Annotated in this window: 109 protein-coding genes and 2 tRNA genes (2 of these 111 cut by a window edge); 27 read left to right on the top strand and 84 right to left on the bottom strand. The window is 39.7% G+C overall.

Going from position 1 to position 115343, the window contains the following annotated elements; translation table 11 throughout:
* Window positions 1-916, bottom strand: partial view of a LutB/LldF family L-lactate oxidation iron-sulfur protein gene (locus HMPREF1151_RS00820; RefSeq protein WP_005384145.1) — the 5' portion only. 530 nt of this gene lie to the left of the window's left edge; the window shows 916 of its 1446 coding nt (coding positions 1-916); it begins with the start codon at window positions 914-916; the stop codon falls past the left edge of the window.
* Between the two features lie 12 nt (window positions 917-928).
* Window positions 929-1666 (bottom strand): (Fe-S)-binding protein, encoded by a 738-nt coding sequence (locus HMPREF1151_RS00815; protein WP_005375746.1) that lies wholly within the window; start codon window positions 1664-1666, stop codon window positions 929-931.
* Window positions 1667-2166: 500 nt separating this feature from the next.
* On the opposite strand from HMPREF1151_RS00815, the gene HMPREF1151_RS00810 reads away from it, so the two are divergent.
* Window positions 2167-3792: an S-layer homology domain-containing protein gene (locus HMPREF1151_RS00810; protein WP_009660705.1), complete on the top strand. Its 1626-nt coding sequence runs from the start codon at window positions 2167-2169 to the stop codon at window positions 3790-3792.
* A 104-nt stretch (window positions 3793-3896) separates the two neighbouring features.
* The gene (locus HMPREF1151_RS00805; RefSeq protein WP_009660647.1) at window positions 3897-5216 is read left to right on the top strand and encodes an S-layer homology domain-containing protein; all 1320 of its coding nucleotides are present in this window, start codon (window positions 3897-3899) and stop codon (window positions 5214-5216) included.
* A 207-nt stretch (window positions 5217-5423) separates the two neighbouring features.
* On the opposite strand, the gene HMPREF1151_RS00800 is transcribed toward HMPREF1151_RS00805, so the two are convergent.
* Both HMPREF1151_RS00800 and HMPREF1151_RS00795 read right to left on the bottom strand, forming a co-directional pair.
* On the bottom strand, window positions 5424-6251 hold the full coding sequence (locus tag HMPREF1151_RS00800) for a hypothetical protein (protein ID WP_005375770.1): 828 nt from the start codon (window positions 6249-6251) through the stop codon (window positions 5424-5426).
* A gap of 10 nt (window positions 6252-6261) precedes the next feature.
* Complete coding sequence (locus HMPREF1151_RS00795; RefSeq protein WP_005375753.1) at window positions 6262-8346, bottom strand: OPT family oligopeptide transporter; 2085 nt, start codon at window positions 8344-8346, stop codon at window positions 6262-6264.
* A 278-nt stretch (window positions 8347-8624) separates the two neighbouring features.
* Between HMPREF1151_RS00795 and HMPREF1151_RS00790 the strand changes: the two genes are divergently transcribed.
* Complete coding sequence (locus tag HMPREF1151_RS00790; RefSeq protein WP_005375750.1) at window positions 8625-9980, top strand: lyase family protein; 1356 nt, start codon at window positions 8625-8627, stop codon at window positions 9978-9980.
* A gap of 130 nt (window positions 9981-10110) precedes the next feature.
* Here HMPREF1151_RS00790 and HMPREF1151_RS00785 read toward each other — a convergent pair whose 3' ends face one another.
* From HMPREF1151_RS00785 to HMPREF1151_RS00775, 3 genes are all read right to left on the bottom strand, one after another.
* Window positions 10111-11292: a metallophosphoesterase gene (locus HMPREF1151_RS00785; protein WP_009660656.1), complete on the bottom strand. Its 1182-nt coding sequence runs from the start codon at window positions 11290-11292 to the stop codon at window positions 10111-10113.
* Between the two features lie 69 nt (window positions 11293-11361).
* A complete protein-coding gene (mutY, locus tag HMPREF1151_RS00780) occupies window positions 11362-12462 on the bottom strand; it encodes an A/G-specific adenine glycosylase (RefSeq protein ID WP_009660720.1) in 1101 nt (366 codons plus the stop codon).
* A 52-nt stretch (window positions 12463-12514) separates the two neighbouring features.
* A complete protein-coding gene (locus tag HMPREF1151_RS00775; protein WP_009660666.1) occupies window positions 12515-13036 on the bottom strand; it encodes an 8-oxo-dGTP diphosphatase in 522 nt (173 codons plus the stop codon).
* Window positions 13037-13145: 109 nt separating this feature from the next.
* Here HMPREF1151_RS00775 and HMPREF1151_RS00770 point away from each other — a divergent pair, with 109 nt between their 5' ends.
* The 3 genes from HMPREF1151_RS00770 to HMPREF1151_RS00760 all read left to right on the top strand — a co-directional run bounded on the left by HMPREF1151_RS00770 (window position 13146) and on the right by HMPREF1151_RS00760 (window position 15077).
* Window positions 13146-13916 (top strand): DUF4931 domain-containing protein, encoded by a 771-nt coding sequence (locus HMPREF1151_RS00770; RefSeq protein ID WP_009660709.1) that lies wholly within the window; start codon window positions 13146-13148, stop codon window positions 13914-13916.
* A 51-nt stretch (window positions 13917-13967) separates the two neighbouring features.
* Window positions 13968-14777 (top strand): metallophosphoesterase, encoded by an 810-nt coding sequence (locus HMPREF1151_RS00765; protein ID WP_009660661.1) that lies wholly within the window; start codon window positions 13968-13970, stop codon window positions 14775-14777.
* Window positions 14778-14846: 69 nt separating this feature from the next.
* Window positions 14847-15077: a hypothetical protein gene (locus tag HMPREF1151_RS00760; RefSeq protein ID WP_009660702.1), complete on the top strand. Its 231-nt coding sequence runs from the start codon at window positions 14847-14849 to the stop codon at window positions 15075-15077.
* Window positions 15078-15221: 144 nt separating this feature from the next.
* Here HMPREF1151_RS00760 and tnpA read toward each other — a convergent pair whose 3' ends face one another.
* From tnpA to crcB, 5 genes are all read right to left on the bottom strand, one after another.
* Window positions 15222-15686 (bottom strand): IS200/IS605 family transposase, encoded by a 465-nt coding sequence (gene tnpA, locus HMPREF1151_RS00755; RefSeq protein WP_009660630.1) that lies wholly within the window; start codon window positions 15684-15686, stop codon window positions 15222-15224.
* A gap of 377 nt (window positions 15687-16063) precedes the next feature.
* Window positions 16064-16483, bottom strand: a complete 420-nt coding sequence (locus HMPREF1151_RS00750; protein WP_009660617.1) for a hypothetical protein — start codon at window positions 16481-16483, stop codon at window positions 16064-16066.
* 2 nt (window positions 16484-16485) lie between these two features.
* Window positions 16486-17667, bottom strand: coding sequence for a hypothetical protein (locus HMPREF1151_RS00745; RefSeq protein ID WP_009660652.1), 1182 nt, complete (start codon window positions 17665-17667; stop codon window positions 16486-16488).
* 160 nt (window positions 17668-17827) lie between these two features.
* A complete protein-coding gene (locus HMPREF1151_RS00740) occupies window positions 17828-18802 on the bottom strand; it encodes a molybdopterin-binding protein (RefSeq protein WP_009660590.1) in 975 nt (324 codons plus the stop codon).
* Between the two features lie 99 nt (window positions 18803-18901).
* A complete protein-coding gene (gene crcB, locus HMPREF1151_RS00735; RefSeq protein WP_009660648.1) occupies window positions 18902-19279 on the bottom strand; it encodes a fluoride efflux transporter CrcB in 378 nt (125 codons plus the stop codon).
* 134 nt (window positions 19280-19413) lie between these two features.
* On the opposite strand from crcB, the gene HMPREF1151_RS00730 reads away from it, so the two are divergent.
* Window positions 19414-19797 carry a helix-turn-helix domain-containing protein gene (locus tag HMPREF1151_RS00730; RefSeq protein ID WP_009660602.1) on the top strand — a complete coding sequence of 128 codons (384 nt, stop codon included), beginning with the start codon at window positions 19414-19416 and terminating at the stop codon, window positions 19795-19797.
* A gap of 229 nt (window positions 19798-20026) precedes the next feature.
* On the opposite strand, the gene HMPREF1151_RS00725 is transcribed toward HMPREF1151_RS00730, so the two are convergent.
* On the bottom strand, window positions 20027-20749 hold the full coding sequence (locus HMPREF1151_RS00725) for a GntR family transcriptional regulator (protein ID WP_009660730.1): 723 nt from the start codon (window positions 20747-20749) through the stop codon (window positions 20027-20029).
* 201 nt (window positions 20750-20950) lie between these two features.
* Between HMPREF1151_RS00725 and HMPREF1151_RS00720 the strand changes: the two genes are divergently transcribed.
* Window positions 20951-21871: a diacylglycerol kinase family protein gene (locus HMPREF1151_RS00720; RefSeq protein WP_009660668.1), complete on the top strand. Its 921-nt coding sequence runs from the start codon at window positions 20951-20953 to the stop codon at window positions 21869-21871.
* Window positions 21872-21946: 75 nt separating this feature from the next.
* Here HMPREF1151_RS00720 and addA read toward each other — a convergent pair whose 3' ends face one another.
* Entirely contained in the window at window positions 21947-25768 is a 3822-nt protein-coding gene (addA, locus tag HMPREF1151_RS00715; protein WP_009660696.1) for a helicase-exonuclease AddAB subunit AddA, read from the bottom strand.
* Window positions 25758-29288: a PD-(D/E)XK nuclease family protein gene (locus HMPREF1151_RS00710; RefSeq protein ID WP_009660646.1), complete on the bottom strand. Its 3531-nt coding sequence runs from the start codon at window positions 29286-29288 to the stop codon at window positions 25758-25760. The genes addA and HMPREF1151_RS00710 overlap by 11 nt, the downstream gene beginning before the upstream one ends.
* 289 nt (window positions 29289-29577) lie before the next feature.
* Between HMPREF1151_RS00710 and HMPREF1151_RS00705 the strand changes: the two genes are divergently transcribed.
* Window positions 29578-30573 (top strand): hypothetical protein, encoded by a 996-nt coding sequence (locus HMPREF1151_RS00705; RefSeq protein ID WP_009660728.1) that lies wholly within the window; start codon window positions 29578-29580, stop codon window positions 30571-30573.
* 79 nt (window positions 30574-30652) lie between these two features.
* Here the strand turns inward: HMPREF1151_RS00705 and HMPREF1151_RS00700 are convergent, their stop codons facing one another.
* On the bottom strand, window positions 30653-31201 hold the full coding sequence (locus HMPREF1151_RS00700; RefSeq protein ID WP_005381236.1) for a GDSL-type esterase/lipase family protein: 549 nt from the start codon (window positions 31199-31201) through the stop codon (window positions 30653-30655).
* A 130-nt stretch (window positions 31202-31331) separates the two neighbouring features.
* Between HMPREF1151_RS00700 and HMPREF1151_RS00695 the strand changes: the two genes are divergently transcribed.
* On the top strand, window positions 31332-32315 hold the full coding sequence (locus tag HMPREF1151_RS00695; protein ID WP_038141065.1) for a hypothetical protein: 984 nt from the start codon (window positions 31332-31334) through the stop codon (window positions 32313-32315).
* A gap of 84 nt (window positions 32316-32399) precedes the next feature.
* Here HMPREF1151_RS00695 and HMPREF1151_RS00690 read toward each other — a convergent pair whose 3' ends face one another.
* The 22 genes from HMPREF1151_RS00690 to HMPREF1151_RS00585 all read right to left on the bottom strand — a co-directional run bounded on the left by HMPREF1151_RS00690 (window position 32400) and on the right by HMPREF1151_RS00585 (window position 59501).
* Complete coding sequence (locus tag HMPREF1151_RS00690; RefSeq protein ID WP_009660698.1) at window positions 32400-33626, bottom strand: MFS transporter; 1227 nt, start codon at window positions 33624-33626, stop codon at window positions 32400-32402.
* Between the two features lie 561 nt (window positions 33627-34187).
* Window positions 34188-34276, bottom strand: a tRNA-Ser gene (locus tag HMPREF1151_RS00685).
* Between the two features lie 148 nt (window positions 34277-34424).
* The gene (locus tag HMPREF1151_RS00680; RefSeq protein WP_005378032.1) at window positions 34425-35378 is read right to left on the bottom strand and encodes a magnesium transporter CorA family protein; all 954 of its coding nucleotides are present in this window, start codon (window positions 35376-35378) and stop codon (window positions 34425-34427) included.
* A 153-nt stretch (window positions 35379-35531) separates the two neighbouring features.
* Window positions 35532-37661, bottom strand: a complete 2130-nt coding sequence (locus HMPREF1151_RS00675; protein ID WP_009660669.1) for a cation-translocating P-type ATPase — start codon at window positions 37659-37661, stop codon at window positions 35532-35534.
* A gap of 213 nt (window positions 37662-37874) precedes the next feature.
* Window positions 37875-38198, bottom strand: a complete 324-nt coding sequence (locus HMPREF1151_RS00670) for a YolD-like family protein (RefSeq protein ID WP_038141061.1) — start codon at window positions 38196-38198, stop codon at window positions 37875-37877.
* A 47-nt stretch (window positions 38199-38245) separates the two neighbouring features.
* Entirely contained in the window at window positions 38246-39529 is a 1284-nt protein-coding gene (locus HMPREF1151_RS00665) for a DNA repair protein (RefSeq protein WP_009660596.1), read from the bottom strand.
* Between the two features lie 233 nt (window positions 39530-39762).
* Entirely contained in the window at window positions 39763-41124 is a 1362-nt protein-coding gene (dnaB, locus tag HMPREF1151_RS00660; RefSeq protein WP_009660731.1) for a replicative DNA helicase, read from the bottom strand.
* A gap of 111 nt (window positions 41125-41235) precedes the next feature.
* Window positions 41236-41682 carry a 50S ribosomal protein L9 gene (gene rplI / locus HMPREF1151_RS00655; RefSeq protein WP_005384538.1) on the bottom strand — a complete coding sequence of 149 codons (447 nt, stop codon included), beginning with the start codon at window positions 41680-41682 and terminating at the stop codon, window positions 41236-41238.
* A 2-nt stretch (window positions 41683-41684) separates the two neighbouring features.
* On the bottom strand, window positions 41685-43706 hold the full coding sequence (locus tag HMPREF1151_RS00650; protein ID WP_009660715.1) for a DHH family phosphoesterase: 2022 nt from the start codon (window positions 43704-43706) through the stop codon (window positions 41685-41687).
* A 16-nt stretch (window positions 43707-43722) separates the two neighbouring features.
* The gene (locus HMPREF1151_RS00645) at window positions 43723-44682 is read right to left on the bottom strand and encodes a DUF2232 domain-containing protein (RefSeq protein WP_009660670.1); all 960 of its coding nucleotides are present in this window, start codon (window positions 44680-44682) and stop codon (window positions 43723-43725) included.
* Window positions 44683-44876: 194 nt separating this feature from the next.
* A complete protein-coding gene (locus tag HMPREF1151_RS00640; RefSeq protein WP_083842106.1) occupies window positions 44877-47090 on the bottom strand; it encodes a ribonuclease J in 2214 nt (737 codons plus the stop codon).
* A gap of 384 nt (window positions 47091-47474) precedes the next feature.
* Window positions 47475-48551, bottom strand: coding sequence for a DUF805 domain-containing protein (locus HMPREF1151_RS00635; RefSeq protein WP_009660641.1), 1077 nt, complete (start codon window positions 48549-48551; stop codon window positions 47475-47477).
* Between the two features lie 31 nt (window positions 48552-48582).
* Window positions 48583-49374, bottom strand: coding sequence for a uracil-DNA glycosylase (locus tag HMPREF1151_RS00630; RefSeq protein WP_009660703.1), 792 nt, complete (start codon window positions 49372-49374; stop codon window positions 48583-48585).
* Between the two features lie 422 nt (window positions 49375-49796).
* Window positions 49797-50570, bottom strand: coding sequence for an ABC transporter ATP-binding protein (locus tag HMPREF1151_RS00625; protein ID WP_009660599.1), 774 nt, complete (start codon window positions 50568-50570; stop codon window positions 49797-49799).
* A gap of 11 nt (window positions 50571-50581) precedes the next feature.
* Window positions 50582-51334 (bottom strand): ABC transporter permease, encoded by a 753-nt coding sequence (locus tag HMPREF1151_RS00620; RefSeq protein ID WP_009352211.1) that lies wholly within the window; start codon window positions 51332-51334, stop codon window positions 50582-50584.
* Between the two features lie 10 nt (window positions 51335-51344).
* Window positions 51345-52298 carry an ABC transporter substrate-binding protein gene (locus HMPREF1151_RS00615; protein ID WP_009660689.1) on the bottom strand — a complete coding sequence of 318 codons (954 nt, stop codon included), beginning with the start codon at window positions 52296-52298 and terminating at the stop codon, window positions 51345-51347.
* Window positions 52299-52601: 303 nt separating this feature from the next.
* Window positions 52602-54239 carry a glycosyltransferase family 39 protein gene (locus tag HMPREF1151_RS00610; RefSeq protein ID WP_009660632.1) on the bottom strand — a complete coding sequence of 546 codons (1638 nt, stop codon included), beginning with the start codon at window positions 54237-54239 and terminating at the stop codon, window positions 52602-52604.
* A 10-nt stretch (window positions 54240-54249) separates the two neighbouring features.
* Complete coding sequence (locus HMPREF1151_RS00605) at window positions 54250-54843, bottom strand: DedA family protein (protein ID WP_005378047.1); 594 nt, start codon at window positions 54841-54843, stop codon at window positions 54250-54252.
* A gap of 185 nt (window positions 54844-55028) precedes the next feature.
* On the bottom strand, window positions 55029-55775 hold the full coding sequence (locus HMPREF1151_RS00600; protein ID WP_009660618.1) for a hypothetical protein: 747 nt from the start codon (window positions 55773-55775) through the stop codon (window positions 55029-55031).
* 168 nt (window positions 55776-55943) lie between these two features.
* Entirely contained in the window at window positions 55944-56819 is an 876-nt protein-coding gene (locus tag HMPREF1151_RS00595; protein ID WP_005378080.1) for a CoB--CoM heterodisulfide reductase iron-sulfur subunit B family protein, read from the bottom strand.
* Window positions 56819-57781, bottom strand: coding sequence for a succinate dehydrogenase/fumarate reductase iron-sulfur subunit (locus tag HMPREF1151_RS00590; protein WP_005381216.1), 963 nt, complete (start codon window positions 57779-57781; stop codon window positions 56819-56821). The genes HMPREF1151_RS00595 and HMPREF1151_RS00590 overlap by 1 nt, the downstream gene beginning before the upstream one ends.
* A gap of 1 nt (window position 57782) precedes the next feature.
* Window positions 57783-59501 carry an FAD-binding protein gene (locus tag HMPREF1151_RS00585; RefSeq protein ID WP_009660677.1) on the bottom strand — a complete coding sequence of 573 codons (1719 nt, stop codon included), beginning with the start codon at window positions 59499-59501 and terminating at the stop codon, window positions 57783-57785.
* 888 nt (window positions 59502-60389) lie between these two features.
* Between HMPREF1151_RS00585 and HMPREF1151_RS00580 the strand changes: the two genes are divergently transcribed.
* Window positions 60390-61064, top strand: coding sequence for a response regulator transcription factor (locus HMPREF1151_RS00580; RefSeq protein ID WP_005378137.1), 675 nt, complete (start codon window positions 60390-60392; stop codon window positions 61062-61064).
* Window positions 61042-62445 carry a cell wall metabolism sensor histidine kinase WalK gene (locus tag HMPREF1151_RS00575; protein WP_009660672.1) on the top strand — a complete coding sequence of 468 codons (1404 nt, stop codon included), beginning with the start codon at window positions 61042-61044 and terminating at the stop codon, window positions 62443-62445. Before HMPREF1151_RS00580 ends, HMPREF1151_RS00575 begins: the two co-directional genes overlap by 23 nt.
* A 132-nt stretch (window positions 62446-62577) precedes the next feature.
* Here the strand turns inward: HMPREF1151_RS00575 and HMPREF1151_RS00570 are convergent, their stop codons facing one another.
* From HMPREF1151_RS00570 to HMPREF1151_RS00555, 4 genes are all read right to left on the bottom strand, one after another.
* Window positions 62578-63888 carry a DUF445 domain-containing protein gene (locus tag HMPREF1151_RS00570; protein WP_009660592.1) on the bottom strand — a complete coding sequence of 437 codons (1311 nt, stop codon included), beginning with the start codon at window positions 63886-63888 and terminating at the stop codon, window positions 62578-62580.
* Window positions 63885-65120 carry a DUF445 domain-containing protein gene (locus HMPREF1151_RS00565; protein WP_005381200.1) on the bottom strand — a complete coding sequence of 412 codons (1236 nt, stop codon included), beginning with the start codon at window positions 65118-65120 and terminating at the stop codon, window positions 63885-63887. Before HMPREF1151_RS00565 ends, HMPREF1151_RS00570 begins: the two co-directional genes overlap by 4 nt.
* A 70-nt stretch (window positions 65121-65190) precedes the next feature.
* Window positions 65191-65892 (bottom strand): MBL fold metallo-hydrolase, encoded by a 702-nt coding sequence (locus HMPREF1151_RS00560; protein ID WP_009660707.1) that lies wholly within the window; start codon window positions 65890-65892, stop codon window positions 65191-65193.
* 257 nt (window positions 65893-66149) lie between these two features.
* Window positions 66150-66506: a helix-turn-helix domain-containing protein gene (locus tag HMPREF1151_RS00555; RefSeq protein ID WP_009660606.1), complete on the bottom strand. Its 357-nt coding sequence runs from the start codon at window positions 66504-66506 to the stop codon at window positions 66150-66152.
* A gap of 353 nt (window positions 66507-66859) precedes the next feature.
* Between HMPREF1151_RS00555 and HMPREF1151_RS00550 the strand changes: the two genes are divergently transcribed.
* The gene (locus HMPREF1151_RS00550) at window positions 66860-67489 is read left to right on the top strand and encodes an NAD(P)-dependent oxidoreductase (protein WP_009660607.1); all 630 of its coding nucleotides are present in this window, start codon (window positions 66860-66862) and stop codon (window positions 67487-67489) included.
* A gap of 106 nt (window positions 67490-67595) precedes the next feature.
* Here the strand turns inward: HMPREF1151_RS00550 and HMPREF1151_RS00545 are convergent, their stop codons facing one another.
* The 4 genes from HMPREF1151_RS00545 to HMPREF1151_RS00530 form a co-directional block, all read right to left on the bottom strand.
* A complete protein-coding gene (locus HMPREF1151_RS00545; protein WP_009660655.1) occupies window positions 67596-68387 on the bottom strand; it encodes a hypothetical protein in 792 nt (263 codons plus the stop codon).
* Window positions 68388-68504: 117 nt separating this feature from the next.
* Window positions 68505-69164: a DUF542 domain-containing protein gene (locus HMPREF1151_RS00540; protein WP_009660736.1), complete on the bottom strand. Its 660-nt coding sequence runs from the start codon at window positions 69162-69164 to the stop codon at window positions 68505-68507.
* 240 nt (window positions 69165-69404) lie between these two features.
* The gene (gene pta, locus HMPREF1151_RS00535) at window positions 69405-70403 is read right to left on the bottom strand and encodes a phosphate acetyltransferase (protein WP_005378201.1); all 999 of its coding nucleotides are present in this window, start codon (window positions 70401-70403) and stop codon (window positions 69405-69407) included.
* A 56-nt stretch (window positions 70404-70459) separates the two neighbouring features.
* On the bottom strand, window positions 70460-71674 hold the full coding sequence (locus HMPREF1151_RS00530) for an ATP-binding protein (RefSeq protein ID WP_009660716.1): 1215 nt from the start codon (window positions 71672-71674) through the stop codon (window positions 70460-70462).
* A gap of 381 nt (window positions 71675-72055) precedes the next feature.
* On the opposite strand from HMPREF1151_RS00530, the gene HMPREF1151_RS00525 reads away from it, so the two are divergent.
* On the top strand, window positions 72056-72733 hold the full coding sequence (locus tag HMPREF1151_RS00525) for a lactate utilization protein (protein WP_009660657.1): 678 nt from the start codon (window positions 72056-72058) through the stop codon (window positions 72731-72733).
* On the opposite strand, the gene HMPREF1151_RS00520 is transcribed toward HMPREF1151_RS00525, so the two are convergent.
* On the bottom strand, window positions 72730-73032 hold the full coding sequence (locus HMPREF1151_RS00520; protein WP_005381161.1) for a helix-turn-helix domain-containing protein: 303 nt from the start codon (window positions 73030-73032) through the stop codon (window positions 72730-72732). The two genes, HMPREF1151_RS00525 and HMPREF1151_RS00520, sit on opposite strands and share 4 nt — an antisense overlap.
* Before the next feature lie 212 nt (window positions 73033-73244).
* Window positions 73245-74603, bottom strand: a complete 1359-nt coding sequence (locus tag HMPREF1151_RS00515; RefSeq protein WP_009660718.1) for an NAD(P)-dependent oxidoreductase — start codon at window positions 74601-74603, stop codon at window positions 73245-73247.
* A gap of 394 nt (window positions 74604-74997) precedes the next feature.
* Between HMPREF1151_RS00515 and HMPREF1151_RS00510 the strand changes: the two genes are divergently transcribed.
* Entirely contained in the window at window positions 74998-76191 is a 1194-nt protein-coding gene (locus HMPREF1151_RS00510) for a MalY/PatB family protein (RefSeq protein WP_009660636.1), read from the top strand.
* A gap of 100 nt (window positions 76192-76291) precedes the next feature.
* On the opposite strand, the gene HMPREF1151_RS00505 is transcribed toward HMPREF1151_RS00510, so the two are convergent.
* The 8 genes from HMPREF1151_RS00505 to HMPREF1151_RS00470 form a co-directional block, all read right to left on the bottom strand.
* Entirely contained in the window at window positions 76292-77848 is a 1557-nt protein-coding gene (locus HMPREF1151_RS00505; RefSeq protein WP_009660734.1) for a DUF438 domain-containing protein, read from the bottom strand.
* 311 nt (window positions 77849-78159) lie between these two features.
* A complete protein-coding gene (locus HMPREF1151_RS00500) occupies window positions 78160-78720 on the bottom strand; it encodes a superoxide dismutase (RefSeq protein ID WP_009660642.1) in 561 nt (186 codons plus the stop codon).
* 175 nt (window positions 78721-78895) lie between these two features.
* Window positions 78896-79432, bottom strand: a complete 537-nt coding sequence (locus HMPREF1151_RS00495; protein ID WP_009660729.1) for a cysteine hydrolase family protein — start codon at window positions 79430-79432, stop codon at window positions 78896-78898.
* Window positions 79433-79435: 3 nt separating this feature from the next.
* Window positions 79436-79948 carry a phosphatidylglycerophosphatase A gene (locus HMPREF1151_RS00490; RefSeq protein WP_005378081.1) on the bottom strand — a complete coding sequence of 171 codons (513 nt, stop codon included), beginning with the start codon at window positions 79946-79948 and terminating at the stop codon, window positions 79436-79438.
* A 99-nt stretch (window positions 79949-80047) separates the two neighbouring features.
* Entirely contained in the window at window positions 80048-80392 is a 345-nt protein-coding gene (locus HMPREF1151_RS00485) for a zinc ribbon domain-containing protein YjdM (protein WP_005378010.1), read from the bottom strand.
* A 112-nt stretch (window positions 80393-80504) separates the two neighbouring features.
* Window positions 80505-80903: a type II toxin-antitoxin system HicB family antitoxin gene (locus HMPREF1151_RS00480; protein ID WP_005378116.1), complete on the bottom strand. Its 399-nt coding sequence runs from the start codon at window positions 80901-80903 to the stop codon at window positions 80505-80507.
* A 67-nt stretch (window positions 80904-80970) separates the two neighbouring features.
* Entirely contained in the window at window positions 80971-81156 is a 186-nt protein-coding gene (locus tag HMPREF1151_RS00475; protein ID WP_005381178.1) for a type II toxin-antitoxin system HicA family toxin, read from the bottom strand.
* Window positions 81157-81224: 68 nt separating this feature from the next.
* The gene (locus HMPREF1151_RS00470; protein WP_005381248.1) at window positions 81225-81584 is read right to left on the bottom strand and encodes a MerR family transcriptional regulator; all 360 of its coding nucleotides are present in this window, start codon (window positions 81582-81584) and stop codon (window positions 81225-81227) included.
* A gap of 66 nt (window positions 81585-81650) precedes the next feature.
* On the opposite strand from HMPREF1151_RS00470, the gene HMPREF1151_RS00465 reads away from it, so the two are divergent.
* Window positions 81651-82028, top strand: a complete 378-nt coding sequence (locus HMPREF1151_RS00465; RefSeq protein ID WP_038141050.1) for a carboxymuconolactone decarboxylase family protein — start codon at window positions 81651-81653, stop codon at window positions 82026-82028.
* 847 nt (window positions 82029-82875) lie between these two features.
* Here HMPREF1151_RS00465 and HMPREF1151_RS00460 read toward each other — a convergent pair.
* From HMPREF1151_RS00460 to HMPREF1151_RS09555, 15 genes are all read right to left on the bottom strand, one after another.
* Window positions 82876-83373, bottom strand: coding sequence for an ECF transporter S component (locus tag HMPREF1151_RS00460; RefSeq protein WP_005378017.1), 498 nt, complete (start codon window positions 83371-83373; stop codon window positions 82876-82878).
* Between the two features lie 113 nt (window positions 83374-83486).
* Window positions 83487-83780, bottom strand: coding sequence for a DUF2695 domain-containing protein (locus HMPREF1151_RS00455; RefSeq protein ID WP_009660653.1), 294 nt, complete (start codon window positions 83778-83780; stop codon window positions 83487-83489).
* A 26-nt stretch (window positions 83781-83806) separates the two neighbouring features.
* The gene (locus HMPREF1151_RS00450; protein ID WP_009660724.1) at window positions 83807-84568 is read right to left on the bottom strand and encodes a hypothetical protein; all 762 of its coding nucleotides are present in this window, start codon (window positions 84566-84568) and stop codon (window positions 83807-83809) included.
* Between the two features lie 78 nt (window positions 84569-84646).
* A complete protein-coding gene (locus tag HMPREF1151_RS00445; protein WP_009660650.1) occupies window positions 84647-85153 on the bottom strand; it encodes a YfbM family protein in 507 nt (168 codons plus the stop codon).
* Window positions 85154-85184: 31 nt separating this feature from the next.
* A complete protein-coding gene (locus HMPREF1151_RS00440) occupies window positions 85185-85727 on the bottom strand; it encodes a hypothetical protein (protein WP_009660621.1) in 543 nt (180 codons plus the stop codon).
* A 1-nt stretch (window position 85728) separates the two neighbouring features.
* A complete protein-coding gene (locus HMPREF1151_RS00435; protein ID WP_009660694.1) occupies window positions 85729-86325 on the bottom strand; it encodes a hypothetical protein in 597 nt (198 codons plus the stop codon).
* A 35-nt stretch (window positions 86326-86360) separates the two neighbouring features.
* Window positions 86361-87167 (bottom strand): hypothetical protein, encoded by an 807-nt coding sequence (locus HMPREF1151_RS00430; protein WP_009660708.1) that lies wholly within the window; start codon window positions 87165-87167, stop codon window positions 86361-86363.
* Window positions 87168-87193: 26 nt separating this feature from the next.
* On the bottom strand, window positions 87194-87874 hold the full coding sequence (locus HMPREF1151_RS00425; protein ID WP_009660637.1) for a hypothetical protein: 681 nt from the start codon (window positions 87872-87874) through the stop codon (window positions 87194-87196).
* A gap of 112 nt (window positions 87875-87986) precedes the next feature.
* Window positions 87987-88454, bottom strand: a complete 468-nt coding sequence (locus HMPREF1151_RS09865) for a hypothetical protein (protein WP_009660701.1) — start codon at window positions 88452-88454, stop codon at window positions 87987-87989.
* Between the two features lie 20 nt (window positions 88455-88474).
* The gene (locus tag HMPREF1151_RS00415; RefSeq protein WP_009660615.1) at window positions 88475-89290 is read right to left on the bottom strand and encodes a DUF2262 domain-containing protein; all 816 of its coding nucleotides are present in this window, start codon (window positions 89288-89290) and stop codon (window positions 88475-88477) included.
* Between the two features lie 51 nt (window positions 89291-89341).
* A complete protein-coding gene (locus HMPREF1151_RS00410; protein WP_009660605.1) occupies window positions 89342-90172 on the bottom strand; it encodes a DUF6630 family protein in 831 nt (276 codons plus the stop codon).
* Between the two features lie 137 nt (window positions 90173-90309).
* Window positions 90310-91521, bottom strand: coding sequence for an ATP-binding protein (locus HMPREF1151_RS00405; RefSeq protein WP_009660685.1), 1212 nt, complete (start codon window positions 91519-91521; stop codon window positions 90310-90312).
* Window positions 91522-91937: 416 nt separating this feature from the next.
* Complete coding sequence (locus HMPREF1151_RS00400) at window positions 91938-93800, bottom strand: ATP-binding protein (RefSeq protein ID WP_009660643.1); 1863 nt, start codon at window positions 93798-93800, stop codon at window positions 91938-91940.
* 1 nt (window position 93801) lies between these two features.
* Window positions 93802-94770, bottom strand: a complete 969-nt coding sequence (locus HMPREF1151_RS00395) for an SIR2 family protein (RefSeq protein ID WP_009660712.1) — start codon at window positions 94768-94770, stop codon at window positions 93802-93804.
* Window positions 94771-94801: 31 nt separating this feature from the next.
* Complete coding sequence (locus HMPREF1151_RS09555; RefSeq protein WP_009660625.1) at window positions 94802-95806, bottom strand: helix-turn-helix domain-containing protein; 1005 nt, start codon at window positions 95804-95806, stop codon at window positions 94802-94804.
* Window positions 95807-95957: 151 nt separating this feature from the next.
* On the opposite strand from HMPREF1151_RS09555, the gene HMPREF1151_RS09750 reads away from it, so the two are divergent.
* The 9 genes from HMPREF1151_RS09750 to HMPREF1151_RS00350 all read left to right on the top strand — a co-directional run bounded on the left by HMPREF1151_RS09750 (window position 95958) and on the right by HMPREF1151_RS00350 (window position 101069).
* Entirely contained in the window at window positions 95958-96125 is a 168-nt protein-coding gene (locus tag HMPREF1151_RS09750) for a helix-turn-helix domain-containing protein (protein WP_156795042.1), read from the top strand.
* Window positions 96126-96395: 270 nt separating this feature from the next.
* A complete protein-coding gene (locus HMPREF1151_RS00385) occupies window positions 96396-97382 on the top strand; it encodes a toprim domain-containing protein (RefSeq protein WP_009660673.1) in 987 nt (328 codons plus the stop codon).
* Window positions 97366-97566: a hypothetical protein gene (locus tag HMPREF1151_RS00380; protein WP_038141045.1), complete on the top strand. Its 201-nt coding sequence runs from the start codon at window positions 97366-97368 to the stop codon at window positions 97564-97566. The genes HMPREF1151_RS00385 and HMPREF1151_RS00380 overlap by 17 nt, the downstream gene beginning before the upstream one ends.
* A gap of 121 nt (window positions 97567-97687) precedes the next feature.
* Window positions 97688-98023: a hypothetical protein gene (locus HMPREF1151_RS00375; protein ID WP_038141042.1), complete on the top strand. Its 336-nt coding sequence runs from the start codon at window positions 97688-97690 to the stop codon at window positions 98021-98023.
* The gene (locus HMPREF1151_RS00370; protein ID WP_009660654.1) at window positions 97972-98892 is read left to right on the top strand and encodes a relaxase/mobilization nuclease domain-containing protein; all 921 of its coding nucleotides are present in this window, start codon (window positions 97972-97974) and stop codon (window positions 98890-98892) included. The genes HMPREF1151_RS00375 and HMPREF1151_RS00370 overlap by 52 nt, the downstream gene beginning before the upstream one ends.
* Before the next feature lie 2 nt (window positions 98893-98894).
* Window positions 98895-99626, top strand: a complete 732-nt coding sequence (locus HMPREF1151_RS00365; RefSeq protein WP_009660737.1) for a hypothetical protein — start codon at window positions 98895-98897, stop codon at window positions 99624-99626.
* Between the two features lie 64 nt (window positions 99627-99690).
* Complete coding sequence (locus HMPREF1151_RS00360; RefSeq protein WP_009660619.1) at window positions 99691-99879, top strand: helix-turn-helix domain-containing protein; 189 nt, start codon at window positions 99691-99693, stop codon at window positions 99877-99879.
* A complete protein-coding gene (locus HMPREF1151_RS00355) occupies window positions 99876-100106 on the top strand; it encodes a hypothetical protein (RefSeq protein ID WP_009660697.1) in 231 nt (76 codons plus the stop codon). Before HMPREF1151_RS00360 ends, HMPREF1151_RS00355 begins: the two co-directional genes overlap by 4 nt.
* Window positions 100107-100370: 264 nt before the next feature.
* A complete protein-coding gene (locus HMPREF1151_RS00350) occupies window positions 100371-101069 on the top strand; it encodes a site-specific integrase (protein WP_156795041.1) in 699 nt (232 codons plus the stop codon).
* 101 nt (window positions 101070-101170) lie between these two features.
* On the opposite strand, the gene HMPREF1151_RS00345 is transcribed toward HMPREF1151_RS00350, so the two are convergent.
* Both HMPREF1151_RS00345 and HMPREF1151_RS00340 read right to left on the bottom strand, forming a co-directional pair.
* A complete protein-coding gene (locus tag HMPREF1151_RS00345) occupies window positions 101171-102091 on the bottom strand; it encodes a hypothetical protein (RefSeq protein WP_009660680.1) in 921 nt (306 codons plus the stop codon).
* A gap of 119 nt (window positions 102092-102210) precedes the next feature.
* Window positions 102211-102287: transfer RNA gene (locus HMPREF1151_RS00340), tRNA-Arg, on the bottom strand.
* Between the two features lie 104 nt (window positions 102288-102391).
* Between HMPREF1151_RS00340 and HMPREF1151_RS00335 the strand changes: the two genes are divergently transcribed.
* Window positions 102392-103276: a hypothetical protein gene (locus HMPREF1151_RS00335; protein WP_009660593.1), complete on the top strand. Its 885-nt coding sequence runs from the start codon at window positions 102392-102394 to the stop codon at window positions 103274-103276.
* Window positions 103277-103359: 83 nt separating this feature from the next.
* Here HMPREF1151_RS00335 and HMPREF1151_RS00330 read toward each other — a convergent pair whose 3' ends face one another.
* The 6 genes from HMPREF1151_RS00330 to purB all read right to left on the bottom strand — a co-directional run bounded on the left by HMPREF1151_RS00330 (window position 103360) and on the right by purB (window position 110184).
* On the bottom strand, window positions 103360-103644 hold the full coding sequence (locus tag HMPREF1151_RS00330) for a hypothetical protein (RefSeq protein ID WP_009660675.1): 285 nt from the start codon (window positions 103642-103644) through the stop codon (window positions 103360-103362).
* 90 nt (window positions 103645-103734) lie between these two features.
* Entirely contained in the window at window positions 103735-105135 is a 1401-nt protein-coding gene (gene dinB / locus HMPREF1151_RS00325; protein WP_232197993.1) for a DNA polymerase IV, read from the bottom strand.
* A 2-nt stretch (window positions 105136-105137) separates the two neighbouring features.
* Window positions 105138-105482: a helix-turn-helix transcriptional regulator gene (locus HMPREF1151_RS00320; protein ID WP_005377990.1), complete on the bottom strand. Its 345-nt coding sequence runs from the start codon at window positions 105480-105482 to the stop codon at window positions 105138-105140.
* Between the two features lie 217 nt (window positions 105483-105699).
* A complete protein-coding gene (locus HMPREF1151_RS00315; protein WP_009660681.1) occupies window positions 105700-106983 on the bottom strand; it encodes an adenylosuccinate synthase in 1284 nt (427 codons plus the stop codon).
* A gap of 315 nt (window positions 106984-107298) precedes the next feature.
* On the bottom strand, window positions 107299-108450 hold the full coding sequence (locus HMPREF1151_RS00310) for an MFS transporter (RefSeq protein WP_009660598.1): 1152 nt from the start codon (window positions 108448-108450) through the stop codon (window positions 107299-107301).
* Between the two features lie 438 nt (window positions 108451-108888).
* Window positions 108889-110184, bottom strand: a complete 1296-nt coding sequence (gene purB, locus HMPREF1151_RS00305; protein ID WP_005377976.1) for an adenylosuccinate lyase — start codon at window positions 110182-110184, stop codon at window positions 108889-108891.
* 344 nt (window positions 110185-110528) lie between these two features.
* On the opposite strand from purB, the gene HMPREF1151_RS00300 reads away from it, so the two are divergent.
* Window positions 110529-110933, top strand: a complete 405-nt coding sequence (locus HMPREF1151_RS00300) for a hypothetical protein (RefSeq protein WP_009660594.1) — start codon at window positions 110529-110531, stop codon at window positions 110931-110933.
* Window positions 110934-111056: 123 nt separating this feature from the next.
* On the opposite strand, the gene HMPREF1151_RS00295 is transcribed toward HMPREF1151_RS00300, so the two are convergent.
* The 5 genes from HMPREF1151_RS00295 to meaB form a co-directional block, all read right to left on the bottom strand.
* Entirely contained in the window at window positions 111057-111812 is a 756-nt protein-coding gene (locus HMPREF1151_RS00295) for a hypothetical protein (protein WP_009660722.1), read from the bottom strand.
* A gap of 61 nt (window positions 111813-111873) precedes the next feature.
* The gene (locus HMPREF1151_RS00290; RefSeq protein WP_005378118.1) at window positions 111874-112278 is read right to left on the bottom strand and encodes a biopolymer transporter ExbD; all 405 of its coding nucleotides are present in this window, start codon (window positions 112276-112278) and stop codon (window positions 111874-111876) included.
* The gene (locus HMPREF1151_RS00285; protein ID WP_009660713.1) at window positions 112275-112880 is read right to left on the bottom strand and encodes a MotA/TolQ/ExbB proton channel family protein; all 606 of its coding nucleotides are present in this window, start codon (window positions 112878-112880) and stop codon (window positions 112275-112277) included. Before HMPREF1151_RS00285 ends, HMPREF1151_RS00290 begins: the two co-directional genes overlap by 4 nt.
* 318 nt (window positions 112881-113198) lie before the next feature.
* The gene (locus HMPREF1151_RS00280; RefSeq protein ID WP_009660622.1) at window positions 113199-114089 is read right to left on the bottom strand and encodes a DUF3829 domain-containing protein; all 891 of its coding nucleotides are present in this window, start codon (window positions 114087-114089) and stop codon (window positions 113199-113201) included.
* A 180-nt stretch (window positions 114090-114269) separates the two neighbouring features.
* Window positions 114270-115343 carry the 3' portion of a methylmalonyl Co-A mutase-associated GTPase MeaB gene (gene meaB / locus HMPREF1151_RS00275; RefSeq protein WP_009660710.1) on the bottom strand. 180 nt of this gene lie beyond the right edge of the window, so 1074 of the gene's 1254 nt are visible here — the last part of the coding sequence; its start codon lies beyond the right edge, outside the window; its stop codon occupies window positions 114270-114272.

Here is a 115343-nt window from a genome sequence, read left to right as displayed (position 1 = left end):
ATGTACCACCCAAGATACCGGAACGACCGTTATCGATAATGATGATGTGAGTTTCTTCAGGACCGTCAGCTTCGCCAGCACGACCAGGACCAGTCATCATGGAGAAGTAGTTGGAAATTTTAGCACCTACTGCAGAGCGGTTCAACATTTCCATCATTACGTCAAGAGCTTTGAAGTCAGGAACGATACGTTCTGTACCCAAGAAGATTACTTGAGTCTTAGGAATGGAACTAGACATACGACCGTTACCTTCGTTGGAAACGATAGTACAAGTACCAGATGCAGCAACTGCAAAGTTACAACCATTAACACCTACGTCAGCTTTCAAGAAGCGTTCACGTACATAACCACGTACGAAGTGAGTCATTTCAGTAGGGTTTTCAGTACCTGTATAACCTAATTTTTCAGCGAAAATTTCGCGGATTTTATTACGTTCAAAGTGAAGGCCTGGTACTACGATGTGAGATGGTGGGCTCACTGCTGTTTGCAAAATGAATTCCGCCAAGTCAGTTTCGTTTACTTCAATACCAGCTTCTTCAAGAACTTCGTTCAAACCAATTTCTTCAGTTAAGATAGTTTTGGATTTAACGATCATTTTGGCTTCGCGTTCACGAAGGATATCCAAAGCGATTTGAGTCGCTTCTTTATCGTCGAATGCAAAGTGAACTTTAGAACCAGCTTTTTCAGCGTTTTCAGCGAATTGGTTTACATAGTAATCCAAATTGTTAAGAACGTGATCACGAAGTTTAGCTGCTTCTGCGCGGAAATCTAACCATTCAGGAACGTCCGCAACTACTGTATTACGTTTGTCATAAAACACGTCTTGTGCTTTTTTGATAGCTGCAACTTTGAAATCGTCAGCCAAACATTCTTTTATACGTGTTTTATAGGGGCGATTGTCATATATAAGTGCCATGTCGTCTCCTCCTTAGCGGCAGTTTAAGATTTCAGCAATATGCATTACTTTGATACGGCGATCGATTTCACCATCTTTATGAAGACGGTCAAGCATACCTGCAATATTCATCAAGCAAGCTTGGTCGGAACCGGAAATTACATTAGCACCAGTGCTAGCGATTTCCAAAGCTTTTTCGCGTGTCATTACTTCGCTGATTTCTGGGTTTTTAACGGAGAATGTACCGCCGAAACCGCAGCAACGGTCTGCACGAGGTAATTCAATCAACTTAAGGTCTTTTACATTGCGAAGGAGTTTGAAAGGTGGTTCTTTTACACCCATCAAGCGAGTTACGTGGCAAGATGTATGGTATGTAACAGTTTCGTCAAAGCGTGCGCCAACGTCTTCTACACCCAATACATCGGTAATGAATTCAGTGAATTCATAAATTTTTCCGCTCAATTTTTCTGCGCGTTGTTGCCATTCAGGTTGACCTTCCAAGAAGTGTTGGTATTCATCGCGAATAGCAAAGGCACAGGAGCCAGACATGCTGACTACATAGTCAGCGTTTTCGAAGCATTCGATTGTATTCTTAATAGCATCCATAGCCGCATCATTGTAACCGGAGTTAGTGAACATTTGTCCACAGCATACTTGTTTCTTAGGCACTACAAGGTCGCAACCTAGTCTCTCAAGTACTTCTACACCAGCCATGCCAACATGAGGGTAGAACATATCAATCAAACACTGTTGGAAAAGATGAATTTTCATATTTTCGTCCTCAACTTTTCTAGTACTTAACTCAAAAAAAATTTTGATATGTATCCATTTAGGTCGATAAAATTTCACAAATTATCAGCCTATACAATAAATTGACGATCTTTAAAGTGTTATATTTAAAGAACATTTCGATATAATTATAAATAAGGGCACCATAAATGTCCAAGCAATTGCTATATTCGTATTTAGGGTTGCATAAATCATATCCTTATGACTAAAAGTAATAATCAAAATTGATTTTTATCACACTCACGTACTGCTTTATAAATTTTTTCTATAACTCCCGTGTTTTCTTTATTTGCAAATGTTTATCAAGTAGATATTTTTTAGTCCCAAAATTGCACCATTCTCATTTGCTATAATGAAAGTGTAACTTTCACCATTATTCATCTAATTTTTATCCTTATATATTACATTTTCTTATAGTAGTGGTTATTTCATAAAAGTGCTATAATTTATGTATATAAACGTAATTTGAAAGGAGCTTTCTCATGAAACTCAATAAATTGTCCTTATCTCTAGCGATTACATTGGCGCTAGGATCTACATTCGGCATGGCTCATGCAGAAACTACAACAACTACGAAAGCACCAGTTGTAACGAATGCAAAAGCATCTACACATACTACAACTGCTGCAAAAACAACTGCTAAGACAACACATGCAAAAACAACTGCTGCGAAAACTACACCAGCAGCGACAGCTAAATCTACTACAACTACAGATAAAACTACAACAACTGCAAAAACAACACAAAAATCTGAGGCTCCTGCAAAGGCTAAAGAAACATTGCCAGCTGGCGTATACCCAGATACAAAGGATAACTGGGCTCGCGATGCCATCCAAGCAATGACAGAGGCTGGCTACTTATCCGGCTATGCAGATAACACATTCCGCCCTGGTAAAAGCATTACTCGTGAACAAGCAGCAGCCATTTACGGCAAAGTGTTGCAACACAATATGAACGAGCAAGAACTTGCTGACTTAGTAACAAAAGAAAATGGCGTTTCCTATTCCGATGTTGAAAGCGACCGTTGGTCCAACACAGCTATTAAATTAGTTGGTGCTGCTGGCGTTATGGAAGGTACAACAAAATCTACATTTGCCCCTGCTAAAGCGATGGACCGCGAAGAATTCGTTGCTTCCGCAGCTAATTTAGTAAAGAAAATAAAACCTGATGCACCTGTAAAATCCGAAAAGGTTACATTCAAAGACAGTGCTAGCATTTCCAAAGCTTATGTAGCGGATATCGAATACATGGCACAACGCGGCTATGTAGCATCCGGTGCAACAACTGCTTTCAACCCAACACAACCTGTAACACGCGCACAAGCGGCAACAATCTTAAACCGCATCTTAAACGGTGAAACAGCCCCTACTACTAGCAAGGCTACCGCTATTAAAGAAGATGCAAAACAAGACGCTGAAAAGGTTGAAAACAAAACTAAAACCGTTGAAAAAGAAGTCGCTAAAGACGTAAAAGCGGATGCTAAGAAAGTAGATACTGCTGCAAAGGCAGATGCAAAAAAAGTTGATGCTGCTGTGAAATCTGATGCTAAAAAAGTTGATGCTGATGCGAAAAAGATAGAAAAAGAAGCTAAGGCTAAAAAATCTGACAAGGTTTCTGAGTCTAAAGCAGAACAATCTCCACGCATCGTTCGACCTGTACGTCGCAGCACATTAAAACCACTTGATCAAAAACAACAAGAAACATTGGAAAACAATGTATTCACTCAACTCAACAAGACATATAAAACACCAGAAGCGTTCCAAGACTATGGTGTTATGTACTGGAGAGACAATCAATTGCATGTAGCTTTGAAATCTAATTCCGATTTGGATACAGTTAAAGCTAATTTGGCAAGCCAAGGCAATGCTACTATCAACAACTATGTAGTAGTTGAACCATCTCAATACAGCCAAACTGAATACGATGTTATCGAATCTAATTTCCGTAACTACTACAGCAAAAACGAAAAAGGTGGCAATATTATCGCCGTATTCCCAGACGTTGAAAACAATCAATTATACGCTGTAGTTAGCACTGCAAGCAAAGAAACACAACAAGGTATTTCCAAGGTATTTGGTTCCAAAGTTAAAATGACTGTAAAACGCTAATAGCGACAAAACTCCGATATACTTTAGTCCTTAAGGGGACTTCAAAAACAGCGTTATCCAACGCTGTTTTTGATATATTTACCACATGATTAAGAAGGATATGTATGCAACAGGTATCAACACACACATTACGGGCTCTCATCCTGTCCGCTTTACTTACTACATCCGGTATGGCATTTGCCGATACACCGGCACAAACACCAAACGCTAATCCAGCGCAACATACTGTAACAACAACGGCAACAGTTCAAGATACAACAGCTACTGAACAAAACAAAACTGCTGTACCTGCTAATACTGTTGTTAATCAACAACTTCGCTCCGGCGTTGTTACGTCTCCAAAGGATATCCAAGATGTGCGACCATACATCTTCTCCGATGTACCAAGTGATTTTTGGGCTTCTAAATCAATTAGTGCCGTAGCAAAGGCTAAATTGATGAAAGGCTATGCGGATGGCACATTCCGTCCTAATCAACCAATGACACGCGAAGAAGTGGCCTCCCTATTCAACAACATTACCGATGATGGCCAAGCAGCGTTCATCTCTAGTCACTTTAAAGATATTACATCCGACCGTTGGTCTGCCCTCGCTATTGAATCAGTAGCGCGCAAGAATATCATCTCTGGCTATGGCGACACTACATATAAACCTGAAAAATATATGTCCCGCCAAGAATTTGCTGTGGTAGCAGATAACTACCTACATTATCTAGGCTATACAACAGATGATCCTACTGTACTCGATCAAGTAGCGTATGGGGACCAAAAATTCGTAGCCCCTTGGGCACAAGATGCAGTCCGTGAATTAGCATACTTAGGATTTACCAACTATGCACCAGGCACGATGTTTAACCCAGAAAAATACGTAACCCGTGCAGAGGCGGCTGAAATTTCCTACCGTATGACACAAACACCACAAGCATTGGCATTCCACAATGCGCTCTACCGTCAACAAGTGGAACAAAAAACATCCAATGTCATCAGCCACGCCCTTCACTATGGTCAAGACTTCACACAATTTAGAAACGATGGTGCTCTCTTCTGGAAGGAAGGTAAATTGCACGTTTCTGTAGTGGACAAAAAACACTTCGATACAGTTCATACAGCACTAGCTGACGCTCACGATCCACAACTCGATAATGCATTAATTGTAAGCCAAGGCAAATTGACACAAGCCCAATTAGAAGACCTCCAATCCGATGCATTGGCACTTTATCAAAACAAAGAACCTCAAGGTAAAATCATTAGTATTTTACCAACAGATGATGCATCTGTATTAGTTATTACGGCTGATTCTGTACAACCTGGAACAGTAAAGGCATTTAAAAAGAAATTTGGTAAGAAGGTAATTGTTCAAACACCGCCTGAGGAAATTCCGACTACGACAATCCAATTCCCATTACCATTAAAACCAACAAAATAATCAATTAGGCAGCCCTTCGGGGCTGTCTTTTTTGTCCTATCCCCCTATTCTTCATACAGGATAATACGCACAAAAGCCCCTCCGCACATCGCGGAGGGGCTTTTTAGTAAGTATTAAGTTCTATACCACATAAAACAGTCTGTGTACCCTTTTTGGTGCTACGCACCTTGCATTGTTTAACAATACAGACACATATAGTTAGTTTTGTTATTTGGTCACATCATTTTGACGGTCGCGCAAATTGCCAACTGGTACATATACGGTACCAGCACTATGGATTGTATCCACATCTTGTTGAAGAATCATCACTACCGAATAATCTTCAGTTGTGTAGAATTCAGATGGCATTTTGTCGAATGTAGCATTCGCACCAACGGCATCCTTCACTTGTTGATTATTATTGATAGCATTAACGAGTTCCTTCTTATTCAAACCACCAAGATCATACAAGGATAATTGACGACCTGTTGTAGTATTGAATGTAAAGCCTTTTACATAATTTACACCATTTGCATCGCCATCACGCATTGTATAGGTGTGAATCAAAACGCTAAAGATACCATTTTTATCCGTTTTTACATCATAATACATGATGACATTCGTTTTATTGGATTCTTTTTCGTTCAATTTTTGAGTGTCATTTTGAACCTTGGACACGTATTTCTTAATCGTTGTATTAATGGCTTTTTCAACGATAGGGCTAACAGATTTAACCTCTGGGAATACGAGATTCAAATGATCTGTAGTCGCATCTACAGGAGATACGCCTACCTCTTTACGATCCATATAACGATCTGCATTTGGCGCTACCACTTCGATAGTACCACGATCAGTTTTATTCGCTACGGAACGTAATTTTTTGTTTTGCTCTGGCGTAGCCGTGCTAGAAAGACGATATGTCACATCGTGACGATTATTTTGTGCTACTACAGCACCAGTATCCTTTGTTACAGGAATCGTTTCACTAGCGGCTGCCATAGATGTGAGTGGCAATGCGGCAGCCATCATGATGAGAACAGTCTGTTTTAATTTCATGGTTAACCTCTTACTTTGCTTGTTCTTGCTCTGCTTTCATAGCGAGAGCTTCTGCTTTATCAAATTTGTGAGTTACAACACGACGAACTAGATAGAGTGCAGAGAAGATGAAAGCAAGTAGACCTAACCAACCAGCTGTACTTTCAAATTCAGGACCAACTAATTCAAGTGGAGATTCACCACCACCAGTTGTAACTGACAATACAATAATAACAGCTATGATTACACCAATCAAGCTTTCACCAACAATCAAACCAGACGCAAAGAGAACGCCACGACGATTAGATTGTTCTACATCGTATTCAGCCAATTCACCAGCACGCATTTTAGCGCGAGCGATGAGGTAACGACCTACGAAATAGCTCAAGAAAGAACCGATAATAAGAGGTACTTCCAATGTTGGAGGCAAGTAGATACCCATACCAACAGCCAATGGAGGCAATGTTAAGGAAGCAGTTGTACTCTTAAGAATCAAGTTAACAATGATTGCTACTACGCCAACACCAACGCCGATCAAGATGTAATTCCAATCCATACTAGCATTGAAAATACCTTGAGCGATTGTAGTCATCAATGTTGCTTGTGGAGCAGATAATGCAGCATTTGGATCCATTTCAGCACGAGGCAACGCACCTGTAAAACCATATGCTTGGTATAACAAGTTAAGAACTGGAGCAATCGCAATAGCACCGGCTACGGAACCAAGTAACAATGCAATTTGTTGACGCCAAGGTGTAGCACCAACGAGTTGACCAGTTTTCAAGTCTTGCAAGTTATCGTTAGAGATAGATGCAATAGCAATAACTACGGATGTCATGAAGATAGCCATAGCTGTAGCGAATTGAACGCCTGCTTCGGTAGCAAACAAATTATTTTCAGAAGCGATGAAGTATACCACTAGAGAAGAAATAATAGTTGCTAGGATACCAATACCGGAGATTGGAGATGCAGATGTACCGATAAGACCTGCCATGTAACCACATGCTGCAGCAACGAAGAAGCCGATTAATAAAGCTACTACAACACCTACAACAACAAGAGTCCACATTAAACCTGCACTAATAGGTACAGCGGATACGAAATCCCAGAACGTAATAACCAAACCAATAAGGATGATGGCAAATACGATCAATACAGATTTTGTACTCATATCTGTATCCATGCGATGCGTTTCGCGTTCAGCAGCGCTGCTATTCATGGATTTAACGGAAATTTTCATACCTTCGATGATAGGTTTAATCAAGGTAATCAATGTCCAAATCGCTGCGATACCGATAGCACCAGCACCAATAAAGCGAACTTTAGATTTCCAGATACCCATAGCAAATTTTGCAGTTGCACCACCATCTGGAGCAAATACATTAGTCAAGTAAGGCACAAAGCCAGCCCACGCGATGAGAACACCAACGAGGATAGCGATACCAGATGCGATACCGATAAGGTAACCAGCACCTAACAACGCTGTGGAGAATCCCAATGGAATTTGAGTAATCCCTTTGCTACCTACTGGAAGCCAGAAGCTCATGCTATCGCCAAGAACTTTGAAGCCGTTAGCACAAAGGCTGATGATACCAGCTACAGCACCACCGGAAACGATGTCTGCCATACCGGAACCAGATTTAGCAACTTCACCACCATTATGAGATCCGACCTTCAAGATTTCGGCTGCTGCACGGCCTTCTGGATATGGTAGGTCACTGTTCACTACCATGGCACGGCGCAATGGAATGGTGAATAACACACCGAGGGAACCACCGCATGCACAAATCAAGAATGTTTGCCAGAATGGGAACCCTTGCCAATAACCAAGCATTAAAAGACCTGGCAAGATAAAAATAATTGCAGATAAGGTACCAGCTGCAGATGCTTGCGTTTGTACCATGTTGTTTTCAAGAACGTTAGAATCCTTGAAGAAACGTAAAATTGCCATTGAGATAATGGCTGCCGGGATGGATGACGAGAATGTCAAACCGACCTTCAAACCTAAGTATACGTTAGATGCCGTAAATATTAGAGTGATCAATGCACCTAATAACATCCCACGCAACGTAAGTTCCGGCAAGTGAAGGTCATGGCTCATAAAATCATGTTTCATAAGTACTTACCTCCTCTTATAAATTAAATAAAACTAACTATAAGCTATATTCATTTTATCGTGTTAAAGCGATGTTGACAATAAATATAACCATATATGTGCTATGTATACACAAATTTATAGATATAAATCAAATATGTATAAAGGTAATAGCCATGTACGCATTATATCTAATTGGTATTTATTATCATTTTCTATTATATTTTTTCGTTTTTCTGTATATAATAGAAAGGAACCGACGATAGGTCGGCATGTCTTTTAAGGAGGTTGTAAACATTATGGAAACAAGAATTGAATATGATTCAATGGGACCAGTCGAAGTCGACGCTAGACGAATTTACGGACCTCAAACGCAACGCTCGTTCAATAACTTTAAGATCGGTGACCACCGCATCCCTATTGAACAAATCAAAGCGCTTGCGCTTGTCAAAAAAGCATGTGCTTTAACCAATGCAAAATGTGGCGCAGTAACTGAGGAAAAAGCGAAACTCATTGCCCAAGTAGTAGATGAAATCGTAGATGGCAAATGGGATGAGGAATTCCCATTGACCGTATTCCAAACAGGCTCTGGCACACAAACAAACATGAATGTGAACGAAGTTATCGCTCACCGGGCTAAGCAGTTAGATGAAGCTAATCCACTTCATCCTAACGACGATGTAAACCGCGGCCAAAGTACAAATGATACATTCCCAACAGCAATGCATATCTGCGGGTACTTTGAAATTACAAAACGCGTAATTCCTGCATTGGACGGCCTTATTGTATCCTTTGAAAAATTGCAAGAAAAAGGTATAGGCTTGCAAAAGGTTGGTCGTACTCACCTACAAGATGCTACTTTCATCATGGTGGATCAAGAAATTAGCGCCTTTGTAGACGGCCTAAAAACTGCCAAAACTATGCTCCTTCAAAACGCTGACTACCTACTCGACGTTGCCCTTGGCGGCACTGCCGTTGGTACAGGTGTGAACACACCTAAGGGATATCTAGACGTTATGGAAACCGTATTGCCAGAAGTAACAGGCGCTCCATTCCGCGTTAAGAATAATAAATTCCAAGGCCTATCCTTAAAAGATGCGTTCATGATGGCTCACGGCGCACTTAACACATTGGCTACTACATTGTTTAAGATTGCGAACGATGTCCGTTTCTTAGGATCCGGCCCTCGCTGTGGCTATGGCGAATGGCATCTTCCTGAAAACGAACCAGGCTCCTCCATCATGCCAGGTAAGGTTAACCCTACCCAATGCGAAGCTCTTGCTATGGTATGTGCCCAAGTATTCGGTATCAATACAACCATGACACTTTGTGCAGGTAGCGGTGCGTTCCAATTGAACGTGTACATGCCTATCATGATCTATGATTTTGTTGAAAGCTGTCGCCTCCTCGCAGATGCGATGAATTCCTTCACTACACACTGCATCGACGGCGTAGAATTCGTACCTGAAAAACTTAAATTCTTCGTAGAACAATCCCTTATGATTGCTACTTCCTTAACACCATACATCGGCTACGATAAGAGTGCTAAGGTCGTAAAAGAAGCATACAAACGCGGTTGCTCTATTAAAGAAATCATCTTGGAAGAAAAACTCATGACCGAAGACGAATTTGCTGAAGCAGTTCGCATGAAATAAACCTCTCACATCTCTTTGACATATCTATAACATCCTCTCATACCTCAAATGAACGGAAAAAAGGACGCCATAGTTCTAAATCCTTCAGTATATACTACTGAAAATTAGACTATAGCGTCCTTTTTAATTGCTATGCCACCCCATCAAAGAACGTAATAACCGTAATTTCTCTCGGACAGTTAATACGAATAGGGAACCAGTGCCCAGATCCGTTATTGACGTAGCATACGCTATTTTTTTCTGTATAGCGACCTTTTACATATGGTGTACCAATCGGTACCCAAGGCATACCAAAGAGGATAATTTGTCCACCATGAGTATGTCCGGACAAGGTTAATGGCACATTGCGTTCAATGGCTTCATCAAAGAATTCTGGATGGTGAGCCAACAGAATAACAAAGGCATTATTAGGGATACCGGATAAGGCCTTATCAATCATGGCTTCACGGTTTTCTTTACGCCGTTCATTGTCATAGGATACACCAGCCATATAGACCGGCTGTTTACCACCCATGATTTGAATATTGTCATTAATCAGTACGTTTAATGGCGTTTTTGTTTTAATATCATCGACGATTTTATTTACATCGTGATGGAATTCATGATTGCCAAGGATATAGTCTACGCCATCAGGAATTTGTTTTGCAAATACCTTTAAGCGATCACAGACTTCAGGTAGCCATTGTATCTTGTCGATAAGGTCACCGGTGATGACAACGCGGTTTGGGTGTTCTAATAGTGCTAATCGCAAGATTTCATCAAAGTCATCTAGGTCGATACTTGGCCCAATATGGATATCACTGAGTTGCACAATCTTGTAATCTGCAAGTCCTTGCGGTAAATTGGTGTAACCAAAGCTTTCATGGGTCACAACGATTTCTCGTTGTCCTTCATAGGCAGCATAGCCAGCACCACCCATAGCAGCCAAAGGTACAAGGGTGCCTACGGTTCTAAAGAAAGCACGGCGCCCAGTCCGTTCTTCTACGGGAACCTTATGTGAGATACGGTTTACCAGTGCATAGATCAAGGCCAATATGATGAAAACTGGTATACACAAGAATATGGCGAATACTACGCCATAACTTTCCGTTCTAAACAAGTTAAGCCATTCATACCAAGGCGTGCCGTATAGATCAACTTGGTATAAGAAATAGTATCGCACCGCACAGAACCAACCAGCGACTACCAAAATATAGGCCAGCCATGCAGGCCATAGTTTTTTCGGTTTCCATAAATAGAGGTACAATCCCCAAAAGCCTAGAAAAGCTATGGCTAGCACCACGAGAAACACAATATTTATAATTAATTGCATATACGCTCCTAACTGTATATCAAGTAATGGCTAATACATTGAGATAAAATCAGTGTTCGTCTCATAAATTTATTCTACAATAGGACATAATTCTGTCAATTTACCATGAGGTCCCGCCCAAGCATAATCGGCGAATTCCTCCCGTTTGATAAGCATCCAATCCTTCGGTAATTGCGTTTGTATCGATTCTATTGATGTATGATCTCCAGTATACAGCAAATCGCCTCGAAAGGCCTTCATAAACCATTTACGATGAGAAAATACATGAGTTAATTCTTTCACAATAACTGGTTGCAAGGATAAACCAAAACCCAATACCCCTACGATCTCAGTTAAACCAGATTCTGCCGCATCATAAGAATCCGCATGTTCTACAGATGGAAATTCCCACATGGAGCGCAACAGACCTCGATTAGGGCGTTTATGTAGCAAATAATAGTCGCCATAGCTGAGGATGCCTACAAAAACAGGCACATCTACAACCTTTGTTTTCTTGATACGCACAGGCAATTGATCGGTTACATTATGTTGGTACGCATGACACATATTGACGATAGGGCACTCACCGCAACGTGGCGTCTTAGGGATACATACGGCTGAACCAAAATCCATCAAGGCTTGGTTAAAATCGCCTGGTCTATCGTGAGGCAATGTATCCTCTACAATTGCAGTTATGGCCTTCTTGCCCTTTGTGCTCAAAATATCATCGAATATGCCGTACAAACGGGCATAGATACGCAACACATTGCCATCAACGGCCACCTCTGACTCGCCATAGGCCATGGATAGCACAGCGCCGGCCGTATAGGAACCGACGCCCTTCAAGGATTCCATATCCTTGCGATTATGAGGTACTATGCCACCGTAATTATTCACCACATCTTGCACGCCTAGGCGTAGGTTCCGAGCACGGCTATAATAGCCCAGGCCTTGCCACGCATGAACTACCTCATCTTCTGTGGCCTTTGCCAAGTCCTCCAGAGTCGGAAATAGACGCATCCAATTATCATAATAGGGCTTCATCGCCTCAATGCGAGTCTGTTGGCTCATTACCTCAGACACCCACACCTTATAAGGGTCACCGCAGTCACGCCACGGCAAATCCCGTTTATTTACATCATACCACGCCAACAACTGTGGCACCCACTTGGGGTTATTTATCTCTTTCATAGTTCCTCAATATAGGTATATGTGAAAGCACATCCTATACTTTCACTACACTCTATTCATTAATATATACATCAATACGGGCCAACAATTCACTTTCCATGACTGTGTCGACCTCTGTTAAACGCATGTCTTCTACATGACTGTTATCTGGGCCAAAACGGATAGGTCCTTTCAATAACTTGCCCTCTAATAGCATAGGAAGCCACGTACGGTCCCCTTCCCACATATGCTCATAAGGGACATCGGCCAATGTAAACCAATGCGGCTCCATCTCGTCTGATTCAATGGGGTTTACATCGGTAACACGCACAAAATATACATAGCCCACATGGGTTAGACTTTCATCATAGGGAAACTGAAAGTCAAAAAGGGCTACGCATTCTAGATCAGACGCATCAACGCGTATGCCCGATTCCTCATACAGTTCGCGCACGGCACATTGGCGAAAGCTTTCACCAGCATTGATTTTACCGCCAAATCCATTATATTTATCAGCGCCAAAACCGCGTTTTTTGCGGCCTAGCAAAATTCTATTTTTTTCATCTATAGGAAATACCAAGGTTGTCGGTTTCATAAGACCTCCTATAATTTGGTAAAGATTATTAATATATTATACCATTATTTCATGTGTAATACTGTCATTTATGGTATGATTAAAGGTATGAGATGAAAGGAGGCGCACCATGAACGAACCACTTATATTTGACATTGCACTAGGGCGTACAAAGCCTGTAAATATGCGTGACGCAAGTGTGCGCTGTCCATTCTGCGACCGGTCAAAGTTAACAGATATTCTGGCACAAGATGGTCACATCATATGGCTCATGAATAAATATCCAGTTCTCAAGGATACATGGCCTACGGTCATCGTTGAAACAGAAGGCGATCAAGGGGAATTATCTACCCTCTCTCTCGACGAAGCAACACGTATTATTCAATTTGGCATGGATAAATGGCATGAAACAATTAGCACCAAAGAATTTGAATCCGTTTTATTCTTTAAAAATCACGGTCCCATGTCGGGCGGTTCCATTCGCCATCCGCACAGCCAAATTATAGGCCTACGCAACTATGATTATCACGAGGACATTACGGTCAAGAACATGAATGGTTGGCTATTACACGAAGATCAAGATATCCGCATCACCTTATCCAAACACCCTATTATTGGATTCTTTGAATACAATTTGCGGTATAAACCTGATGCGCCTGTCCGCTCCATCGCCATGCGCTTACAACAGACCATACGCTATGTACTAGATAGCTTAGCAAAATTTTCCCAATCCTATAACTATTTTTTCTATCAACTAGAAGATGGTTACGAATATATCAAGGTGATTCCTCGCTATATCACAACGCCGCTCTACGTGGGTTATAAAATTCCACAAACGTGCAATGATGAACGAGCTGCGAAAATTTTACAGAATATTACACCCTATTTTGAATTGAAATAAGAACCCTCTGCTACGAGTTCCGTAGATTAGAGGACTCTAGTAAGGACATATATGAACATTTACGCCATTGGAGACCTTCATCTATCAGGCAATCCACCTACGAAGCCGATGAACATATTCGGTCTCCACTGGGACAATCATTGGCAACGTATAAAAGAACATTGGCTGTCCACCGTCACCGATGAGGACATTATCTTTCTCGTAGGCGACATGAGCTGGGCTTTGCGCCTCGATGAAGCGCTTTATGACCTCAACGAAATCGCCAGTCTCCCAGGCCAAAAATTTATGATCCGCGGCAATCACGATTATTGGTGGTCCTCTGCCAACAAAATGAAAAATGCCATGGGCGATGCTATAACCTTTTTACAAGGCCACGGTACGGCCCGTATCATCAATCTCACCACTCAGGTTAATACGCTTACTGGTGAAATCCAGTCTACCGAACATCAATGCATCTTAGCCTTTGGTGGCACCCGTGGCTATATTTGTCCTGATGATGCTAGCTTTGAACCGGATACAGATCAATCTATCTATGATAGAGAAATCTTGCGTACCGAAGCGGCATTGCAGGAAATGGAGCACGCTATCCAAGCGTTGCAAAAGGAACATGTTGAAACACAGAATACAGATGAGCCACTACCTGTAACACGTATTTTACTGTTACATTATCCACCATTCAACGAAAACAACGCCCCATCAGGCTTTACAGACCTTATGGAGCGCTACCAAGTCGATATATGTATATTCGGTCATTTACACGACCAGACGTCATTCAAACGAATCCCAACTACATTCGGAAATACTAAATTAGAACTCGTTTCTGCAGATTATGCAGAATTTAAAATACAAAAAATATTGTAATTTGAATCCCTATGAGCGCATAACTGACATATTATTCAAATGTGCATCATACATGTATAAAGGAGCATTATGAGTCGCATCCATAAAGAGCATTTACAAGCAGGCTATATCTTTGGTGATACCATCAATCAAGAATATATCTACTTGCCATCCGGCGAGGTGGGCACAGACCATCCATTGGCAGTTCTCGAAACACCTACAAAACGCGAGGACCTTACATTAGACGAAGCGGTTCATATGATTGATATGCTAACATTAAAACGGTGTAGCCACCCTACATTAGGTAAAAAATCATTTTAAATCATAACCACCCGTAGAACGGGTGGTTTGCTCTGACCCTATAATAGTCTTTCTCTAGTGGTAGCCCTCTAAAGAGGGCTTTAAATGATCTGACAATCGCTCTATTACCACTAGCTGACCCCTACTCGGGAGCTTTTATTTTGTCTATTTTACCGGCTCACCCGTAAACGGGTCAGTATATTCTTTAAAGTTTAATGTATCTTGTGCTATATCTTCTTGTAGTTGATTGCGAATATACTCTTTTATCGCTCCTTCGTATCTTCCCACTGTATCCACATAATATCCTCTACACCAGAAATATCTATTTCCATACTTATATTTTAAATTCGCGTGTTTATCGAATATCATGAGGCTACTTTTACTTTTTAAATATCCCATAAAACTTGATACACTTAAATGTGGTGGAATAGTTACTAGCATATGAATATGATTCGGACAGCATTCTGCCTCTATAATCTCTACATTTTTTCTATTACATAAATCTCTTAAAATTTTACCTACATCAGCTTTTATCCGTCCATAAATTATTTGCCTTCTATACTTTGGTGCAAAAACAATATGATATTTACATCTCCATTTACTATGTGATAAGCTTTTTACGTCATTCATTGACATTGAACCTCCTATGTTGAAATGTTGTGGTTGCCAGACCAACTTCATTTTACCACTAGGAGGTTCTTTCCTTTTCTCTAAGAATTTTTTACCGACCCCCGGTTTAACTGGGGGGGGTTAGTCATGCCTATTCGGCGTACAATATAAAATAATGTTGGAAGTGACACTGTAGTGGTGTCACCCCAACATTTATTATAGAACCACTAATCAACTATTTTCTATCTAAATATACAACCTTCATATTAAACAAGAATATAAATATTATTTAAGCAAAATAGTAAGCATTAATCCACTATACCTATTAACCTATTTTATAATAGTTCAACACAATAATGAGATATGCTAAAGTTTAACAACCTATTCTTATTTACTAACTACTTTTCAGTACTCAAAACTACTATTACCCTATTATCAGAAGAATGTCCCTCAATTTTAATAGTAACATCATAATTTAAATCATAGCCTATTATATGTCTATTTTTATATTCACGCCACTTAATTCTGTCATTCGAAAGTAAAGCTTTAATTTTTTCAAATTCAATATGCTCATATATAATTTTAAAATTATAAACCTGACTATTCCTACCTGTAGCATAATGATCTTCATTTACCTTATAAGAAGATATACTTACAAGCTTTTGCTCATATGATTCAAGCTTTTGAATTTGGTTAGGTCTATTAAAAAAAACAGCTACTGTCATAAAAAAAATGATAATCACACATATAACAGTAAAACCCAAAATAAGCTTAAACGATAAAGGCAATAAATTAAAATAAGACATTATTTTTTTCATAATTAATCCTCTATTTCAAATTGAGTTCTAATAGCTCGAATACGATTCTCTAAACTTTCCATATCATTTGTTTCTCTAATTTCAGCTTCAGGTTCTGTTGGAGGAGGTGAATATACACCATCAGGTTGATCTGGTGTATAAGTTGATAAATCTACAGAAGTATCATTCACCACATATTCTGATGGAACTTCACTTTCCAACTTCTCTGTATAAGAAAATGATATTGTTGCCTCTGGCGAAACATTCATAGTTTTAGACTCAGTTATATTGGTAGGGCCCAGACTATAACTTTCACCACCACCAGTATTCATTGATATTGAAATAGCCCCACCTGTAAACCCTTGCTCACCATATAAAACTCTAGTGTCACTGGTTGTTGATTGAACTGGGAATGCACTTGGCCCTATAGAAACTTGGTCTGTAACATATGAAGAACCTTCCGAATCTATCCCATAACCTCTTGAAAATCCAATTCCAACAACATCAGTAATACCTGCTCCAATCCCTTTGAACTCAGAATACAAATGATCTTTACGTATATATTTTTTCTTTTCTCTTAGTTTATTAATATTATATCTATTACTTTGAGCTAAGTCATAATTTAAATCTGCTAATGCTAAATCTTTATTATCTTCTGAAATCCCATCAAGATCAACTCTATCAATATGAAATAAACCTTCATTCCACTTTGTAGCATAAGATGTAGTTGCAGCACCACTATTACTTGATTTCCCACCTACTACACCATGCGCAATGGACTTAGCAACTTTACCATCCTTAGTTGTTGGTTGCCAGTTATGTAGTTGTTCAAATGCATTTTTAGAGAATAGACGGGCTAACTCTTGACGTTCTTCAATTTTCTTTTTATCGAAAATCTTATCTAATTGATCTAATGTATTCTCTGTATTGGTATTAATCGTCTTAGTATCAATTTCTTTACCATCTACTGTTAGTATATCATCAGAAATAGCAGATTGAGTAGTCGAGCTTGCTTTACCTTTAGATTCTACGCCTAAATTTGGAACTAGACCAATACTGTTATAAATCTTATCATAGCCATCTTCTCCAGCATATATACCTGCTTGGTGAGTTACGCTTTTCCATTTACTATCAATGCGTCTTACACTTGCACTTATACTACCTGTTGGATTCTTGAAATTAGGTTTAGAGAAAACGGAGAACACTAAGTACAATAAAATTAAGTAATAGTATGATAACGCAAAGGGACTGTAGCGAAATACGGTTTTACCGCATTTCGCTACAGTCCCTTTTTAGGTATATTTCTTATTTTATTCAGGTATAAACACTACTATTATAAAGATAAGATTTATCTTTAAATCTATTTTAACCTAAGAATCCCCCATGGCCTAGTGCAATACAATCTTCTTTTGTAATTTCATCGTCTGCGATGAGCCGTGGCACGATTTCATCAAAGGCCGTTGGTTTGCTAAACAATACACCACCTGGTACGCCTAAAATTGGCGTGCCATCAGCACAGTATGCAATGCACACCATAGAGCCTGGCAAGACAGGGAGTCCATAGGTTACAACTCGGTCTGCATAGCGTTTAATGGCGCCCGGTGTTAAATCATCAGGATCGACACTCATGCCGCCGGTACAGAATATGATGTCTGCACCCGCCGCTTTTACCTTATCGATGGCTGCCACAATGTCGTCCGTGTTATCTGTTACGATTTCATGGGCGATTTTTTTGACCCCAAATTCTGCGCAACGCTCCTCGATAATAGGTGTGAAAGCATCCTTAATGCGCCCTTCAAATACTTCAGAACCAGTTGTTACAATCCCCATTGTTTTACGTACAAATGGTTTTATGTTTAAGATAGGACCACCAATTTTTTGAGCATCCACAACCTGTTGCTCTTCCAATAACAATGGAATACAACGCATACCGGCGATTTTATCACCTGCTTTTACAGGCGTATTATTCAATTTTGTAACGATGGTCAATTCGCCGATGCTATTGATAGCGTATAGTTTATCTACATCTACCTTAAGTAGACCATCAACATCGGCAATGGCCTCTATTTTGCCTTGTGCCATGGGACCATCGTGCATATGGTCCCCCTTTGCGATAGCATACAAGGCACGGGCCACATCTTCTTCATGGAGAAACCCTTCATCTTCTGGTTCCATCACATAAATATGTTCTTTACCAAGATCGAGTAATTTGGGCACATCTGCTTCTGTAATCACATGACCACGGCGGAAGGGTGTATCTTTCACTTCGCCGATGACGATGCGTACAATATCGTGTACCAAGGCATGTCCTACGGCATCTTGTACTCTTATTTCTTTCATAATCTAACCTTTCAATATCTATTCTATTTCATGTATATCAAGCGTAATATATAGCAATACATTTACTATATCATATGAACGATAGCTGCTAATATGCATTTACGCACATACGAGTTTAGCAATCCACATACCGATGGCACAAAGGGCTAAACCGCCGAGGATTTGCACCGCCCCATAAAATAGAACGTCGGTGAAATCACCGGATATTAGGAGCTGTAAGAGCTCAAAGGCAAATGTAGAAAAGGTCGTAAAGGCACCAAGGCCACCAACGACCAAGAAGAACCGAACCCATTGAGGCCAGTCGGGTCTACAGAGATAGGCACCTAAGATGATACCGATGATTAAACACCCGATTAAATTAACCGTAATGGTACCAAAAGGATAAGGTCCTAGCCGCGCCATTACCCATTCACCTACCACTGTTCGCGCTAATGCACCAAGAGCACCGCCGCAGGCGATAGCTATATATTTTTCCATAATAGATCTCCATAAAATTAACGATTCGTGTAATTATCATATATACATAATAATTATCACATATTACGTATTAGTCAACAATGTATTTGCTAAGTATACTAAAAGCACAAGGTAGGGATCGGAAAGGAGGTCTTATGAAGGATCCTACACTTACAATGCCGGCCTACCGACGGAATCATTATCAGGACCCAAAATTTCAGCAACAGTATATGTGCTTGGGTCACAAAATCTCTACCCTGCGAACGTCGATGGGCATTTCACAACGACAATTGGCCGATGTCGTGGGCATTAGTCGCAGCTATTTGAGTAAATTAGAATGTGGATACGGAATATCAGGCGTATCCATTGAGGTAGTATTTAAAATTGCTTATTGCCTCAATATTTCTACCAGTCAATTGCTACATCTTCGTATGCAAGACTATAAATCCTGTAATAGACATCTTTCTAAACATTATGAAAGAGTCGAATTTTTCCGACTAGCACATCAGCGCTTTTTGGAACTAAAAAAACGTCTCTAATCAACAGACCTCATATGAATAGAGACAAAATTAATTCTTTATTACACTCTCTTCTATTCAATTAAAATAACATTATATAACCTTTCAAAAATTAGATTAACAAGATAAAGTAATTCCTACTTAACACGTACAACATATATAAAAGATAAACCCCTTACAATATCTTATATATGACTTTGCAAAACAAAGGACCCTATCTAGGGTCCTTTTTACTATGTCTATGTAGTTTTTATACTTCGTTCAATTTCTTATCTTGTAATTCCGCATTAGCCCGTTTAAAGATAAATGCATTATTGATATGCTCGCGCATCGCATTTTCTGCGGCCACTTCGTCGTGACGTTCAATGGCATCTACGATGTGATCATGTTCATCGTCGCAATCGTGTGTGCGCACTGCATTGAAGGAACTTAAATACATATCGCGATTTACGCGTTCACGGAAATCGGCTAAGTAATCAACAACGCGATCATTGCCCGAGAATTGAGCAATCATGCTGTGGAATCGGCTATTAACCTCTACGCGTGCCGTAGCGTCCTCAATGGCATGCATTTCCTTGCATAATTCCTTAAGCTCTGCCACTTGTTCTGGCGTAGCGTGACGAGCACACAAACGCGCCCCCAAACCTTCCATAACCTCGCGACATTGATATAGCGCCACGATTTCTTCTGGCGTATCCGCCTTAACAGTAACACCCTTCCATGGCACGATAACAACAAGATTATCTTTTGCTAATTTTCTGAAAGCTTCGCGAACTGGCGTTGCACTGACTTTGAGCTGTTCTGCGATCTTAACTTCATTTAGTTTTTCTTGCGGTAATAGCTCCCCTGTTAAAATAGCCTGTTTCAAGGTCACATAAACTTGTTCACTTAAAGGCAATCGTTCAATTGAATCTACAGCGGAAAAATGATACACATCTTTTGGTTCTTTTGTACCCTTCACGTCTTTTGTCATATTTCTAGCCTTAGGTCCCCTCTAATGTTTACACGCTTTCATACTTTCAATGAACGCCTAAAATGAGTATAATAGAATGTAAGCATTTTTATATACGAACACATGTATATATAATAATTGTATACCCTATAATTATAAGTCCCGTACATATGACTGTCAATTTCAAGATAGTCACAGTTAAAAAGTGAGGAAGTTACCCCTATGAGTCGTTGTTTGGTTATCATTAACCCTGTATCTGGCGGCGGTGCAGCACGCCGATACGCCCTTGATTTACAGTGGAAATTGAGCACCCTTTTTGACACAATTGAAGTTAAATTTACCACCGGTGCCGACGATGCAACCCATTTTGCAAAGGCCGCTTGTGAAGATGGTTTTGACGCCGTTTTCTGCATGGGTGGCGATGGTACCGTTAATGAAACGGTGAATGGTATCGCTCAAGGTGGTTTCAAAGCAACCTTTGGCTTTATTCCGGTAGGAACCGTCAACGATATGTCCCGTGCTCTCGGCATTCCACAACGACCATTAGAGGCGATTCGCCGCCTCGATATCAACCAAGTTCGCTCTATCGATATTGGTCGCTGCAACGATAAATACTTCTGCAATAACATTGCAGCCGGTGTCATTCCAAAGGTTATCGAAGAGGTAACGCCAAAGGAAAAGCGCATCTTAGGTCCATTGGCCTACTTCTTGCGCGCCGGTCAAGCCCTCTTCACCACAAAGGACTATACATACCGCATTCAAACGGAAGATGATGATTTCATTTGCAAATCACCACTTGTATTAGCCCTACTGACCAACGTAGTGTCTAGTTTTGAACGCTTTATGCCAGAGGCTTCCGTAGATGATGGGTATATGCGCCTCGTTATTTTTAAGGAATACTTTATCCTCGACATCTTCAAGGTTCTACCTCTTATCCTAAGTGGCGCCATCTACAACTCTAGCAATACAACGACATTAACAGTCAAAAAAGCTCATATCGAATTATTGAGCAATATAGATAATTTACCAACCAACATGGATGGTGACGCAGGTCCTTATATGCCTGTAGACCTTGAGGTATTACCACGGGTCCTCAAGGTATTTGCACCGACAAAACATCAAAAGAAAAAACCGCTTCTCTAAGCGATACGAACCCCCTTTGCTGGCAAACCAGTAAAGGGGGTTCGTATTATGCTAAGTCGATTGTCTTATATAGGCTTACAATAGAACCGCTTCATGTAAGCGGAAGCTATAAATATAACTTGCTTTCACAGGCATATTTGTCAATCGTTCTAGGGCCTCTTTGTAGAGGTCCATTTGTATTTTATAGCGACGAATGAGCTCATCTCCACTCTTAACGCGGTCCGTCTTATAGTCCACGAGGACCCATTGATCATCTTCTACAAAAACTGTATCGATAATCCCTTGTAAGAATAGACGCTCACCATTCTCTACATCAGGATATACCCGATTACCGTCAAAGAGCATGCTAAACGGCAATTCTCGTTCCACTCGTTTTGATGCAATGAGACGCTGGCCAAGATCAGAGTTAAAGAATCCATATAAGCTACGATCACTTAATAGACTGCGTTCCTCATCACTAAATTTACCTTCTGCTTGCAATGAATCGAGCATATCTGTCATGGATTTTTGTGTATACTTTTTAACAGGTAGCCATTGCATCGCTTCATGCATCAATGTGCCCCATTGCGCACCCGTTACGACCTCATCAGCTGCTGCAATAGCCAGTGGTTTACGACCAAATACGGAATCGGCTAGCTCCGTTTCACTAATAGTAGGAATGCTTGTATCTAATATGGCATTCTCACCAGTCGTATCCTCAGTTATATCACAGGATATTACTGGTTTCTGTTGCATCGATACATCTGTAGCCGATACGGCCTCCACATCACGTTCAGCAAATCGTCGTTTCAATTCACTAACAGAAATCTTAGCCGTCGTCTTGGCGGCTATAAGATTTGGATAGGTGAAAGTAAAGCGCTGTACGATTTCCTCTGGCAATGCTACATCATTTACCTTACCTAATACGCGAACCGTATTGATGGTCGTTTCATCCACATCGGCCTTGTAATCTAAATCTCCATAAAGAGAACCATCATGAATCTCTACCTTTACCTGACATTGACGGTCGAGCAAGTCAAAATTTGTTTCTCCTTCGAGTTCAATGATATTGCGAAGTGATGCTCCCCCATCTAGGTGACGGGCGAAGGCGATGAGTAACCAATGCAAATAGGAATTACCAGCTTTGATTAGATCGGCACCTAATGCTTGGGTCTGCGTCAAGGCCGCATGTTTTATATGAGCGCCAACGCCCTTTTCCTTTTTGATTTCCTTGTTAATATATCCGGTCAAGAATAGTTTATCCCGTGCCCGTGTCAATGCAACGTAGAGGATACGCTGTTCTTCGGCTTTCATAGCATCCGATTTGATGGATTTACAATAGAGCCACGGCATGGACGGATAGGATACGCGAATGTCTGGGTAATAGCCCTTTAATCCGATACCGCCATTTTTATCGACCAATAATGGTGAATTGAAGTCCATGGTATTGAATTTCTTTTGTACACCAGACAGGAATACAACAGGGAATTCAAGGCCCTTACTTTTGTGGATGGTCATAAGGCGCACTACGTCATCTGCTTCGGTAACTACATTGGCAACGGCCATATCTTGATTGCTATCGCGTAAGCTTTCAACAAAGCGAAGGAATCTAAAGAGCCCTCGGAATCCGGAGGATTCAAATCCCTTAGCCCGTTCATAGAGGGCCATCACATTGGCGCGACGCACGAGGCCATTCGGCATGGCGCCTACGTAGTTCACGTAATCTAATGTTTCGTAAATATCCCACAACAAATCAGCTACACCATGACGGCGAGACAATGTGCGCCAACGCTCGATATGAGCGATGAATTGGAGCAAATGTTCATCTTGAGCCTGTTCTGCATAGAGAGGCATAACAGACCACAAAGAGCCGTCCCCTGTAAGGCGCAATGCACCGAGTTCATTCGCATCAAGCCCTACAAGTCCTGAATGCAATACGGCGGCCATCGGCAAATCCTGCTCAGGATTGTCGATGATTTGTAACAAGGACAAGAGCAATTGGATTTCTTGCGCTTCAAAATAGCCATCTCGTTCATTAACAACGGCTGGAATACCGGCTTGGCGCATAGCTGCTACGGCCCGTGTACCCCACCCAGCAAGGGACCTACGCAATACGGCAAAGTCACGCCATTGAATTTGGCGGAACGAGCCATCCGCATTTTGCACCTGTTTCTTCGAGGCGTGTAATTCCTTGATTTTTTGGATGATAAAATCCAGTTCTCGCTCATTATTCTCCGGTTCATCACCTGCGGTTTCGGAATCACCCTCGGTCTCGTCAGAACGATTCGTATCGCTCGTATCCAAGAGATGTAATTCTACAGCGCCGCCCACCCAATCGGATGGCGCATCCTCTACGATACGGCCTGGTATAAGCGATTCTTTTTCGCCATAATCAAGCTCCGCTGCCTCTTGGGTCATAATTTGGTAGAAAATGAAATTTGTAGTGGTCAAAATATTTTCATGAGACCGGAAATTCTTCGCCAAATCGATGCGGCGCTCTACGGCATCATTCATGAGCCCATACGTATTGTACTTGTTCATAAATAACGAACTATCCGCCATACGGAAACTATAAATGGCTTGCTTCACATCGCCTACATAAAAACGATTATCCACGCGGGAAATGAGGTTGATAATAGTTTCTTGTACACCATTCGTATCTTGGTATTCGTCTACCATGATTTCTTTGAACGTATCTTGTAGTTCAAGGGCCACTTCGGATGGTTGTGGATCATCTTCTGTGCCTGGTTCCACAAGGAGTGCCAAGCAGAGATGTTCCAAATCGCTAAAGTCCATGATGCCTTGCTCTTTTTTAGCCTCGTCATAGGCTTTGTGAAAGGCGATAGTCAATTCTACAAGGTTATGAATGAGCGGATATTGGTCTTTAAATTGCTGTTGTAGAACGGATTCATCAATATGGAATAGACCATTTTTCATACCCTTTAAGCTATCTTTGTTTTGAGAGCCTAGCGATTTAAATTCGTCTGCTAACGCACCATCGACTTCGCCCTTTTCTAAGGCTTTACTAAGGCTTGTAAAACTTGCTTTTGTAAAGGTATCTAAGTTACGGCATACGTCGACCATATCGGACCAGGTCTGCGCCCCTTTTAATTGGGCTAATGCGGCTAATTGTTCTTGGTACACCTTGTCCCATTTCTTAGGGCCTACAGGACTTTCAAGTAAAGGTTCCATCTGTTCGATACGGTCTGCAATGCGGTCGATTTCGGCCTGTTGGTCGTCCCACATAGCACGGCCCCATAAGGTATCTCGTAAATCCTGCTCTTGAGCGGCCTTATATGGTTCTACGGCATGGCGCATCCACCCGTCAGGATTCGATTGAGACATGGCAAATTCATAGAGGCTGAGCACCTTATCTTGCAATCCTGCATCAGATTTATCATCGCTAAAGAAATCGGACAAATCAAAGATGCCATACTCATTATGTTCATAAGCTTCTTTCAAAAGGTTCTCTAACACCTCTTGTTTTAAGAGAGCCATTTCCGCTTCGTTGCCGATGCGGGCTGTAGGCGGAATATCTAGTTTATAAAAATAAGATCGAATCACCCACTGACAGAAGGAGTGCAATGTCGAAATATGTGCCGATGGCAATAGATTAAGCTGTCGCTCTAGGCGCGCTTGTAACGCTTTATCATCGGTGGATTCCATTGCCTTAGCTAAGGCGACGCCAATACGAGCGCTCATTTCAGCGGCAGCGGCCTTCGTAAAGGTAACAACCATCAGTTCTTGTACGGATAAAGGGTTCTCCATATCTTTTAACCGCGTAATAATACGCTCTACAAGAACCGCCGTTTTACCAGAACCAGCAGCAGCGGCGACGAGCAAGGTTTGAGCCCCTAGATTACTATCCTTCGGGGACATGATGGCAGATTCCTGCTCCGGTGTCCATTTAACGCCCATTATCGTCACCTCCTGTCATAGAACTATCGGTATTAGAGCTTTCACAAAAATCAGCGTTAGCCTCAGTCTGTCCAGATGAACCATTGAGGGCATCGCGCATTTTTTCAAGAGCGTTCGCCTCATTTAGAGCGCTCAAATAATTATATTGATTGCGCTCATTATCAAAGCGACACACCGTCTTGTAATCGCAGTAGGAACAAGGAATGGCCTTATTCAACTGATAGGGAGCAATGGGGAATTCACCCTTACCGATGGCAGAACCGGTGTCCGCCATAATCGATTCCGTATAGCGGCACATAATATCAAAGTCTCCGGAGGATTTAACAATTTTCATATCCCCAGAATGGATGGTTCCCTTCCCGGTAATACGAACGGGCACATAAGGGCCCTTGCTCTTATAGGTGAGCAAATTTTTATCCATCTTTTCCAACATGTCGATATCGTCTGTAAAATACCCTTTATTATTAAGGGCCCCATTTGTATCTGCCAAGGCTTTGGCCTCTTCATAGGACACAGGCTCACCCGCTGGCGTTCGTGGATTTTTTACATATGTATACACCACAGCGGCCGGTGTCATCGGTTGATCATGGTGTTTCTTATAAGCCGATTCTAATGCCAACAGATAGGTCATCAATTGTAATTTTAGGCCATAATAGATTTCTTGTGCATTAACCGATGTACTACCCGATTTATAGTCGATAACCATGCCGTACGTATGACCATCACGATTATATTCATCAATACGGTCAATTTGTCCTACTAAGCGTAAATAACGGTCCTCTCCAAGGGATACCTTAATAGAGTCCCATCCATTGGGACGTCCAAAGTCCTGTTCTAAATACATCGTATCGAAGGAGGACCGGCTAGACCAATCAACAAGGCGCGATACCGTTTTCTGTAATGTTCTCACAACGCGCTCTTCAATAGCCTTATCATAGGCTGTCTTTTCATCCTCATCATAACGGTTTTCTTCTAATATATCCGCTGCTACGCGAGCACATAATTCTTGTTGCGCCGTTTCATCTAAATCACGCCATTGCTTATGCTCGGATAATAGTTGCGTTCCTAACCGCTCCAAATTGGCATGTAAAAAAGTACCAATTTCAGGGGCCCCAAAGGAGCGAACCTTGCGAGGCTCTAATTTTAAACCATATTGAGCATAGAATTTAAACGGACATTGACGATATTTTTCAAGGCGCGTTACCGACCCAGACATATAGCCCCGTTTGAGGAACAGACCAGTTACTAACTCCGGCGCAATAATAGGTACATCATTATTGTCGCGAATACCACGGCTCACGTCCTCTAAGCGGGGTCTGTAGGCCCCATCATGGCGAGCCCAGTTATAGAGGCCCCACCATAATGGTGATACAGGTACACCGCTAAACAAAGCGCCCCAACGTTCAGATAATAGGGATAGACTTTGATATGGACGCCATAAGTATTCATCTTCTGTGCCGTCTTGAATGGTAAAAGGAACCTCTATAGGGGACGTACAGAAACCGAGGGATTGTAATCGTTTAATGACGAGGGAACTTTCAAGTCCTTCCCCTTCATCATTGGAACCTGCATAGGATATGGTTAAATGCTGCTCGGCCCGCGTCATCGCTAAATAAAGAAGGAAATTTTCATTAAATGCCTTCGGCAAGGCGCCTTCCGCAAGAACGATGCCCGCCTCAGCCAATGCTTCCCGTTCTCTATCCTTGATCAAACCTTCATCGCCCATGTTTTGTGGGAACACACCTTGATTAAGGCCCATCACATAGACCCGAAGCCACGATTGGCTGTACGCCCGTTCTATAGTGGTAATCGCTACGTGATCGAGGGACGGAGGAATCATGGAGTAATGAACATTATCGAGGGCCTCTTCTAAGAGGGCTATCATTTCATCTAACGTCAATGTTTCCGTATCGGTGAGGACCATCATTTCATCGAGGAATCCGATGACCGCATTGTACATTTGCTCGTGACTGGCCTTGGATTCTAAATCGCCATCTCGTTCAGCCTCTAAGGACCATTCATAGAGGCGTTGAGGCACTTGTAATTCTTCGAGGACTCTGTAGATATGTTTACACCATTCCGCCCCTGTATGCGCATCGCTAGACGTAGCAAAATCAAACCAAGGTATCAAAATATCCATGATAGCCTGTCTCGATGCATTCACGCGCGCATGTCTCGGTGCGTCCGGTTGTTCTTCGTCTGAAAGCCCCGCTACACGGCGCATATAGGACCAGTTATCTCGTTCCCACTGTAGATGATCAATACCAAATTCGAGCACGTAGTTTTCTAATTCATCTACGGCCTCGCGAGTAAGAGGTGTCAAATCCGTTTTCAATAAACGGAACATGATGTCACAACTATAACTATGCTTAACGATACCAAGCAAATCCGTCATCAATTCTCCGAGCGGATGATTGTTCATAGGTCGTTGACGGTCTCCAAAATGAGGTATTCCATAGCGGGTAAATATCTTTTCCAACGTATCGCCATAGGTTTCGGATTCACGCAGCATAATACATATATCTCGATAGCGCGCATTAGGGCTGCTTTCAATATAGGAAAGAATATCACGAGCCACCCAATCCGCTTCGCGTTCTCGATTATAGGCGCTTACAAGCGGTATATGTTCAGCCGTAGTATTGTGCTTACCGTGAAAGAAATTTTCCTCTAAAGATTGCAACACAGGTGTCCCTCTATGCCCTGTAAAAGACTGAAAGGACAATTTCGTTTCATATTCCTTATGGAGATTTTCCAAGATTTCAACGGAGCGATTAAAGATGCCATGATGACCTTTATTAGCCAATATACGTTTATGATCAGCTGGTAAATCGACGGTGATTACCGATTCTACAGCAAGATCAAAGAGCATATATAACAGCTCAAAGTGAACCGGTGTAAACCAGTGGAATCCATCGACAAAGACATGACAGTTTTCCATCAATGGAGACTGTGGCAATGCATGAACAAGGTCCATGATAGGGTCCCCATCAATCTGCCCATGAAGCTGCAATTCCTCTTCATAGGCCGACATGCATAGTGCCAATTCCTGTAGTTTTTTCTGTAATACACCATTTGATACACGCTGTGCACCAGATTCTAATTCATCAGGTCCAATGCGAAATGAGCGAAACTCGGAAAATAAACCTTGCAATACCGCTGAAAACTCTGGCCGTTTAGCGGCTTGCGACAACAGGCCTAATTCAGCCCCTTTTCGTTTCATCACAAGGCTTAGCAACATGGTTCTACCCAATTGAGATATACTCTGTTGCTGAGCCTTTACATTGCCTATCGATTGATATACCTGATAGGCCAATCGGCCAAAGCCAACGACGCGGACCGTCGTAAAGCCTCCTTGAGGCATAAATTCCGCAAGTTCCCGTTCCACGCGATAGGTGGCTGGCTCTGGAACGAGCAAAATAATAGGGTCACCTGGACATTCGATGATAACCTGCCGAATGCGTTCATATACGGCACGGGTCTTACCGGAACCAGCGCGACCATAATACATGGTAATACTCATACTACCTCCCACAACAATGCTTATATTTAGTAATTCTGCTTATATTTCATCATCCCTAAAACAAAATATATAGCACGGATAATTTATACGACATATAAATATATATACTATTGTACACCATGGAATATTAAAATTGTATTTGACAAATTCTCATTTTTCCCTTATTCTGTTTACAAAAATTAAAAAAATTAAATTTGTTTATATTTTATTTACATATTAGCATTCATCATGTATAATGAAACCTAGATGAAGTGTTATTTGTAAAAATGTGAGATTAGGAGTCTTTATTATGAATACAAAACGAATTGCAACGGTATTTGCCGTATTGGCAGCAACAACAGTTTCTTTTTCTGCATTTGCCGCATCTATGGATGCAAATGCACGCGCTTATGAACGCGCTGCAGCAGAACAAGCTCAATATGAATACACACCTGTAAACAGTGCACCTGTTGCACAAGCAAGCTATGTAGCAATGCCTCCGCGTCCTAACTATTCCCCATTGCCAGCTGTTCCTTATACAGCAGGTGATATGAGCCAACAAATGCCTGTTTCCAAAGAATTAGGCGACCCAATCTTCGTGGCTCCACAAACAACAGCTGTAGGCATGCAAATCATGGATCCAATTCCAAGTCCTAATGCACCTCAACAACAAGCTGTAGATGCTCCAGCTACACTTACTTTCAGCAAAAGCGGTAGCGGTTATGTATCCACATACAGAAATAACCAATTGAACGCATTTGATGTATTGTTGAATGGTCGTTCTTATACATTCGATTTACCAGCTTATACAAATGGTTACCAAGTAAAAACTGCAAGTTCTTACAACCGTGCTGGTAATGGCATCGCTAATGTATTTACAACAAATGTTATTACAGAAGCCATCGTAAACAACACATCCTTACGCGTTACTGTTAACATGACACAACCTACATCCGTAGCTGCATCCAAATTACGCGCTATGCAACAATCTGGCCAAGTAACATTGGGCGAAGTTTCCACATTGTTCGCTTATAATGAAAGCTATGATGGCGTAAAACAAGCGGCTAACTACGATGTATACAACAATAATGGTCGTTTCATCGTTGTAAAATCCGGCGCGGTAACAGTACCAAATGGTGCACAACATCCATATGCAACAGCTATGTTCGCCATCACTGATGATACGGTAGCAGCTGTAACTGTTTCCGGTAACAGTGGTGAAACTTATGAACTTGTGAAAGGCACAGCTTACGCTATCGCAGCTTCTGCACACGCTGCAGCTGACAAAACATCTAAACAAAAATAATAGACCTCCAGTGTACGACGTATGTCGAGCACTACATATAATGAAAAGAGCACATCCTACGGGAACGTGCTCTTTTCTACTATAATCGTGTAAATGTTTCCAATGCCTTATAGGCCATCAAGCGATAGCCTCGCTCATTTGGATGAACCTCTCCGGCAAATACAATTTGACCGATTTGATCGGCTTCATGAAGAACGGTATAAAAATCGATAGTTTGTAAACCATGTTCTAAGGCATAGTCTTGTAAACGACGGTTCACATCTACTACCACATGATTAAGTCCATCCATTTCACTATCGATTTGCGTTTCAAGGCCCATAATAACATGCCCCTTTTCACCGGCTATGGTAGCGGCTTTAATGAGCTTGTTATATACGTAGTCGCTATCGCGATTTTGCAAAATATCATTTGTACCGCACATAATGCATATATATCGATCCTCCTCATAGGACTTGTCGATACACCAGGATTCTAAATAATTGATTAAACCTTGCACAGATAGTCCATCGATGCCGTGATTTTCCATATGATATGCGGGTAGTGCGGCACTACATAGTTCAACCCAGCCGAGACCTTCTCTCACATCATATCCACGGGTGATGCTATCTCCAAAACATATTATATTCATAAATTCCTCCCTGTACATTAATTCATCTACATTGTAAAATATATATGTATAAAGTACAATATGTTACTCATTTTCATGTATTCTTAAGTACACCATGGTACACTTTTTTCACATGGAGAGGAGAATTATAATGAAATATTTATTAGCTCTCGTGGGAACCCTATTGTGTACCTCGCAATCGGGATTTGCCATATCACAATATGAAATAGAGCAAAAGCCCACTCAATATCAGCTAGCGTATTCTAGCGATACCGAGCATATGTATGTCGACCTTAGTTCAATTCATACAAAACAGACGGCTTCTAATTATAAAACGGTACAAGCTCGACTATTGAGCTTATACACTAAAAATAACGTAATTGCAGACTATGATACAAACTTCACATTTTATAGACAACAACCTAATGCAACGGTAACGATGACTGCGTGGAAAATATCGAAACCAACATTCTATGCGGAAAATGGGTATCCTATCGATACATTACCGCAACAACGGTTAGCAAAGGATTATGGACAACATGTGGCGGCGCCAAATAGCCCATCACAACGCATTGGAGAATTTATCTATAATACGTCTAAAGAGATGGAAAAGATTACCTATACATATGATAATCCATATATTCCACCTCAAGTATTCCCTCCTGTAGTCGATCAACAGACACGGACCGTATTATTTGGTCTCATGCCTCCTACAGATGCTGTTATTTCTACGCCGATGGATCGTGTTATACCAGCACCTCCAGCACCTCCAACTAATATGCAGCCAAGCTTGCAACCAGGTCATGTAGGCGGATTTAACCCAGATAGCTTAGGTGATCGTGGGCGCTTCTCACCAAATTTAAATGCACTTCAAACGGGTAAATTCCAACCATCTAATCCAAATATGGCTCTTCCAGATCGACAAGGACCTCCAGGCCCTCAAGGTTTTAGAGATAACAAGAATCATGATAGCCGGAATCTTAACGATAATGGTCATGGACGCGGTCATGCTGACATGTCGCCTACTAGTCCTAATCGCGATAGTCATCACAACGATAGTAATCGTGACAACGGCGGTCGTAATAGCGGTGGTCACGGAGATGGTGGCCATGGCGGTGGTCAAGGTCCTCATTAATTATTATTTACAAAAACATTTAGAAATACGAAAACCCTCATCGTTATTGATGAGGGTTTGTTTTATAGCTTTCACAAGGGAAATTTATTTTTTTAGTCTTACAAAGAACAAGGCAACGGCACCGATAACTGGTGCAATAGCAAGGGTCATCAATGCAGATTTATAGCTACCAGTTGCAGTTAGCATACTACCTAAAATCATAGGCGCCAACATAACGCCGATTTGATTGAATAAGTTTACAAAGCCTGCCGTAGTACCTCGCAAGTGAGGTTCTGCTGATTGTACAACGAGAGCATTCGTCAACGCACTGTGCATGAATGCGCCAATACCAAGAATTGGACCTGTAATAAAGAGCATATCTGGGTTTGTGGTGCTCGCAAAGAGTATTAAGGCCGGTCCAAATAAGAACATAACGAGTGCTGTTAAATGATTTTTCTTAATCGGCAAAATATCGGATAAAATACCGATGGTTGGCTTTGCAATAAGTGCAGCCAAGCCAAAAGCGGACATAACATGACCTGCATAGATGGCGTTAACACCTAGTTGCTTTACCATGTACAAGTTTGACCATTGAGCCACCGCCCATGTAGCACCGGTAGCGAAAAAGCCGGCAAACGCAAGGCAACGAATATTGCGATTTTTTAATACGTGAAGCAAGTTTTCTTTTATGGATGGCTTTTCCCCTACAGGAACCGCTTCGACATGAGCCTCCGCTTCACGTTGAGCTAGGATTTCAGCACTTGGCTTACGAACTGTAAAGTAGCTGAGTATAAAGATAATAACTGGCAACAAAGCAGTTAAGAGGAATGCATTTTGCCAACCATAATTCGTTGCTACATAAGGGGCATATAAATTTACAGTCGCCACCCCAAGCGATGTACAAGACATGAAAATACCAACGGCTGCGCCACGTTGATTAGGACCAAAGTAATCCCCAATAGCACTCAAGCAAGAGGCTTGTACAGGACCGGATACGATACCTAATAAGAAACGCAACACCCATCCATAGGTATAATTATCAATGGTACTCATCAATGCGGTAATGACTGCCATGGCGAGTAAACTAACCAATATAGTATAGCGATAGCCAATTCGGTCCGCTAAGATACCACCAGGTAATACCATGATGGCATAGCCCATGTAAAAGGCGGATAAATAGGTCGTCCCCATTTGTGGCGTAAAATTCAATGCTTCATTGACAATCGGCATCAATGACGCCCAAGATAGACGCATAACAAAGCTAATCAAAAACGTTAGCCAAACGCTGACGAGAATTAAAATCTGAGTTCGCGAGAAACCAATTCTACTCATACGAGCTCCTTTCTATAGAAAAATAACATATAGAGCTATCATACTATAAATAGAAAGAGTTTTTCAAACATAATGAGTGAATATCTAATACTTTACAAAATTAAGTATCCGATGTACTATAATAATTGACTAAGGAAATGAATAACTAACATTGCTTAACGCAAAAGAAAAAAGACGGTACTGCGAATACCGTCTTTTTTATATGTGCTAGTTACTTGCTGAAGTATCTATCTAGCCACTTGCAAATGTAGTGACAAGTTACACCTGCTATGATAGATACAATTAAGGATATGAATAACTCTAACACAGCCTAACCCCCTTTCTGTTACCAGTCTAGGGAAGTAACACTCATAGTATAGCACAGAAAGAAATTACATCAATGCTACATTACTGTTACATCAAAACATACCGTATTAAGTGGTTAAGAAAAGTTAATGTTATCTATTAATAAAGCATACAAAAAAGCAGTACTACTAACGTTAAGGCACAGAGTGGCAATAGCCAAGCGGCCAATCATACGTCTAGTAGTACTGCTTTTGATACTATAAGTATAAAATTGAATGGCGGAGAGGGTGGGATTCGAACCCACGGCCCCTTGCGGAGTCACTGGTTTTCAAGACCAGCTCCTTAAACCACTCGGACACCTCTCCATAATGGTATATTATAGCAGATTTGTATTGAAGTGTGCAACAATTGAATAGAGGTAACCTCAGATATCTCTCATGTAGAACTACTTATATTAGAGACAAAAAAGCTGGCCTAAAGCCAGCTTTCAGCATATCTATTATAGTTATTATCTTAGAAAAGATCTTTTTTCCACATGCCAATGATGGCCACGATGGAACAGGCCACGGAGATGCCCACAACCTCGAAGAAACCATTTTCATCGTTTTGAAACGGCAATGGCACGTTGGTCCCCCACAAGCTAAAGATAATGGTCGGTACGGCCAAGGTAATCGTCAAGGCTGCCAACATTTTCATAACCATATTAAGGTTGTTTGAAATGATGGATGTAAAGGCGTTCATCATGTTCATCAAGATATTAGAATACATTTCAACCATTTCTATGGCCTGTTTATTCTCGATGATAACGTCCTCTAATAGATCCTCATCTTCCTCATACATCTTGAGAAGGTGTTTATAGGAACTGTGACCACGCAAGCGCAATAAACGTTCCATAACGGTACCATTCGTACGCAAAGCGGACGTAAAGTATGTCATGGATTTCTGTAATTCCAACAATTGGAAGAAGTCCTTGTTCTTTGTAGTATGACGCAATTGGACTTCGATATCGTCGGTACGACGGTTGATTTGTTGCAAGTAACGCAAGAACATGGTCGCCGTGCGATACAAAATTTGGAACAAGAAACGGGTCTTTTTATACGTATAGAACGTAGAAATCTGATTAGAAATAAACGGATAGAGCACTTCAGATTCTTCTAAACAGATGGTAATAAAGAAATCTGGCGTCAAAAAGATACCAAGTGGCACCGTATCGTACATATCATTGCCGCGAACAACAGGAATGTTGATAACAACAAAGATATAATTGTCCTCTAACTCCACGTGAGAACGTTCTTCCATATCGAGGGCGGTCTTTAATACGTCTGTAGGAATTTCCGTCAGGATATTGATAAGGGATAACTCATCGGGGTCTGGGTTCACCAAATTTACCCATGAACCTTTTGTGGCATCTGATACCGTGTAATCGGCTACTAATTCTTCTTCTATGTGCTTGTACACCGTAATCATGTTATCCCTCCTTCCGAGCGAAAATACTGTATCTTATCTTTAAAATTATATACTATTTAGGTGTACTATTCAATTCTCTTGTGAAAGTTTTACATAGAAAAACTGCTCCTCATTGCCTAATACAATGTAGGAGCAGTTTATTATCTATCAGTATTATTTTCTACTCAAGATGCGGACAGAGTTTAAGATACAAAGGATGGATACGCCTGTATCGCCAAATACAGCCCACCACATGGATGCATAGCCTAAGATGCCAAGCAACATGATAAGGATTTTAACTGCAATGGCGAATACAACGTTTTGCCAAGCTACGCGCAATGTTGATTTAGACAAATCAAGAATATGTGCAATAGCGGTCAAAGATGGACGCATGAACACAACGTCGGCCGCTTCGATAGCCGCATCAGCACCGCTACCCATCGCACCACCTACGTCAGCACCAGCAAGAACTGGCGCATCATTAATGCCATCGCCTACGAACATGGTAGGACCATATTCAGAGCGAATATCTCGAACAACGGACAATTTATCTTGAGGCAATAGTTGAGCACGTACTGCGCTTACACCAGTTTCTTTGGCGATATAGTTAGCGCTTGCTTCAGCATCACCCGTAAGCATAACAGTTTTAATATCTTGACGATTAAGATCAGCAATCGCTTCAGCAGAATCCGGACGAGCTTCATCGGCGATGATAATACGGCCAAGGTATGTATTACCTTCGGCTACAAGAACTTCTGTACCGTATTCAGCAGGTTCTGTTGGATAGCCTTGTACATCATAGCGTTCCATAAGGCGACGGTTACCAACAAGTACTTGTTGACCATCTGCCATACCTACCATGCCTTCGCCAGCTAATTCCTGAACGAAATCGAAAGGTTCCACTGTAAGGCCTTGATCTTTTGCTTCAGAAACAATGCTTGTTGCTATTGGATGTGTAGATACAGCTTCGATAGCTGCCGCCATGGATAATAATTGACCAGAACTTACATGGGAGCCTACAGTTTCTACGTTGTGAACTTTGAACTCACCAGATGTAATAGTACCTGTTTTATCAAGAGCTACTGCTTTCACATTAGCCAATGCTTCGATAACACGACCACCTTTAAGCAAGATGCCATGTTTGGATGCGTTACCAATACCGGAGAAGAATGCAAGTGGCACGCTTAGCACCAATGCACATGGACAAGAAATAACAAGGAATGTTAAGGCTGTATAAATCCATCTATGCCATTCGCCAGTAATGAGGGATGGAATAATCGCAACAGCAAGGGCAAGGGCTACTACGATTGGAGTATATACACGAGCAAAGCGCGTAATGAATTTATCGATTTTAGGTTTTGATGCAGCCGCATTTTCAACAGCATCAAGAATTTTAGTAACCATGGATTCTTCTAGAACCTTATCTACACGCATCGTAATACGGCCAGTTTCATTGATGCAGCCAGACATCAATTGTGTACCTGGTTCTGCGCGAACAGGCACTGGTTCGCCGGTTACAGGGGCCGTATTGACGCGAGTTTCACCTTCAAGAATCGTACCGTCTAGAGGAATCAAATCGCCAGGACGAACTTCAATAGTCCAGCCCACCTCAACCTTTTCAGGGGACATAACTACAATTTCGCCACCGCCGCATGTATCTACAACGCGCACCTCTTGAGGACGCATATCTACAGCATTCATGATTTCTGTACGGCTACGATCTGTTGCTTTTTCTTCAAAGAATTCACCGATACGGTAGAATAAAATAACACCAACCGCTTCAGGCAATGCATCGATAGCGATGGCACCTAATGTAGCGATGGACATCAAGAAGTTTTCATCAAATATTTCACCCTTTAAGATATTACGCGCGGCTGTACGCAATACAGGAAATGCAAGGAGTACATAAGCAACGTAGTAAATCGGAGTTTCAATAGATTCTGGCAATCCGATGGATGGAACAAAGGAAGTCAATGCATCATAGATCATAAATAATAGACCTACTACGATAACTGCAATTGTTACAGAGTCATTGTCCTGATTGTTTTCACGGCCATCATCCACAGCCGCTTTAGATTTACGTTCGTAATCAGCTACTGTTACGCCCTCTTCGATAGCATCACAGATATCTTGAATGTCACGCTTAAGAGCCTCACGGTCCTCCCAAGACCCAGTTAATTTTAATTGATGGGTAGCAAGTGTAAAGTTAGCTGTTTCTACCACATCCATTTTACGGATACGATCTTCGATTTTCGCTCCACAGTTCGGACAGTTTAAATTCTTTAGAAGTAATGTTTCTTCCATGATATCTCCTTTATCTATATTTGAAAGCACAGAAAGCTTTCATCCTATATGAATTAAAGCAACATATGAATGTTCGTTCATATATTATTTTAATAGAATCTATACGATATGTCAAGAAAAATTATCAAAATTAATTAGACGTAAAACAGCCCATACGTATCACCTATACACATGGGCTAATTCTATATTCTTACGTTATAGTTTTGACTATTTCTATTCATAAAGATTGATTTCTTTTATGTCTTTAAAGGTAATCTCAACCCCCTCTATAGACATAGTATGGGCCGTCTTATTTATCAGCTCTATAGCACCCACCAACTCCGTATAACAATGACCGTTGTAATATAGGACTCGCACAAAATTTCCGTCTGTTAATGATTGGATTGTACGATTTAATTCCTCTAGTTGGTCCTCAGATAACTCTACACGATTCTCCTTAGGCCGTGCTACGGCTACCAGCAATGTTTCAAATCCCTTTAACGCCGCAAAAGGCATAAATTGTTTAGCCCGTTGCAAGCGCGACATCCGATGTTTCATGAATGTATACCTTCCCTCACGCAATACATCAATTCCTATTGTAAAATCTACTCTCCATTATGACCGCCTACCAATGTATTTCTAAACTGCATGGTCCCTTCTTCTTGCAAGCTAGATGCACGAAGGATAGCATTTTTACCAAAACGGCCTTTAATATTCAGCATGGTTTTCTGTATATGTTCCTCTTGCTCGGCTGTATCCGTTAAGGCATTACTAAACAGGTCCATTTCAGTCGGTACAGCGGCCTTATTAACTAAATCTTCAAAGCTAACGGCAATGCGTCGTATCAACTCATGAGGCCGTTTATATTTATCAAACAAAGCTAGTACAGCCGGACATAACTCTTGAAACGAGTCCGTATAATGCGCTAAGGTTCTGGATCCACCAGTGGACTTTACATCCTCTGCTGCATAGCCGATGTGAACATGAATACATTTTGTAACCGCCTTAATTTGTAGCAATTCAAGAACTAAGGACTCCACCATTTCACGCATGGGCAATCGCGCCTCATCAGCCGTATAATTGCGCAATAGAATTTGGCTTTGTGAAAGAGAATGCTTAGATGGTCTATAAGCGTGAATATCGGCAATGGTACAGCTTTCACGGCCCCACGCATGATCGATTAAAAGCTCCGCATTCACACCGAATTCCTTATATAATTTATGTTCCGGCACTTGAGTAATACCATGCAAATCGAAAGCGCCAAATTTACGCAAGCGGTTCGCAATACCGCTGCCGATTTGCCAAATATCTGTAATCGGCTGATGATGCCAAATTTGCTCTTTAAAAAGGTTTTCATCAAGATACCCTATAAAATCCGGCACATGCTTCGCCAGTATATCGAGGGCAATTTTAGCGAGGAATAAGTTAGTCCCAATGCCAACAGTAGCGTAAATATGAGTAGCGTCGAGCACCGCATCAAGCAGGAGTTGAGCCAACTGACGAGGCGTTTTCTTGTACAAATTCGTATATGGCGTGATGTCTATAAAGTATTCATCAATAGAATACACATGAATATCCTCAGGGGATATGTAATTTAGTAGCGTCCCATAAATCTGTGCCGACGCCTGCATATACCGTTTCATATGAGGCTTTACCGTGATGTATTCAATATGTGAAGGAATTTGAAATAAGCGAGATCGATTTTTAACGCCTAGCTTTTTAAGCGCTGGAGAGATGGCCAATGTAATCGCCCCCTTGCCACGCGAATTATCGGCCACCACTAACGGTGTTGTAAAGGGATCCACACCCAAATCGGCACATTCTACGGATGCGTAAAAGCTCTTTAAATCAATACACATATACATCTGATTTGTATCAGCTGAACCCATACCAACACCTCCTTAAAACGCTAATGTATCGACTTTCACAAAAATTAGTATTTCCATAATTTCTATCATTAGTATAACAAAAATACGCAATATTTTCAAACGTATGTTTGCTATTATATAGATAATTTTAACTATAAAAAAGGTATCTATCATTAGACATATTTCTAATAATAGATACCTTTGTGCTTTGAAATTCTTTGGTGTTACGTATATACAACACCGAGTTCATTCATTTATTGTTCTGGACCAACTTTTTCTTCGTCTACCGTATCTAAGAATCGTGTTAACTCGCCAATAAATAGAAGTTTTACACTCCCCACTGCACCATTACGGTGTTTACGGATAAGAACCTCTGCCTTATCACCCATTTCAGAGTTTTCATCGTAATATTTATCGCGATACAAGAAGATAACGATATCCGCATCTTGTTCAAGGGAACCAGATTCACGAAGGTCAGATAATACTGGACGCTTGTCTGGGCGGCTTTCAACACTACGAGACAACTGGGACAAAGCAATAACAGGCACATTAAATTCACGAGCAATCAGTTTTAGATTACGAGAGATTTCAGATACCTCTTGTTGTCGATTTTCACTGCCCTTACCGGAGCTACGGCCTTGCATAAGCTGAATATAATCGACGATAACAAGATCAAGACCATGTTCTACCTTGAGGCGGCGTAACTTAGCGCGCATATCCTGCACCGTAAGTCCTGGCGTATCATCGATAAACAGGCTGGCTTGACTCATCTCATCCGCCGCAGCCATCACCTTCCCCCAATCATTAGGGTCCATGTCAGCCTTGCGCAACTTGTCTGATTCAATACCGGCCACGGAGGACAAAATGCGTCCTACCAACTGTTCCTTGGACATTTCTAGAGAGAAGAATGCTACGGTCCGCTTAATCCCCATCGCTACATTTTGAGCAATATTCAAGGTGAAAGCAGTCTTGCCCATAGCAGGACGAGCCGCTACGAGAATAAGGTCCGACCGTTGTAACCCATTTAACTTGAAATCTAAATCTCTAAATCCAGTTGGTACGCCTGTAATAGAACCCTTATGTTGTTGCAGTTTACTAAGTCTATCAATATTCGTAAGAACTACATCACCAATGGGTGAAAATGTCGATTCTGATTGTGTTTGACCGCCTACATCAAGAACGAGTTGTTCCGCCTTATTCATAATGACGGCTGGCTCATCCTCGCCAGCATAAGTCATACCGACAATCTTATTACCTGCATCTATGAGACGGCGCATTTGCGCTTTTTCTACAATAATGCGCGCATGCTCTTCAATATTATAGCCCGTCGCTTCATTCGCAAGAGATGTAATATAAGCAATGCCACCTACGGTATCCAATTTTTTACGTCGTTCTAGTTCTTCACTTAACGTAATGAAATCTACCGTCTTGTTGCTTTTTACAAGATTTAAAATAGCATCATAAATAATCCGATGCGTATCACGATAAAAATCATCACGATCTACGATACTTGTTACCAAATCAACGGCTTCGCCAGATGATGAACCATCTGTTAACAATGCCCCTAATACGGCCTTTTCCGCGTCCTCATTATGCGGTGGTATGCGTACGTCCATGTCCTTCTCCCCTTAACTAGAATATGAGTATCTTCCCTATGAAAGCGTGCGTCACGCTTCTTCTATGCACAAAAAGAATCACCACACTCTGTGAGCATGGTGATTCGAACATTATTCAGCGACTACGTTAACCTTGATAGTGCTCGTAATTTCTGGATGTACACGAACCACTACATCATGAACACCTAATGTTTTCAACGGTTCTTTAATTTCGATTTTCTTTTTGTCGATATCTACCTTGTATTGAGCTTTCGCTGCATCGGAAATATCTTTAGCAGTAACAGAACCGAATACGCGGCCTTCTTCACCCATGCGAACCTTAACAGTAACTTCAACCTTAGTCAATTGAGCTGCCAAGATTTTAGCCTCATCATTGGCAACAGCTTTATTGTGAGCGATGGATTCTTGCTTTTGTTTCGCATTATTTACGTTAGTTGCTGTACCTTCAAGACCAAGTCCTTTTTTAATCAATACATTACGACCATATGCGTCACTTACTTCAACGATTTCGCCTTTTTTACCGACTTTTTTTACATCTTCTAACAATACTACTTTCATTGTTATTCCTCCTCTTTTTCAGCGGAATGAAGGGCCTCTAGCGCTTTATCTAGAATAGCCGCCTTCGCTTCCTCTATCGTCATACCTTGTAATTGGGCACCAGCCACTGTTCTGTGACCACCACCACCCAAGGATTCCATTACAACCTGTACATTTACCTTGCCTTTGGATCGAGCGCTAACGCCGATGCCACCGTCATTGAGTGGGTAAAGTACAAAGGCCGCTTCAATATCTTCATTACTGATGAGCATATCCGCACTTTGTGCAGCCAATGCCATCATATCCTTCAAACCTTCAGGTGCTACAGAAATAGCTATCCCTTCTGTACGACTGGCTTCAAATACTATTTTAGCACGCAATTGGATAGAATCGAAGGTTTCAATAAATAATTGTTTAACCTTTTCAATATCGGCGCCTGCTCGGCGTAAAAAGGCTGCCGCTTCAAAAGTACGTGCTCCAGTTTGCTGATAAAAATTCTTCGTATCTAATACGATACCTGCATAGATACCAGTGGCTTCCGCTTTTGAAAGTTTTACAGGAACCCCTGCATATTGTACAAGTTCTGTTACGAGCTCGCTTGTAGATGAGGCAGCAGGTTCTAAATACGTAAGCAATGGATTTTCGACAAAATCTGCAGCTCGACGATGATGATCGATAACAATGCGTCGTTCAGATACCTCGAGAGCCTCTGGAGCTGCTACCATTGGAGTTCTATGCGTATCACAAACGATAGCCAATGTATTCGCATCAGCCCATAATTTAGCTTCTGCAGGCGTTAAAATATGAGTCTTCCAAAATTCGTCTTCCACAAGAACATGTACCATTTTATCGATAGCATTTGTTTCTTTTGAAAGTACTAATCGCACCTCTTTACCAAGAGTACGTGCAATTGATACGACGCCAATAGCACCGCCTAATGCATCATAGTCCTCACGTTGATGACCCATAACAAGGATTTTGTCAGAATCATTCATCAATTCATGAATGGCTTGACTAACCACACGAGCACGAACGCGCGTATTTTTTTCAACACCTGCTGTATTGCCTCCGAAGAAGCGGGTGCTTTCACCATCCATAATACAAACCTGATCGCCACCGCGTCCTAATGCAATATCAAGAGCTGCTCTAGCACGTTCAGATACATCCTTAACAGAACCAGTATTTTCACCAATCCCAATACTAATCGTAGCAGGTACTTGACGAGGAGACGGTAATTTACGAATACGTTCAAGCACACGAAAACCATCGTTTTCCATGTCTTGCAAAGCGCCCCGAGAAATGGCAAATGTGTACATATCATCTTGGAAATTTCGAATGAAACCTTCGTGTTTATCGATTTCATCAACGACTATATTATTGATTTCCGCCCATAGATTTGTATATTCTCTATCGCTGAGGCCCTTCGTCAATTCTTCGATATTATCGATTTGAATCATGCCCCATACAGGCTGTTCTTCTTGCGCCTTAATACGTTCCTTTTCAATGGCTGTAATATCCTTAAAATACAAAGCCATAACCGCATGTTCCGTTAATTCATCATTAGGATCCGCGTCAGGTCTTGTATCGCGAGGGTCGATGAACTTGTATACCACTTGGAAATAGCGATCCCCGTATTGCTCTTTCAAGAACCCCGATTTGCCCCAAATCTTATCAATTCTAAATCCAGGAATCAAAGCGGACATTTTTTGCAATTTATTCCAGTCCACCGGAACCCAATCGGCAAATACACTATTATTCCATACCAATGTACCTTGCTTATTGACAAGTACAATAGCGGTCGGTAAGTTTTGTAATGCAAAGTTAGCCGCCTGCGTCACATTCTTCATCATAGCACCAAATTGTTCGCGTGCTAAGCGACGACGATTGTGGATGGTATTGTAATTAATCAAGTATACAGCAACCACCACGATGACTGATAATATGGCTAATAACCAATTTAAATAAGCGATGATTAAGATTAATAGAACGATGACACCAATAATGGTCCATTCCATTGCTTCCCATCTTCGTTGAAAGGATTTCATAGTAACCTCCTTTCTATTAATAACCTCGTTGATTGAAACGAGATCGTAAATCTAAAAACATATCCATAACACCAAACGTTACTAGGGATATTGGCATCATGACATATAAAAGAGCTATAATAACAATTTTTAATACCCTTGATACACCATAACCTTCTAAAACGCCAAGCAAAGAAGCGATACCGTTAAGGCCACAAGCAAAGGCGCCAAATAAAGCAATGTTCATACCAACAGTTGTAAGCAGCTCATTATTGATACCAACAAAGGATGAGCCATAAATAATAATAAGACCTACAGCCAATACACCAGCCGTCCAAACAGGTATTTGCCAGGTTGAAATAGCAGGCAATGGTTGTACAGGATTATTAGTACGTTTTGCAATATATGCTGTAAACCGTGCCAAGATATAAGACGTAACAGCAAACGCACAAAACGCATAAGTGATAATCATCCTTTTAATCTGTACTAAGCTCGCTTGTATTTGTTGTATATAAAGCTCTGTCTGTTCTGGTGGCAGCGATTGTTGTTTCACTGTGTCTATAAATGCATTTTGTACTTCATCACCAATATTTTGAATAGATGTCTGTAAATCAACAGACATAATAGACATTGATGCTAAGAGTGTAATAATAGTAGTCACTGCTAATGCTAGAGTAGGCACCAAGATTAATTTTAAAGGGGACCAACGTTTACGAAAACCGAGTCCAATAAAAATGCTTGGTACTGCATACATCAAGATTGTTCCTACAGCTGTCAATGGTCCCAATAAAATGGAAACAATGACAAAGGCTACTACAGCCGCAGAGCAGCTATAACGAACGCCCCACCTGATTCCTACTGTAGCAATCGCCGCAGGAGCTACGATAGTAGCTAACAGAGATAAAACAGGAAGACTAGCGCCTATAACAGTTAATACAACTACGATGGCTGCTAAAAACGCCGTTTCCACCATAGCTCTTGTATTCGTTTGTTTCATAATACTCCATTCAACACTAAAAGGATACTAGTTATCTTTTAATTATAACAGTTTAATAAAGTAACTTCAAATACCCTATATAGTAGATAACTACAGCAACTACGCTACTTATGGTGTCTCAACATAATAAAGATATCCCCCTCAAGACTGTTCGCCATGTAATCACGGCATTCTGCTTGAGAGGGATATGTTATTTAGTGTACGTCTTGGATGATTGGTAAAATCATAGGTCTACGACGTGTTTTGTCATAGAAGAATTTACCCAATGCATCGCGAACGTTTTGTTTAATTGTAGTCCAGTCCTTGATACGTTGTGCTTCACAATCATCTAATACTTGATGAACGCGACGTTCTGCTTCAAGCATAAGTTCTTCCGCATCACGTACATATACGAAACCACGAGATACGAGATCTGGACCTGCAATGATGGTACCGGAAGCAGTATCCATAGCCATAACAACGATAACCATGCCTTCTTGTGCCAATTGTTGACGATCGCGAATAACGATATTACCAACATCGCCAACACCAAGGCCATCAACGAAGATAGCACCCGCTTGTACACGGCCACCTTTACGGCCACCGTCTTTATCAAATTCAAAGATTTGACCATTATCGCCGATGAGGACCTTCTTAGGGTCTACGCCCATAGCCACACCAAGTTCACCATGACGACGTAACATACGGTACTCACCATGAACCGGGATGAAGTATTCTGGACGCACAAGGTTGAGCATGGTTTTAAGCTCTTCTTGGCTCGCATGACCAGATACGTGGATGCCACGATCTTTGCCATATACAACATGGCAACCTAGACGAAGTAAGTTATCGATAGTTCTACCAACAGCACCTTCATTGCCTGGAATTGGTGTAGCAGAGATAATAACAGTATCATTTGGTGCCAATTCTACAGTGCGGTGATTGCTTGTAGCCATACGGGATAAGCCCGCCATCGGTTCACCTTGAGAACCAGTTGTTAAAATCATGATTTGGTCATCTGTATAGTTGTGCATTACATCTACATCGATAATCGTATTTGGTGGAATATTCAAATAACCGCGTTCTTGTGCGATTTCTGTAACATTTACCATGCTGCGACCCATAACGACAACCTTACGGTTGAACATAACCGCCGCATCGATTGCTTGTTGGATACGAGATACGTTAGATGCGAATGTAGCCAATACAACGCGGCCTTTTGCAGCACCTACAGCTTGTTTAATAGCAGGTCCAACGGAGCTTTCAGAACCAGTAAAACCAGGTTTTTCTACATTTGTAGAATCGGACATCAATGCTAGTACGCCCTTGTTGCCAAGTTCTGCAAATTTATGAATATCCATCAATTTGCCATCAACTGGTGTTTGGTCGATTTTAAAGTCCCCTGTATGGAGTACAGTACCGATAGGTGTATCGAAGTACACCGCAACGGAGTCAGGAATAGAATGATTAGTTTGGATAAAACCAACCTTCACTTGACCGATTTGCACTTCATCGCCTGCTGCAATCGTGCGAAGGCATTTTGGAGATACTTTATGCTCTTTAAACTTACCTTCAATCAAGCCACAAACAAGATTTGTAGCATATACAGGGCAGTTAATTTCCTTCATAAGGTACGCTAAGGAACCGATATGGTCCTCATGACCATGGGTAATAACAACTGCTTTCACGCGGTCCTTATTCTCAATGATATAGCTCATATCAGGAATAACGATATCTACGCCAAGCATATCTTCACTAGGGAACGCAAGACCTGCGTCAAGAACGATGATTTCATCCTCGTATTGGAAGATGGTCATATTTTTACCGATTTCACCAAGGCCACCAAGAGGGATAATTTGAAATTTACCCTTATTAGAGCCCGCTGGTTGACGACCAATTAAATCGGATTGAACCTCTTGGTTGCGAGTCATCGGCCGATTGTTAGTGCGCGTACGACGGTTGTTAGTATTTTCATTACGATTATTATCATTCGTATTACGTGTACGCGTATTACGTGTATTTCTTGTATTACGAGTATTCTCGCCATTTCGTTCAGTACGATGTGTATTTTCACCGCTTCGAGTTGTACGGTTTTGACGAGGTTGGCGAGGTTTACGTTCTGTACCTTGTTGTTCGCCTTGCTCTGCTGGACGTTGACGACGTGTATTCGTTCTTGTATGTGTCGTACGTCGTTGACGGCCTTCGCCATTTTGACTAGCTTCGCCTGTATGACGGCGTTCACCAGTACGACGACCTTCTGTATTGCGGTGTTCTCCCACAGATCGACGTGTGTTGGTACGACGGCGCGTTGTTTTTTGCTCACCTTGAGCAGACGGAGCCGTCTCTACTGCAGTCACTTGTGCAGTATATTGATTATCTGTTGTATTCACAGTTCCTCCTAAAATTTTGTTCATTAATTTGTTTAACATATATTTTCACCTATCATTAAAATTTGATCTTTACAGAGGAACGGACAAACGAAAAAGGCGCTATCCAGCAGCGTCTTTCAAATGGGCGCAAAAATAGCGCAACTCAATTGTTACCGTTCAAGTCCTTTTGTCCATTCGCCTCGTGCAAATGAGTATAGTGTACCATTAAACGCGTCAGCCGCGACGTTACGTTCTCTTCGTTACCGTTTAATGTTCATTATAATCCGATCGTTCTGATGAAAGCCTCGCTTTCATACGTTACTATTATTGTAACATAAAAATAGCGTTAACAAAAGAGGACCCTTATGTTAACGCTATTCCATTAATCCTGTACGAATTTGAGCTAATAATCGCACAAAATCTAACCGTGTTTATACATCATATTTAGTTATCATCATCAGGCAAATGTTTATAAAAGCCTTCAATATGCCACGCACCATTTTCTTCAATAAGAGAAATATATCGCTTCATCGGTTTAGCCTCTACCATGCCTTCGCCAGCCTTTGTGGTTTGTAAATCTGCTTCAAATACAATACGTTTTAAACTACCTGAACGACTCAGCCGTGCCACATCCAAGGTAACCATATCCACTTTTGTACCTTGCTGCATAGCTATGAGCCATTTTTGTTTTTCTACCGGATTTGTCTTAACTTGGTTCATCACATACGTGAAAGCCTTATCATAGTCCTTATTATTTACCGCATCAAAATAGCCTTGTACCGATGCACGAGCGGCATCTTCACTACCTTCGCCAACAATGGCATTTGTAAACCACCCTGAAGGGAACACTTCATTTTCCGGTCCCATAGTTCGTAAAGAAAATCCAAATATACATACTATACTTACAAGCACAACAATTAAAACTCTCGTTGTTAACGAACTACTCGAAGGGGATACTTTCATAATAGAAGCTAGCCGTTTATCTATGACGATATGCTGCAACGCACCACCATATTGATTGTCCTGTGGCTGCCCCTTTTGACATAACAAAGCGAACAAAATCAAAGGTCCTACAAAGGGGATGAGGAACAGCAACAAGCTCACACTGCCTCGTCCCGTATCATGAAGTCGGCGCACACATAGCGACCCTAACGGAAGCAAAGACACTAAACATAGTATAGCCGTTAAGAACCCACCTAAACCGATTAAATACGGTCCCGTTTGAAATATAGCGGTTATAGCATAGAAAAAAGCGAGCAAACCAACCATACATACATGCCACAGCAATAGAAATTGTAAGAATTCCCTCCGCGATGCGCGACCATCCGTATCCATGAACTTATTCATCACATAGAGATATGTATCCTTATAGCTAAGCTGATAATGGGATAAAGGATAAATTACATCACCTTCAGGTGCAATGCGCTCTACCTCTGTAGCCATCGTATACTGTCCACATGTAGGGCAAAACATAGCCGCCTCATCGCAATAATGACGGCAAGCATCACAATAACGTTTCATAAGTATCTCTCCAAAAACTCTCAAATGTTTACTATTTTAAGTATGTATCTATAGCCTCCGCAAAGCCCTGACGATATAGATTAGCACCGCCGTTTGCAGGGTGGCGCAACCCAATGGCAGAAAGGCCAAATTTCCCCATTGTATCTGCAGACTTTTGGCCTACTGCGAGCACAAGAGGTTCTACACCGCCTAATCCTATATGTAAATCTAACAAGCGTTTTGTATACTCCCAACCTAGTTGTTGCTCTTTATCCGTAGGCGTACGGTTCGTCAATGGATTTCCATCCTTATGAGGATGGAAGGGGAATATATTCCACAACAACGTATCATATGGATCTATCCCCTTTTCAACGATAGCACTCCACACCACCGTATCAGTTGGTTCGTTAAAACCGTCCTTCTGCTGTGTTCCTTTTAATAAAGAGCTAGTAGGCGAACTAGTGCGTTCCAACCGAATCGGCGTTATATCCTTCGCACGAATGGTTTTGTGCTTATCTAATAGCATTCTTTCACAGGTAATAGCAATGCCACTAAAACGTCCGCCTTGATATCCTACTGCCTCAGCCACTACAAATACCTTAGCTCGACCTAAGCGCGGTAATAAATAAGCTACTAAATTATCTCGACGCACTTGAGCCGCATCAAAACCATCTGTAACAATCTCTAAATCACGATTTACCTCACCCCACGGGTTATGTACAAGACTACCACGGTATCGACCTAGCCAATCTACAAAACCGCGTACCTTCTCTAATCGCTTTGCATCAAAGGTTGCTATATATTCATCAAAAGACAAGGTATTCTCTAACTCAAATAAAGACATACAGCCTCCAATTTAAAATTTATATGTTATTACCGATATATATCTACTATACATGATAATTACACGAATTGCATAAGAAATATATAGTTATATGTACTACAATCAAGATGTCACCACTCCGTTCTGGGGAAACAGGTACAGAAAGGAGGTGTACCAGTGGATAAAGTATTTACAATCTTTCTAATACCAATTCTAACAAGTGTGATTAGCTATCTCATTTGCAAATGGCTCGATTGGTATTTTAACTGGTGATGAGCCTCGTTTTATCAACGTTATCAGATAAATAAAAAAACCACCTAGGTATGTCGTAGTCCCTAGGTGGTTTCTTTTGTGCACTCAGTGGAGCACTTACAATCTTTAGCTACTTATAGTATACCTTATTTTAAAATTTTGTCCATTACAAAATACCCAAGTATATACAACTAAATATAGAACTCGATTTTGTCTTCTTTTGCCAATTGGAATTGTTCAAAGATGTGGTTTCGAATATTAACAAAGGATGCCGATGTGCGGTCGGTTCTATCGATGATATTTACAGGGATGACAGTTTGTACACGTCCCGGGTTTGCCGCTAGTACCACAACGCGGTCTGCTAGGACTACGGCTTCTTCAATATCGTGGGTAACAAATACAACAGTTTTGCCTTCTTCACGGCAGATGCGAGAGATTTCGTCTTGCAAGTTAATACGTGTCAACGCATCAAGGGCGCCTAGTGGTTCATCCATGAAAATGATATCTGGATCCACCGCTAGTGCACGGGCAATAGATACACGTTGTTGCATGCCCCCAGATAACTCTGCTGGATAGCGATTGCGAGCGTGATCGAGGCCTACCATTTTAACGTATTTGTCGATGATAGCAGGACGCTCTTCTTTAGGCACCTTTTTACTTTCGAGACCAAGCTCAATATTGCTTTCCACCGTACGCCACGGCAACAAGCCATAGTTTTGAAATACTGTTACATATCTGAGTTGAGGCGCTTTTACCTCTTCACCGTCGATAGTAATGGAACCAGATGTAACGAGCTCAAAGCCTGCCATAGCATTTAATAGCGTACTTTTACCGGAACCAGAAGGGCCTAAGAGGCAAATAAACTCGCCCTTTTCAATATCTAGATTAATATCTTCAAGAATGGTGAGTGGTTCCCCATCTTTCATAAATTCCTTGTGTGCATTGCGCACCGAAATGTAACCCATGAGGCCACCTCCTATTTCTCAATACCCCAACGTTTGTAAATCCATTTTTCGATGAGGGACACGCCCCAATCGAGTAAAAGCCCAACGAAACCGATGGTCAAAATGGCTACCATCAAGAGATCGTTACGCAAGTTATTTCTCATATCGATAATGAGGAAGCCAAGGCCTGTTTGGGAGCCTACCATTTCCCCTGTTACAAGGAAGATCCACGCCGTACCAAGCGCGATGTGAAGACCCGATGCAATACCAGGGAATACGGCAGGCAACACGATTTTAAATAACAGTTCTGGCTGTTTAATACCAAAGTTGCGCGCTACCTTGATGTACACAGGGTCAATATTTTGAATAGCAGACACGGTGGACAATAGCACAGGGAAGAATGCTGCGATAAAGATGATAACGATAGCTGGTGCTTGACCGATACCGAAAAAGAGAACGATAAACGGCAACCACGCCACAGGAGAAATTGGTCGAATGACTTGAACGATTGGATTGATGTAGTTCCAAATCCCCTTATACCACCCCAAGATAAGGCCGAAGAATACGCCGGCTACAACGGAAATAATATAACCGATAAAGAAACGCACTAAACTATCTGCAATATCTTTAAAAAGAACACCGTCGCCTATAAGTTCTCCAAATCCGAGTAATACCTTATATGGCGTTGGCAATAGCGCTTCATTAAAACCGCCGAGGCGAACGATTAACTCCCAAATTAGCCAAGCTGCGATAAATGAACCTGGCACATATGTATATTTCTTCATGGTCCCCCTCCTATGGTAACAATGATTGATCTACAAACTCTGAATAGGTCGGCACTTTTTTGATTAAATCAATATGTGTCATGTGATGCACAAGTGCATTATAACGGTCCTCTGTAAGGGCTAAATCTTTAAACCCAATCACTTTGAGGGAACGTTCAATAACTGAGTCATTAAACTTCATGTACTTTGAGGAAATCTCCTCTTGTGCCTGTGGATGCTCGTCTAAATATGTACCTGCATCGAGATAGGCTTTTGTGAAAGCTTTTGCCAAGTCATGATGTTCATCGACGAATTGACCATTAAACACAAGAGCACAGCAAATATTATCATGCCAGAGATGGTCAGGATCTTCGAATACCTTCCCAGTTCCCATTTCAAGGGCTAGAGAGCCAAATGGTTCGGCTACACTATACCCAGCAATTTGACCTACCGATAGAGCAGAAGGCATTTCTGGAGGGCTCATTTCTACGATTTGTACATCTTTTTCAGAAAGACCCGCTTGTTCAAGCATGCAATCCACGAGAATTTTTTGAGTAGATTGTTTATGAGGGATGGCAAAGGATTTGCCTTTTAAGTCTTGAACGGAGTTAATATCCTTATTTACGATGATAATATTACCCTCTGTATGACCAAGTGCAGCAGCACGAACATCAATGCCTTGTTCACGAGCCTTTACACCTAGCTCAACGAGTACAGATGCAGCATCTACCTTGCCTGTATTTAATGCATCCATCAACTCTGGCCAAGATCCATATTTAACAAGCTCTACATGAACAGGACCATCTGCTGTTTCTAATTCTTTTGTAGCGAATACCGGCAATGCATGGGTAATTGGTAAATAGGCTACGCGTACAGTCTTTAATTCTTGAGCCGTCTTTGGTTTATGGTGTTCATGATAACCATAGGCTATGCAGCCAATAACCAAGAGAACTACTCCGATGATTAGATACCATGTCTTCTTCATAACTTCCCCTCTTTCTACCTCACAACAAGGGGGCGATTTTGACACATGCCACTTCCGCACTTTTCTAAAACCTAGATGAAATAAGGTTTCAAAACACCTCGTCCTAAAAAATTATATAACCTACTATACCAATATGTTTTTAATATGTCAATAATACATATAACTATAATAGGTTTTATTTCTAAAAAATATAAATAGTAATTAGGACATAATATATACATTAAATATTTTGATTATATACACAAAAAGCACCAACCGCATTGAGCGGTTGATGCTACTTTCACAAACACGATTAACAATATATTATTCTTCAATATAAGCTTGTCGTTTATTCAAAATATAAATCTCAGAGCTACCAGCCTCGCTGTACTCACCAACATATGGTGCAATACTAGACTGTTTAAAATGGTTAATTTCGCCTTTTGGAACGATGACCATGATTTGCTTACCTTCAGCCAAACGCTTGATAAACTCGTCCTCCGTCACTTGTTCCATAAGGTATTTCTTATCCCATTCAGCACTACGATGTTTTAATTTATCCTTATCATCCCAACGACTACTGTCACCCTTAATCCGAACCACCTCATGTCCAGTATAATATACGAGAGATGTGCTGTATCCATTGTAATAATATACATCACCATTATATTTATCTACAACAGGGATAAGATTGATAGAACTACGTTGTTTAACAAGAGGTACCAAACCCTCGAGTACTACAATCGATGAAATGAGCATGGTTCCGATCACGACAATGCTCAACAAACGATAACGTTGGCGAGTCCACCAGAACCATAACAGCCCTAATATGGATACGCCTGCCAAAACATAGAGCAATCCATAATAGCCCCAAGGAGCAAAGAAAGACGCCCCTACATAAGCGATCCATAACAATAGTGTGGGACCGACTACAATCCATGGGACATAACGAGGCCGACCCGGACGCAGAGCTTTCATAGCCCCTAATGTACCAAGAATACTGAAAGGTACAAGACTAATAAATGTATATAGAGGATACTTAGTGGCCATCAAGGAATAGAATAGAACAGTACCCACGCCCCAACACATGCAATACACGTACCACTTATGGTGCTGTTTAAAGCCCGTTATCATACCATAAATAACAGCGCCCGTCCATGGTAAAGAAGCGCCGAGGAAAATAGCGATATAGTACCACCACACATTATCTTCCGGGTGTTCAGACTGAGTCGCACGTGTTACATTGTTAAGGCCTAAGAATCCATCCAAAAAGGCTTGTCCATGGGCGCTATACATATAAACATACCACGGCATAGCGACGACAAGAAAGGCCAAAATCCCCTTCCAGTCAAAGAGGCGTAATAACATTTGTTTTGAACGGCAAAGCGCAACATAAACGAGTAAAATAAGGCCAGGTAAAACAAGTGCTACGGGCCCCTTTGTCAAAACGCCTAATCCGGAAAATACGTAAGCTACGACCATTGCCGTACTAGAATTTTCATTCAAGCCTTTGTACGCATACATCATAACCATCAAGGTCGTATATAACAGTACCATGTCGGTTATAACACCATGAGCAACAGCCCAGAACATAAGAGATGTACCAAGGATAGAGGAACCTACTAGGCCAACGAGCCAACGTCGACTAAAGGTCCGTAAAGTTTGAAACATGGCAGCCACTGACAAAGCACCAAATATAGCACTTGGCAAACGAACTACCCAATCAGCAATACCAAAGATTTTAAAAGCTAATGCAATCAGCCAATAAATCATAATCGGCTTGTCATACCAATATGTCCCATAAATCTGTGGCGATAACCAATTGCCAGACAACACCATTTCCTTAGCAGTTAACGCATAATTCGATTCTACTGGATCGGTTACAGGTAGTATATTATTAGCTACCATAAAGAATACCAGCCAAACAACAAACAACACAGGCGTCAAACGAGACAATTTCATTGTGACCTCCTTATGATTTACGGCGATTCTTATAGTATTTAAATCCGAGCACTGCAGCCACAATAGCAAAGATGACAATCACAACTAGCAAAAATTCATGATTATACTGAATAAGATCTTTCCAGTTTTCCCCAAGTACTTTTCCTAAATATACGAGTAAAATCGTCCAAGGAATAGTACCGAGTACAGTCCAAACGATAAAGTGCCACAATGGATAGCGCGCCATGCCAGCCGGGAAGGAGATAAATGTACGAACACCAGGTAAAAGACGGCCAAAGAATATAGCTACTCCACCATATTTATTAAACATCTTTTCAGCGAGTTCAAATTTATGCTCATTAAAGAATACATATTTACCGTATTTCAATAACAACGGACGACCGCCATATTCCCCCATCCAATATGACAAAATAGATCCAACGATACCAGCCAATGTACCTACGACCATTGTCGTATGCAAATCAAATATACCTTGAGAAATTAAATACCCTGCAAATCCAAGTACAATTTCACTAGGAATCGGTATATTCGCATTTTCTAGAACCATCGCAATAAACATGGCTGCATAGCCATACGTTTCCATAAACGAAATAATATATTCCACTTGTTATACCTCGTCACAACTCCCCTACAGCGGATTTATGATTTTTTAATGCTAACTAATGCTGGTAAAATATCACCATGTATACAATCTATTTTACCATAATAAAATGACCCTCACCATACGGGAGGGCCATTCGGGGCATCCTTAGCATTCTGTTTTTGCAAGAATCAACTAGTCATACACAGTTATTCAGTTTTTAGTGCTTGTATAAAATCAAAGGATTTTACGGCTGCTTCTGTGTCTACAAAATGGAACGGTTCCAACAGGCGACAGAATTTAAATAGATAGTCACGCTTGTGTAACACTTCTTTCACATGAAGAACAGTATCCCGTGCACAGCGTGCAGAGCTATAACCATTCATAGCTGCATATAGGTAGGTATTTGGTAAATCTCCTTCGCGGATGAAGCTATGAATAAAAATCAGTAAATCCCATCCAGCAGGCGTGAATTCTGGCCAACGGCGTGCGTTTTCCCAATCGAGGAGCATCACGCTATCCGTATCTGGATTGTAGACGATATCACGCAACGCAGGACGGCCATGAGCGATACCGTAATCGTGAAGTGTGCCGAGCGCTTTACCAAAGGCATAGAAAATATGAACAGCCATATCCTCTAGGGATGCATCTTCTGGATGTTCCTGTGGCAAATGGCCATAATAGGTCAAGTTTTTGCCATAATTCGGTGTCACAAAGTAATTTTCTCGAAAGCCTACAATTTCTGGAGCTAATGGTAATTGCGTACGTACAAAGTTCATCATATAAAACTCATGGTCAAAGGATGCGCGAGGCGATGGTTTGATCCAGGATGACCGATTATTACCTACGGCGCGTTTTACAAAATACTCATCGCCTTGAAAGGTGATTGGGAATACGCGCCCCAATTCTTCGTCATTCAATTTATGGTCTATATATTCTAATAAGGCTTCGTTCATGAGACCTCCTTATGTCATCAATGCTTACCTTTTTATTATATAATAAACACCATATATGTATCAAATAAAGACCCCCTAGCCAAGGCCAGGGGGTCTTTACGGTAATTATGATAATAGGTTTAATTTAGGTTTTTATAAGCCAACTGAGGCAATCTAAATTAAAACGAATTAACCTACAAATTTTGTCACTGCTGCAGTATCAGTTAAGTGACGTTTAGGCATGCCCATTTCTTCAGGAGTGATGCCAAGAGCAAGACCTACTAATTGGGACATGTGCAAGATTGGCATATCTTTGCCACCGCCAACAACTTCTTTTGCTTCTTTTTGGAACATATCAAGTTGCATTTGGCAAAGTGGGCAAGGAGTTACTACGCAATCTGCGCCTTCTGTAGCTGCATCTTTATTGATGGAGCCAGTCATTTGCATTACGGAATCATGTGCAGGGTATACAGCATGGAAACCGCAGCAATCAAGTTTACGGGAGAAGTCGATTGGTGTAGCACCGATAGCGGAGATTAAATCTGCTAAGGATGTAGGCATTTGATAGTCTTCGAAGCCCATTTCAGTTTGAGGACGAAGAATATGGCAGCCATAGTATTCAGCTACACGTAAACCTGTTAAAGGTTTAACAACTTTTTCTTTCAATTTGTCCAAACCGTAATCGCGGATCAATACCCATAAGAAATGAGTGATATCAGTTGTACCGCGGTATTGTTTACCGATTTGAGCTAATTTTTTGTTCACTTCTTCTTTTTCTTTTTCGTTGTTGTCTAATTCGTTTTTAGCTTCACGAAGCATCAAAGTACAAGTGTTACATACAGTTAAAAGGTTTAAACCTTTTTCTTCTGCCAATGCAATGTTACGTGCGTTAGTAGCCAATGTAATTTCTGGAGCGATATCTTGAACGTGGGACGCACCGCAGCAAGTCCAACCGTCAAGTTCTTCTAGTTCGATGCCGAGTTTTTTAGCTACTGCAACAGTTGCCATGTAATCTTCTTTGGCAGCGCTTTCAAGAACGCAACCTGGGAAAAATGCGTATTTCATTATTTGCTTACCTCCTCAGCTGCTTTCATAAGTCTGCGAACACCATCAATACCGTTAACTGGTTTTTGAGGTACTACAAGTTCGAAAGGATTAATTTTGCTGTGTTTCCACAAACGTAATGCATAGAATGCTTGTTTAGCGGAATCTACAACACCGTCAGATTTCAAGCTCATAGAAACTTCTTTCAAGCGACCAGTTTTGTAAAGGTCTTCTTTGAAAGCAACTGCATGGCGAACGCCTTTGTTGTTTGTAAGGCCAGCTTTTGTAGCTTCTTTACGCATGTTGGAAATATCTTGAGCAGGTTTTAAGTGTTTAGGACAACGGGAGATACAGTTCATGCAGTGAACGCATTTCCAAAGACCATTGTCATAAGCAGGTTGAATATGAGCCATAGGTGCATCATCACGGCTATCCAATACGAAACGGTTAGCTTTTGTGAATACATATGGTTCTAAGAAATCATCTTGACGTGCAGTCAATTTGTTACATTCGGATGCGCAGCAACCGCAAAGGATACATTCTGTACCAGCAACGAATTTTTTGAAATCAGCTGGAGTTTGACGAACGATTTTGTCGCCTTCGTTAAATTCTGCTTTAAGGAAAATCCAAGGAGCAACTGTTTTCAAACGATCAACTTTAGATTCCCAGTCAACAACTAAGTCACGGATTACGCGGAAGTTACCGATAGGTGCAATTGTTAATTCATCTGTACCGTAACGTTCTGTTAATTCGTCAATTTTAGATTCACAACCAAGCATTGCTTCGCCATTTACGCGAATGGAGCAAGCGCCGCAAACTGCGGAACGGCAAGCTGCCAAGAATGTTAATGTTGGATCTTGAGTATCTTTAATTTTTTGAAGGCCCCAAAGAATTGTACGGTCAGGTTCGTAATCGAATTTGAAAGTTTGTACAAACGCGCGACCTTGTTGGTAACGGTGGATATGATAGGTGATTTGTCTCATCTTAGTACTTCCTTTCTTGTGGTTCGTATTTAGTGAACACTACGTCGCGTTCAGTTAATTCGTATTGACCGTCTGCGCCTAATTTGATTAAAGAATGTTTTAAGTATCTTTCATCATTACGTTTTGGATGGTCTTCACGAATATGAGCGCCACGGGATTCACGACGGTGTAAAGCGCCCATTGCAATAGCTTTTGCTACTGTTAACATAGAACCGATTTCACAGTAGTTTACGAATGCCATGTTGTAAGTACGTTCAGGGTCACCTACATAACAAGTTTTGTAATCTTCGATCAATTGATCGATTTCTTTTAATGCTTCAGTAATACCTTCTTCATTACGGAAGATACCTACTTTGTTCCACATTGCATCAGCCAATGCATCGCGGATTTCTACAACTGGGCGACCGCCTTCACGAGTTGTTACTTCAGTGAATTTAGCTTCCCAAGCTTTTGCAGCTGCAGCTAATTCTGCATCTACGTTAGGTTGTTCATGTGTTTCAGCATAGTCAGCTGCACCAGCACCGGATACTTTACCGAATACTACGCCGTCAGCCAAGGAGTTACCACCTAAACGGTTAGCACCATGGATGGAGATACAAGAAGCTTCGCCGGAAGCGAACAAACCAGGCAATTCACATGCACAAGTTTTGTAGTCCACTACGTCGATACCGCCCATTGTATAGTGACATGTAGGACGAATAGGTACTGGTTGAGTCAATGGATCGCAGTGTTCGAAGCACATAGCCAAGTCACGGATACCATGAAGTTTTTCGATGATAACTTCAGGTCCTAAGTGACGAAGGTCAGCTACTACGTATGCATTAAGACCAGAACCAAAACCACGACCTGCAGCGATTTCATCTTCGATTGCTTTCGCTACAACGTCACGGGATGCCAATTCCATTTTATTTGGCGCATATTTTTTCATGAAACGTTCGCCTTCAGAGTTAAGAAGGTAACCACCTTCACCACGAACCGCTTCAGACATCAAGATACCAGTACGACCAAGACCAGTTGGATGGAATTGGATCATTTCCATATCTTTCAAGCCGTTACCAGCACGGAAAGCTGCTGCCATACCATCGCCTGTGGAAAGGAATGGGTTAGTAGTACGAGTCCAGAAAATACGACCTGCACCACCAGTGGACAAGATGATAGCTTTCGCTTTAATTTGTTCTACGCGACCTTCTTTCATGTTCCAAACTACAGCGCCACCAACATGACCATCTGCAGATTTAACAAGATCTAAAAGGTACCATTCTTGTAAGAAGTGTACGCCTTCTTTCAAGCATTGTTCGTAAGTTGTGTGCAAAATAACGTGACCAGTTTTATCCGCAGAGTAGCAAGTACGTGGATAGGATTGACCACCGAAGTTACGTTGCGCAATTTTATTTTCTTGTGTACGAGAGAAAGGAGCACCCATGTGGTCCATTTCAAGTACGCCTTCTGGACAACGAGAGCAGAAGAATTCGATCGCATCTTGGTCACCAAGATAGTCAGAACCTTTTACTGTATCGAAAGTATGTGTTTCAACTGTATCTTCAGCTGCTACGTTGTTCAAACATGCATTGACACCGCCTTGCGCCATTGCTGTTGCTGAACGGGTTGGGAAAATTTTAGTAATAAGTGCTACATTTAAGCCTTTGCGACGACCAACTTCAAGAGCCGCACGCATACCAGCGCCACCGCTACCTACTACTAGAACATCAAACTGTTCCATAATGACCTCCTCATAACTACCTATAAAAAGAAAATTTCTTAGACTATCTAGATTCAAAAACCTTATAAAAATTTTTGATAACCTAATCATTTTTCCTTAAAGAAAAGCCTCACACTTGTGCGATTTTTCTTATAGCTTTACTTATAATTATAGTGAGCATTGTCCCGTATGTCTAAACCTTATTATGCATAATTAATTTCGATGATTTTAATTGATACTCTGTATCATTTCACATTTTTGTAGATGAATCTTGAACATTCCGATTACATTAAATGGAAATTCTATTTATTTTTATGTATATCATTTATATTGGTTCGGTTCCGAATTTTTTACTTTATCGCTAACCATATGAGGCCAATAAATACTATGTTTTACCGACTATACCACCCCAATAAGGTCATTTATTGTTATCAAAAATTTTAAATTCCTACTAAAAATACACGGATTTTAAATAGCTTATGTATATTAAAACCTCTCGATTTTAGTATACTTTTTACTTTTGATAATTATTATCATAAGTTTTTATTGTGATTTTCCTTACATCTTTTAAAATCGGTAAAATCACCCTTATCTATGCATATACGGCAATCTTCGATATACTTCATTTTATGAAATCTAATTATACTAGATAAAACTTATAATAGTAGTGCTTACATACTATATATATGAATATATAAGGGTTTTACCATTTATTACATTCATTTTTCACTCATTCCATTTGTATAAGGTATGATAATAGATAAATTAGTTATATAATATAACTTAAATATGTTAATATTAATTTAATTACTAATGTGTTGCAGCTTTCACAAAATGGAATCTGATTAGTAATTAAGTTGTATTAAGAGAGAGTTATATAATTTAATCATACATAAGGAGAACAAACATATGAAGATTTTACTTGTAGAAGACGAAGAAATGCTGAATGGTATTACGGCCAAATATTTACGCGCTGAAAATATGACTGTCGATACATGTTTCAACGGCCAACAAGCTATCGATTATGTAAATACATCTAGTTATGATGTAATTGTTATGGATATCATGATGCCTGTATTGGATGGCATTAGTGCATTGGCCCAAATGCGTAATGAAGGTAATACAACACCTGTTTTATTATTAACGGCAAAGGATTCCTTACAAGATAAGGTTACTGGTCTCAACACAGGTGCAGATGATTACCTTGTAAAACCATTCGATCTCGAAGAATTGACAGCTCGCATCTATGCATTAGCACGCCGTAATGCACGTCATGCACAAAACGACATCAAGGTTGGCCCATTGACAATCAACGTTCCTCAACGTACGGTCAAACGCGATGGCGAAGCAATTACATTGACGGCTAAAGAATTTGATTTATTGTATTATTTAGCAAGCAACGAAAACATCGTTTTGTCCCGTCAACAAATTCTAGATCATGTTTGGGAATACGATTATGAAAGCTACTCTAATCTAATTGATGTATATATTAAGGATTTACGTAAAAAGATTGACACGGATGAAAATGTGAAATTAATTCAAACCGTTCGTGGAGTAGGATATGTCCTCAAAACAGAAAACTAAGGAACAAGGTCACGACCTTAATTCTATGTCGGGTGCTTTTAAGCACCTGTGGAACCGCATACCACTAACCTTTAAAATCATGTTGTGGTACACCTTATTCTTGGCTACCCTTCTGATTTCGATGTCCATTTTCTACTATAACTACATTGGAACGGCGCACAGCGCAGAGGTCCGGGACCGATTGCAGCAACAAACACTCATGATGTCTACGGATATTCGCAAGTTCAAGCCTTATGAGGATGGCACATTCTATCTCGTTTACACACAAGATGGTCTCATCACAAAGGGATATTTACCAGATGGATTCCCAAATCAGTCCAGTCTATCACTGGGTCAAATCGGTGAAGTAGAGGCTAATGGTACAACATTCTATTATTACGATGTACCAATTAATGCACCTAACTACCGCGGATTCTTACGGGCTATTACGAGTCAAAAGATTACCGATAGAAATAGCAATACCATTTATGCACTGTTGCTTGTTACTATCGTAGCCTTACTCGTTTCATCCATCGGCGGCTATCTATTCATAAAACAAGGTTTGAAACCATTGCGCAAGCTGACCCATACGGCTAAGGTTATCGGTAAAAACAATGACTTGAGCCGCCGTATTGAATTGCCGGAAATCGCAAAGGATGAGGTCTATGAATTGACGACCACCTTTAACCGCATGTTATCCGGCCTCGAGGATTCATCCAATCGGGAAAAGCAATTCAGTTCTGACGTATCTCATGAATTGCGTACCCCTATTGCCGTTATCCAAGCTGAAAGTGAATACGCCATCAAATATGCGCGTACGCCAGAGGAAATGCAAGAAGGCTTAAAACATATTCTAGAACAAGCCAAATTCATGTCCTCCCTCGTATCGCAACTATTGGATGTAGCACGGTTAGAAAATAACTATGAAATGAACGTAGCCCCTGTAGATGTAAGCACTATGTTGAAAAATCTGGTACATGACTACACCAGATTGTGCGCAGAAAAGCAAATCACTATCAACGCAGATATCGATAATGATTTAGTTATTACAGGCCACGAAGTGTCCTTGCGTCGCGCTGTGACCAATCTTATCGACAATGCTATTAAATTCACAAAGTCGACCATCAATATCACGGCCAAGCGCAATAATCTATATTTGATTATTGAGGTTACCGATAACGGGATTGGCATCGAGGCAGATAATCTATCACAAATCTTCAACCGTATGTATCAAACAGAGCAATCACGAAATAAAAAATCTAATCACGGTATAGGCTTAGGCCTCTATTTCGTAGACAAGGTTGTTCATTTACATCACGGTACAATCACGGCAAAGAGTGAGCTAGGTGTATTTACGACCTTCTCCATTACCCTTCCTCTATCGGAAGCATTAATAGAATAATGTAATACGTTGTACATAAAAACACCCCTCTATATGACAAGTCTCAACTACGAGAAGCACTCGTCATATAGAAGGGTGTTTTATTTTCGTATATGTAAATACTGTGATTTACTTGTAAACTAGACAAGGTATTTAACCGAGTAAAGCTAATAATGGTACATAGACGTACTCAAGAAAACTCCATACCACAAGGCCAGCTACGGCACCTACAATGGCACCATTAATACGAATCCAACTGAGGTCATCCTCTACCTTAGACTCGATAAAGTAGATAAATTTATCGGTGCTAAGTCCGCCTAATACTTGGCGTATGATGGTTTCGATGAGATCATACCCTTGTTCTAGCACATATCGTGCAATATCGTGGAGGGTAGTTTCAATGCGATTGCGAAGATCTTCAGATTGACCATATACATTCCAAAGTTCAAGGGCGATATTTACAAGAACTTGAGCTGGCGTTTCGCCATTTTCATCGCCTTCAACAAGCAACTCCTCAACGTATGGACATAAATGGTTCTCGATGATAGATTCCCAATCTTGTTCTCGTATCCAACGTTCCCAGGCCTCATCGAGAGCATCGCAGACCACATGATTTTCCTCTATGTGTCGAATCGGATCTACCCACTGACGAAGCCATGCTGTCCGCTCAGGGCTATTAGGGCGTTTCCAGTTTTCCAACATAGCATACGCCTCTGTTACAATGGCTTCTGCCATCTCGCGATAATTAACAACATCAGTGGCCTCGGACAAGGAAATCAAGAAATCAGAAAGGAAGCCCTTTCGTTTTTTCTTATGCGCTTCCTCTGCAACTACGGCCGTAAGCCAGGTGACCATAGCAGGATGGTTAATACGCTCTTGAATCACATTCAAGACCTGTACAACCATGCCTTCATAGCGATTGTGTTCACATAAATCGAGCAAGACATGCTTTAACACAGGTACGAGGGAATGTTTTTCTAACAATGCACGAATGCGCTTAGCCCCCCACTGTGCCCATTCCTCAGTTGTTTGAGATTTCCATAACAAATGTAACCCCTGATGAATGACAATGCGTGCGGCCCGCTGTCCCTCTGGAGATAGTAGGAATTTTTCAAATAAAGGTACGAATTGTACCTTGCCTAATAGCACTTGGCAACGATCTCGCGTTAGCATCTTCGTTTCCACCAGCTTAATTACACCATTGATGAGGCGTTCCTTATTGCGAGGAATCAAAGCCGTATGATACGGAAATCCTAAAGGTTTACGGAATAATGCAGTCACAGCAAACCAGTCCGCCACACTACCGATAAGAGCAGATTGTACCGCCCAATAGAGCGGCTGGTACCAGCTTTCATCATCAAAGAAAAACTGGCCTACAAAAACAAAACAGTAGAGCACGAACATCAAGCCAAAGATCCCATTGGCTCGCTGTTTCAAGGTAAGCGATTTAATATATCGTATCATCCGATCACCCCCTTAATGAGGAGGGTAACGCCGTAGAACAGCCCGCCGAGGACGGCCCCCACAAGTGAGCCATTGATACGAACCATTTGTAAATCATAATACATTTTACCGCGTATAATGTGCGTAATCTCGTCCGGTGAATAACGAGATAGTTCTTCGCCCACTACACGATCGATGAGAGGGTTCAATTTTTGTAGCCATGGAATGCTACGCAACAAGAAGAATCGTTCAAACGGCGCTTGTTTCTCAGGATTTAGAAGTATTTCACTGCCGAGCACGTTAAATCGTTCGAGCACAATATCCATGAGGCGCACCCAATCGAGCGTATCCCCATCGATGAGCTTGCCTTCCCATTCTTCGAGGACCATTTTCACCCATTGGTCCTTATGTTCTTCGATGAAAGCCTGCCATTCCTCATTAGTTTCCAAATTATTGAAAAATCTGATGGCCTGCCCCCATATATAGCGTCCCAATGGCGAATCGATATCTTCGTTGTCTTGTAAAAACTGAACTGCTTTTTTCTGTACCGTATCAACTAATCGTTCAGGTGAAAGCCCATCACCACCAAAGGCAATGGCTAGTTCACGCATAAATGAATCCTTAGTATAGGTTTTCATAATGTCTAGCATGACGCGATACAAATATGGATACACCTGATTTGACGCGATAACACGCTGACAAGTTCGATTAAAATAAAGCCAAAACACGCTAGCCGTATGGCGTTCCAGCATGCAACGACCGAATAGAATAACGAGAGGTGTGGCCTTCCAATTGGATACCCCTTTATAAACAGCCTTATTAATCTCCTTACGCATCGGCTCAATATCCATATGGGATAATACCTGATTGCCAACGCCGTATAAGAGTTCTCTCATCTGTTTTTGCCCTACATCACTCATGCCATATTCGATGATACGCACCATAACGCGTTCTCGTTTGATGGCATAGTACATTTGTGGCACCCGAAGTAATTCTTCGCTGAGCATGGTCCGGCCAATCTGTATTAACCGTTCTTTGCTACGCGGCAAGATAGCCGTTTTGAAAGGAATACCTAAAGGCTTTGTAAAGAGCGCTGTCACTGCATACCAATCCGCCAAACCGCCAATCATCGCGGCCCCCGAAACGTGCATGATAAACGCCCAAAGTGCATCGTGCCTATGAGGGTATGAAATTAAAAATATGATAGCCATGACAATCAACAGTGTGGTTGCCACTGGTTTAGTTTTCATCATCACTTGATCCTAACTTACTCAATTACGTATATAGACTCTCCCCATATAACGTAGTGACCGCGTGGGGCACTTAAAATATGCATTCATCGCCTTCTTTTTGAGGTTCCCACACAGGGACATCGCCAAAAAGAGCTTTAAAATACACGGATGGCGTCCATAGTGGACCATTTAGATGCATAGGAATAAACGCCTTTTTCACCTGTACGCGACGTAAGAATTCAATAGCACCCCATTCCATAGCATCTTCCAAGCGATTATCTACAGGGAACATCGCCACATCTGCGGATAAGCCTTCTAATTCCTTAAATTCACGCCAAGCCATGCGCTTTGCGTCCGCATTATTCTCCGGCGTATCGCCAAGCCAATGCCACCAATTAAGGTCACCCGCATGAAAAATGGAATCAGAATCGATATTCGCAACATCTGTTTTCACATAGAAGGAACCGCCTTCATCGGTGCTACCATACATATGAATACCTACATCATCAAGATTGGCATCTTGGCCAGGTCTCATGGTAATACATTTTCTTACCTTACCCTCTAAGGGTACATCTTGATGGCAAATATAACGCGTTTGAGGACCATCAAATTCCGTAATAGACGGATTAAAATGATCTGCATGACTGTGACTAATAAAAAACCACAACTCACGGCCACGCTTTGCCAACTGCCAAACAATATTGTTTGGATCCTTATAATAATCAAACACATAGCAGCGCTTGCCATCATCTACGAGGAAGCCACTGTGTGCGAGAAATGTTACATCTAACATCGTTATCAATACCTCTACACTATTGAGAATTTATATCATTCATATTCTTTATTATACCATATTTCGGCTTAGTCCGTTTAAGATGACGAACCTACGCCCTAAAAATCTCCACCGGCCGGGTCTGTCCCTTTGGGACAGGGCCAAAGTCGATTTTTAGGGCATAGGTTCGTCTACATAAAACTCTATCCGAATTTAGGTATAATAAAGAATACGAATTGAGTTTAGGGAGAAGGGATAAGAAATGCCGCTGGCATTTCTTAGATGCGGCCAGCGGCTTTCATGTAGTCAATGTATTGGTTGCCCCATTGTTCGAGGGATGCTAAAACGGTTTTAAATCCCGCACCTACTTCGGTAAGGCTATATTCTACCTTAGGCGGAATAGTACCATATACTTCACGATGAACTAAACCGTCATCCTCCATTTGGCGAAGTGCTCTAGTAAGAGTGGCTTGCGTAATTGGATATAAACGGCGCTCTAACTCACGGAAACGCACAGGACCTTCAGATAATTCGTGCATGATCAATAAAGACCATTTACCAGCTAATAACTTTTGACTCGTAGCAAAGGGACATCTGCCAACTAAGTCATGAACATTTACGAGTTGCTCTGCCATTATATTTCTCCTTTTCTATGTGTATAACGTTGTTCAAATCATATCACAAATTTATTGTATTGCAAGTATTTTATAGTATCTTTTTTTAGGGTACAAAACTTTTTGAAAAATTTTTATCCAGTAAATATCATAATTCTATTACTTTTGATAGTACCTATCTAAAATAATTCTACTATTCAAAATATATGCACACCTATATAATGAGGTCATCAGCTGAACACGTATTCACTAATCATATGTTAGAGAAGTGACAAACAATTAATTCTAAACGACTTTGCCTAGGCCATAGGCCGTCAAGGCGGTGGAGGCTTAGAATTGATTGTTTGGCACTTTATATAAAAAGGAGAAACAACATGAACATTTTAGTGATCGGTGCAAATGGTAAAGCAGGTCATCGCATTGTAGAAAAAGCCCTCAAAGTAGGTCATCAAGTAACAGGCGTTGTTCGCCGCAAAGATGCGATTAAAGGTATTCCAACTATCGTAAAAGACGCATTGCAATTAACAAAACAAGAACTAACTCAATTTGATGTAGTCGTAAATGCTACAAGTGCTTTCACACCAGATATGTATCATTTACCAGCAGATTTGACATTATTAATTGTAAAAGCATTAGCGAACACAAATACACGCCTCATCGCTATAGGTGGTGCAGGTAGCCTCTATGTAGACGAAGATCACACAGTTCAACTAAATGATACACCAGAGTTTCCTCCAGAATTCCTAGTTCGTTCCAAAACTCATGCTAAATCTGACGATATCTTGCGTAAATTCAGCAATGTAGACTGGACAATGTTTACCCCACCACCAATCTTAGATGCAGAAGGTCCAGAATCTAATGATTATATATTAGGTAATGAAAATGTTATCTTAAACAAAGAAGGTAAACCTTATCTTTCCTATGCTACATTTGCACAAATCCTAGTAGATGAAATTAACAACCACAAGTTTGGTCGTCAACGCTTCACCGCAGTGCAAAACTAGCGCAACTCTCTCTGCAGTAGATTTAAAGTTATAAAACAGCCTCTATGGGCATGCCTTCACCAGTAAGGAATCCATAGAGGCTATTATTTATATATTAAGTTTATACCTAAATAAGTTGATTTACATCGTAATTAAATTTAGCTGTTGTTTCAGCAGCAGTCTTTTGCCATTCTGTAGGTGCTGTACCATCCTTATCAAGGAAGAATCCAGAGTCGAGGTAGCGAATAATGATATAGTTGGAATCCTTTTGATCAAAACCGTTACCACGAGTGAAATCGATGCCATGGCCGGTATTGCGTGTTACGATAGCTTCTAATAGTGGCAACGTAATCGCATTCAACGTAATTTTCATATCACATTTGTCAAAAATCTTTTTAAAGAAGGAACTAGGTTTTTCTTCTTTATATACTAATAGTTTACTAATTGTACCATTAGAGGCACATATTACACGACGAATTTCATTAATAGGAATATCTACCTTACCATTCGAGATAACACCGTTTTTAATGGTAATTTCTCGTTTACCCATGTAGGAGTAATCCAATGGCAATTGAAGAGTGTCTAAATTTGCTGGAAATTCCGCCGTCAATTTATGACGAGCAAAGGCGGCAATAATCGCTTTTGTTTCACGAATATTGTGGCCAGTATTATAATCTGTACGGTCAGTATCTAAATCTTGGTCTTTAATATTTTTCCAATTATGGTCTCTGAACGTAATTGTATAATTACTATTTGAGTTCAAATAGCTTGTAAGATATAGCTCATTTACGTCATCGAAATCAATGTCAGTTACTACTTGTCCATTCGCATCTTTGCAGAGTACACCATTATAACTAATTGTTAAGGTACGATTTTTGTCTTCAAAAGTAACAGGATGTGTATCAAATACTGAAATCATAATTCTCTCCTTTTTATGGTCTCGAATATAACTACATTTGTATGTTGATTAAATCAAATGTTCTTAATGTAATAATACACCTTTCCTATCTATTTATACAAATTCCATATTTACATCTTACGGCATCTCAAACAAAACAGAGTTCTCTAAGAATATATGCTCATGAAGGCCTTCTTCTAAAGCTTTCATTATTTTAAACACATACACATAGGTAGCACAGCCATCTGCTGGTGCAGTGTAATGATTAGTCAATGCACTTAAGGATTCTAGGAGCACACCTGCGGCTTCGTGTTCAGCACGGAGTTCATCAAAATCTACAGGTTTACCTGCTTTAAATTCTGGAAAATCTACATGTTCTTCATGACGAAAATGAGGCACGAGGGCTGATTTCAATTGAAGGAAGGTTTGATAGATTTCTGTCAACTCTGCTCCATGATGGTCATAGTGTACATTGAGGAGCTTTTCCAAGCCTTGATCAATTTCATCAATCATATCCAATTGTTCTCGATGATAGTTGTGAACGATGTAATCAATTAATTGCTCTTTGGAATAGCTAAGTACCTCTGCGCGTGAGGACTTCTGTGCTCGCTGAACAGTATTCAACATAGCGATGTATTCATCTACATCTTTACCTTTAGCCTCGATAGCTTCTGCCAAGGGATGTCCACCACCACAGCAAAAATCGATACCATCCTTCGCCAACACGTCCATTAACTCTGGATTGACTTTAACTGCATCAGCAACAGTCATAGATTTATTGATAGTATTTACACTCATAAGATATACCTCCAATGATGTAACCCAAACGAATTTACTTTGTAACTAAACTATAAGCTAAATTATAGATTCTGTCTGTCGCAGTGGCTACAAATTTGAGAATACTCATCAACTAATATAAAAGCTACGGGATAGAGAATATACAAACCTATTAACACACAAAAAAGCTGGCTCATAGAGCCAGCTTTCAGCATATCAAAACATATACGACATATGTTTATATATGAAATTATGCAGCTATTAGATGCTTTCAACAGCAGCGATAGCAGCAACGTCTACAACGTCTTGAGCGGAGCAGCCACGAGAAAGGTCATGAACTGGTTTAGCCAAGCCTTGAATCAATGGGCCAAGAGCGTCAGCGCCGGAGAAGCGTTGTACCAATTTGTAACCAATGTTAGCAGCTTGAAGATCAGGGAAAATTAAGATGTTAGCTTTACCAGCTACGTTGGAGCCAGGAGCTTTCTTTTCTGCTACGGAAGGAACGATGGAAGCGTCCAATTGTAATTCGCCGTCGAATTTGAAGTCAACGTTGCGTTCTTTCAAGATGTTAACAGCTTCAACCACTTTGTCTACTTCTGGAGTGGAAGCGGAACCTTTTGTGGAGAAGGACAACATGGATACGCGAGGGTCAGCCATACCAACAACTTTGCGAGCTTTTTCTACAGTGGATTCTGCGATATCAGCTAATTGTTCGCTAGTTGGGTTAGGCAATACGCCGCAGTCGGAGAATACGAGCATACCGTCGTCGCCATATTCTTTTTTGCTTGTGAACATGAACATGGAAGAAGATACAGTTTTAAGACCTGGTTTTGTACCAACAACTTGTAATGCAGCGCGCAATACGTTTGCAGTTGGGCAACCGGAACCAGCAACCATGCCATCTACTGCGCCAAGACGAACAAGCATAGCACCGAAGAATAAGCAGTCACCTTTCATAGTTGCGTCAGCTTTTTCAGGAGTCATACCTTTTTTAGCGCGCAATTCTACGAATGTATCAACCATTTCTTGGTAACGATCGTAGTTAGCTGGATCGATAATTTCAGCACCTTCTACGGATACGCCAACAGCTTTAGCAGCTTCTGCGATTTCAGCTGGGTTACCTACTAATACAGGTGTTACGAAACCTTCTTTCAAAATGATTTCAGTTGCTTTCAATACGCGTTCATCTTTGTATTCTGGCAACACGATTTTTTTACCTAATGGTTTTACTTGGTCTTTTAATTTTTGAATTAAATCCACGATTTTTGCCTCCTTAACATTGGCTTATGCCATATCAATACTATTATTATAGCAATTTAATAGCTCTCTAACAACCATTCTAAAACATTTCGTTGTTGAATTCCGTCATAATTTGCATTTTTATTTAATTCATCCAATGTAAGTAAAAACTTTGGATATTGGTCTTGTACAGCCTTAAGAGGTGCAAGCTCACGATGTAGCGTATTAGGATCTAACACAGTTTCGCTTACCTGATAGTATTCTGTAACACCCGCTTTTTGTGCAACAAAGTCAATTTCACCCTTAGCTAATTGACCTACATATACAGTATATCCACGACGAATGAGTTCAAGAAAAACGATATTCTCTAAAATATGTCCTGTATCACGACTCGCATTGCCAACTAATAGATTACGTAATGTTACATCCACACAGTAGTACTTTGCATTTATACGCAATAATTCTTTACCGCGTACATCATAACGATTGACCTTATATAGCAACAAGCTATCTTGCAAACCTTGTAAATATCGTTCTACCGTTTTATTATCTATTTTTCTACCGGCGCTAACGAGCGAATTTGCAATCTTATTGGGTGAAAGCAAACTACCTATGTTAGACATAATATATCTCACAATATCTTGTAAGATTGTAACATCACTAATCTTCAATCGAGCCACAACATCATGTAATAATAGGGTATTGTATAGGCCTCGTAGATATTCTTGTATATCAAAATCTTCGCCCCCTAATTGTTGCGTATAAGGGAATGAGCTTTCACGAAGATAGGACTCATAGGCAGGAATTAAAGAGTACTGATTACCATCGAATTTACTATAATAGAACTCACTAAAGGACAGTGGTAACATCTGAATTTCCACATACCGCCCAGTCAGTAATGTAGCAATATCGGATGACATAAAGTATGCATTGGAGCCCGTAATATATAAATCTGTATTTTCTTTTACAAACAAGCTATCTACGACGCGATGAAACTGATCAACGTGCTGAATTTCATCAAGGAAAATATAATTCATTTCATCAGGCTGCATACGTTCTAAAATATATTGATACAGCGCATGATAATCTCGTAAATGCTCATATTCTAGTTCTTCAAAATTAATGGATATTATCTGTTCAGGTTTAATGCCTTCCGATAACAGCTCATCCTTAAATAGCCTAAATAACGTAGATTTCCCACAACGACGTATCCCAGAGACAACCTTAACAATAGACCGATTCCGATTACGTCGTAAAAAATCTAGATATCCTTGGCGCTGAATTAATTTCATAAGGGCCTCCTCATCTATGTACGTTCTCATAGATGGAACCCTCTTATTAGTATTGTCAAATATCATATCGACTACCTAATAACTTTGGATTCCATTCCAACTTTATATTAATTTTATCATAAAATTGGATTTCATTCCAAATCTTTACTATTTAGTATTCAAATATGGATTCTATTCCAATGTTTTATACAAAGAACATTCTATACTATCAGTATCATTCTTTTATCTAAAAACAGGGGCTCCTTATATTGAATAACCACCACATAAAACAGTACAATACTAGTAATAGAAATACTGTATTACTTAGAAAATAATCTTTACCTTACATTACTTCGAAAATACTGTTTACCTCACTAGTTTATATATAATATTGGAGGACTTATGGCCAATACAGACACAACAATCAATGCAGTTATCAATCCTCAAAGCAACGATGCCCCCATCGATATAGAGAAAACCATCAAAGCCTTAGAGCGCAATAAATTTGTAGTCCATTATTTTGAAACAGGCGCTGATGCGGTGGCCTATTTACAGTCTCGTATTCAACATAAACAAGTAGCCATCGGCGATTCTCGCACCTTATTAGAGCTTAAGGTTCATGATGCCTTATCTGAGTTCAACGATGACATCACGGATATTCAGCGTCCTCTTCCTGGTGAAAGCTTCCGCGACACCGCGCTACGCACCATGGGCCGCGATGTATTTCTCACCTCTGTAAACGCCTTGGCGCAAACAGGTGAAATGGTCAATATCGATGGCACCGGTAACCGTGTAGCGGCGTCCCTATTTGGATCGCAAGAGGTATTCTTTGTGCTAGGTCACAATAAAATTACACCGGACTTAGCCTCGGCCATCTATCGAGCACGCAATGTGGCAGCACCTCTAAACAGTAAAAAAAATAAGAAAAGCTCTCTCAATCCTTGTGCTACATTAGAAGAAAAATGTTACGACTGTGGTTCACCGGACAGAATTTGCAATGCCTTAACCATTTACTACAAGAAAATGCGTAACATGCAAACTATGGAGGTGATTATCATCAATGAGGATTTAGGGTTTTAATGAAATTCTATATGTCGATGTTCTATGCCATGAAAGTCGATAAAGCCTAAGTCAGGGCCTCCAAAAAATGTATCTAAGGGCATATTATCAAAGCCATTGACTATCCTACACAGTGTAGATATACGAGGGTCTATATTCCCCTTTTCCAGTCCACTAATATAGGACTGTAACAATCCGGTCCGTTTAGCTAACTCTTGCTGAGTTATGTGATAGTGGCGGCGCCATAAGAGAATGAGAACGCCTAAGTGTTGGATAGCCTTTTCTGACTGTGTTTCACTACATACGATATCATACGTCATAGAAACCTCACTTTCTATACTATCCCTTAATAGCAACTCTTTGCCTCCACAATACGACAACCAACTAAGAGGGGCCATACTAACTTGATTTATGATGACATATAATGGAAAATCCCTTGCGGTATATTCATATCGCAAGGGATTTTTATTCATATTATGTTATAAAATTATGCTTAAATACACATACATGTATATTCTTGTACATAAAATTCTTATTTATGCTCTTCTGCAATGGCCATAGCACGTTTGATTTCCATATATTTAACCATGCCATCAACAGCTTTTTTAGCTTCGCGCATAGCGAGTACTACAGTAGCTGGTTTATGCACTACGTCACCGCCGGCGAATACGCCTTCACGGCTCGTCATACCGTATGGTTCTTCGGATGTAATGATATAGCCTTTTTCGTCTACGCGAAGGTTGTTACCTTCCCCAACAAGACGAGCATTTGGTTTATGACCAGCAGCGATGATGATTTTATCGACAGGCATAACTTGGTATTTGCCTGTGCCGTGGATACCAGCACCATCGTCATTAAGAGCCATCACTTCGTATTTAAAGCCTTCTACCTTATCTGTACCTTCTACGCCTACTGGAGAAGCGAACCATTGGAACTGAACGCCTTCAGCGCGTGCTTCTTCGTATTCAGATAACAAAGCAGGCATTTGTTCTTGGCTACGACGATATGCTACGGTTACAGATTCACAGCCTAAACGTACGCATGTACGAGCCGCATCCATCGCTACGTTACCACCGCCGATGATGACAACGCGGTCACCTTTTTTCACAGGAATCGCTTTTTCTTCAAGCTCACCATTTTCTACGAGTTGTACATTTGTTAATAGGTACATCGCTTGGAATACGCCATGTACTTCATCATTTTCCATGCGTACTTCTTGAGGAATATGTGTACCTGTACCGATGAAGATGGTATCAAAGCCTTCTGCAAATAGGTCATCCAGAGATTTATCTTGACCGATAAATGTATTACATACAAATTTAACGCCTAAGCCTTCAAGGCGGGCGATTTCACGGCGTACAACGGATTTGGATAAGCGGAATTCAGGGATACCGAATAACAATACGCCACCCGGTTCGGATTGGCCTTCAAATACAGTTACATCATAGCCGAGTTTCGCAACGTCGCCTGCAACGGACAAGCCTGCAGGGCCGGAACCAACAACGGCTACTTTACCGAGATCTTGTTTAATTTTCTTAGGTTTGCGCAATTCATTGATGCTTTCAAAATCGGCAGCAAAACGTTCCAATTTACCGATGTTGATAGGCGGTTTCTTAGCCTTATTCATGATGCAGTTACCTTCGCATTGATTTTCACGAGGGCACACGCGACCACAAATGGCTGGCAAATTTGTGCGTTCCGCCAAGATATCGTTGGCTAAACCAAAGTTACCGTGCGCGATCGCTTGGATAAAACGAGGGATTTCATTTTCAATAGGACATCCCATGCGGCACAAAGGTTTTGGACAATTTAGACAACGTTTCGCCTCAGCGAGCGCCTCCTCCATCGTGTAATCCGCATCAAAATGAAGGGGTTTCAATTCATTACTCATGGCACATGCCTCCTTAACAGGATCCAGTACTATACTTATATTAGCCTTCCCATATAGCGGCACAGTTCGATGAAGCAAACTCACATATGAACATCGCCCACTATATACGGCCAAGAATTTATCATTTGTAACCATTCGATACGAGTGTGGTCACTGGTGAGACACACACTATTCTATAGTATATTCTAAATTGTAAAAGTCCCAACAGTCAAGCAAATCTAACACCTTTTGTATACGAATATAGTCCCTATTTATGCAAGGATTGCATAGAAACAAAAGATACTGTAACAGCAATTCTTAAGGGTATATTTACATATATATCTATGCATGTATACTGATAATAGATAGAGTAATTAATTCCCACCACATTAACATATACTTATAGAGGTTCACTATGAACACAATAGACTTTACTGAAACATACTATATCGATCGCCGCAGTTCCCATTCTCGCAAATGGGACGGCGAGCACTTAAAATTTAGCCGCACCGATTTATTACCCCTATGGGTAGCAGATATGGATTTTATGACGCCTCAGTGCATACAAGAGGCTATTTGTAACTATGTAAAAGCCAATCCATTAGGTTATACCATGACAAATCCTGATTATATTTCAGCAGTCATGAATTGGCACAAACGTCGTCATAATTGTAATCTTGAACAAGACTGGTTGACCAGTGCGCCCAATGTGATTACAGGTATCATGTGGTGTATTGGGGCTTTCACAAAAACAAATGATGCCATCGCAGTCCTTACGCCCGTATACGGAGCCTTCGATGCCCGTGCCAATGGTGCGAACAGGCGCATTGTTGCTGTTCCGCTACATCGCACGCGGACCAATAAATACACAGTTGATTATGATGTATTCGAATCCGCCATTAAGCAAAATGATGTGAAGGTTTTCATCCACTGTAATCCACATAATCCTGTAGGTCACGTATGGACAGAAAATGAGATGGATCGGTTATTTAGCATTTGTGAGCGTCACAAGGTGCTCATCATTAGCGACGAAATCCATCAGGACCTTATTACCGGCCCCACACCATTTACACCAACCTTATCTGTGTGTAATGGTGTATATAAAGATAATATAATCGCCATGTCCTCTGTATCAAAATCATTTAACATGGCGAGTCTACACCATGCGGAGGTCATCATCCCTAACGATGAATTACGGAGCCAATACAATACATATAAAGCACTTGTATATCATACAGACTCGGACGTTATCGCTGAAGCCGCTATCACGGCGGCCTACACCCATCCAGAAGCCAAGACTTGGCTCAACGCTGCACTCACAGTCATTCGTGAAAACTACGAGTATCTATGTCGTGAGCTACTATCTGCCCTTCCTAAGCTACGCATTAGCCCTATGGACGGCACCTATTTGGCATGGATAGATTTTGGCGCCTACGTAATGGCTGACGATATGCACGATGTATTTGAAAACCAATGCCGCATTGCTCCTAGCTTTGGCGAATGGTTCGGTGGTGAAAGCTACGCCACCTTTGTGCGTCTAAACTTAGCAACAAGTTTAACCAATATTAAGGTAGCTACACATAGCATCATTGAGCATATACAACCTTAGCCCTATGCAATCTATAAAAAATCTACTCCCCATATAAAAAGCTGCTCTAGTATCAGTTCTAGAGCAGCTTTTTTGTATATGGTCAGATTATATAATTTTCTTATTTAGATCTACCAAAATGTTCCTTTGCAAATTGCATGTCTTGTACGAGTTCTAATGTACCAATATAGTTATTATGTTGGTCGCGTACAGCCATGTAGTTTACATAGAATAGACGACCTTGTTTTTCAAGCCATACTGCCACATTATCGCGGTCACCTTTACGGAAAGAATCAATGATACCGCGTACAATTGGTTCTACCTTTGGCGGATGACATGAATACACGTCCCGGCCAATTGCTGTAGTAGGACGTTTGAATACCTTTTCACCATCGTTGAAGTAACGGTTAATATCTTCATGATCAACGAAGGTTACCTCCATTGGCATTGTATTGAGCATAGCATCTAGTTGGTCTACAGTTAAAGTACCACCAATTAAACCAATAGCATTATTATCATCACTTGGTTTTGTAGTTTGCGCAGCTAATGCGGCATCAGCTTCTGACCAAGCAATGCGTGTTACACCAAAGATGTCTTCATACTGCGCTGTATCTTTGTAAATTTGATACCAATCTTCTTTGCTGAAGTTTTCTGCACAGATTGGGAACAAGATATTTTGTTCTTTGTAGATCATTTCTTGAGCACGTGTAAGAAGCTCATCAAAACGTCTATACCAATCATCTACACTTTGGCTAGATTTTGCTAAATCGCCTAGTTGGTCGCGAATATCGCCGTCAACAGTCCACATAACCATGGATGGACCACCGATTGCATAATCCACTTTCAATTTTGGATATAATAAATCGCCTTTTTTGGCATAGTGAACAGATAGTTGACGCACTGTATTCACATCATCAATGGTTGCCGTTTTATCGGCTACCTTAGGACGAAGTTCTTCAATTAAATCGTTAAGCGCTTTATTTTCTTCTGTTAATTGGTTTAACGGATGACCTACAGTCTCTACCAAAGCCACAACGCTCTTGCTCTTTTCTTGAGCTTCTAGAACCGCTTCTACCTTAGCATGTTCTGCATCCATTTGTTCATGAATGGTGGAACCATGGAACAACGCAGAGTGAAGGTCGCATAATTGTTGTACCTCTTCTAGAGGTGTACCTTCACGCATAAGACCTTGTTCAGCTTTCATGATTTCACTAGCCTCAACATGTTTGAATTGACTGGCAAAGTCTTCACGAACAGCACCAAGCTCTTCACCAGTACCTAACCGCTTCAAGAAACCTTTCAATTGTTCTACACGTTCGCTATCTGTAACAGTGTCCTCTTCATTAGTTTCTGTATTTTGGCTAGCTTTAGGCTCCTCTACTTGAGTAGCAGCAGTCTCTACAGGAGCATCCTTAGCAGATGCTGCTTCATCACCTTGTAGATTCGGCATTTCACCTTCCAAGGTAAAACCAGCTTTCATGAAAGCGCCTACGATATCGATCATGGATACGCCCTTCATTTTAGCCCCTTTCGGAATAGTCATGATTTTACCAACAGAGTTCAACATTACTTTATTAGTGATTTCGCTGAACCCTAAACCCTTCATAATATCTATTACTTCAGGATATTCTTTTACCAAATCATATACGGATTTGGACAAATCTAATTTCTTTTCCATTTTGATCCCCTCGTGTCAAAAATATTGTGTATTACTTATGTGAATAGCCCTCTATACGTACCACTGTGTATACAAGGCAATATATACTGTGAAAGGTTTATCTAACATAACCTATGATCCTATGATAAACGATATCGATTAGAAAATCTGTATCCATGGCTATACTTTTGAAAGTCCTTTCTAAAAATATCAAAATTTTTATATATAAATAACGGATAGATAATACATCCCCAGTCAAGTATAGAGGAGAATATATCAACTATCCGTTATCTATTAAAATATATCTAGTTTTGAGAGGATTTAAAGCTATCTTATTGATGATGAGGTTTCAATGCTTTTTCGTAGTTTTCAGATACTTTGTCCCAGTTAATAACGCGGAAGAATTCCTTGATATAATCTGGGCGACGATTTTGGTAGTGCAAATAATATGCATGTTCCCATACGTCTAAACAAAGAATAGCCGTTTTACCTTCCAAAAGAGGGTTATCTTGGTTAGCCGTAGATGTTACCTCTAGTTTGCCGTCCTTATTAACTACTAGCCAAGCCCAACCGGAACCAAAACGTGTTGCCGCCGCTTGGGAGAAGCTTTCAACAAAGGCATCATAGCCACCAAGTTCAGCGTCGATAGCCTCTTTCAAAGGGCCTTCCAATTTAGACGTATCTGGTTTTGTCATGATTTCCCAGAACATAGTGTGGTTCTTATGACCGCCGCCGTTGTTGATAACCGCTTGGCGGATATCCTCTGGCACATTGGCAATATCGCCGAGAATACAATCTACGCAACCATAGGCGAGATCAGGATACTTCGCGATAGCAGCATTCAAATTATTAACATACGCTTGATGATACTCATCAACAAGCAATATATTCATGTTACAGTCTTAATTGATATGAATTATCATTCTTAATATATTCTACTATCTATATAGAGAATCGTCAATATATTCACGCCTATTGAATAAAACCATTTTGTTTTGTACACAAGAAAAAGGGTATCGATAGTATATGATCGACACCCTTAAATGGCAATGGAAAGAAAATTTTTTATTAATCAATAACACACTGACACATTTTCATCGTAGCCAATGCTGCTTCATGAGACTCTGGTGTAACCCCAGCACAGCACTTTGAATCTACATGAATTGGAACCTCTGGTAATCCAGCTTTCAACAATATGGCATTCGACACAACGCACACATCTGTACAAACACCGACCAAGGTTATACTTTCAATAGGCTCAGCTGTATTCATACCTTGCAAACGCGTAACTAATTCAGAGGATCCAAAATTAGGTTTATCAATGATAAAGTACGGATGAATGATATTGCGTTTTTCTGCGACCGTGATGAGGCTCTCCATAATTTGCCAACCAATTGTATCTTTCACACAATGCACAACTGGCAAATGCTGACCTTCTTGGCTTTCAAGATAATTAGTATCGTGAGTATCTCGTGTAAAAATAATAGGTCCATCAAAGGATGCAATTTTTTGACGTACATTATCCACGATGGCCTGAGCCTCTGGAGAACCAAGAGATCCATCCACAAAATCATGTTGCATATCAATTACGACTAAAACGTTCATGTTCTATCCCTCCACAACGACATGGTGCACCCGATTCGGCGTATTATGGGCAATGCGACCTGCTGCAGCGGCCGCCACGGCACCAACTAAATCATCAAGAAACGTATTGCAGTGACTATCAACTTGACTATCTAGATTTTTAACAATGCCCGGTTTTACCTTATCAATATAACCATAGTTCGTAAATCCAATAGATCCGTATAAATTCACAATGGATAAAGCGAGGATTTCATCAATACCAAACAACGCTTCATCACGAGTCATGATACTTTGTAGTGGTTCAGATAATTTCTTCTGCTCCGCCAATCTATCCAATTCTATGCCCGTAATGATGGCATTTTGTGTTTCTCGTTTTTCAAGGACTGCCTGTACACTCTCTACGCATTCGTCCATCGTCAAATCAGGAATATATGGTTGTTGAATCATCATCACAATATCTGCAATGTCCTGAACGGTAACGCCTCGTTCTTTTAATAAATTATACGTACACGCCTTTAATTCCTCCTGAGATATCATAATTGCTCCTCAAAATTATACAAATTTACGTAACACATTATACCTTGATTATACCACGAAAAAATCCCTACCGACGTTCTATCAGTAGGGATTCCATGATTAGATTTTCTTAACCATTTCAGATTTCAATGCCATCGCACCAAAGCCATCGATTTTACAATCGATATCGTGTCCGTCGCTCGCATCAGAAATGAGGCGAATGTTTTTAACACGCGTACCTTGTTTCAATACGCCAGCGCCTTTTACTTTGAGGTCTTTTACAACAACAACGGTATCGCCATCAGCTAGTTCATTGCCGTTAGCATCGCGAATGATACCTGCTTCAGCTGCAGCTTGTGCGTCAGCCGCTGTCCATTCATTGCCACACATAGGGCAGATAAACATATGACCATCTTCGTATGTGTATTCATCGCCGCACTTAGGGCAGTTAGGTAAATTTGCCATTTAGATCTCCTTTTTCACTATATAATGAAAGTATTATACATTTATCCCTTCTTTGAAACGCTCGTAAATTTAGATTTAATTAATCTAAGCACATCATCTATAAATATTTATACTATATTAGTTCTAATTCTTGCTTTAAAGCTCGTTGTAAAATTTGTGAAAAATTAAGTTGTTTCTCTTCTGCTTTATGATTTAACCAGCTTGGGATTGTGAGAGTCTTTTTTACAGCCTTGTTATCTGTTCTTTTTAAATACTCTTCTTCGTCCCATTTTACTAAATCTATAAACTCCCCTTCATTACATTTAATATCGATTGGATTACTTGCTTTTGGAAAGTCCTCTCCATCTTCACTCAATGAATACAAGTAAATACCTAGTGCATCTTCAGCCATCTCTACCGCTTCACATAAAGTATCGCCTTCAGTTACACAGCCTAATAAATCTGGAAAACTTACCGTATATCCATTTTCACCGTCTGTACTAAATACAGCTGGGTACATTTCCTTTCTCATTATTTCCTCCTATCTAGACATTCAGCTTGTGATTATCTTAACTCCACCATTTTATCTTGATAGGGGGCTATTTAAGCCCCGCTTGCTTCAAGATTGTTTGTAATGTTTTAGGTTTTAAATCTTCTTTATGTAGTGCTATAGTCACTCGCCCATTTTTTGTTGGATGTTTTAATATATGATGTGAACCTCTAACTCTATCAATATACCAACCATCCTTTGTTAAAACCTTCATTAACTCTTTTGGTGTGGTCAAACTTTAATCACCGTCCTTTTATATTTTTGATTTATATATATATTAATACGTATTTATACGTATGTCAATTATTTGTAATCTTGATTCAAAAGATGTTCATACAACTCTAACTTATCTTCTAGATTATTCTTATAGCCTTCCAATCGTTTAATTTCGGTCTCAATAAACCGATAATGGTCTTGTAACAGTGTCATTCTTTCATGGACCGTATGAGATCCGGCATACCTTAAATCCGCATACCGCTTGATATTCGCAAGTGGCATTCCCATGTCTTTCAGGCGTTTAATAAACTGCACAAACCCCACATCCTCCGCATGATAATTGCGAATGCCGTTCTGCCGCTCAATGTGAAGGAATCCTTGATCCTCATAATATCGCAATGTAGAAATAGACAGTCCCACCAATTTTGAAAATTCACCGATTTTCATACTTTCACCACCTTGACCTCAAGTATACTCGAGCATATATCATACGTCTAGACGGAGGTAATAATTATGAAAGAAACACGTTTTAACATCGGTATGAACACATTGAAACAAATTGACGGGCTGCACGGCGAGGAGGTGTATAACACAATTCAAGAGATTTCACCGGCCATAGCCGATTTATTGGTCGAGCTGTTCGGCGACATCTACACACGCCCCAACTTGGATTTCAAGGAACGGGAGCTGATTACGCTCGCATCCCTGTTAACGCTGGGCGGTTGCGAGGCACAGCTGAAAGTACACACCAATGCGGCACTCAATGTCGGTATTGCGCCCGAGCAAATCGTAGAGGTCTGTACCCACTGCATCCCCTATGCGGGGTTTCCACGCGTGCTGAACGCACTGTTTACGGTGAAAGCGGTCTTTGAAGAACGAAACATACTGTAATTAAGGAACGACCGCAACAAAAAATCTATTACTAAATATTAGTCTATTTATAACTAACAAAGGGAGACTCTTGATAAAGTCTCCCTTTTATTCGTGTAAAAATTGTAAGAAATTAATTCGTATTTTTCAATATTCAAATTCCGCTATATACTAATAATGAAAGAGCCATTAACGTGAGTTAGGTAAAAAATAAACCTAACGTTTAAGACTAAGTACTGCAATACTTAGACACGTTAGGTTTATCAAATTCTTGTTTCTTTGATGAGCCTAACGCCTAGAACACGTTAACTGGCTCTTTTGTACTTATAGTATAGTCTGAATTCTAGAGACTGTCAATTTACCTCTCTTATTCGAATTGACTATATAGGTTAACCTCTTTATAATGTAATAAAGAGATAGTCGACGAGTGGTTCCGTTAGGCTCATCCCAAAACATTATAAAACATGCAGAAATGGCCTTTCGTTTTCAGCTACCAGTTGGTAACGAAGGGCTATTTGTCGTTATTACGACAAATCAGCACTATCAATGCTCCAAAGGAAATAACTACAGTTAAAATCCCAAGGACAATCATAATGATTTCGTAGGCACTCATAGGCTTCACCCCCTCCGAAGAAAAAGGGCGACCCAACCTCGTCGACTATCTTAATTACATTATATGTCGAACTTATGTTTTATTCAACAATAATATTAATACAACCTAAGCCAAAAAATAAACCTAACGCGACTAAGTACTGCAATACTTAGACACGTTAGGTTTATCAAATTCTCAATTCTTTGATGAGCCTAATGCCTAGAACACGTTAACTGGCTCTTTTGTACTTATAGTATAATCTGGACTGTCAATTTACTACCCCAGGCGTTTACGCAAGATAGCATAGAGAATCATGCTAATAATAACGCTCATAACGGCTTGAATGGTATTAGTCACAATACTAGCAATGGCTACGCCTGGATCGAATACAAAGTATTCGGCGATGAAGTAGCCTGCTACGATGATAATACCACCTACAACAGTTGCCACTAAGGCAGAGGTAGTTGTCTTATTGTTATAGACAGTACCGACAAGATAGCCTTCAATGCCTTTCACCACAAAGGTGATTGGTACAAAGACTGCGTAGCCGAGGAATAAATCAGCTAGCGCTGGCCCAATAGCACCAATATAGGCGCCATATTTTCGACCTAATAATAAAGCGGATGTCATGATAACGACATCTCCAACATTGAAATAGCCGCGTATGCCAGGTACTGGAATTTTCGTATACATTGTAAGCAATGTAGCGAGGGCAATCAATACGGCTGTGAGTACTAACGCGGATGTAGTACTGCGGGTTTGAACGTGTTGCATAGCGTCCTCCTTATAAAAGAAAATAGGCATGTGAATAATTACATCACATGCCTATACTATAAACCTTTATGGTAACACTTGTAAATAAAAGGAATTAACTATAGAAAATACTATTAACGGTACTCTTCAAAACGTTCCTCTACATTGTAGAGAACCTCGCAATCACAACCGCCACCTTCGTTGATAATCCAATCTAGTACGCTTTCAACATCTACCTTTTGTGTTTCTAAAAATTCTCTTGTGAAAGTCAAACTATGGTCGCAACCGTCATTCGCCTCTAATTTCTCGTCTACATAGTCAAAGAGATTCCAAAACAACTCTTCGCCCATAGGTAAGCTATCTTGAAAATTCTGTTTTTCTTTAGCTTTATAGTCTTTCAATAATTCCTTTTTACGTGCTTTGTCCATTGTAATTATTGCCTTTTCATAATTTATTACTCATATAATTCCGGTCGTTCTAATACAGTGCCATACTTCAACTTTGGTAATTTAATTAATTGAGGATACAACTGCTTAACCTCTTTACAAGATTTTAACGTAAGATGTTCTAGATTATTGAGTTCTAAAACGGGAGAGTAGTCTTTATCTATCACCTTTGCCGTTAAAAGACTAAAAAAGCGTAACTGTTTCATATGGCGTAAAAATTCTAAGGATTGAACCTTAAGAATTTTAGGAGCGGCGAAGTCACCTTCTAAGGCAAGACTTTCAAGATGTTTTAGATTAGCTAATGGCGCATAATCATCAATTTGTTGAAAGTTTTCAATCGACAGAGCTACTAAATTTACTAATCTTGAAATAGGCTCTAAGCTCGATACACTTCTTCCGGACCCAATGTGTAGATATTCTAGTTCTTGTAAGCTCTCTAATTTTGAAATATCTGGATAGACACCCCATTTTATATGTAATCTTTTAAGTCTACGTTGGGCACACACCGCATCAAATAAGTCCTGTGGCATTCTTGTACAAAACATAAGCTCTGTAAAAGCGTCTGGATTATTTACCAGAAAATCACACCATTCTAGCCAAATACGTTTCTTATCCTTAGCAGAATACCCTTCATCTAACTGTGTGCAATTAATAATTAATTTATCTTCGCCATCATATTCAGAGACCTCTACAACAGATTTAGGCCGTGCGTCATCCTTATGATAGTAGTCAAAGCCATATTTAATTTGCTTTTCTGTTAACACTGCCATGTTACAATTCCTCTTCTTCGCCAGTCGCATAATCAGTTTGGCTATAACTAGATTCATAGCCAACAAATTTTAACGACCTTAGCAAATTGATACAAGCACATGCCCATTAGCTTCGAGCACTTGTTTATAAAAGCGGTTCATTTGCTCGAAATTATGAAGAATTTCGTCTTTGATTTCTTCCTCTTCTTCTTCATAGTCCCAGATATTTGGATACAATTCTGCTTCTTTGCAGGCTTTCATATCAAAAGATTCCAGAGCACTTTCAATATCAAATTGATCTAGAGCTGCCACGATATTGGCTAAATAATTATGTTCTGTATATGCTACATAGTCTGATATATCCTCAACAGCCATTACGCCTAGTACCGCTTGGCTAAGAGGATTTTTATCGTCTTTATGGTCAGTGCCCACACCAGTTAGCACAAAATGGAGTACATCCCACATCTTGTCGATATCAAGCAATAATTCATCGTCGTCATTCCACTCTTCAACACTTTCAAGAATTTCCTCTTCTTCTGAGCCCATGGCTTTAAGCTCTTTTAAATTTACATCGCTTAAACAGCTATAATTAGCAATTAGTCCCATAATTAAATCCTTTCACAAATCCTTCTACACACTAGAAAAATAGATGTTCTGATTCCGTAATGCTCCCATCATCTTCATGGAAATAGCAAGCATATACAGATTCACGATGCGCCGCATCATAGAATTTCTGTAAAACAGGTGAAAGTTTCATGTCTATGGGCATATGCAAAGCTTTCACAATGGGTTCCCAAAGTTCCATCGGCGAATAAGAGATAATGTCCAACTGCTTATTTTGACCATATTCTTCAAGTGTTGCCACATCAGCATACTTACTTGAGTCACAGTAATCATGCCAACAAATACTAAAAACAATCAAATGAAACAAATCATCCATACTTTCAGCCAAACGGCCCGCAGCACCCTCACTACTCCAATAACCTATGGATCCATCCTCCAATAGATGATATTCACCGCCAGCACCATCTACAGCAAATGCCATCCCCGGCACAGAGAACGTGCAGCGACCCTCAGCGGTATCGCGTTCCTCCAACGCATCTAGCAAACGAAAATCGAATAGCGTATCAAAATCTTCAGCTAACTTGGCATCATTTCGCAATATATCTAAATAGTCCATCTTACACGCTCCTATTAGCAGAAATTAATCCTAGCAATTTAGCCTCTCCTTCATCAGATGTATCTAATAGCGGAATAGCTAACAAAAGTATTTGCAGGGAGTAATAATAAAAGCTAAAGAATAAATCATCAGGGAATACGTCATCTTCCTCAAATCTAAGAACGTCTTCGTCTTCATCATATTCTTCAGACCAAAGGTATTCTTCGTTGAGCATATCCTCAAAGTTCGGCAATGGATCTGCATGCTCTAGCATAAGACCATCTCGAATGCACTCAGCAATCACAGTAAACAACTCAACCAATTGTTCTGCTAAATACTGCGCTACCGCATTATGAGCGCTCACTTCTTGAGCTTTCTTAAAAATACGAAGCAAGAAAATCATCGCGAATGGTGTAGCATGCCACAACGTCGATTGATGCTCAATATTCTGTGCTAACGCCTCACCAGCCGCATCAACAGCTTCCATGCTTTCCATGTTCCACAACACATCAAGCTCATTAGGAAAATCTGTGGCACGCCCGTAGGTTGTGGTTAACCGGTGCCACGGTATATCACTGACTTGTACAGTTTCTATATATTGTTTCGTCATAGTATCCATTATAGTTATACCTTTATCAATATACTTTCGTATTCCTATCCGTATATAACCTCTTTCACCAGTTCACAGGTGTCTATAAGACGTAGTTTTCCAACCCTAGGCTCATCTGTAATCTCCTCATAGATATCCTCTAGCGTTCCCGCTGGTGCTAGTTTCCATAGTTTACACGGATACAGTTCAACGATCCCGATAATTTCCAAATTATCCAGTAACAAACCTAAGTCCTTATGAGTGAACCAACAGTCTGTATCGATACCGAAATTTGTATTATCTTTCCGGCAGGCAATTTTACTATTTAAAAACTGCTCCATTGTTGGTTTTTCTTCTTGTAAAAGCCGTGTACATGCTAAATGGTACTCAATTTTCCGCGGTGATTGATCTACGTCAGATACAAAGACGACACCATACTCGTTTTCGAACTTAACAGCTAATACGTCGCCCATCTTAAAATAAGGTTCTCTCTTTGTTTTAGATTTACGAACCTTAAGCGGCTTTGGATTTTCGCTCTGTAGCTGTACGGCTAACTTATCTAATACCTTTTGGCGCTGTTTAGGGGCCTTATCATCGATTTCTAGCCAAAACTCGTGAGGGCCCTGAGCAATTATGTCTAAGGCTTTCTCTTTGACGTCATCCGGTAGATGGCCTATCTTCCACAACGAATAGGCCACTGCAGTCCAATAAATTTCTGTGTAAAACTCATCAGTGCAAAAATTTTGTTCCTCACTTAAGATTTCAGAAATTATGGTATCAACACTGACACCATCCTTGTATCGCTCAACAATGGCATTATAAATATCATGGCCATCATCACTATCTATGATTTTCACACCGTCAATAGCCATATGAATCTCCTTTAGGACAACAGCTCTTATTCCATCTCGCCATGGGTTGCTACAAAGTCATCCTTAATCTGTTGTAGTTCTTTTTTAGCGACCATGTATTGTTTCAAGTCAATTTGTCCGTTCTCTTTTTGTTCAGCCAAGGTCTTTTCTTTATTTATGATTCTAATCCGGTCTAATTGTGTACTAAATTGAGTATTAACGCCTTCACTATTTTCTCGTAACGCAAGCAACGCAAAGACTTCATCCATGCCGAGATTAAACATGTCGCTTTCAAAATCGATAGGTTCAAAATAATAGCGAACCGTATCCGCTCCAAATTCATCGTCTAATTTGGCCCATTCTGCCCCTGAAAGCACGGTAAAGCCGAGCGTATCGTTTCCAAGGCTTTCAACAAACCAACGCACCTCATAGTCAGGCTTAACAAGGTCGTTGAAATATTTGATTGTTACATCTCGGTCTTGCTCATCACCGTAAGGAATTTGCAGCTCTTTATCGCCTTTTTGTAACACAATATCGTCACCATAAGCCTTGCCATTACTAACCGTTTTAATATCGATAGGCTCATCCATCATGTCATTAAAATAGCGCACTACATCTTCGTCGTACTCGCGCCAATCAATCCAAACTATGGCTTCAGAATCGTATAAATCATTTAAATCCATATCATTGGCAAAAAAGCTTCTTAATTCTTTATACAGATTTTCCATCGTCTCTCTCCTGTTTATTATTTATATTGATAGTTAAGCCTTGCCATACTAACATCCAATAGACTCTCAGCTTAGCTCAGCTATACAAACAGCTCCATTGCTAACAAATACTCTAGAGCGTTTCATATATAACATCTTGTCGAGCCGTAAAATTTTCATCAAAAGATACTAATACATATAGTTGTCCCGCGGTCGATTCGCCCACATCATAACCTAGTGCAAATGCGCCATAGCAGCCGAATGTATCTAGCATAATATCTGTTAGTTTTAGCACTACAGGATCATCTGGAGGCATCTCCTTTTGGATGATTTTCTGTGCCACTCGGTCTAATTCATCTAATTTAGCATATAACTGTGTCCAAAATGTTAGTGAAAGCATCTCGTCCTCTGTATAACCAGAGCAGCTAATATTGAAGCTTTTGAAGGCTTGTTCTACATTTTCTACTTGAGTCTCTATTGTATGATCTTCGTGATTTGCTACTCCATCGGCCGCTAATTGACGGGCTACAAAGTAAACCCCATGCGGTTCTACAGTCCAGCTTTCAACATTCCACAATGTCATTAATTCCGATTTTCTCATTAGGACTCTCCATTAATTGATTATCCTGCAATATCCGCATGTACAGGATTCCCCTCCGCATCAATATTGGCTATGATGCAGTGTCCCCAGAAAATATCGTCATCGTCATAATAAACCTCTATGGTGCCATCATTGCGGAACGCCAATTCGCCCATAGTAATACGCTTGGCAAATACGTCCGCCGTAATCGGATCTTGGTCGTCGTTGTCTAGCCAATCATTAGCAAGATCTAGCAATGTTTCACTAATATATGCACTAATTCGTTGTTCAAATTCTTTGAAATTATCGATTTTATTGAAAGCAGCCAATGCTACGGTGCAAATTTCATCAGAACCCTCGTCCACATCAAGAGTGAATGCATAATCATCAATTCGCGCTGTGTAATATTGATACTCTCGATTTAACAGGAAGTCACCCCGGTCAGTATGAAGGTATTTAGGGGTTTTCAAATAAACCGACAAGGCCTCTAACTCGCTATGTTTAGCATGTTCCTCTAACACCTCAAGTACGTAATAGCGATTATTCCAAGCCGGGCGCATATAGCCTAAATCCTCTAAGGGCTTAGCTTTCTTAACTAATAATTTATAGACCCCATGGGGCTCAAAAGAATAACCCCATCTATCGTCAAGGCCCTCAATAATCCACGTCAAAATGCCTTCACTACGGTCAAGCACGCCAGTTCGAGTATCTAGGATAGCATCGGTAGACACCAGTGGTCTATGGTACTTTTCTAAATAAGGACTAGCCCCATTCGCATCACTGCGCGGCAATGCATAGATTTCAAATACTTCAGATTCAAACTCTGCTTCATATTCTGGTAGACGTACAATACTCATATGACTCTCTCCTACATTATAATCACGCTGCTCATCATAATTTCTGTTATATCATGAGCGTTCAGCTACATCGATTCTATGTAATAATTCTTTCGCTAGTTCTTGGGCTCTTTTAAATTCCTCATTTGAAAGTACCATGAGCACCAAACTATCTGTACCGATGTCCATACCTACTAACTTCTGGTTTTTCCACGTGGAATTAAAATATGCGCACCAATCCCCAATACATTGACTATCATCGAATGCGGATGTATCAATAGTTAGATTTTCGCTAGTATCTAAAGACTTGTTACGTATTAACTTCTGCACATGATAAAGAAAATCCTCTAATTCAATTTTTAAAGATATCTCTACAGCGCGACCTTTAGACTGTAGTTTCTCATAGAGGTTCCACCAATCATCTTCTATATCATCCATAGATGTTAGCTTTACCTTGGACATGAAAGATTTAGCTTGTTTCGTATCGCCAAATAATAACGCTGCTAACTCTGCAAAAGTCGACTTAATTTGTTTAACATCTATTTTTACTGTTTCTACAAACAGGCTACGGTCAGGCAACCGACGTTTCTTCACAAAAGCCCGCATCATCTGTACCGCATTAGGATAACTTACATCTGCCATACGATAGGTTTTATCATTAATATCTAAGAATATATCTACTGCATCCGGTGTTTTTCCTACACGTGCTTTCATCGCAGTGCAGCCATCGATAGCATGAGGTGGATATAATTCTATAAACATGAAAAATCCATCATGCATGGCCTGTAAGGTATTATCTATTCCTACTATGTTAAAACCGTTCCGATTATAATCGGGGCTCTTCAAACGCCATTCTTCGTAATTGTCGAATAATTTTTCTTGAATCCAATTGGAAAAACTCATAAGGATGCACCTTTACTTAACAACTGTATACAAATATCCTATTTTATCTTATTATATCATTGTTTATAAATTAAATAACATGATTTATAAGTATATTAAATAACAACATATAGATACAAAAATAGGGATGTGAATTATCACATCCCTAATAACCAGTCTAATACATTACATTGCTGAATTCCATTATAATTATGAGGTTTATAGAGCTCATCCATAGTGAGTAAAAATTTAGGATACTGATCTTTAACCGCTTCTAATGGTGCTAACTCTCTGTCTCTAGTAGTTGGATCCAATACACTTTCTGATACTTGGTAGTACTCTAATATGCCACCAGGCTTTTGAGCAACGAAATCTATTTCGCCCTTTGTTAATTGTCCAACATATACTGTATATCCTCGACGCCGCAACTCAAGATATACAACATTTTCTAATACATGACCCCTATCACGGTTAATATCAGGTAGTAATAGTTGCTTAAAAGCCATATCCACTACATAATACTTAGGACGTAATCTTAATAATTCTTTGCCACGCACATCAAATCGTTCTGTATTATATAACAGTAAACTATCTTCTAAGCCCCTAAGATAACGTTCTACAGTTTTGTTATCTACCTTTCGACCTGCGCTTGTTAATGAATTCGCAATCTTTGTGGGGTTAATCAAGCTACCAATATTGGCGAAAATATATCTCACAATACTTTCAAGTAATTTAATATCTGCAATTTTTAATCGATCAACAATATCTTTTAAAACAACCGTATTAAATAAACCTTGTAAATAATCCTGCCGACCTTGCCAATTTTCCGACATATGTAAAAGCCCTGGGAATGAGCCTTCACTTACATATTTTTCATATAAGACCATTCGTGAAAGCCCACTTTCACTATAGGCATCGACGTATTCTTTATAAGACAAGGGAAGCATCTCAATTTGTACATAGCGACCTGTGAGAAGTGTAGCCATATCAGAGGACATAAAATAAGCATTAGAACCTGTAATATATATATCAATATTATCTTGTACAAAGAAGTTATCTACTACACGCTCAAACGATGGTACATGCTGAATTTCATCGAGGAATAGATACATTTTTTTACTTGGAATAATCCGTTCATTAATGTATTCATATAAAGCCCGATAATCTCTTAATTTATCATACTCCATCAACTCAAAATTAATATCAATAATTTGTTCGGCTGTTACATTATCGGCTAATAACTCATCTTGAAATAGCTTAAACAACGTAGATTTACCACAACGCCGTATACCAGAAACAACCTTAATGATAGGTCTATCTTTATGTCTTCGAAGAAAATCTAAATAATATGGTCGCGATACTAATGACATGCACACACCTCCTCGCAAAATGGGTTTTAAAACCTAATTCTATATCTATTATATCACTTCGAGGTTTCAAAACCTAATTTTTATGTTTTTATGCTATAATTTAGGCTTTAAAACCTAAATTCAATTATATCGCTATGGACCCATTTTTATAATAATAAAAATGGGTATAAGGTCTATCAAACCCTTATACCCATTCGCTTATACTGGTGCGCCTAACCGGAATCGAACCAGTGACACGCAGTTTAGGAATTTTATTCCTATAAAACTCCACATAAAATATTTTTTCATTATACACTAAAAAACACTATATATATGTATTAATGTAACTATATTAATCTTCTATTTACGTCTTATAAAAATTCATTTCCTCAAAAAAATTTCTCTAATCATGATGAAATGGCTTACAAATTGGCTTACTAGCCATCACTATTAGGATTAGGATCCCATAATCTTACAAGAGAAATATCATCGCTATTAGGTCTAACTGATTCTAGTCTATTCACCACGACAAAAAATGGCATATTAAAAGCTTTTCCTGTAATAACAACTTCCCCTTGACCTAATAAAGGAATTCTCTTATAAGAACTATAATCTAATGTAGGCATTGTATTCTCCAAGAGTTGCAAATCTTTATCATTTACAATGCGATGAACAAAAAAGTTATGAAGTTGAGATACAATTGTCATGGAAATATCTGATGGACGTTGACTTGCTAATGTTAAATAAAAGCCAAACTTTCTTCCCTCTTTAATAATCTCTTCAAAAACTGATAATCGATAATCTTTCCAATCATCTCTATTATTTTTATTTATATCATTTAAAATGTTATGAGCCTCATCAATTATTAGATGCATTGTCTTATTAACTATACCAGAACCTGAAACTTCATTCTTATGAATATCATAAAACATTTTAGATATCAACATAGGAATCAAACGAGTAACCTCTTGATTAGCATTTACAAGCGAAAAAATATTTAGCATTTTATAGGAAGCAGATATATTATCCTTAATCTCAACTACTCTATCTAAAGCATCTAAAGAATTTTCAATTCGTTTAATCATAGGACTAATAAATTCTGATGCTTTAGAATCATATACTGCAACGTATACTCTTTGAAATTCAATAAAAAAATATAATTTTTTTATTTCACTTACAGATTTAAACGTATTGGCTAATTCTTCTTTTACATCATCAAACTTAAAATAATGATTGCCCGCGTCTGTTATTTTGTCATTTTTTAATAAAAGTTCATTATTTTCATTTGCTATTTTTGTATTTCCATAAGAAAACTCTTTACTACATTTTTTTAAAGGTTTTAATAGTGAATCATTTAAACCTAGAAGCTCCCCTATCTTTATCCATTTCTCTAACGTAACTCTATCAATATTTTTCTGATTTTGAAGAATAGTAATTAGTAAACCAACCTCTAAGTCAGCAAAATCTTTTTCGGTCTTGATAGATTTATACTTTCTCAGAGCATCTCGTAAAAATGGAACCTGAGTGCCTGGTTTAGCATCAAAAAGTATGGACAATAAATCCGGATCCAATAAATATTTTTTTGTAATTATAATTTTATCTGATTCATCCGTTCGTGTAGAGATATTAAATATTTCTTTATCATCATCAGTTAACCCAAACATTGATTTGCCCACATATTCGCCATTAAAATCAATAACAAAAAACTGAGACTTTTGATTAATATAAGTTTTTAATGGTGACTGAAATAATTCATAATACATTTTATGTAACGTATTTGATTTTCCACTACCTGTATTGCCAAAAATACCAATATGAGATGCAAAGATTTTATCAATAGGTATATTTATATCTTTTCCTTCAAGTAATGATTTTCCAATCCTAATTGTAGGCTCCGATTGTACTACACCATAAATCAAATCTAACTCTGCTTGAGTAGTTAAACATACCTCATTTCCAATCATAGGAACAAATCTACTTGTTATATTAAATCGTTGATTTTCTATAACGCCTTTAACTTTTAAGGAGATAGATCGCTTCATTGAGTTCTTCTTGTATCGATTATCATATATATCTAAACTTGAAATGTTTTGCTGATCTATAATACTTTCAGATACAACTGTTGCAATAATTTTCACCATATTTTGATGAATTGTAACAAATGCACCAACCTTAGCTCCTGAAAGAATATCCCCATACCAAAATACATCTGCATCATTTGTGGTATTATAAAGTCCAACTTGGGATACATTACCATCTACTGAAATGATTACACCAATTTTTTTTGGTGAATACTCCATATTAACTATCCCCCAATTTCTTTTCAAATAAAATTTTGGTTACTTCCTTCAAAGTCAGTGGTTTAGATTCAAAATCATCTGGGCCCCATATAATTAACCTTGGATCCATTTCCGAAATACCCAGATTTTTTCTAATACTATCAATCGCATTATTACTATATGCAAAGATATATACACGTAATTCTGGGTTTTGAATTGCACGCCTAACCATCTTTGCAATATGTGAGTCTTGAAAAGAGAATCCTATTACGATTAATACGGATTGTTCCTTTTCTAGCTCCAGTTGAAATACTCTCAGCATTTCATAAAAATAATTTATTAAAAAAGTATCTCTTGACTCAGCCCCTGTAGGGGTTACAACAAAAGGTTCCTCACAGATATCGGATGATATAACTATATGCTCTCCTCTTTGTCTCCAATTTACGGAACCATGCGGCTTTATTAAATTAAGTGAAGGTAACTCATAATTATAATTATCATGCATCCCTTTATATGCAACAACCTGATTAAAGTTTGTCCAATCAAGAGTTTTTGTAAAATACCCCCTAGAACCATCATTAGATACAAAATTTCGTATTCCTAAAATTCTATCAATTGCAACTTCTAAAAATAAATCATAATTAGTTGTAAATAAATTTACACTTCTAGGACTTTCTCTAGCATTCCTTGCTTCTAAACATTGAACTAAGCCATCGATAAATTGAAGATAAGATTTTGAAGTTTCCCATATACTTTTTAGATTTTGTATATTTTCCTTAATATATTTATAAGTAAATTTTTCTTCCTGATTAAATATCAAAAGTTTATTACTTATCTCCTTAACATGATCTAGTAATTCTTTATTTGCATCGTCACCATATTGAGCAAAGTAGCTCATCAAAGGTATCGCCCCCGTTGACGCACCTGATCCAATTAAGAAATTAAGTTTTTTATTACAACAATGATCTTGAATTAATTCTCTATTATCCATTTTACATCCCCTCACAAACAACAAACATTAATTATTTAGTCTTTTTACGCTTACTAAATGTTGAATCAGGAACATATCGGTTAGCAAATTCACTTGCCTCATCAACAATTCTTTTTCGAAGATTAATTTCTGATTCGGTTGTGATTTTATTCCATTCAAGTGCATACTCAATCGCTGCAGGTCTAAGATCTTTCATTGCCTGGGCAGACAACCAAAGATTAATTCTCTCCTCTAAATCCTTACTATAACTAGCATATAACTGACATCCTGTACTTAACGACGAAATATGTAATCGAATAATTTTTCCATCATTAAGTCTCAATGCCAAAATATTTGTCCCCTCAGTTGGCCAACATCTAGGATCACATAACCAAGATTTCTTTTCTAGCGAAGTATATAAACAAACTAACAATGGATATCCTTCTATCAACAAATTTTTATCCTCTGGTATATTCTTTCCAGAAAGTATATTTTTTATGGACGTTCCAAGTAAGATGTCTTTTCGCTTTATTGATTCTAATATAGGGCCTATTTTATCAAAATGATTTATCAAAACATTACTATTATTAGATTCCAATAATAAAAAGTTGGCTGCTACAACGCTAGGGGCCCCTTCCTCTATGCCTAAACGAATTCCGTACTCAATATATTCATCAAAATTAATAGTAATCAGTCCAGCTTTAGCTTCAAACTCCACTTTACTATCTAAATCTTGCTGGAACCTAATCTTATGTACTTTTTGATCTAACAGCCAATTGAGATAAAAATCATTTCTAATCGGAATATCTGTTAACTCCTCTATTGCACAGTTAAAATATTGTGCAATCTTAATAATTGTTTCTAGGGATGGTTGTGATATCTCTCGCTCATAAGATGAAATCTGCCCCTTAGATAACCCTAATAGATTTCCAAACTCACTTTGAGATAAATCATATAATTTTCTCAATTTTTGAATCTTATCACCATAATGTAAACCACTTAAATTCTCTTCATTCCTAACTATTTTCTTTAATTTTTCAGATATATTTAATTTCATCAGATCAACCTCAAACCAAAATGTAGTCAATTTTAAATTGACTACAGCAATTTTAATTGACTTTATCGAAATTATAAATTACAATAATCCTATAAAGATTTATTAAAGCATTTTTAATTTACTTAATTATATCACATCAGGAGATTTTACTATGAGCAAACGATTTTTAACAGTCAGAGAAACTTCGCAAATTTTCTTTGAAGGAAAAGTCTCTGTTTCTTCACTATATCGTCTGATTACTGCAGGTGAATTACCTGCAATAAAGATTGGCAAAAAATTCCTTATTAACACAGAAACTCTAAAGCAAAAATATGTATAAAAAAAGCCCATAATGGCGGCAACCATTATGAGCTTCGCTAAGTATTTCCCGTTCAAAGAAAAATCCTTGCACTATTAGTATATATAACAGCTGTCTAATGCGCAAGGTTTATATTAAACTTTGCGCATTTTTGGGTGCGCAATTCCCTATCAGATTTTAATAATTTGTCAGGGTTATTTTGTGCACCCTTTTTTAGTATGTGCAGAGCCTTTTTCATCTATCACTAGTGGATAGATACTACTTATCTACAACCATAGAAAGGCCATATACATGAATAAAATCCAATATCCAATTGAACCTAATCATATTAAAATTGTACAAACATATTTACCTGATTACTTAAAATCAAAAAATTTAACAACCACTACCCGCTATAAATATCACTGTTTAAATCCAAGTCATACAGATAATAATCCTTCCATGTGTTTGTATAAAGGGAGGAGGGATGGAAAACTAAGATTAAAATGTCAGGTATGTGGTCTAGTACTAGATTTATTTAATCTAGTCGAACTTGTAGATCATATACAGGGCTTTGTAAATCAATACTTTTATATTTGTAATTATTTTCATCTAGATCCAAACAATCCTATTCCATCAGCTCACTATGAATACTATCAACACAAAAAAGTTGATAACCAACAAATTTTAGAATACATAGATTTATGCACCACTAATAAAGTATTAATAGATGATAAATGGTCATTACGTTCTATTCCATCACATATTGTCGAAGAATATAGTCTTGGCTATGATGAAACACTAGATGCATACATCATACCAGTTGGAGATAAGGGCTTTATCCAAAGATTTAATAATGACAGAAACCCTAAATATAATCGTTCTTATGATTTAAGAGATTACTTTTTTGCTAATAAATTTTACAACTCACTACCATTCATCATTACCGAAGGAGAAATTGATGCTTTATCCCTTCTAGCTTGTGATTACCCCAATGTAATTGCTCTAGGAGGCGTTACAAAACTTAAACACTTTTATGAAGAATTTCTTAAAAACAATTCAGCCACAATTATTTTAGCACTTGATCTAGACGAAGCTGGTTCAAATGCATTTACTCTAGCCAAAATAATCTCCTCAAAAGTAGGATTATCACCACCTATAAATTTATGGAATCTTTTTAAAGAACCACTTCCGGAAAATATCAAAGATATAAACGACTTATTGATATTTAATCAACCTCTATTACAGAAAACATTAATGACCATAAAAAAGGACTATACCCATGAAAAGAATAAGTGATGAAGAGTTAGACAAAAAAATAAGGCTTGCAAATGAGCGTTTAAACAAACTACAAGAAAAGAAAGATGCTCGCCTACAAGCCCGACGCAATCATATCGCTATCTACTTAGAGAAAACATACAATATAACCACGATTAAGGAACTTGAAACACTGTTACAGCGTACACAAAATTCAGAGTATTAATATGATTGCATCGGTACGAACCATACTACTTGTACATACAATGCTTATGCATTATACGTAAAGTAGCTTGGTTCGTCTCCGACGGGCGGGAGTCCCCTGCACCCCATAAGAGGATTTAACAATGAACAATCAAAGAAAAACACGCCGCCTAAACATACGATTAACAGATGATGAATGGCTTATTATTAACGAATTGGCAAATCGTACTGGAATGACGATTTCAGCATTTATACTTACAACTATACTAAAAGGCAAAATCACAATTTATGAAATAGATACACAAGCAATTTTACGGCCTTTATTAGGACTACAACGACACTACAATACCATTCGCCATTGGATGATAACACGTAACTATAAAAGTCCTATTTTAACCGTAGAATACGAACAGGAGCTAAAGGATTTATGGCAATTATTAGCGCAGGCAAAGGAAGTAGTAGCGCAGCGGGATCTATAAAGTACGTACAGTACGAAAAAGGCACTACTAACACCCGTATTATATTTTCTGATGGTATTAATTGTAGTCCTTACTATAAAGATGCAATTCACGACTTTGAACTTATTAGGGATACCTTCCAAAAATACGGTGGGCGTGAAGCTCATCATATGGTACTCGCCTTTTCGCCAGCAGAGGAAACCAAATTTACACCTAAGGAATTATTCCAGAAGTCAATAGAGATTACAAAAAAAATATTTCCGGACAATCAAATCTGGCTAGGGATGCATAACGATACAGAACATTTGCATGTCCATATAGTTATCAACTCGGTAAATCTTGAAACTGGTAATAAACTACAAATAGCCGGACGAAAAGGGATGCATGACATCATGGAAAAGGTCCAATTAAAAGCACATGAGCTAGGCTTAGATACCACTTTAAGTATTGGTCGTAAACAATATGAACAAGGACATGTCGTTACACATAACATTATAGAACATAAACTAATTGAACATGGTAAATCTTGGAAAGCGGATATCGCAGAAAAGGTTTATACAGCTTTAGAACACGCAAAGAATAAAACAGATTTTATATTGCGTTGCAATGAATGTGGATTAACTTGTAATTGGTCCAATACACGCAAACATATAACATTCGCCTATATCAATGACCCCTTAAAAAAAGTGCGTAATACTAATTTAGCTAAAACATTTACATTAAATAATCTTTCTTCTAAAGATACTATGCAAGCTATTTTTCGAATCAATAAAGAAAACTATACCCAACAAATAGCAACCAAAACATTGGAACTAGAGCAATCTAAAACATTAGATAGAGAGCGTACAAGAAAACTAGCACGAACACGCTCTATGTCATTAGGGAGGTAATTATGAATATACTAAATAAAAAGCGTCGTAAAGAGTTAGAATATGATGGTCGAAGTAGAGGTGGTTTTTCATTAGGCAGCTATTCCACTCCAAAGAAAGAGTCTATTTCAATAGATTCCCCACTTACAGAAGAAGAGGAAATTGCAAAACGTTTATATAATATAAAAAAAGAAAACCTCCAATTAAGTACTGATGTCATTTTTTTAGGAGAATTGCTCCAGAAGAAAATTAGAGAAGAAAGTGAATTAATGGAGTCTCTTGAGAAGACAATTAATATATCAACAAATAAATTTGAATCTATAACCAGTAATGTTATCGGATCTATAAAAGACTTAGATAAACGTATAGATAATGCAGCTAATTCAGCACATGAACGCACCACAGCTGACTTAAAACGGATTTTCCAAAATATTGAAGAGGCAGGTATAGCTTATAGTAAAGGACAATGTGATCGATTAGATAAAACAATCGAAAACTATGAAAAGATGCTAAATAAAGGTCGTGAAACGCTTGAATTTTGGAGTTTTGGAAAAAAGTTATTAGTAGTTATTCTTAGCGCTATGCTTATCTTCCAATTCTATTATAATTACAAACTAAATAATCATTTAGAGGAGTTATATACACAAATAAATATGATACACACCCTTTATAAAGGAGAAACGAAGTACTGGTTTGATGCTGATAATCAAACCACATATGTTGAAACTCAAAAAGCACACAATCAGCGAAAATAATCCTCTGCAAACCTTAATAATAAATGGGTATATACCTTTAATACCTTAAAAAAGGAGAATTAAGATGAATAAAAACTGGCTCACCATAAATGAAATAGCAAGTTATCTAAATGTATCTCGTACAGCGATTGTAAATGCAATTAATCGTAATGAGATTCCAACAACTCGAGTAGGTCGTCGCATTCTAATAAAACAGGATGATTTTCAACGCTATCTATATAATATAGAAATCAAGGGTAAAAATGCTCTATGAAACGTCGTAGTAATGGTGAAGGTAGTATCTTTCACGATAAAAAGCGCAATCACTATGTTGTCAGACTAACCTATGAGGATTCACTAGGTATAAAAAAACGTAAACATATTTATGGATCTACTGCTGCAGAAGCAAAACATAAAGCAAAAGAATGGAAGAAAGCTAGCCTATCTAAGGATAATAAACTGACTAAAAATCCACTGGTTAGTGAATGGATTGATGAATAGTTAGAAACTTATGTAAAAAATGCGGTCAGACCTGCTACATATAAAATCTATAAAGTGTGCCTAGCTCCTATCAGACAAGCCTTTACTAAGCACCGACTAGATCAATTAGAACCAACACAACTTCAAAACTATTTCAATAAACAGTTAACCCATGGCGGACGAAACCATACTGGATTATCTCCTTTTACCGTTCGAAATCAACGCAGATATTTCGCTAACTGTATTGATACTGCCTTAAAACTAGGATTAACTAACAAAAACCCTGTGAGATTAACTAAATCTCCCAAACAAACTAAAGCAGAGATACAACCTCTCTCTCAATACGAAGCACAAACATTAATCAATCAAGCGCAACAAGAGCTAGCGGAAGCCAAAGCAATTAAAAACTCACATAAGATAATGGTCTCCGCAGATTTATATATGGGTATCTATATTGCACTTGAAACAGGAATGCGTTTAGGAGAAATTATGGCCCTTCGTTGGAGCGATATAGTAATTGATTCTTATATCACTGTTCAGCGGTCAAAATCAGAAGTTAAAGAGCAAAATATAACCTCACCTAAAACTGGAATCGGAAGGAAAATACAGATAAGCCAACGCCTTATATCTGCTTTAAAAGAACACCAACAGATTCAAAACGCTTATAAGAAAGAACTAGAAGATCTCTATGAAAATGATTCTAGAATTATAGGTGGGTTACTTGGTAAAGGCTTTCATGCTCGTCATTATAGCTCTAGGTTATTTAAGCAGCTACTACAACGAGCAGGGATAAATAGACGCATTAGATTTCATGATTTAAGACATACCCATGCCACACTTTTACTTCTATCAGGTGTAAATCCTAAAATCGTACAAGAACGACTAGGTCATTCTAGTATTAATGTTACTTTAGACATTTACTCTCATGTAGCACTTGCTGATCAGGCAGTTGCTATTAGCGCTTTAGATAAGTTAAATCTGTAAATTATATTTTTTCTATATAAATAATATCATAAAGTTAACCCTTAATATATATAAATAGACCAATAAATTAATTGGTCTATTTATATATATATTGGTTTGAATTAGTTTTGAATTTTCCACTTATCTAGCAAATCTTTTTTATTAAATTTTATCTTAATATTGCTATATATTTTTTGTATATCTGTTTCCTCAGGTTTTATTAATTCACCTATCTCTTGAGGCAAAAGATACTCTTTATACACATAATCAGTAGAATATTGATAGGAAACATTATTTTCATCAACGATCATATTTTTTTCATGATGCTTAAAAATAATCTCATCACTATTTTCTTCAACAATGATGGGATTTCTAACAGAAAAACGATAAATATCCCTCAATTGCAATGATGCATGAACAGGAATCAAATTAGTAGATATATCATCAGAAAAATTAGAGATCTCTTTCATCATCTTAATATATTGTGTATAAAAGATACCTTCTTTAAAGCCTTGGTTCAAATAGAAATTTGGCAATCCCATAATACAATCCTGAACAATATTCAAAATCAAGGTATATAAATAATTAAGTCCTTCAAATGTTATTTCTATACCAAAAGTAGTTTGTCCATATTGATATTTAATTTTATATATATTCTGCTGTAAAACAATATTACTTAAATTGTGTTGTACCGCATTCCTTATCAATTTTATAATTCTATAACAGTTCTTGTAAATAATCTCCAACACATCATTTGTTGGTAACCCTTCATAATGTGCCCTAAAGGAATCTCCCTCATTAAGATTATATTTATCTTCAAGGTAACCATCATACAAAGTAAAAATAATCAAATTAATAGCCACCCAGGATTCAGATATAGGTGTTTTGTGATTTACAGTACTCACATATATCTCTTTAGTTGTAGCCGGCTTCCCCTCATCATCAATTTCAATTAAATCTTGAGCAATGTATTTTATATTATAATCAGATGCATCAGATCTCAGTATGCATTTTACTAGAGAATCAATATACTTTTTATCCATAATGTAATCGCTCCAATCAGTTCTATAATACAGCCATAAACAATAAAAAAGGCTTATTAATTGGCTTATTTTTCTGATAACAAAAAAATCTAACCAACTAATAAGCCAGTATTTATCTATGGTGCGCCTAACCGGAATCGAACCAGTGACACGCAGTTTAGGAAACTGCTGCTCTATCCTACTGAGCTATAGACGCATGTATACTTTATTATATCGTTTTTAAATCTATCTACGCAAGAACTATGCTATAATACAACTGTTGATAGTATTAGAGAGTTCTTATAAAAAGAGGTATGTGTAATGAAACTATGTAAACGATCGATTATTACCAGTTCACTATTAGCTGTCTTAGCTATATCATCCGCGTACGGGGCTACACCTGCGCAGCCAAGTGAAAGCACAGATACTGCTGTGGTTGATATGGATTACGCCAATATTCCAGAGTTAAGAAAATCAATTGAAAGCGCAACACCAGCTATAGTACAATCTACGCTTGATGCTTCTGAGGGAAAACCTACTAACGGTAAACCAATTTATTCGACAGTCACTATGTCTGGTAACCGTGTTGTATCCGTAAAAACTTATAAATCTAAAGAAGAACAAGAAAAGGCCATGTTAAAGGAGCGTGAACGCTTAGACAAGGTCACTGCAGAACGTCGCGCTAAACGGAAAAACGAAACTCGTACAGATATGCTAAAAGGTTTAACGCCTATACCGTTCTATCCACCTGTTAGTGAAACACGCGAATTACAAAGCGAAATGTTCTCTCGACCATTTGGCAGGCAGCTCGATTTGCGTTTGGTAGAAGCCTATACACAAGATTATGATAAGGCCAAACCTGGCGATATTTACGTCTATGCAGATTATGTAGACTACACATCTAAGCAGCTATTAGGCGAAAAGGATGGTACTACTGCTATTTCAGCTATGATTTTACGTACAATCATGAGAAAAGATGAAAATAAAGCTTTCAGCATCGATGTAAATGCGTACTTCATAAATCCAACAACCCATACCATTTCCATAAGCCGTTCTGACGATGTAAAAGGCATCAACATCAAGAAAGACGAAAGAGCTGAGGCTGTATTTAAACTACCGTCACACCAATTGCAAGCTGGCAACCCACAGTATGAAATCGCTAAGCTTATGTATCAAGACCTAACAAATAAGAAATTTGATGAGTAATATTTAAATACGCACTCCAACTATAGCCACAATAAGAAAACCCCTTCATAGCACCAACATGGCTACGAAGGGGTTCATTTTAATTACGCCGGGCGGCTCCAATCAACTTGTACGTCGATGGCTTCCCACATGCGTGTAAGAGCTAATTTAAAGTTATCCAAAGATTCTAATGGTTTTACAGTCAACCGTTCATACGTATCAAGACCTGTAGCATGCTCGATAGCATGGTCTTCATTTAAGTATGCACGTACCTTGTCAATCCATTCTTGTTCAGGTAGATCCACCGTTACGGTTTTTGTATCTGTATCATAAGATAAAACCCCGTTGCTATTTACGCCATAATGAATGGCCACACGAAATATACTCATATTTATACCTCTCTTGCAGATAGTTTCATACGTATACACATTTCTATACATGTACATTGTATCATGAATGTTTCTATTCTTGAAAGAATTTTATTCTTCATTATCTAAATCCATTTCGGCCTTTAATTCCGACCGTTTTCGCCGTTCTCCACCATCGCCGTGAGCACGACGCCAAAGGGCTCCACTCATGATGGCCCCTTCGCCAAATTTAGATGCCAACGAGTCTAGCACGGTTGAAAGCTTCTCATCTTTCTCGCCCGTTTCAATAGAGAATAAATCGTCTTGTACAATTCCTTCTGTTGAAAGTCCACTAACCGTCACACCTAAGAGGCGAATCGGCTTGTGCGGCATATCGAGAACAGATGTATCAAATTGAGGTAACGGTGCGGTGCCCATCATCTCACGATTCTCCGTAATCGGTCTATCATTAGCGTTGTCGGTGAAAGTTTTAGTATCACGGCGATTCGATTGGCTAGTATTGCGAGCCTCCCGTTGTCTAGTATTGCTCCGTTCACGCATAAGCTTATTCCACAATAGTACGGATGTATCATAGATAATACGTTCTTGGTCCGTAGCAGAATCTAGTCGTTTCTGACGAGATACAGTTTTAAAATCATTGTATCGCACCTTAATCGACACGGTATGACCCATCAAACCATATTTACGCAATCGTTTGGCTACGCGATTGGCAAAGTAATGAAGTTCTAAATCGATAACAGCCGGGTCCTCTACATCGCTTTCATAGGTCTCCTCATTACCAACGGATTGGATTTGACGATCCGGTTCTACAGGCCGGTCATCGATGCCTCGTGCCAGTTCCCAAATACGCCGTGCCTGATTGCCCACATAAGGCACTAGAGGTTTCTCATCCGACAAGGCCTGCACATCCTTTATCAAGGCAAAACCACCATCTTTAAGGCGACGTTCCGTGCTAGGGCCTACACCCCATATGCGTTTTATGGGCAAATTTGCGAGGCTTTCACATTCCTTACCATAAGGAATGACCACAAGCCCATCAGGCTTATCTAGGTCAGAGGCCAGTTTAGCAAGGAATTTATTCGGAGCCAGTCCCGCCGAAATGATGAGCCCCGTTTCCTCAAACACGCGGTCCTTAATGGCACGGCCCAATGCCTTAGGGCCTGTGAATTTATGGGTAATACCCGTAACATCCAAGAAGGCTTCGTCCAGAGATAAGGGCTCAATGATAGGTGTAAATTCCTCCATCACCTTGTGAATGATCTGAGAAATCTCCTTGTAGCGAGCCATATTCGGATACACGTAGATGCCGTGCGGACAAAGTTTTTTAGCCCGCGAAATAGGCATGGCCGAATGGACGCCAAATTTTCGAGCCTCATAAGATGCAGTAGCCACTACGCCACGCGAAGAAAGACCACCCACGATAACGGGGTGGCCTTTATATTCAGGATGATCCAGTTGTTCTACGGATGCAAAGAAAGCATCCATATCAACATGCATAATCCAGCGTCTCATGATTACGCGTCTTTTTCGTGTTCATCAAGACGGCAGTATTTGATTTGTGCGCAAATGCATTCGTCTTTAGTTTTGTACAATTGTGGAATGATTTCCAAAATGTCACCAAATGTATCTTCATTGATGGAATAGCGAGTCCAAAGACCATTACGTTGAGAATTTACAACGCCAGCATCAATTAAGATTTTCATGTGGTAGCTTAATGTGGATTGAGACAAATTAAAGCTTGCCAAAATATCTGCTGCACACAATTCATTACAGGACAACATATCTATAATATGTAATCTTGTTTCATCACTGAGCGCTTTAAAAATCGTCGCTAAACGTTCATAAGAAACTTCAACCATAAGAAAACTCCTCAATATACATCAAAAATTATCAATCTACTTTTATACTATTATATACTATTTTTATAACTAAATCTATTTTTTTCTTTTTATTCTCATTAAAATATTTTAATTGAATAATTAAATTTATTTATGAGATAGAAAATACGCATAAAAGCGGAGATTCTTTAATAAGAATCTCCGCTTATTATTTTTTATAATAATTTGCTACAGCAGATTAAAATACGTTAACAAGATCGATTGTTTGGTTACGATTAGGACCAACAGATACGATACCCAAAGGCACGCCTGTTACTTCTGCAATACGTTCTACATATTTACGCGCATTTTCAGGCAATTCATCATAAGAACGGATGCCGGAAATATCTGTTTCCCAACCTGGCAATGTTTCATATACAGGTTCGCATGCTTCAAGATCGTTCAAGCTAGCAGGGAAGCCTTCCACGTTTTTGCCGTTTAATTTATAACCTACACAGATTTTCAATTCTTTGAAAGAATCAAGAATATCCAAACGTGTAATAGCTAAATAATCAAGGCTGCTAAGACCTGCTGCGTATTTTACAACCATAAGATCTAACCAACCAGTACGGCGAGGACGACCTGTTACAGTACCGAACTCATGACCAAGCGTACGAAGTTCTTCACCAATTTCATTAAGTTGTTCTGTAGGGAATGGGCCTGCACCAACACGTGTAGCGTAAGCTTTCACAACGCCGAAAATATTTTTCAAATAGTTAGGACCTACACCCGCACCTGTGGAAGCACCACCAGCGATTGGATGAGAGGATGTTACGAATGGATATGTACCATGATCAAGGTCGAGCATAGTTGCTTGCGCACCTTCGAACAATACCTTTTTGTCCTCTTTAATCGCTTTCAACACAGCATTATTTGTATCAGTTACATAAGGTTTCAAAGCCTCTGCATATTTAATGTAATCTGCTAAGATTTCATCGTAATTAACAGGTTCAGCATCGTATACCTTTGTAAGCATTTTGTTTTTAAATTCAACATTGTACGCCAATTTTTGTTTGAAAGTTTCCATGTCGTACAAGTCGCAAATGCGAATGCCGATACGGTTTACCTTATCAGCATAGCAAGGGCCAATACCGTTTTTAGTAGTACCAATTTTAGCATCACCTTTAGATGCTTCTTCGGCCATATCAAGCGCAATATGGTAAGGCATGATGACATGAGCACGGTCAGAAATGTGAAGGGATTTAGCAGATTTACCTTGTTTTTCAAGACCTTCAATTTCTTGTAACAACACCTTAGGGTCAATAACAACGCCTGTACCAACGATATTTTGTTTATCATCGTACAAAATACCACTTGGCAATAAACGAAGCGCGAATGCCTTGTCATCTACTACAACAGTGTGACCTGCATTATTACCGCCTTGACTGCGCACTACAACGTCTGCACGTTCCGCAATCCAGTCAACGATTTTACCTTTACCCTCGTCACCCCATTGAGTGCCGATTACCATACTTGTTGCCATATCTATGTCCTCCAATTGTGAAAGTCAAATTAATCCATAGTTATTATACAACATAATAGCAAAGCACGGAATGACTAAATAAAGAGTTTAATTCAAACGCGCGTATATATGTGCCCTTACGAATTAGTACACGCCTGTTCTAATTCTAAAAACAAGGATATAAGGGCCCACCTACAAATTAGTACACGCCTGTTCTAATTCTAAAAACAGAGATATAGGAGCCCCTACAAATTAGAACAGGCCTGTTCTAATTTTAAAGACGTATATTATGCATCCCTAAAAATTAGCACAAGCCTATGCTGTATAACAATTATTTCATTTAGGTTCTTTCAACCAGAAGCTCATTAATAATCCTAACGCACCAACAGGGATCAGTGTCATCAACGCTGTTTGTACATCGTAAATATCTGCTAAATGTCCAATGTATGGTGCTACGATGCCACCTAATGTAATGCCGAGGCCCAATGTAATGCCTGATGCAAAGCCTGCATTTTTAGCAAGGTATTTTTGACCTAAAACGGTAATAGGTCCATATTGTGAGAATACACCAAAGGCCATTGGTATCATGGCGCCAAAGAATCCCCATGCATTCGGTACGAAGATAAACACTAATACAGATGGTAAAAATATAATATTACCTAAACGCACTGTTTTTAGAAAGCCTAGCTTATCTGATAGTGCACCACCCATATAGGTGAGGACAGCCCCCATGGCAAAGTACATAGTAAGTGCCAAGCTCGATGCACCGGCTTCGCCATTGATAACGGTAATGTATAAAATCGGTATAAAAATCGATAATATGGAGAACAAAATTGATCGAGATGCAATGACGAAAAATAGCTTTGTAAAACTCACCCAATCGTTTATGCCTGTATTTGTGCCCTTAATTTGGCTTTCACATTCACGCGTATCTTCGGCCTCAGTAGTATGACCTGTGAAAGCATATAGATATAGCAACACGCCGAGCGCGGCAATAGCCGTAAATACCCAGAGGAATTGGCCGCCAAAGACATAAACACCACCAGCAATGAGCGGCCCTAAGGCAAAACCAGCGCTGCCACCAACCGCAAAGCGCCCCATGGCATTGCCAATCTCGTGAGATTGTGTACGATTTACAAGAAGAGCCGCCTCAGGATGAAATAGCGCAGCCCCAACTCCAGACATAAGTGCCAAGGCCAAAATCATTTCATAGCTCGTAGCCAGTGCAATGGCACTAATCGATACGAGCGTCACCGCAAAACCTACAGGAATAAACCACTGCACACGCCACCGGTCAGCCACATATCCAAGCACAGGCTGCGCAATAGACGCCACAATGGTATTACAGAAAATAATCGCCGCCGATTGATAATAATTGAGATTAAAATTAGCAATAAAAAACGGTATCAATGCAGCGAGAGAACCTTGACCGAAATCGTTAATGCAATGAAAGATAGGCGGTGCGTATTTTCTTATGGTGCTTTTCATGTATCCTCCAGATTTGGGTGGTGGTACCGGTAAAAACACTCCACCGGCCGGGTCTGCTTCGCCCTTTGGGCTTCGCAGGGCCAAAGTCATGTTTTTACCGGTACCACCACCTCCCCTATGTACGTTAACTAATAAAAGCACCGTAAGAAAATACGGCACTTGCTGTAAATAAAATAAGAGCCTCCACCGGCCGGGCTCCGCGTAGCGCAGTAGCGTGTCAGCTTTTTCTCGTCTCAATGGCTCATTTCGGCATAGAATCTATAGCGAAAAAGGACGGGTACCCTTCTCAAAACGACTTTGCCCTGTCTGCCTCTATGGCTCGTTTTCGGCATAGAAGATTTAATGCAAAAAGGATGGTCCGTTCAGAAAACGACTTCGGGCTCCGCGTAGCGCAGTAGCGTGTCGGCTTTCTGGACGGACCATCCTATACATTAAGGATTATAGGCCGAAACGAGCCATTATTGTATCTACGTGTTTCAATAGTTTATATGGATCGAAGCATGCATCGATTTCTTCGTCGGTCATGTATTTTTTGATGTTTTCATCGGATTTTAGACCTGTAGCGAAGTCTTTGCCTTCGAGCCAGCGTTCCATAGCGTGTTTTTGTACCCAACGGTATGCTTCGTCACGTACGGCCCCTTTATCTACGAGGTGTGTCAAAATTGTTTGGCTGAATACAAGGCCACCTGTAAGGTTAAGGTTTTTAAGCATTGTTTCAGGGTATACCAACAATTTATCGATGGTACGGATTGTTAGGTGAAGCATGTAGTTCAACGCGATGGTTGCATCTGGTAAGATAACGCGTTCTACAGAGCTATGGGAGATGTCGCGTTCATGCCACAAAGCTTGGTCTTCGTACGCAGATTGTGCATAACCACGCAATAAACGAGCCATACCACAAATTCTTTCACAAGTGATAGGATTACGTTTATGAGGCATCGCGGAGGAACCTTTTTGTTTAGGGCTAAAGTATTCTTCAGCTTCGCGCACTTCGGTGCGTTGCAAGTGACGGATTTCCAAAGCGATTTTATCCAATGTACCGCCTACAACAGCAATGGTGGACAATAGTTCAGCGTGACGGTCACGTTGTACGACTTGAGTGGCAATTTTAACAGGTTCAAGGCCTAGTTTTTCACATACGTATTGTTCTACGAATGGGTCGATGTTGGAGTATGTACCAACAGCACCGGATAATTTACCAACAGCAACGCTTTTACGAGCATGTTCCATGCGTTCGATATCGCGTTCTACCTCTGCCATCCAAAGGCAAAGTTTTAAACCGAATGTAGTAGGTTCGCCGTGAATACCGTGAGTACGACCAATCATAGGCGTATGTTTGAATTCTGCAGCGCGACGACGCAATACAGCGTGTAATTGTTTCAAATCTTCGATCAAAATATCGCAAGATTGTTTCATCATATAGCCAAGTGCAGTATCCTTAACGTCTGTGGATGTCAAGCCAAGATGAATGTATTTAGCTGCTTCTGGGCCTACATATTCGCCCACAGCAGTAACAAAGGAAATGATGTCATGATTTGTTTCACGTTCAATTTCGTGAATTCTTTCAACATCAAAATTGCCCTTTTCCCGAATGATTTTTGCCGCTTCCTTCGGAATAACGCCAAGCTCAGCTTGCGCTTCAGATGCCAATGTTTCAACCAATAACATTGTGTCGAACTCGTTGCGTTCGCTCCAAATATGGCCCATTTCTTCTCGTGTATAACGTGGTATCATGATGTCTCCTTTGCATGGTGAAAGCTAGATTTTTTATATAATAATTGTACCATATGTAAAAGCTTGGTTCAATAAATCTTATGTAATTTTCCGAATAATATATATATTAGCATTTCTTAATGTTCGGTATTTTGTAATTAAGTTGAAATTGTACTAATAGTTCCATACCTCATATACACTTCAACATATAATTTCTATCCGGCATTGTATTTCTCTTTCGACATTTTATTTTGGCATTGTATTTGTATATAGATTGATTTGTAATTTATTATTATAATAGTAATGTATAAATAAGTTATATCTCGTATCAACATACTAATAATACACACATATAGGAGTACATCATGGCGAAGAAACAACGCAAAGAACGCATACAACAACCTAAAGAATCGCAAACAGCGGGGACTTTGATGAAATTATTTTTCCTCATCAGTTTTATCGTCCTCGGCTTATTCGTATTTAACGATATGCCTATCAACTGGATTTTAAGCGTATACGCAGTGGATATTTTAGTATCTCTTATATATGTAGCCATCAATAAAGGTCGCATCGCTACATCCGATGTAGTTCATACAAATGTGCGTCGCATCGTGGCTTTCTTAATTATGCTCATTACCATGTTCTTCTATGCCTTTGCGTTGTGGCGCGTCGATCAATATACTACACAAATGCAAGTGACATTGTTCATCGGTGGCGTCATCATTTACTATGCGGTGTTCAATAGCACGAAAACGGCTTTAAAAAAGTGAGTAGTTGAACAGCGAATTTATAACATAGCACGTAGTCGAATAACGAATTTCTAAAATAGCATGTAGTGCGCATAACAAAAGAGGCATATCTTACATACGTTCTTGTATGTTAGGTATGCCTCTTTATTGTCCTAGTACGACAGGAATGGCAAGGGATACAACTTGTCCTCGTTTATTGATAATGCTACCGCTATTCTTGATGATACGAATGGCTTCATCTCGTACATCGGGAGGAACAGAGTCCTCTACGATACGCGGTGTATTAACACCGACGATGACATTGCCATTGGCGTCAAAGTTAACGCGCACAACGGCTTCGCCGCGCACGGATGAAGATTGGCCTTGTTCTTTTACTTGGCGCAAATATTCCGTAGGATTAATGTCCGATTGTTCAAGCCACGCCCGTTGGCCTGGTGTTAGCAAATTAAGTGCATCTGCAAAAAAGGATAGGTCTTTGTCTGTATTATCGAGACCATTGCCTACTGCATTAGGGTCCGTCGATACGTCATTGCCTACTAATTTCTTTTGTTGTTCCTGTTTTTGATGTGTCACAACGCCCGTCTCACCGCCAGTGGCCTCAGATTCTATGGCCTTTGGAACAGCCCATTCACGTTTTGTAGCCGGTGCTGGTTGTTCTGTATCTATAGTTTTCTGTGGTTCTACGGTATTTACAGACGGTTTCGTTTCTTGTTTCTGAGCTACCGACGCAGGTGCATCTGTAGGCGGTTTTGCCTCCTCTGGTGGCGGCGTTACCGTCGGATGATCCTCGGCGTGTTCGCTTTCACCAGCATCGGCCAAATCAAAGCTAATCTCAGCTGCCTCTTGGCCTGCACCAGTGCCACTCATGCCCTTTAGTGAAAGCCCCATGCCCGTTATCATGAGAATACTGATGCACAGGGATATCAAAAACGGTCGAAAATAATGGGATTCAAACATAGAATCACTTCCGATCCGTAGCGACACTAATGTACTTAGCGCCATTTACTTTCAGCATATCGAGAAGGGCGATGACCTCGTTATAATACACGTCCTTAGACGCGCGAATAACAAAGGCCTGTCGTGGCGTGGTCCGCACGATATCCTGTACCTCTTGGGACAGATTATCCGCAGAAATTTCGCGGTTATCGATATAGAGTTTATGCGATGTGGTGAGAGTAATGATAATCGGTTCAATGGATTTAGCCGTCGAAGTCGATGTGGATGGTAAATTTAACGGGATTTGTTGCTCCGTATTCATGTATAAAGTGCCGACCATGAAGAATACCAATAGAAAAAATACGATATCAATCATAGGGATGATCATAATGGTCGGTTCTTTTTTCACTCCTAATGTACGACGTCTCATAGGTCATGTTCCTCGTTGTACGCATCGAGAATGCTGCCACATTCATGTTCTAAGGCTACGATAAAATCATTCACCTTTGCTGCACAATAACAGTGAAAGGCAAGAGCAATGATGGCCACCGTAAGACCTGTAGCAGTAGCTACCAAGGCTTCGGATACACCACCGGTGATGATAGTAGGCGCTCCAATATCTCCACCTACAACGGCAAAAGCGCGAATCATACCGAGAACGGTACCGAGCAAGCCGAGCAACGGTGCCATGGTAACGATCATGTTAAGCCACCCAAGGCCGCGTTTTAATCGTTCATCGGTATAGCCTACCAAATCTTGCAAACGGTTTTCTAAACCATTGTAATTTTTTGCACTGCGCAAAGCCTTTGCAAAGAGAGTGCCTAGATTTTGTGTATCTCGTTCTAATACGGTTGGAAGCATAATCCAACCTGGATGATTATTTAGAACAGCAGTAAATTGGCGCATGTCCTTACGGAATTTACGGTATAGAAAGAATCGTTCTATACCAATCATTAGTGTCACCACAAGGAAAATAACGAGTGGATACATAACGAAACCACCAGCTACAAATAAATGTGTAATACTACTCATACTAACCTCCAAAACCCACACCGATTTAGGCTCTTATCTAATAATTATACCACGTTTTCATACATCAAAACATATGGGGCTTACGATAGATGAGTAAAAATATACTAATTGATGCATACAATCTGACAAAGATCTTAACTAGTATAAGAAAATACAGAAAAAGGGCTACATCAATAGACATGCTATTTGATGTAGCCCTTTTTAGTACAATTTTATGTACATTTGTATGAATTTTTTATATGTACTATTTATATTGTGCACGCTATGAAGCGCAGGCTTTCATAAATGGCACAGAATCGATTCGTACATAGCTAGATATTATTTATCAAGTTTATTAATATCCAAGCGATTCATGCTGCCAATGAAGCGATTGTAAGATTCAATCATATCATTGTAATGATCAGCTGATTGGTCACCTAAGAATGTACGAACTCTACCAATCGTTGTATTTAATTGAGACTTAGCAGTGTTATATTCTGGACTCGTAACGGTGCCAGCTACATCCATAATGCCTTGTAACTCTTGGTTAGCTGCATTTACATCGATTTGTTTGCCTTCTTCAAAGCCATCTAATAAAGCCGTTAAGCGTAAATGAACTTCTTGAACAGCGGCTGCGTTTTTCTTACCAGAATCTTTAAGTTCTTTCAACTGTTCTTGTTGATTTTCTGTGTTGTGTTTGTGAACTACTGCGTCTAACTGATTATATGCTGCATAGAATTGATCATATAGTTGAACGTATTTAGGTCCTAATTGTTGTTCCTTAGCATAATTATCTGCTTGATATGAATTAGTTTGGTAGTACGTATCCAATTCACTGGCTACTGGTACAATATCCTTTAATACAGCCAATACGTTGTCTAAAGGTTCCTTCATATCATCATATGGTACGCCAGCGTCTTTAGCAGCTTGCAACTTTTGTTGTAAGGTATCAAAGTGTGGTGCCATGAAGCTTGTTAAATGTTGCCCCTCTTTTAGTTTTTGAACGGACGGATTGATAGCATATCCAAAGCGTACGGACCAACTATTAAAATCGCCAATCGCTTCGATATAGTTATTGAACACTTTAATGTCCTGTTGCGATGCCTTTTGAGCGCCTTGTTGCACCCCATTGGCAATCTTAGAAAAACTACAGCCACTCATGAATAATGGGGATGTAAGAGCAGTTACACACAATACTGCTGTTGTCAGTTTTTTTACTAATGGATTCAAAATAAATCTCTCCTTTTAAAATAACCCATGAAGTATACATCTATAACTAAATTATATACTAAATATGATTTTTACAAAAGTCATACTTATGCATTTCATGAAAAAAAGGCATAGTACCTATCATTTCCTATCGATTACAAACCGATAGCAGTATAGATACTATGCCTATATGTATAGAATTTATTTTAAGGACTTGTCAAAGACGCCTATTAATTCTTCGACGGCTTGTGATTCACTCATTTCGCCATCTAAAACTGCGGCTTCTACTTCGCCCATACGACCTTGAATGACTACATTGTTAAAGAATAGGTTGTGCAAGTGTTCGTCAATCATATCGCGTACCCAACGAAGGGATTGTTCTTGACGACGTTTGAGGAATACGCCATTGTCTTTACCTTGTTCAGTAAACTCTTGAATGACATCCCACAATTCGTCGAGGCCGTCCTTTGTAACGGCAGAACATGTGTAGGCTTGGGTTTTCCATTTTTCCGTAGCAGGACGAATGTAATGCAACATCCGATCGTAATCGCTACGAGCGATGAGAGCGCGCTTGAGGTTATCCCCATCAGCCTTGTTGACTACAATAGCATCGGCAAGTTCCATAACGCCTTTTTTGATGCCTTGCAATTCATCGCCTGCACCAGTAAGCACGATGAGCATAAAGAAGTCTACCATGGAGCGCACAGTGACTTCACTTTGCCCAACCCCAACGGTTTCGACAAGAATAATATCATATCCAGCAGCCTCGCAAAGTAGCATCGTTTCTCTACTTTTACGAGCTACACCGCCTAGTGTACCACCAGCCGGCGATGGACGAATATAGGCTTCAGGATGCTTCGTCAACGTTTCCATCCGCGTTTTATCGCCCAAAATACTGCCTTTTGTGACTTGGCTTGTAGGGTCTACAGCAAGTACGGCAACCTTGTAACCAGCTTCAATGAGCATGTTACCAAAGGCTTCAATAAATGTACTTTTACCGGCCCCAGGTACACCGGTGATACCGATGCGCAACGCCTTGCCCGTACGAGGCAATACGGCTTGCAATACTTGTTGAGCTAGTTTGAAATGGTCCTTATTATTACTTTCTACTAATGTGATAGCCCGTGAAAGTATAACGCGGTCCCCCTGCTCGATACCGCGTACATAATCAGCGACAGTTAACTTCTTTCGCCGCTGTACGGGACGTACCGACGGAGCCAGATGAGTGGAGCTAGACAAGAGGCCGTCGTGCATTTCCTTGACGCCTTTCATCAC

The organism is Veillonella sp. ACP1 (assembly GCF_000286635.1).
GTDB classification, from domain to species: domain Bacteria; phylum Bacillota; class Negativicutes; order Veillonellales; family Veillonellaceae; genus Veillonella; species Veillonella atypica.
Note: the sequence above shows the minus strand (reverse complement) of the source record. Positions and strands in the feature narration are given on the sequence as shown.

Excerpts from the sequence above, each read along its gene's own strand:
- HMPREF1151_RS00815 (WP_005375746.1), bottom strand. The coding sequence starts at position 1,666 with ATGAAAATTCATCTTTTCCAACAGTGTTTGATTGATATGTTCTACCCT.
- HMPREF1151_RS00810 (WP_009660705.1), top strand. The coding sequence starts at position 2,167 with ATGAAACTCAATAAATTGTCCTTATCTCTAGCGATTACATTGGCGCTA.
- HMPREF1151_RS00805 (WP_009660647.1), top strand. The coding sequence starts at position 3,897 with ATGCAACAGGTATCAACACACACATTACGGGCTCTCATCCTGTCCGCT.
- HMPREF1151_RS00800 (WP_005375770.1), bottom strand. The coding sequence starts at position 6,251 with ATGAAATTAAAACAGACTGTTCTCATCATGATGGCTGCCGCATTGCCA.
- HMPREF1151_RS00795 (WP_005375753.1), bottom strand. The coding sequence starts at position 8,346 with ATGAAACATGATTTTATGAGCCATGACCTTCACTTGCCGGAACTTACG.
- HMPREF1151_RS00790 (WP_005375750.1), top strand. The coding sequence starts at position 8,625 with ATGGAAACAAGAATTGAATATGATTCAATGGGACCAGTCGAAGTCGAC.
- HMPREF1151_RS00785 (WP_009660656.1), bottom strand. The coding sequence starts at position 11,292 with ATGCAATTAATTATAAATATTGTGTTTCTCGTGGTGCTAGCCATAGCT.
- mutY (WP_009660720.1), bottom strand. The coding sequence starts at position 12,462 with ATGAAAGAGATAAATAACCCCAAGTGGGTGCCACAGTTGTTGGCGTGG.
- HMPREF1151_RS00775 (WP_009660666.1), bottom strand. The coding sequence starts at position 13,036 with ATGAAACCGACAACCTTGGTATTTCCTATAGATGAAAAAAATAGAATT.
- HMPREF1151_RS00770 (WP_009660709.1), top strand. The coding sequence starts at position 13,146 with ATGAACGAACCACTTATATTTGACATTGCACTAGGGCGTACAAAGCCT.
- HMPREF1151_RS00765 (WP_009660661.1), top strand. The coding sequence starts at position 13,968 with ATGAACATTTACGCCATTGGAGACCTTCATCTATCAGGCAATCCACCT.
- HMPREF1151_RS00760 (WP_009660702.1), top strand. The coding sequence starts at position 14,847 with ATGAGTCGCATCCATAAAGAGCATTTACAAGCAGGCTATATCTTTGGT.
- tnpA (WP_009660630.1), bottom strand. The coding sequence starts at position 15,686 with ATGAATGACGTAAAAAGCTTATCACATAGTAAATGGAGATGTAAATAT.
- HMPREF1151_RS00750 (WP_009660617.1), bottom strand. The coding sequence starts at position 16,483 with ATGAAAAAAATAATGTCTTATTTTAATTTATTGCCTTTATCGTTTAAG.
- HMPREF1151_RS00740 (WP_009660590.1), bottom strand. The coding sequence starts at position 18,802 with ATGAAAGAAATAAGAGTACAAGATGCCGTAGGACATGCCTTGGTACAC.
- crcB (WP_009660648.1), bottom strand. The coding sequence starts at position 19,279 with ATGGAAAAATATATAGCTATCGCCTGCGGCGGTGCTCTTGGTGCATTA.
- HMPREF1151_RS00730 (WP_009660602.1), top strand. The coding sequence starts at position 19,414 with ATGAAGGATCCTACACTTACAATGCCGGCCTACCGACGGAATCATTAT.
- HMPREF1151_RS00725 (WP_009660730.1), bottom strand. The coding sequence starts at position 20,749 with ATGACAAAAGACGTGAAGGGTACAAAAGAACCAAAAGATGTGTATCAT.
- HMPREF1151_RS00720 (WP_009660668.1), top strand. The coding sequence starts at position 20,951 with ATGAGTCGTTGTTTGGTTATCATTAACCCTGTATCTGGCGGCGGTGCA.
- addA (WP_009660696.1), bottom strand. The coding sequence starts at position 25,768 with ATGGGCGTTAAATGGACACCGGAGCAGGAATCTGCCATCATGTCCCCG.
- HMPREF1151_RS00710 (WP_009660646.1), bottom strand. The coding sequence starts at position 29,288 with ATGAGTATTACCATGTATTATGGTCGCGCTGGTTCCGGTAAGACCCGT.
- HMPREF1151_RS00705 (WP_009660728.1), top strand. The coding sequence starts at position 29,578 with ATGAATACAAAACGAATTGCAACGGTATTTGCCGTATTGGCAGCAACA.
- HMPREF1151_RS00700 (WP_005381236.1), bottom strand. The coding sequence starts at position 31,201 with ATGAATATAATATGTTTTGGAGATAGCATCACCCGTGGATATGATGTG.
- HMPREF1151_RS00695 (WP_038141065.1), top strand. The coding sequence starts at position 31,332 with ATGAAATATTTATTAGCTCTCGTGGGAACCCTATTGTGTACCTCGCAA.
- HMPREF1151_RS00690 (WP_009660698.1), bottom strand. The coding sequence starts at position 33,626 with ATGAGTAGAATTGGTTTCTCGCGAACTCAGATTTTAATTCTCGTCAGC.
- HMPREF1151_RS00680 (WP_005378032.1), bottom strand. The coding sequence starts at position 35,378 with ATGATTACGGTGTACAAGCACATAGAAGAAGAATTAGTAGCCGATTAC.
- HMPREF1151_RS00675 (WP_009660669.1), bottom strand. The coding sequence starts at position 37,661 with ATGGAAGAAACATTACTTCTAAAGAATTTAAACTGTCCGAACTGTGGA.
- HMPREF1151_RS00670 (WP_038141061.1), bottom strand. The coding sequence starts at position 38,198 with ATGAAACATCGGATGTCGCGCTTGCAACGGGCTAAACAATTTATGCCT.
- HMPREF1151_RS00665 (WP_009660596.1), bottom strand. The coding sequence starts at position 39,529 with ATGGGTTCAGCTGATACAAATCAGATGTATATGTGTATTGATTTAAAG.
- dnaB (WP_009660731.1), bottom strand. The coding sequence starts at position 41,124 with ATGGACGTACGCATACCACCGCATAATGAGGACGCGGAAAAGGCCGTA.
- rplI (WP_005384538.1), bottom strand. The coding sequence starts at position 41,682 with ATGAAAGTAGTATTGTTAGAAGATGTAAAAAAAGTCGGTAAAAAAGGC.
- HMPREF1151_RS00650 (WP_009660715.1), bottom strand. The coding sequence starts at position 43,706 with ATGAAATCCTTTCAACGAAGATGGGAAGCAATGGAATGGACCATTATT.
- HMPREF1151_RS00645 (WP_009660670.1), bottom strand. The coding sequence starts at position 44,682 with ATGAAACAAACGAATACAAGAGCTATGGTGGAAACGGCGTTTTTAGCA.
- HMPREF1151_RS00640 (WP_083842106.1), bottom strand. The coding sequence starts at position 47,090 with ATGTTAAACAAATTAATGAACAAAATTTTAGGAGGAACTGTGAATACA.
- HMPREF1151_RS00635 (WP_009660641.1), bottom strand. The coding sequence starts at position 48,551 with ATGAAACGTTATTGTGATGCTTGCCGTCATTATTGCGATGAGGCGGCT.
- HMPREF1151_RS00630 (WP_009660703.1), bottom strand. The coding sequence starts at position 49,374 with ATGTCTTTATTTGAGTTAGAGAATACCTTGTCTTTTGATGAATATATA.
- HMPREF1151_RS00625 (WP_009660599.1), bottom strand. The coding sequence starts at position 50,570 with ATGGGTTACATTTCGGTGCGCAATGCACACAAGGAATTTATGAAAGAT.
- HMPREF1151_RS00620 (WP_009352211.1), bottom strand. The coding sequence starts at position 51,334 with ATGAAGAAATATACATATGTGCCAGGTTCATTTATCGCAGCTTGGCTA.
- HMPREF1151_RS00615 (WP_009660689.1), bottom strand. The coding sequence starts at position 52,298 with ATGAAGAAGACATGGTATCTAATCATCGGAGTAGTTCTCTTGGTTATT.
- HMPREF1151_RS00610 (WP_009660632.1), bottom strand. The coding sequence starts at position 54,239 with ATGAAATTGTCTCGTTTGACGCCTGTGTTGTTTGTTGTTTGGCTGGTA.
- HMPREF1151_RS00600 (WP_009660618.1), bottom strand. The coding sequence starts at position 55,775 with ATGAACGAAGCCTTATTAGAATATATAGACCATAAATTGAATGACGAA.
- HMPREF1151_RS00595 (WP_005378080.1), bottom strand. The coding sequence starts at position 56,819 with ATGAAATACGCATTTTTCCCAGGTTGCGTTCTTGAAAGCGCTGCCAAA.
- HMPREF1151_RS00590 (WP_005381216.1), bottom strand. The coding sequence starts at position 57,781 with ATGAGACAAATCACCTATCATATCCACCGTTACCAACAAGGTCGCGCG.
- HMPREF1151_RS00585 (WP_009660677.1), bottom strand. The coding sequence starts at position 59,501 with ATGGAACAGTTTGATGTTCTAGTAGTAGGTAGCGGTGGCGCTGGTATG.
- HMPREF1151_RS00580 (WP_005378137.1), top strand. The coding sequence starts at position 60,390 with ATGAAGATTTTACTTGTAGAAGACGAAGAAATGCTGAATGGTATTACG.
- HMPREF1151_RS00575 (WP_009660672.1), top strand. The coding sequence starts at position 61,042 with ATGTCCTCAAAACAGAAAACTAAGGAACAAGGTCACGACCTTAATTCT.
- HMPREF1151_RS00570 (WP_009660592.1), bottom strand. The coding sequence starts at position 63,888 with ATGATACGATATATTAAATCGCTTACCTTGAAACAGCGAGCCAATGGG.
- HMPREF1151_RS00565 (WP_005381200.1), bottom strand. The coding sequence starts at position 65,120 with ATGATGAAAACTAAACCAGTGGCAACCACACTGTTGATTGTCATGGCT.
- HMPREF1151_RS00560 (WP_009660707.1), bottom strand. The coding sequence starts at position 65,892 with ATGTTAGATGTAACATTTCTCGCACACAGTGGCTTCCTCGTAGATGAT.
- HMPREF1151_RS00555 (WP_009660606.1), bottom strand. The coding sequence starts at position 66,506 with ATGGCAGAGCAACTCGTAAATGTTCATGACTTAGTTGGCAGATGTCCC.
- HMPREF1151_RS00550 (WP_009660607.1), top strand. The coding sequence starts at position 66,860 with ATGAACATTTTAGTGATCGGTGCAAATGGTAAAGCAGGTCATCGCATT.
- HMPREF1151_RS00545 (WP_009660655.1), bottom strand. The coding sequence starts at position 68,387 with ATGATTTCAGTATTTGATACACATCCTGTTACTTTTGAAGACAAAAAT.
- HMPREF1151_RS00540 (WP_009660736.1), bottom strand. The coding sequence starts at position 69,164 with ATGAGTGTAAATACTATCAATAAATCTATGACTGTTGCTGATGCAGTT.
- HMPREF1151_RS00530 (WP_009660716.1), bottom strand. The coding sequence starts at position 71,674 with ATGAAATTAATTCAGCGCCAAGGATATCTAGATTTTTTACGACGTAAT.
- HMPREF1151_RS00525 (WP_009660657.1), top strand. The coding sequence starts at position 72,056 with ATGGCCAATACAGACACAACAATCAATGCAGTTATCAATCCTCAAAGC.
- HMPREF1151_RS00520 (WP_005381161.1), bottom strand. The coding sequence starts at position 73,032 with ATGACGTATGATATCGTATGTAGTGAAACACAGTCAGAAAAGGCTATC.
- HMPREF1151_RS00515 (WP_009660718.1), bottom strand. The coding sequence starts at position 74,603 with ATGAGTAATGAATTGAAACCCCTTCATTTTGATGCGGATTACACGATG.
- HMPREF1151_RS00510 (WP_009660636.1), top strand. The coding sequence starts at position 74,998 with ATGAACACAATAGACTTTACTGAAACATACTATATCGATCGCCGCAGT.
- HMPREF1151_RS00505 (WP_009660734.1), bottom strand. The coding sequence starts at position 77,848 with ATGGAAAAGAAATTAGATTTGTCCAAATCCGTATATGATTTGGTAAAA.
- HMPREF1151_RS00500 (WP_009660642.1), bottom strand. The coding sequence starts at position 78,720 with ATGAATATATTGCTTGTTGATGAGTATCATCAAGCGTATGTTAATAAT.
- HMPREF1151_RS00495 (WP_009660729.1), bottom strand. The coding sequence starts at position 79,432 with ATGAACGTTTTAGTCGTAATTGATATGCAACATGATTTTGTGGATGGA.
- HMPREF1151_RS00490 (WP_005378081.1), bottom strand. The coding sequence starts at position 79,948 with ATGATATCTCAGGAGGAATTAAAGGCGTGTACGTATAATTTATTAAAA.
- HMPREF1151_RS00485 (WP_005378010.1), bottom strand. The coding sequence starts at position 80,392 with ATGGCAAATTTACCTAACTGCCCTAAGTGCGGCGATGAATACACATAC.
- HMPREF1151_RS00480 (WP_005378116.1), bottom strand. The coding sequence starts at position 80,903 with ATGAGAAAGGAAATGTACCCAGCTGTATTTAGTACAGACGGTGAAAAT.
- HMPREF1151_RS00470 (WP_005381248.1), bottom strand. The coding sequence starts at position 81,584 with ATGAAAATCGGTGAATTTTCAAAATTGGTGGGACTGTCTATTTCTACA.
- HMPREF1151_RS00465 (WP_038141050.1), top strand. The coding sequence starts at position 81,651 with ATGAAAGAAACACGTTTTAACATCGGTATGAACACATTGAAACAAATT.
- HMPREF1151_RS00460 (WP_005378017.1), bottom strand. The coding sequence starts at position 83,373 with ATGCAACACGTTCAAACCCGCAGTACTACATCCGCGTTAGTACTCACA.
- HMPREF1151_RS00455 (WP_009660653.1), bottom strand. The coding sequence starts at position 83,780 with ATGGACAAAGCACGTAAAAAGGAATTATTGAAAGACTATAAAGCTAAA.
- HMPREF1151_RS00450 (WP_009660724.1), bottom strand. The coding sequence starts at position 84,568 with ATGGCAGTGTTAACAGAAAAGCAAATTAAATATGGCTTTGACTACTAT.
- HMPREF1151_RS00445 (WP_009660650.1), bottom strand. The coding sequence starts at position 85,153 with ATGGGACTAATTGCTAATTATAGCTGTTTAAGCGATGTAAATTTAAAA.
- HMPREF1151_RS00440 (WP_009660621.1), bottom strand. The coding sequence starts at position 85,727 with ATGGACTATTTAGATATATTGCGAAATGATGCCAAGTTAGCTGAAGAT.
- HMPREF1151_RS00435 (WP_009660694.1), bottom strand. The coding sequence starts at position 86,325 with ATGGATACTATGACGAAACAATATATAGAAACTGTACAAGTCAGTGAT.
- HMPREF1151_RS00430 (WP_009660708.1), bottom strand. The coding sequence starts at position 87,167 with ATGGCTATTGACGGTGTGAAAATCATAGATAGTGATGATGGCCATGAT.
- HMPREF1151_RS00425 (WP_009660637.1), bottom strand. The coding sequence starts at position 87,874 with ATGGAAAATCTGTATAAAGAATTAAGAAGCTTTTTTGCCAATGATATG.
- HMPREF1151_RS09865 (WP_009660701.1), bottom strand. The coding sequence starts at position 88,454 with ATGAGAAAATCGGAATTAATGACATTGTGGAATGTTGAAAGCTGGACT.
- HMPREF1151_RS00415 (WP_009660615.1), bottom strand. The coding sequence starts at position 89,290 with ATGAGTATTGTACGTCTACCAGAATATGAAGCAGAGTTTGAATCTGAA.
- HMPREF1151_RS00410 (WP_009660605.1), bottom strand. The coding sequence starts at position 90,172 with ATGAGTTTTTCCAATTGGATTCAAGAAAAATTATTCGACAATTACGAA.
- HMPREF1151_RS00405 (WP_009660685.1), bottom strand. The coding sequence starts at position 91,521 with ATGTCATTAGTATCGCGACCATATTATTTAGATTTTCTTCGAAGACAT.
- HMPREF1151_RS00400 (WP_009660643.1), bottom strand. The coding sequence starts at position 93,800 with ATGGAGTATTCACCAAAAAAAATTGGTGTAATCATTTCAGTAGATGGT.
- HMPREF1151_RS00395 (WP_009660712.1), bottom strand. The coding sequence starts at position 94,770 with ATGGATAATAGAGAATTAATTCAAGATCATTGTTGTAATAAAAAACTT.
- HMPREF1151_RS09555 (WP_009660625.1), bottom strand. The coding sequence starts at position 95,806 with ATGAAATTAAATATATCTGAAAAATTAAAGAAAATAGTTAGGAATGAA.
- HMPREF1151_RS09750 (WP_156795042.1), top strand. The coding sequence starts at position 95,958 with ATGAGCAAACGATTTTTAACAGTCAGAGAAACTTCGCAAATTTTCTTT.
- HMPREF1151_RS00385 (WP_009660673.1), top strand. The coding sequence starts at position 96,396 with ATGAATAAAATCCAATATCCAATTGAACCTAATCATATTAAAATTGTA.
- HMPREF1151_RS00380 (WP_038141045.1), top strand. The coding sequence starts at position 97,366 with ATGAAAAGAATAAGTGATGAAGAGTTAGACAAAAAAATAAGGCTTGCA.
- HMPREF1151_RS00375 (WP_038141042.1), top strand. The coding sequence starts at position 97,688 with ATGAACAATCAAAGAAAAACACGCCGCCTAAACATACGATTAACAGAT.
- HMPREF1151_RS00370 (WP_009660654.1), top strand. The coding sequence starts at position 97,972 with ATGGCAATTATTAGCGCAGGCAAAGGAAGTAGTAGCGCAGCGGGATCT.
- HMPREF1151_RS00365 (WP_009660737.1), top strand. The coding sequence starts at position 98,895 with ATGAATATACTAAATAAAAAGCGTCGTAAAGAGTTAGAATATGATGGT.
- HMPREF1151_RS00360 (WP_009660619.1), top strand. The coding sequence starts at position 99,691 with ATGAATAAAAACTGGCTCACCATAAATGAAATAGCAAGTTATCTAAAT.
- HMPREF1151_RS00355 (WP_009660697.1), top strand. The coding sequence starts at position 99,876 with ATGAAACGTCGTAGTAATGGTGAAGGTAGTATCTTTCACGATAAAAAG.
- HMPREF1151_RS00345 (WP_009660680.1), bottom strand. The coding sequence starts at position 102,091 with ATGGATAAAAAGTATATTGATTCTCTAGTAAAATGCATACTGAGATCT.
- HMPREF1151_RS00335 (WP_009660593.1), top strand. The coding sequence starts at position 102,392 with ATGAAACTATGTAAACGATCGATTATTACCAGTTCACTATTAGCTGTC.
- HMPREF1151_RS00330 (WP_009660675.1), bottom strand. The coding sequence starts at position 103,644 with ATGAGTATATTTCGTGTGGCCATTCATTATGGCGTAAATAGCAACGGG.
- dinB (WP_232197993.1), bottom strand. The coding sequence starts at position 105,135 with ATGAGACGCTGGATTATGCATGTTGATATGGATGCTTTCTTTGCATCC.
- HMPREF1151_RS00320 (WP_005377990.1), bottom strand. The coding sequence starts at position 105,482 with ATGGTTGAAGTTTCTTATGAACGTTTAGCGACGATTTTTAAAGCGCTC.
- HMPREF1151_RS00315 (WP_009660681.1), bottom strand. The coding sequence starts at position 106,983 with ATGGCAACAAGTATGGTAATCGGCACTCAATGGGGTGACGAGGGTAAA.
- HMPREF1151_RS00310 (WP_009660598.1), bottom strand. The coding sequence starts at position 108,450 with ATGAAAAGCACCATAAGAAAATACGCACCGCCTATCTTTCATTGCATT.
- purB (WP_005377976.1), bottom strand. The coding sequence starts at position 110,184 with ATGATACCACGTTATACACGAGAAGAAATGGGCCATATTTGGAGCGAA.
- HMPREF1151_RS00300 (WP_009660594.1), top strand. The coding sequence starts at position 110,529 with ATGGCGAAGAAACAACGCAAAGAACGCATACAACAACCTAAAGAATCG.
- HMPREF1151_RS00295 (WP_009660722.1), bottom strand. The coding sequence starts at position 111,812 with ATGATAACGGGCATGGGGCTTTCACTAAAGGGCATGAGTGGCACTGGT.
- HMPREF1151_RS00290 (WP_005378118.1), bottom strand. The coding sequence starts at position 112,278 with ATGAGACGTCGTACATTAGGAGTGAAAAAAGAACCGACCATTATGATC.
- HMPREF1151_RS00285 (WP_009660713.1), bottom strand. The coding sequence starts at position 112,880 with ATGAGTAGTATTACACATTTATTTGTAGCTGGTGGTTTCGTTATGTAT.